This is a genomic window from Blastococcus sp. OS1-29, from assembly GCF_057628075.1.
In genome coordinates this window covers 1-111,299 of record NZ_JBXXJK010000006.1, presented here as the reverse complement: position 1 = coordinate 111,299, position 111,299 = coordinate 1, and the positions used below count along the sequence as shown (strand labels likewise).

Here is a 111,299-nt window from a genome sequence, read left to right as displayed (position 1 = left end):
GCGGGCGAGCAGGGCCGCGACGAAGGTCTGGATGCCCCCCTGCCGCGGCGGGAAGTCGTTGGTGACCACCAGGGTGCGGGTCACGGCCGCTCCAGCCGCTGCCAGTCGCGGGCCAGGCCGACCCGCTGCGCCGTCGTCGGATGGGATCCGAAGAACCACTGCAGGACCGCGGGCGGGTCCGGCTGGGACAGATTGGCCACGGCCAGCTCCCGTTGCATCGCGATGAAGGTGTCGGGGTCCCGGGTCAGGTCGAGCGCGTGCACGTCCGCGCGGGCCTCGATCTGCCGGGAGACCGCGTTCTGGATCGGAGTCGAGACCAGCGCGCCGACCGCCATGAGGAACAGCACCAGCGGGACGATCCGGGGGTCCCCCGGGTTCTCCGCCCCGGTGCGGCGACGCAGCGGGGCGACCGAGACCAGCCAGCCCAGGGCGGCCACGCCGGCCGCGGCGCCGAGCGCCCCGGTGAGAGTGCCGGTCAGCACGTCGTCGGCGGCCACGTGGCCGAGCTCGTGCGCCACGATCGACTCGATCTGCGCGTCGGGCAGCTGCTCGAGGACCGTGTCGTACACGACGATGCGCCGGGTGGAGCCGAACCCCGAGACGTAGGCGTTCAGCGCCGTCGTCCGCCGGCTGGCGTCGGACACGAGCACGTCCTGCACGGGAGCGCCGCTCTTCTCCGCCAGCGCGAGCAGCTCGCTGCGCAGCGGACCGGCGGGCATTGGCTGGAACCGGTTGAAGGCGGGCTCGATGACCAGCGGCCACAGAAAGGAGCCCACGACCACGAGTGCCGCGGCCCCCAGCGCGGCCCAGGCCCACCAGGTGCGTGGCACCCGGCGGGCGAGCCAGACGAGCGCAAGCAGCCCGACGGCGGTCAGGCCGGCGTCGATCGCCGTGCTCACCGCCACGTCGCGCAGCCACAGCCACCAGCCGCGGGTGGAGAGCCCGTAGCGGTGCCGCACCATCTCCCCGTAGGCCGCGAGCGGCAGGGTGGCGAGCCGGCCGACCAGTATCAGGGCCGCCACGCCCAGCAGGACCTGCCAGGCCCAGCCGCCCCCGAGCGGCCGTGCCACGGCCCGGACCAGGCGGCCGCCGAGGGCGGTGAGCCCGAGGATCCCGGCGACGACGAGCCCGAGCGCCAGGGACGCCAGGGAGGCGGGCCGGACCAGGGCGGCGAAGGCGTCCGCCCGGTGCAGTTGCGCGGCCGACAGCGCGGCGGTGGGGTCGAGCGGCGCGTGGCCACCGGGCGGCTCGGGCAGGACCGTCCAGGGCGTCCGGGCGACGATGACGACGGCCAGCGCGACGGCGAGGACGAGCGCCGTGACCAGCGCGGCCCGGGGGGCGCCCGTCGGCCGGCTCCAGCTCATCGACCCGATCCTAGGGCGGAACGCCGGGAGGGCCGGTGCCCCGGGCGGGTCCCCCGCCCTCCCGGGACGTTCGGCTCGCTCAGCCGATGCGGCGAGCGCTGTTGTAGCTGCCCATCGAGTCCAGGCTCGCGACCTTGACCGGCTGGCCGGAGGTCGAGGCGTGGACCATCTGGCCGTTGCCGATGTACATGCCCACGTGGCTGACCGGGCTGTAGAAGAACACCAGGTCACCGGGCTGCAGCTGGTCGCGGGAGACGGGCGTGCCCATTCCGGCCTGGCTGCTGCTCGAGTGCGGCAGGCTGATGCCGGCCGCGGAGTACGCGTACTGCGTCAGCCCGGAGCAGTCGAACGCGTCCGGACCGCCGGCGCCCCAGACGTAGGGGTCACCGACCTGTGCGAGCGCGGTGTCGACGGCCTTCTGCGCGGCGCCGCTTGGTGCGACCACCCCGCTCGGCGCCGCCTGCGTGTCGCCGTGCGACGCAAGCACCTGCTGCTGCTGCGGCGCCGTCAGTGAGTCGTACTGACGCTGGTAGTCGGCGATCTTCGCCTGCAGGTCCTTCTGCTGCGCGGAGACGTCGTCGTAGGACTTCTGCGCCTTCGTCTGCGCCTCGTCCGCGCCGGCCTGGGCCGTCTTGGCCTGGGCGGCAGCCGTGGCGATCTGCGCGACCTGCTCGTTCGTGTGGCCCGCGATGGCGTCGAGGGTGCCGAGCTGGTGGACGAACTCGTCGGCCGAGCTGCTCGTGAGCAGCACGTCCAGACGCGTGAGGGTGCCACCGGTGTAGGCCGAGCGCGCCAGCTGCCGGATCTGCGGCCCGAGTGCGTCGAGCTGCGACTGAGCCGCGGCGGCGGCCTGGTCGGCGGCAGCGACGGCGGCCTGCTGCTGGTCGAGCTGGACCTTGGCCTCGTTGACCTGCTCGGTGACGACCTCCAGCTGACGGCTGGCATCGGCGACGAGCTGGGCGACCTGGGCGGAGCTGGTCGCATCGCTGGGCGCTGCGGCAGCGCTGCTCGGCAGAGTGGTGACCGCCATAGCGACGGCGGCGCCGACGAGCAGGCCGGACCGGATCCGACCGAGTCGGGGAGCGGTGAACAGTGTGGGGGCGTGCTTCAGTTGAGCGTGAGGGGTCGCCACGTGCGGCGGCACTCCGTTTCTTCCTCTGCAACCGCCTACCGAGTTAGCTGACGGGTTCGGGCTGGGAAGACTGGCCCTATCCCCTGCTCACCGGCGAGCCGGCCCTACAGGAGAACTCACCCCAGGACTGCGGTGGGTCCCCGGTTCGCCGTCGGACGCCACTGCGGCGCCCTCGGGCAATTCGGCGGTGCCCGACCGAGGCCACCCTTCAACGGGCGACGACCACTCAGCCGAACGGCGACGACCCTACGACCGTGATGCTGCCGTGACAAACGGAAGTCCCTGCGACTGGCGTGACGAGAGTCGCATTTGGTCTCATCGTTGCTGGTCAGCGGCATGTCGTTACCGGAATGTGACCTGAACCGGACCGGTCCGTCCGCGCTCGTTCAGCCCGTCCGGCGACCGTTTCGGGAGTCCTCGCCGCCCCCTCCGCGGTGTCGCAGCGGAGGCACGAGACCGACCTCCGCGAGCGCCCGGACCGCGCGGCGCTCCACCTCGTCGAACTCCACCACCACGCCGGCGGGCGGGACGACGACGTCCTCCGCGGTGGCCTCCGGCCGTGCGTCCCGGGCCCGGCCCGACATCGGGACCACCACCGGGTCGACGCCCTGCCAGCCCGGTGGGGCACCGAGCAGGACGGTGACGACGCAGTCGGCGCATCCGGCGCCCCGCGCGGTGCAGGTGTTGCAGTCGATCAGCATGGATTCGCTCCTCCGTGAGTTGTCCGCACGGTAGGAGCAGCCACCGACAATTCCGGTCGCAGCCGGGCTCAGGTGCCCGCGTACTCCCAGTGCCACGGCTCTTCGCGGCCGTGGCCGGGCTCGGCCCAGTCGGGGTGGAGATAGCCGTACCGGCCGGCATTCGCCTTCATCCAGCCGTACTGCGCCGTCCCGTAGTGGTCGATCCCGCCGCACAGGTCCACCGCCAGCCCCCAGCCGTGGTTGCTGGTGCCGGGCACCGCGGCCAGCGTCGGTTTCTCGCCGTACAGGCGCACCTGGCTGGCGTAGGTGCGGTAGGAGTCGGTGATGCAGATCGGGGAACCGAACGCCGCCGCGAAGGCCGCCGACATGGCCCGGTAGGCCGCCGCGGCGTCGCACCGCAGCTGGTGTCCGCCCACGCCCAAGGGGCACATGGCGCTCGGCGGGATGAGCCCGTTCGGATAGCCACCCCACTGCCGGGCGCCGTCGTAGCTGGGCGGATAGACGGTGTTGCCGCACTCCATCCGCAGGGCGCCACCGGTGGGACCCGGCGCGGTCACCGGTGCCCGCTGCGGGAGGCTCGGCCGGCCGATGCCCAGGACCTGGTCCGCGGGCAGGGTGCGCACCACCACCGCTCCGGCCCGGCCGTCGGCGGCGAGCATCGTCTTGGGGTCCAGCGCGATCCCCACGTGCCCGAGCCCGGCCTCGGCGTTGCCGAGGAAGACGAGGTCGCCCGGCAGCACGTCGGCGGGGGCGACAGGGGTCGTGACGGCGAACAGGTCCTGCTGCGTGCCCGGCAGCGAGATGCCCGCAGCGCCGTAGACCGACTGCACGAGGGAGCCGCAGTCCCAGGAATCAGGACCGGCCGTACCCGGCGCGTACGGCTTGCCCAGGGTCTTCATCGCGGCGCTCACCGCGGACAGGGTCTCCGCGGGCAGGACGAGCAGGGACGTCGGCTGACGCGGCAGCTGGGCCGCTCCGGGCTGCGCTCCCCCACCGGCCGCGGCGACCGGCACCAAGCCCGGGGGCAGCCCGCGGGCCGGGTCCTGCAGCTGCGCGGCCGGCGGGGGGACGAGGCCCGCGGCGGTGAGCTGGTCGACGTACACCTGCCAGTTGGCCGCCGTCCGCGTGTTGACGTCGACCTGCTCCTGCTGCAGCTTGGCCAGCTGCTCGTCCACGTCGCTCAGCGCGGCCCCGAGCTCGTCGGTGACCGCGGCGGCCTTCTTCTCCAGCTCCGCGACCCGTGCGGCGACCGCCTCCTGCCGGGCACGCGCCTGGTCCAGCGCCGCCTGGGCCCGCTGCCGCACCTCCTGCGCCGAGCGCCGCATGGTCTCGGCCGCGCCGATCACGTCGGAGGCATGGGCGTCGACCACGTCGAGGAAGCTGAGCGCCGACACCACGTCCCCCGGGTCGCCGCTCGTCAGCAGCACGGTGAGCGGCGTCAGCCCCCCGCCGTCCCGGTAGAGCGCCGAGGCGTATCCCGCGACGACCCGCTGGTAGCCGGCCAGCTGGCCCTGGGCGTCGTCGACCACCTTCTGCGCGTCGGCCACCGCCTGCTGGGCCTGCGTCATGGCCTCGCGCGCCGCGACGACCTCGCCCTGCTGCGCCTGCAGCCCGCTCTGCACCTCGGCGGCGCGCTTCTGCAGCTCGTCCAGCGCCCGGCTGTCGAGGACGCCGGACGTGCCCCCGGGCTGGTCGCTGGGGGCGGCCGACGCCGGGCCGGCCCCCGCGAGCACCGCCGCGGCGACCGCGCCTGCGATCACCACGGACGTCCCCCGGATGCGCCACCGGGAACGCGGGAGCATCGGACCACCTCTGCGTTCGGGGCGCTTTCCACTCGCGCTGCCCACCGGGCACTGATGGTGACCCGGACCGTGGCGTTCCGCCAGGTGAGCGGCCACGGTCCCCCACCCGGGCGACATCCGGCAGCGGGCCCGGCGCCGCCGAACCCGGCGGTGGAACGGCGAGGCATCACAAGAGTGTCATTACCCCGACCTACCGTCCGGCCCGTGCCCTTCGCCACCGCAGTCGACCGCTACCAACAGGTGTCGATCGAGGAGCTCGGCACCCGGCTGGCGGAGGTGACCTTCGTCGTGGTCGACCTCGAGACCACCGGCGGCTCGCCCAAGGACAGCGCGATCACCGAGATCGGCGCGGTCAAGATCCGCGGCGGCCAGGTGCTCGGCGAGTTCCAGACGCTGGTCGATCCCGGCCGCGCCATCCCGCCCTACATCAGCGTCCTCACCGGCATCACGACGATGATGGTCGCGGCGGCGCCCCGGATCGCCGCCGTCCTGCCCGGCTTCCTCGAGTTCGCCCGGGGCGCCGTCCTGGTCGCCCACAACGCGCCCTTCGACCTCGGCTTCCTCAAGGCCGCCTGCGCGGAGAACGGCATTGCCTGGCCGGCCACGGCCTCGGTCGACACCGCCGTCCTGGCCCGTCGTCTGCTGACCCGCGACGAGGTGCCCAACTGCAAGCTGGCCACGCTGGCGCCGTTCTTCTCCGCCACCACCTCCCCCACCCACCGGGCACTGGACGACGCGCGGGCCACCGTCGACGTCCTGCACGGACTGTTCGAGCGGCTGGGCCCGCTGGGGATCACGACGCTTGAGGAGCTGACCGGGCTCACCCGCCAGGTCGACCCCGAGCGGCTGCGCAAGAGGCATCTCGCTGACGCCGTCCCGCGAGGGCCGGGCGTCTACCTCTTCCGCGGCCCACGGGACGAGCCGCTGTACGTGGGGACGTCGAACGACCTGCGCAGCCGGGTGCGCAGCTACTTCTCGGCCGGCGAGCAGCGCAGCCGGATCACCGAGATGGTGGCGCTGTCGCAGCGCGTCGACGCCATCCCGTGCGCGCACGACCTCGAGGCCGCCGTCCGCGAACTGCGCCTGATCGCCGAGCACAAGCCCCGGTACAACCGGCGGTCCCGGTTCCCGGAGCGGGCGCTGTGGGTGCGGCTGACCGATGAACCGTTCCCGCGCCTGTCCGTCGTGCGGCGGGTCCGGCCCGGCACCGGCGTGTTCCTCGGCCCCTTCCCCGACCGCCGGGCGGCCGACGCCGCGGTCGCCGCCGTCCACGAGGCCCTGCCGCTGCGCCAGTGCACGACCCGGATCTCGCCGCGGGTACCCGGCACGGCGTGCGCGCTGGCCGGGATGGGCCGGTGCGGGGCACCGTGCACCGGCGAGCAGTCGGTGGAGGAGTACGCCTCGATCGCGGCGGTCTTCCGCGCGGCCGTAGGCCACGACCCCTCCGGCCTGGTGGCGCCGCTGTTGGCCCGCGTCGACCGGCTGGCCGCCGAGGAGCGGTACGAGGACGCCGCCATGCTGCGCGACCGGATCGCCGTCCTCGTGCGGGCCGTGCGTCGCCGTCAACGGCTCGCTTCGCTGGCCGCCGTCGCCGAGTTCACCATCGCCCGCCCGGACGGCGCCGGCGGCTGGCACCTGACCGTCGTCCGGCGGGGGCGCCTCGTGGCTGCCGGCAGCGCCCCGCAGGCGACGTCCGTGCGCTCGACGCTCGCCAGGCTGCTGCTCACCGCCGAGACCCCGACCGGCCCCGACGACGAACTGGCCGCGTCGGTGGACGAGACCGAGCTGATCCTGCGCTGGATGGAGAAGCCGGGCACCCGGCTGGTCGAGCTCACCGGCACCCTGGCGTGCCCGGCACCCGGCATCGGTGCCTTCACAGGATTCCTCGACCGGGTCGAGGCCGGGCGCGGCGACCGCGACCCGTTCGCCGACGGCCGGTCGCTGGGCACGCGGGCGCGTCCGGAGCGGGTGACGGCGGGTGCGGGCGGGCGGTTGAGCGCCCGGCTAGGCTCCTCGGTGTGATCACCGCCATCGTGATGATCGATGCCGCCACCGATTCGATCCCCGAGGTGGCGGCGGCCATCGCCGACCTCGACGGGGTCAGCGAGGTCTACTCCACCGCCGGCGAGGTCGATCTCATCGCGATCATCCGGGTGCGGGAGTTCGAGCAGGTCGCCGAGGTCATCGCGGGCCGGATCAACAAGGTGCCGGGCGTGCTCGAGACCGAGACGCACATCGCGTTCCGCGCGTACTCCAAGCACGACCTGGAAGCCGCGTTCGCGATCGGCTTCGAGACAGCGGACTGATCAGGCGCGGGCCGCCTGGCTGACCCGCACCCAGCGCTCCAGCAGCGCGGTGGCCCGACCGTCGTCGACCGCTGCCGCGGCTCGCTCCATGCCCGCCCCGACCGCGTCGTGCAGCCGCGCCGGTCGCTCCTCGTAGGCCGCCAGAGCGGCGCCCGCGTTCAGCAGCACCGCGTCGCGTACGGGGCCACGCTCGCCGCCGAGCACCCGGCGGAAGACGTCGGCGTTGACGGCAGGAGAGCCGCCCCGCAGGTCGTCGGGGGTCGACGGCGCGATCTCCAGCGCCGCGGGATCGAGCCGGTCGGGGGTCACCTCGCCGTCGCGAACCACCCAGACGGCGGACGTCGTCGCGGTGGTGAGCTCGTCGAGGCCGTCGTCCCCCCGGAAGACCAGCGCGCGACCGCCGCGGGCGGCGAGCACCCCGGCCATGACCGGCGCCATCCGCGGGTCGGCGCAGCCGATCGCCGCCGCCACCGGACGGGCCGGGTTGGTCAGCGGCCCGAGGAAGTTGAAGACCGTGGCGATTCCCATCTCCCTGCGCGGGCCGCCGGCGAAACGCATGCCGGGATGGAAGACCGGTGCGAAGAAGAAGCCGATGCCCGCCTCCTGCACGCAGCGCGCCACCGCGGGCGCCGGCAGGTCGATGGCGACGCCCAGCTCCTCGAGCACGTCGGCCGACCCGGACGACGACGACGCCGCCCGACCGCCGTGCTTGGCCACGGGCGCACCGGCGGCGGCCGTCACGACTGCGGCCATCGTCGAGATGTTGACGGTGTGCGCACCGTCGCCACCGGTGCCGACGATGTCGACGCAAGGGACCGGGATCTGGACCGGGGTCGCCTGCGCCAGCATCTCGCCGGCCAGGCCCGAGACCTCCTCGGCCGACTCGCCCTTGGCGCGCAGGGCCACGGCGAAGGCCGCAATCTGCACGGGCGTCGCCTCTCCGGTCATGATCTCGCGCATCGCCCACGCGGTGTCGGCCGCGGTGAGGTGCTGACCGGCCAGCAGGCGGTTCAGCAGGCCCGGCCAGGTCGGCCGCCGGCCTCCTGGGGAGCTCACCGACGGACGACGGGGCGCCGCGCGTGCGCACGCAACAGGTCTGCCACCACGGTGGGCGCGGTCAGCGGGTCGACCGGGAGCGGCAGGGTGGCGTCGGCCCGCGACCAGTGCGCCAGCCAGCGGTCGGGCTGGCGGGCGATGAGGACGCAGACGGCGGGGCGGTCGGCGACCTCTTCCTCCAGCTGCCGCGCGATCGCCAGGCCGCCCATGGGCTGGGCCTCGCCGTCGAGGATGCACAGGTCGATGCCCCCGCGGTCGACGGCGGCGATCACCTCGTCGCCGGTGAGGCACTCGATCCAGGTGATCGGGCCGACGTCGGCGGCGGGTCGGCGGCCCACCGCCGTCCGTACGGCCTCGCGGACCTGGGCACGGTGGCTGTAGACCAGAACGCTGGCCGGAACGGCGGTGTCGGCGGCGGGGTTCACGCGGGCGAGCCTAGTGGCTGTGCTGCCCGTTTCCGCGGTAGGCCGGGGGATCGGTAAAGAGCTGATCACTTTGCCGCCACGCCCATCGCACCCGCAGTCGTCCCGACCCTCCGCCGATGCCATGATGACCCTCGTGACAACGGCCCCCGTCGCGAGCAGCACCTTCGACACATCGCGGGTGCACTCCTTGACCCGACCGAACATGGTCAGCGTCGGCACGATCATCTGGCTCTCCAGCGAGCTGATGTTCTTCGCCGGCCTGTTCGCCATGTACTTCACCGCCCGAGCGCGGTCGACCCACGGTTGGCCACCCGAGCCGACCGAGCTGAACATCCCGTATGCCGTGGTGTTCACGCTGATCCTGGTCGCCTCCTCGGTCACCTGTCAGTTCGGTGTGTTCGCCGCGGAGCAGGGCAACGTCTACGGACTGCGGCGCTGGTTCACGATCACGTTCGTGATGGGCCTGGCCTTCGTCCTCGGCCAGGCGAACGAGTACCGCGTGCTGGTCACCGAGCACCACACGACGATCTCGTCGTCGACGTACGGCTCGGTCTTCTTCCTGACCACGGGCTTCCACGCCCTGCACGTCATCGGGGGCCTGGTCGCCTTCGTCTTCCTGCTCATCCGCTCCACCATGGGCCGGTTCACACCGGCACAGGCGACCTCGGCCATCGTGGTCTCCTACTACTGGCACTTCGTCGACGTCGTGTGGGTCGGGCTCTTCGCCACGATCTACCTGATCCGCTAGGGAACCGGTGTCCACCACGAACCCGCAGTCCGAGGCCACTCCCGACCACGGTGGCGCTGCCGCCGGCGAGCCGGCCCGTCGGGCCCGCGCCCGCCGTCGCTCCAAGCACCGTCGTCGGCTGACGAACGTCGCCGGCCTGATGGTCGGCCTGGTGCTGACCGGCGCCCTGTACTCGGCCTTCGCGCCGGCACAGGCCGCTGACGACAGCACGACCACCGAGTCGGCCGCCGAGGCGGCCGGCCGGCAGCTGTACCAGAACAGCTGCATCACCTGCCACGGCTCGAACCTCGAAGGCGTGCCCCACCGCGGCCCCTCGCTGATCGGGGTCGGCGAGGCGGCGGTCTTCTTCCAGGTGCACACCGGGCGCATGCCGCTGGTCCGCCAGGAGGCCGACGCCCACCGCAAGCCGCCGGTCTTCTCCGACAAGGAGATCGACCAGCTGATGGCCTACGTGCAGGCTCACGGCGGCGGCCCCACGGTCCCCTCCGGCGACCTGCGCGACGGCGACCTGGCCGAGGGCGGCGAGCTGTTCCGGCTCAACTGCGCCTCCTGCCACAACTTCGTCGGCGGAGGCGGTGCGCTGAGCTCGGGCAAGACGGCGCCCAGCCTGAAGGACGCCGACGACAAGACCATCTACACCGCGATGCTGACCGGCCCGGAGAACATGCCGGTGTTCGGTGACAACCAGCTCACCCCGGACGAGAAGCGCGCCGTCATCAACTACGTCCAGACCATCAAGGCGCAGGCCGACCCGGGCGGTGCCGGTATCGGCCGCATCGGCCCGGTCAGCGAGGGCCTGGTCATCTGGGTCGTCGGCATCGGCGCCCTGCTGTTCGGGATCTTCTGGATGGGGAGCAAGGCGTGAGCACGCAGTCCGGCTCACGAATCGACACTGCAGCGGAGGAAGCGTGACCACGCGCGACACCCGCCCCGGCTCGACCGGCGGCGCGGACGTCCCCGAGACGCTCTACGGCGGACCGGACGACGACTACACCCCCGAGCAGCTCGCCTCCATGAGCCGCGAGGAGCTCGACCGGCTGGGTGCCCGCTACGACGGCGTCGAGATCCTGCACGTCGACCCGGGTCCCGAGCCAGGCTCGACCATGGAGAAGCGGGCCATCCGCCAGGTCGGCCTCGTCTTCACCCTCGCCGGCGTCTTCGCCTTCCTCTTCGTGGTGGTCTACGTCGGCTCGGGCTGGTTCCTGCCCGACTGGCACTGGCAGATCACCGAGGGCGGCTGGAGCGCCCTCTTCACGCCGATGCTCGGTCTGTGCATGGGCCTGGCCATGGGCCTGGTCGGCATCGGCCTCGTGCTCTTCACCAAGAAGCTGCTGCCGCACGAGACGGCGGTGCAGGACAAGCACGACGGGTCGCACTTCGACCGGGTGACCGCGGGCGCCACGCTCGTCAGCGGCTTCCACAACAGCGGCCTGGCGCGGCGCAAGCTCATCACCCGCTCGCTCGGTTTCATGGCCGGCGGCCTGGGACTGATGCTGATCATGCCCCTGGGCGGGCTGATCAAGAACCCGAACAAGGGCAACCCGCTGGGCACCACCGAATGGGGCAAGGGAGTCCGGCTCGTCCGCGACGACGGCACGCCGATCCGGCCCGGCGATCAGCAGCCCGGCTCGCTCGAGACGGTGTTCCCCGCGGTGCCCGGCGGCAACAAGTTGGCCGACGCCGCGACGATGCTCATCCGTCTCCGCCCGGAGCAGGTCACCGAGCTCACGCCGCGCAAGGGCCAGGCAGGCTTCGCCTACGGTGAGTACGTCGCCTACTCCAAGATCTGCACGCACGCCGGCTGCCCGGTGTCGCTGTACGAGCAGGAGACCAGCCGGATCCTGTGCCCCTGCCACCAGTCCCAGTTCGACGTCACCCAAGGGGCGAAGCCCGTCTTCGGACCGGCCACCCGGCCGCTGCCGCAGCTGCCGCTGGACGTCGACAAGGACGGCTACTTCGTGGCCGCCAGTGACTACATTGAGGCCGTAGGCCCCACCTACTGGAACCGGGAGGCCATCTGATGGCTGCTCGCACCGCTACCTCCCCGGGTGCCCCGACCACGAAGCTCGGCCAGGCGGCGTACGAGCTCGACGACCGCATGATCGTCGCGCCGTGGCTGCGCCGGACGCTGAACAAGGTCTACCCCGACCACTGGTCGTTCCTGCTGGGTGAGATCGCGCTCTACTCATTCATCATCCTGCTGCTGTCGGGTACGTACCTGACGTTCTTCTTCGACGCCTCGATGCGCGAGGTCGTCTACGACGGCACGTACGCCCCGTTGCGCGGGGTGGAGATGTCCGCGGCGTACGACTCGGCGTTGAAGCTGTCGTTCGACGTCCGCGGCGGCCTGTTCATGCGCCAGCTGCACCACTGGGCGGCGCTGCTGTTCGTCGCCGCGATCGTGGTGCACCTGCTGCGCATCTTCTTCACCGGCGCGTTCCGGCGGCCCCGCGAGACCAACTGGATCATCGGTGTGGTCATGCTGGTCCTCGCCCTGCTGATGGGCGTCACCGGCTACTCCCTGCCCGACGACCTGCTCTCGGGCACCGGCCTCCGCATCATCAGCGCGATCCTGCTGTCGGTGCCGGTCATCGGCACCTGGGCGCACTTCGCGGTGTTCAACGGCGACTTCGTCGGCGAGCAGATCATCGGGCGGTTCTACATCGTCCACGTGCTGCTCATCCCGGCGATCCTGCTCGCGCTGATCGGGCTGCACCTGCTGATCCTGGTCAAGCAGAAGCACACGCAGTTCCCCGGTGCCGGCCGCACCGAGCACAACGTCGTCGGCAACCGGCTCTTCCCGACCTTCGCCGCGAAGGCCACCGGCCTGGTGTTCGTGGTCTTCGGGGTCTGCGCCCTGCTCGGCGGCCTCGTGCAGATCAACCCGATCTGGCTCTGGGGTCCGTACAACCCGGCTCAGGTGTCGGCGGCCTCCCAGCCGGACTGGTACATCGGGTTCCTCGACGGCTCGACGCGCCTCATGCCGCCGTGGGACATCAGCTTCGGCCACAAGTACCACATCGCGGCTCTCTTCTGGCCGACGGTCGTCGTCGCCGGCGCCATGTTCACGGTGCTCGCGCTCTACCCGATCATCGAGCGCAAGCTGACCGGCGACACGGCATCGCACCACCTGCTCCAGCGTCCGCGCGACGTCCCGGTGCGTACGGCGCTGGGCGCCATGGGTCTGGCGTTCTACATCTGGCTGTGGATGTCGGGTGGTAACGACGTCATCGCCGACAAGTTCGACATCAGCCTGAACGCGATGACCTGGGTCGGCCGGATCGGGATGATCGTCGTCCCGCCGATCGTCTACGTGATCACCTACCGGATCTGCCTGGGTCTGCAGATGCACGACCGCGAGGTCCTGGAGCACGGCATCGAGACCGGTGTGATCCGGCGGCTGCCCTCGGGTGAGTTCATCGAGGTGCACCAGCCCCTCGGGCCGGTGGACAGTCACGGGCACGGCACGCTGGCCTACGGCGGCGCGCCGGTGCCCAAGCGGATGAACCACGTGGGCGGCGCCCGCCGGGCCATCCGCGGCTTCTTCCGCCCGATCGAGGAGCCGTCGCAGGTGGAGTTCGAGCAGCGCGCCGAGGGCCGCGGTCTCGCCGCCGCCGAGGCCGAACGCGAGCTGACATCGTCCGGCCGGCCCTCCGACGCGGGACGGCCACAGGAGCCGCGCGACTGACACCCCGTTCGACAGCAGTACACAGCAGGGCCCCGGTGGAATGACACCGGGGCCCTGCTGTTGTTTCGGGGCCCCGGCGGCCCCTTGACGCCGCTCCAAGGGTGTTCTGCGCGCTTCAGGGGTTATGCCGCACCCAGCGAGCAGCAACACCACCCCAGAAGCGGTTCGGCCCCCGGCGCGTCTCCCCGGAGCTGCCGCCGCCGGACGTCGCCCGCCGCCGGAGCGGGCCGGGAGCCCACCGCCGCTCCAGGGGTGTTCTGCACGCATCAGGGGTTCTGCAGCACCCCGGGAGCAGCAACAACACCCCAGAAGCGGTTCGGCCCCCGGCGCGTCTCCCCGGAGCTGCCGCCGCCGGACGTCGTCCCGCCGGCGGAGCGGGCCGGGAGCCCACCGCCGCTCCAGGGGTGTTCTGCACGCATCAGGGGTTCTGCAGCACCCCGACACGGCAGAGGCGGGCGGCTGCAACGCCGGAGGGCCCCGTCCGCGATGGCGGACGGGGCCCTCCGGGTGAGGCGAGGCAGTGACTCAGCTCTGGGTGGCGTTCTGCCCGACGTAGTACTCGAAGAGCAGACCACCGACGTTCACCAGCAGGGCGACGCCGGCGATGACGATCAGCCAGGAGTACCAGAAGGCGAGCGCCAGGCCCATCAGCGCGGCGGACAGGGCCAGCGAGAACGGCCAGTAGCTGGCCGGGCTGAAGAAGCCCAGCTCGCCGGCGCCGTCAGCGATCTCGGCGTCCTTGCGGTCCTCGGGACGGGCGTCGATGCGGCGGGAGACGAACCAGAAGAACCCGCCGATCAGCCCGGTGAGACCGGCGGAGAGCACCAACGCCGTCGTCCCAATGGGCTCCTTGGCCCAGAAGCCGTAGACCACGGCGGCCACCACGCAGAAGAACGCGATGACCCCAAAGATGAGCGACTCGACCTTCACGGCCGCGCCTCCTCGTGAGTCGAGACGAACAGGGTCGGGGCGGTGCGCAGCTCAGCCACCGGAGGACTGCTGGTCGACGTTGCCGTTCTGGAGCGACTCGAACGGGTGGGTCGAGGTCGCGTGCCCGGGCTGGCCGATCTGCTCGAGCGCCTGGGCGGTGGTCTTCCCCTCCTGGCGGGCGGCCAGGTAGGCGTCGTAGTCGTCCCCGGACACGGCGCGGACCTCGAAGTTCATGAACGCGTGGTAGGTGCCGCACAGCTCGGCGCAGCGACCGACGTACGCGCCCTCCTTGTCGACCGTCACCTCGAAGACGTTGTTGCGGCCGTTCTCGTTACCCGGGATCACGTCGAGCTTGAAGAGGAACTCCGGCACCCAGAAGGAGTGGATGACATCGGCAGACGTGAGCTCGAACCGGATCGTCCGATCGGTCGGCAGCACCAGGATCGGGATCTCGGAGCTCGTGCCCACCGTGCTGACCGGGTCACCGTTCGGCCCCTTGGTCTCGGGGTAGGAGAACTGCCAGTTCCACTTGAACGCCCGGACCGCGACCGTCTCGTCGGGGTTGTCGCTGCGCTTCTGCACCCTGTCCTGGACGACGACGGTGAAGAAGAACAGCCCGGCGATGATCAGGAACGGCAGGATCGTGTAGACGATCTCCAGCGGCAGGTTGTAGGCCGTCTGCTTGGGCAGCTCGTCCGAGCGCTTCCGGTGCATGACGACGGACCAGAGGATTAGCCCCCAGACGCCGAAGCCGACGATGAGCGCCGCGATGACCGAGCCGGTCCACAGCTCGCGCATGTCGTGCGCCTGCTTGGTGATCCCGTCCGGCCAGCCGAACCGCCAGAACTCGTTGTTCGGCATCTGGCATCCGGTGAGGGTCACGACCCCCAGGAGACCGAGCGCGGCCAGCCGCGCAAGCCTGCTGCCTCGAGCCACTGCTCGCTGCCTCCTCGTCTTCCGTCCCGGGTCCCCGGACGGTCCTTCCAGCGGGTCGTTCACCGGTCGCGGCGCGCGAGTTCCGCGTCGATCACAGTGTGGGGCGAGACTAGCCGACTCCGCTCGGCGGCTGACCACCGGAGACGGCGCACCGGCGGGTCGCGGCCGGCCACGGGCCGACGGCGCCCGGGCACCGCGGCGCGACGGTTAGAGTCGGGGGCGTGTTCTCCCGGCTGCTGACCCCGAAGTGGCTGTTGCTGCACCTGCTGGTCGCCGTCCTCTTCGTCGCCACGTTCTTCCTGGGCTACTGGCAGCTGACCAAGGCCGAGGCCGGCGGCGGCGCCGTGAACTGGAGCTATGCCATGCAGTGGCCGCTCTACGGGTTCATGGGGCTGTGGTTCTACCTGCGCATGGTGCGGGTCGAGCTGCACCGCGACCCCGACGAGGGCGCACCGGGACACGACGTCGTCCTCTACCAGCGCCCCCGCATCGACACGTCTGGAGATCCTGAGCTGGCCGCCTACAACGCCTACCTCGCCGAACTCAACGAGCGCGCGCTCGGCCAGAAGAGCACCCATGGCCGCTGACCGGACGACGTCGGCCCGCGACTCCGAGCAGGCGATCGCCGCGGCGCTGCAGCGTTACCGCGTGATGGCGAACGTGGTCGGCGTGCTGCTGATCGCGCTGATCTGCGTCGCCGTGCCACTGAAGTACTTCGGCGGCGTGCGGGAGCCGGTCGTCGTGCTGGGCACGGCGCACGGCTGGCTCTACGCGCTGTTCTTCCTGTCCGCGGTCGACCTGGCGCTGCGGGCCAAGTGGAGCCTCAAGGGCTCGGTGCTCACGATCCTCGCCGGCACCATCCCGTTCCTGTCCTTCTACTCCGAGCGCAACGCCACGAGGAAGACCCGCGCCGGTCAGCGCGTCTGACCCCGCCGAGACGACCGACCTCTCCCCCACCCCGAGGATCTGCGCCTGATGTGTGGCCTGCTCGCCTATTTCTCCACCGACGCCGACCGCGTCGACGACGGCACGGTGTCGGCGATCCGCGAGGCCCAGCACTGCATGCGCCACCGCGGTCCCGACGAGAACGAGTCGTGGTCGGACAGCCGGGCGGTGTTCGGCTTCAACCGGCTGTCGTTCATCGACATCGAGCACAGCCACCAGCCGATGCCGTACGCCGACGGCCGCTACCGGATCGTCTTCAACGGTGAGATCTACAACTACCTGGAGCTGCGCGCCGAGCTCACCGAGGCCGGCGCGACCTTCGCCACCGAGGGCGACACCGAGGCGATCGTCGCGGGCTACCACGTGTGGGGCGAGGACGTCGTCACGCGGCTGCGCGGCATGTTCGCGTTCGTCATCTGGGACAGCCAGACCGACACCGTCTTCGGCGCCCGCGACCCGTTCGGCATCAAGCCGCTGTTCACCACCCGGCTCGCCGACGGCGGGATCGCCTTCGCCTCCGAGAAGAAGGCGCTGCTGGAGCTCCTGGGCGGCAGCAAGGCCGCCGGCGGGGTCGATCCGGCGTCCCTGCAGCACTACCTGACGCTGCAGTACGTGCCGGAGCCCGCCACGATGCACCGCGGCATCCGCCGGATCGAGAGCGGCACAAGCTTCCGGGTCGCGGACGGCGAACTGACGACCGAGCGCTACTTCCACCCGACCTTCCCCGTCCGGTCCGTGGCGAAGAACGAGGAGCAGGCCCTCTACGACCGGATCGCCGACGTCCTCGACGACTCGGTCCGGATGCACATGCGCGCCGACGTCACGGTGGGCTCCTTCCTCTCCGGCGGCATCGACTCGACCGCGATCGCGGCCCTGGCGAAGCGGTACAACCCGAAACTGCTCACGTTCACCACCGGCTTCGAACGCGAGGGCTTCTCCGAGATCGATGTCGCCGCCGAGTCCGCGGCCGCGATCGGCGTCGAGCACATCACCAAGGTCGTCACGCCAGAGGAGTTCGCCGAGTCGATCCCGCTGGTGGTCTGGTACCTCGACGACCCGGTCGCCGACCCGGCGCTCGTGCCGCTGTGGTTCATCGCCCGCGAGGCCCGCAAGCACGTCAAGGTGGTGCTGTCCGGCGAAGGCGCCGACGAGTTGTTCGGCGGCTACAACATCTACCGCGAACCGTTGTCGCTCGCGGCCTTCGAGAAGCTGCCGGGGGGCATCCGCCGGGCGCTCGGGGCCCTGTCCACGAAGCTCCCCGACGGCATGCGCGGCAAGGACCTGCTCCGCCGCGGGGCGATCCCGCTGGAGCAGCGCTACTACGGCAACGCCCGCCTGTTCCGGGACGACGAGCTGGGTTTCCTGCGCACGCGCGACCCCGACCAGTCGCACGTCACCGTCACCCGCGAGCTCTACCAGCGCACGCGCGCGGCGGGCTACGACGACGTGACGGCGATGCAGTACGTGGACCTGTTCACCTGGCTGCGCGGCGACATCCTGGTCAAGGCCGACAAGATGACCATGGCCAACTCCCTGGAGCTCCGCGTGCCGTTCCTCGACGCCGAGGTCTTCAAGGTGGCGAGCACGCTGCCGGTCGACCAGCGGGTCACCAAGGAGACGACGAAGTACGCGCTGCGGCGGGCGCTGGAGCAGATCGTGCCGGCGCACGTGCTGAACCGGCGCAAGCTCGGCTTCCCGGTGCCCACCCGCTACTGGCTGGCCGAGCCGCTGCACGACTGGGCGCGGCAGATCATCACCGAGAGCCAGACCGACGAGTGGCTGGACAAGGCGCAGGTGCTCGCGATGCTCGACGCGCACCGGGCGAACCAGCGCAGCGCCTCACCGGTCGACTACTCCCGCAAGCTCTGGACGCTGCTGGTGTTCATGATCTGGCACGGCATCTTCGTCGAAGAGCGGATCACCCCCGCCGTCCCCGAGCCGGTCTACCCCGTCCGGCTCTGAAAACGACGAAGGCCCGGCTTCCGAGGAAGCCGGGCCCGTCGATGGCCACCCCCTGCAGGGCCCCGCCGCGAGCTCGCGAGCGGTGGGGGGCAGGGGGTGTTTCTTCAGTGGAAGCTGTCGCCGCAGGCGCAGGAGCCGCCCGCGTTCGGGTTGTCGATCGTGAATCCCTGCTTCTCGATGGTGTCGACGAAGTCGATCGTCGCGCCGCCCAGGTACGGGCCGCTCATGCGGTCGACGATGACCTCGACGCCGCCGTACTCGTACGTCTGGTCGCCGTCGAGGAACCGCTCGTCGAAGAAGAGCTGGTAGCGCAGACCGGAGCAGCCGCCGGGCTGAACGGCGATGCGCAGCCGCAGGTCGTCGCGGCCCTCCTGGTCCAGCAGCGCCTTGACCTTCGCGGCTGCGGGGTCGCTGAGCAGGACGCCGGTGGTGCCGGGCGTGCTGCCGTCGAGGGTCGTGCTGTCCTGCACCGACATGTTGTGTCCTCCCAGATCCGAGGGTGCCCGCTGCGGCACTTCTGCAGCGGAGCAACACCGCCGAGGCGGTGACCCTTCCCTGCCGGGCACCACTGTACGGCGCTGGAGACGACTTCCCGGTTCTGCTTCGTCACACACGTAGACTTCCGGCTCGTGAAGCTTCGACTGCCCGGCCGTCGCGATCCCGCCGACACGACGGCGAACGCCGCCGACACCGATCTCACGCAGCAGTTGGAGCGCGCCGCCGGCAAGGGCCGTCCCACGCCCAAGCGCAGCGAGGCCCAGGGCCGCCGGGCCGGCCCGCCCCCTCCCCCGCCGACCACGCGGAAGGAGGCCTACAAGCGCATGCGCGCCACGAACGCCGCCCGCCGTCCCGACGCACGGGCCGCTGCCGCTCGCGGCGACGACAACTACCTGCCCGCGCGCGACCGGGGTCCGGTGCGCAAGTACGTCCGGGATGTCGTCGACTCCCGCCGCAACGTCGGCAGCTTCTTCCTGGTGATCGCCGCGGTCGCGCTGATCGGCACGATCGCCCCCAGCCCGATCGTGAAGAACTACGCCAGCCTGCTGCTGTTCGGCTTCTTCCTCGTGATGATCGTCGACTCGGTCATCCTCAGCCGTCGCATCAAGAGCAAGGTCGCCACCCGGTTCCCGAAGGGTGACCAGCCCACCCGCGGGCTGGCCTGGTACGGAATCAGCCGCTCGACGATGATCCGTCGCTGGCGCTTCCCGAAGCCAGACGTCGCCCTGGGTGCCGACGTCTGAAACAGGCCCCCGCGCCCCCCCTGCGGGGGGCCGACAGGCGAGAGTCGGCAGCACGTCTAGCGTTGCGATACGTGGAATTCAGACGCCTCGGCCGCTCCGGCCTGACCATCTCCGAGATCGCCTACGGCAACTGGCTCACCCACGGTGGCCAGGTCGAGGAGGACGCCGCCCTCGCCTGCGTGCGAGCCGCCCTCGACACCGGCATCACGACCTTCGACACCGCTGACGTCTACGCCGGCACCCGCGCCGAGTCCGTCCTCGGTCGCGCGCTGGCGGGGCAGCGGCGCTCGTCCTACGAGCTGTTCACCAAGGTCTACTGGCCGACCGGCCCGGGCCGCAACGACCGCGGCCTGTCCCGCAAGCACATCATCGAGAGCTGCCACGCCTCTCTCGAGCGGCTGCAGACCGACTACGTCGACCTCTACCAGGCCCACCGGTACGACCCGACGGTGCCGCTCGAGGAGACGATGACGGCCTTCGCCGACCTCGTGCGCGCGGGGAAGGTGCTCTACATCGGCGTCAGCGAGTGGCGGGCCGAGGAGATCGCCGCGGGTGCCGCCCTCGCCCGGGATCTGGGGGTCCAGCTGATCAGCAACCAGCCGCAGTACTCGATGCTGTGGCGCGTCATCGAGGACGAGGTCGTGCCGACGTCGTCCAAGGAGGGCGTGTCCCAGATCGTCTGGTCGCCCCTGGCCCAGGGCGTGCTCACCGGCAAGTACCTGCCGGGGCAGCAGCCGCCCGCCGACAGCCGCGGCGGTCACGCCGAGGCCGGGCAGACCATGCAGCGGATGCTGACCGACGACATCCTTACCCGGGTGCAGCAGTTGCGGCCGATCGCGGACGACCTGGGGCTGAGCATGGCCCAGCTGGCGGTGGCCTGGGTACTGCAGAACCCGAACGTCTCCGCGGCGATCATCGGGGCGAGCCGCCCGGAGCAGGTGCACGACAACGTCAAGGCGGCCGGCGTGACACTGGAGGACGACGTCATGAAGCGCATCGACCAGGTGCTCGGCGACGTCGTCGTCCGGGACCCGGCCAAGACCGCGCGGGGCTGACACCGGTTCGGGCCCCGGGGGGAGATCTCCCCCGGGGCCCGAACCCGCTACGGGGCGGCCAGGCCCATCGGGCCGTAGACCTCGGCGTCGCCGTCGAACAGCGTGACCGTGGCGACCCCCTTGTCGAGCAGCTCGCGCCAGTTCTCGCCGAGCCAGGACTCCGCGTCGCCCTGGTTGTCGGTCTCGAGCATCTCCACACCGAGCGTGGTGGGGTCGATGGCCGTGCCGGCCGGGTCCTCGAGTCGCCAGTGCCAGGTCATGGTCACGGAGGCTAGTGACCGGTCAACTCACCACGGCAGCTGCCCGGGCCGGGGTCCGGCCGGAGGCCCCTTCCGCGGGTCCGCCGGTCACCATGGCGACCGCGATCCAGCCGTAGGCCACGAGACCGGCGACCAGCGACGGCACCTCGCCCAGCGGCGAGGGGACGAACTCCAGCAGCAGGAAAGCGCCGGCCACGACCAGCAGCGGCCAGGGCACGAGGCCCCCGCGGAAGGCGGCGACGCACAGCACCGCGACGGCGAACGGCGCGGCGAAGGACAGCAGCGGCAGTGGTCCGGCCGCGGCGTCACGCGCGGCCAGGATGCGGACGCCGTCGGAGGTTCCGGATGCGGCCAGCGCGTGCAGGCAGTCGTCGTCGCCTACGAGACCGGCCTCGTCGTCCCCGGGAGCGGCGGCTGACCGTTGACGCGACCGTTGTCGGAGTGTGATCAACGGCGGGTTACCGGCGCCGCGGCGGGGCATGGAAGCTCATCGAGCATCCGCGACGGAGGACCGATGACATCAGCGCAGCCCCTGGCCGGCGACGACCCGGACCGGATCAAGGCCGAGATCGACGCGACCCGGGCGCATCTCGCCCGGACCGTCGACGAGCTCGGTGCCCGGCTGGACGTGCCGGCCCGGGCCAAGGAGAGTGCGGCGCGGGCGAAGGACACCGCCGTGGAGACCTACCGGGAGAGTCCGCCGATCGTGATCGGCGGCGCGGTGGTCCTGATCGGACTGGTGGTCGGCCTGGTCATCGTGCGACGGAAGCGTGCGGCATCACGGATGCCGGGGACGAGGAGGAAGCGTTGAGCAAGGGAGCGAAGCTCGCCTACCGGCCGATCGGTCTGATCGGCGGGATCCTGGCGGGCACTCTGTCGGGGATCGTCTTCAAGCAGATCTGGAAGCAGGTGGCCGACGAGGAGGACGCGCCGACCGCCCTGCAGAGCGAGTACTCGATGAAGGAGGTCGTGCTCGCCGCGGCGATCCAGGGCGCGATCTTCGCCGCCACGAAGGCCGCGATCGACCGCGCCGGCGCGCGCGGCTTCAAGCAGCTCACCGGCGCCTGGCCCGGCGACTGAAGATCCCACCAGTCCAGATCGCTTCCGGCCGCCCGGCGGCCGCCACCCAGGGGGAACGACATGGCCGGCACCAGTCAGCGCGAGAGCGCCGTCGACCGCATCCGCGAGCGGGTCGAGGAGAAGGCTGCCCGGCGGGCCGCGGCCAAGGCGGCGACCCAGCGGCCGGCCGGCGATCCCGACCGGCCGCCGCCCGGCGCGCCCAGCCCGGAGCAGCTGCCGGGCATCGAGGCGGAGAGGCCCACGGACATCCCCTGGCGGGGGTGGAAGCAGATCCTGAAGCGATCCTGGGCCGAGAACAAGGCCGACAACATGCCGATCATCGCCGGCGGTGTCGCGTTCTTCGGCTTCCTGTCGATCTTCCCCGCGCTGATCGCGCTGATCTCGATCTACGGGCTCGTGGCCTCGCCGGCGACGGTCGCCAAGCAGGTCGAGAACCTGTCCAAGCAGCTCCCCAGCAGCGCCGCGAGCCTGATCAAGGAGCAGCTGACGTCGATCGTCAGCAACAGCGGCAGCGCCCTGAGCATCAGCCTGGTGATCTCGATCCTGGCGGCGCTGTGGAGCGCCTCGGGCGGCGTCGGCAACCTGATCACCGCCGTGAACCTTGCCTACGACGAGGTCGAGGCGCGCAACTTCATCAAGCTGAAGCTGACATCGCTGGCGCTCACCCTCGGCGGCATCGTCTTCGTGCTGGTGACGTTCGGTCTGGTCGCCGTCGTCCCGGCCGTCATCAGCGCTCTACCGCTGGGGATCGTCGGCACCGTCCTCGCCCAGATCGCGACGTGGATCGTGCTGCTCGGTGTGTTCGCGGGAGCCCTGGCGGTGCTCTACCGGGTCGCCCCCGACCGCGACGCACCCAAGTTCCGCTGGGTGAGCCTCGGCGCCGTGATCGTGACCATCATCTGGGCGCTGGTCAGCGTGATCTTCGCGCTCTACGTCAACAACTTCGGGTCCTACGACAAGACTTACGGCGCCATCGCCGGCGTCATCGTCCTGATGCTGTGGCTGTACCTGACCTGCTACCTGGTGCTGCTCGGCGCGGAGATCAACTCCGAGGCCGAGCACCAGACGGCGCACGACACGACGAAGGGCGAGCCCCAGCCGATGGGCGTCCGCGACGCGAAGATGGCCGACACGCTGCCCGACTCACCGGAGCCGCAGAAGGGCGACAGCGACCCGACCCGGCAGAAGTAGGCCCGCTACCGCACGTGCGACTCGACGAACGGCGGGCGCACGACCTGCACCGCTTCCGACCGGCCGCGGACATCGATCGACAGCTCCGCGCCTTCCTCCACGCCGGCGGCGGTGTCGAGCAGCGCCAGCGCGATGCCGGTGCGCAGGGTCGGCGAGAACGTGCCGCTGGTGACCTCGCCGATCCGCACGCCGTCGCCGCCCAGGACGGCCATGCCCGGGCGTGGGATGCCCCGGCCGGTCGCCTTGAGGCCCCAGAGCAGGCGCGCCGGACCGGCCTCCTTCTCGGCGACCAAGGCATCGCGGCCCCAGAACGCCGGCTTCTTCCAGCCGACCGCCCACCCGCTGCGCGCCTGGTTGGGGGTGATGTCGAGGGACAGCTCGTGGCCGTGCAGCGGGTAGCCCATCTCGGTGCGCAGCGTGTCACGGGCGCCCAGGCCGCAGGGGCGGAGGCCGAGGTCCTGACCCGCCTCGAGGAGGCGGTCCCACAGCTCGCCGGCGTGCTCGGCGTCGACGAGCAACTCGTAGCCGTGCTCGCCGGTGTACCCGGTGCGGCAGACCGTGACCTCCGCCGCGCCGTGGGCGCCCGTGCCGGTCACGAACGACATGTACGACAGCTCGCCGGGCAGGCCGAGGAGCTCCAGCACCTGGAGGGCGTGCGGACCCTGCACGGCCAGGACGGCGACCTCGGTGTGCCGGTCGGTGACGGTGATGCCCTCGGGCGCCGCCTCGGTGAGCCGGCGCAGCACCTCGGCGGCGTTCGCGGCGTTCGGCACCAGGAGCACCGAGTCGGGACCGTGCAGGTAGACGATCAGGTCGTCGACGACTCCGCCGCCCGGGTCGCAGCAGAGGGTGTACTGCGCCTGACCGGGCCCGATCCGCGACAGGTCGTTGGACAGGCACGAGTCGACGAAGGCGGCCGCACCCGGACCCTGCACGGTCGCGGTTCCCAGGTGGGAGACGTCGAACAGGCCCGCGGCCTCGCGAACGGCCGTGTGCTCGGCGATCACCCCGCCGCCGGCGTACTCGATGGGCATGGACCAACCGCTGAAGTCGGCGAGCTTGGCGCCGGCGGCGACATGCCGGTCGTGGAGGGGCGAGGTCAATGGGCTCACGGGTGGGACCGTATCGGCACCCCTACGATCGAGCCGTGCCGCCGACGATCTCCGCCACCGACCACCCGCTCGAGAAGCTGACCGGCGACGCCGTCGTCGTCGCGGTGGGCAAGGGGCCCGACGGCCTCCTGCCCACACCGGGCGCCGAGGCGGTGGACCGCCTGCTCGGCGGGCGGCTGCTGCCGGCGCTGGCCGACCTCGGCGCGCGCGGCGGCGAGGACGAGGTCACCCGGCTCCCCTCGTTCGGGCAGGGGCCGTTCCCCGTGGTCGCGGTCGCCGGCCTCGGTGCTCCCGACACGGCCGGCGCCTACACCCCGGAGGCGGTGCGCCGGGCCTCCGGCGCCGCCAGCCGCGCACTGGCCGGGCGGCGGTCGGTGGTCAGCCTGCTGGCCGCGGTCGGTGGCGCCCCCGACGCCGAGCGGCTACACGCCGTCGGTGAGGGCGCGCTGCTCGGCGCCTACGAGTTCACGACCTACAAGTCCGACCTGAGGGCCGATCGGAAGGCGCCGCCCAGCGACTTCACCATCGTCGTCCCCGCGGCCACGGAGGCCGAGGCGGCGCTGCGCCGGGTGCGGGCCGTCGCCGACGCGGTCGCCCTGGTGCGCGACCTGGTCAACACCCCGCCCAACGACCTGTACCCGGCCGAGCTCGCCGCCCGTGGTGCCGCCGCCGGCGAGAAGCTCGGGCTGGCCACCGAGATCCTCGACGAGGACGCGCTGGCCGCCGGCGGGTACGGCGGCATCCTGGCCGTCGGCGGTGGCTCGGTACGCAAGCCGCGACTGCTCCGCCTCACCTACTCGGGTCCGAGCGCGCGCAAGAAGATCGCGCTGGTCGGCAAGGGCATCACGTTCGACAGCGGCGGCATCTCGATCAAGCCCGCCGCGAAGATGGAGGACATGAAGAGCGACATGGCCGGCGCTGCCGCCGTGATCGCCACCGCCTGCCTCGTCGCCCAGTTGCGGCTGCCGGTCGAGGTGACCGCCACCGTGCCGATCGCGGAGAACCTGCCCAGCGGCACCGCCTACCGGCCGGCGGACATCGTGACCTTCCGGAACGGCAAGAAGGCCGAGATCACGAACACCGACGCCGAGGGCCGCGTGGTGCTCGCCGACGCCATCGCACGGGCCGCCGAGGACCGTCCCGACGTCCTGCTGGAGACCTCGACGTTGACCGGCGCGCAGCTGGTGGCCCTGGGCACGCGGACGGCGGGGGTCATGGGCAGCGACGACCTGCGCGACACCGTGGTGGCTGCCGGCACGCGCTCCGGCGAGGGCATGTGGCCGATGCCGCTGCCTGCCGAGCTCCGCCGGGGACTGAACTCCCCCGTCGCCGACTTCGTGAACTCCGCGGCCGACCGGTTCGGCGGCATGCTGGTCGCCGGCCACTTCCTGGCCGAGTTCGTGCCCGCCGGCCTGCCCTGGGCGCACATCGACATCGCCGGGCCGAGCTTCAACACCGGCGCACCGTGGGGCTACACGCTCAAGGGCGGCACCGGCGTCCCGGTGCGCACCCTGCTGGCGACGATCGAGGCCCTCATCCAAGAGTGACCCCTGTCCGGGTGTCGTCCCGAGTGGGCCCCGGAGGGGTCCGCGCAGGGACGGCGAAGCGGCTCCATGAGACCGGGGAACGGCTCGTGGCCGCGGTGCGGTCCGGAGGATCGCAGTGTCATAGCTCCTTCTGGCGGGCCGACCAGTCGCGCATGCGCTGGGGGTACCCGGTGACCTGGGCGTCGTAGACCGGGATCGCCAGGTCGCGGGAGAGCTTGCGGGCGACCTCGGGGCCGTCGATGCGCCGGCGGGTCCACTCGCCGTCGGCGGCCACCAGGACGATCGTCGTCTCGGTGACGGCGGTGCGCGGCTCGACGTATCCCTCGACGCCGCGACGGCTGGCCACGAACTGCTCCAGGTGGCTCAGGTCGCCCCGATGCGAGCCGCGGTCCAGGGTGCCGCGGCGGTGGCCGCCCGCACCGCGACCACCGCGCAGCCGGTCGAACAGCCCCATCGCGCGCCTCCCGTCGTCCGGTGACCGGCATCGTGATCCTCACGACGCTCGGGAGAGGAACGGCGCTCCGGGCCGCCCCGTTCCCGGAGTGGCAGGATGTCGGGCAAGCCCCCGCCCGCCGAGCGGGACGCCGACGACTGCACTGAGGAGCACCTGTGAGCGAATCCACCGCCCCTGCCGACCTGGTCATCCTCGGTGGTGGCTCCGGTGGCTATGCCGCGGCGTTCCGCGCGTCCGAGCTCGGACTGAACGTCGTCCTCATCGAGAAGGACAAGGTCGGCGGCACCTGCCTGCACCGCGGCTGCATCCCGACCAAGGCGCTGCTGCACGCCGGTGAGGTGGCCGACCTCGCCCGCGAGGGCGAGCAGTTCGGCGTCAAGACGTCGCTGGCCGGCATCGACATGGACGGCGTCAACGCCTACAAGGACGGCGTGATCGCCAAGCTCTACAAGGGTCTGCAGGGCCTGGTGAAGGCCCGCAAGATCACCTACGTCGAGGGCGAGGGCAAGCTGACGTCGCCCACGACCGCCGAAGTGAACGGCCAGACCTACGAGGGCAAGCACATCCTCCTGGCCACCGGCTCCTACGCCCGCTCGCTGCCCGGCCTCGACATCGACGGCACGAAGGTCATCACCAGCGACCACGCGCTGAACCTCGACCGGGTCCCGGCGTCGGCGATCATCCTCGGCGGCGGCGTCATCGGCTGCGAGTTCGCCAGCGCCTGGAAGTCCTTCGGGGTCGACGTCACCATCGTCGAGGCCCTTCCCCACCTGGTGCCGCTGGAGGACGAGTCCTCCTCGAAGCTGCTGGAGCGCGCGTTCCGCCGTCGGAAGATCGCCTTCGAGCTGGGCAGCCGGTTCTCCGGGGTCCAGGAGACCGAGAACGGCGTGAAGATCTCGCTGGAGAACGGCAAGGAGCTCGAGGCCGAGCTGCTGCTCGTCGCCGTCGGCCGCGGGCCGGTCAGCCAGGGCCTCGGGTACGAGGAGGTCGGCCTGTCCATGGACCGCGGCTACGTCCTCGTCGACGAGCTGTGCCGCACCAACGTGCCGACCATCTCCGCCGTCGGTGACCTCATCCCGACCCTGCAGCTGGCGCACGTCGGCTTCGGCGAGGGCATCCTCGTCGCCGAGCGCGTGGCCGGCCTCAACCCGGCGCCGATCGACTACGCCGGCGTCCCCCGCATCACCTACTCCGACCCCGAGGTCGCCTCGGTGGGCCTCACCGAGGCGCAGGCCAAGGAGAAGTACGGCGAGCTCAAGACCCTGACGTACGACCTCGCGGGCAACGGCCGCAGCCAGATCCTCAAGACCACCGGTGCCGTCAAGCTCGTCTCGGTGCCCGACGGCCCCGTCGTCGGCATCCACATGGTCGGCAGCCGCGTCGGCGAGCTCATCGCCGAGGCCCAGCTGATCTACAACTGGGAGGCCGAGGCCGACGACGTCGCCAGCCTCATCCACCCGCACCCGACGCAGAGCGAGGCGCTCGGCGAGGCCCACCTGGCCCTCGCCGGCAAGCCCCTGCACGTGCACGGCTGATCGTTCGCACCTCCCCCCTCCCCCACGCCAGAAGGAGCACTGCCCCGATGCCGACGTCCGTCACCATGCCCGCCCTGGGCGAGAGCGTCACCGAGGGCACGGTCACCCGCTGGCTCAAGCAGGAGGGCGAGCAGGTCGAGGTCGACGAGCCCCTCCTCGAGGTGTCGACCGACAAGGTCGACACCGAGATCCCGTCGCCCGCCGCCGGGGTGCTGTCCAAGATCCTCGTGGCCGAGGACGAGACCGTCGAGGTCGGCGCCGAACTGGCGGTCATCGGAGGTGGGGACGGCGGAGAGGCGCCCGCCCCGGCGGCACAGGCGGAGCCCGAGGAGGCCCCCGAGCCCGAGCCCGCCCCCGAGCCGGAGCCGCAGCCCGCTCAGCAGGAGGCGCCGGCGCAGGAGGAGCAGGCAGCCCCGTCGTCCGGCGACGCGGGTGGGGCCGGCGGCGGAGAGGGCACCGCGGTCACCATGCCGGCGCTCGGCGAGAGCGTCACCGAGGGCACGGTCACCCGCTGGCTCAAGTCGGTCGGCGACGAGGTCACCGCCGACGAGCCGCTGCTCGAGGTGTCCACGGACAAGGTGGACACCGAGATCCCGGCGCCGGTCAGCGGCACGCTGCTCTCGATCACGGTGAACGAGGACGAGACCGTCGACGTCGGCGCGGAGCTGGCCGTCATCGGTGCCGCCGGTGGCTCGTCCGCCCCCGCGGCGCCGACGCAGGCCGAGCCCGCCCCCGCGGCGGAGGCACCCGCCCAGGAGAAGCCGCAGGCCGCCCCCGAGGCGAAGCCGGCACCCCCCGCCGCCGCGACCACGCAGCCCGGCGGCGACTACGGTGCGAGCGGCGCGCAGCCAGCGGCCTCCCCGACCTCCGCTCCTGCCCCGCAGGTGGCCCCGCAGGCGTCGTCCCCGGCTCCGTCCGGTGACGGCAGCGGCGCCTACGTCACCCCGCTGGTCCGCCGCCTGGCCGCCGAGAAGGGCGTCGATCTGAGCGCCGTCTCCGGCAGCGGAGTCGGCGGTCGCATCCGCAAGCAGGACGTGCTGGCCGCGGCCGAGCAGTCCGCCCCCGCCGCGTCCGCGGCCCCGTCGGCGCCGGCCCCGCGGACGCCGTCGCCGGCCGCGATGCCCGACACCTCGGTGCGCGGCCGCACGGAGAAGATGTCGCGGCTCCGTGCGGTCATCGCCCGGCGCATGGTCGAGTCGCTGCAGGTCAGTGCCCAGCTGACCACGGTCGTCGAGGCCGACGTCACCCGCATCGCCAAGTTGCGGCAGCGGGCGAAGGCCGACTTCGAGGCGCGCGAGGGCGTCAAGCTCTCGTTCCTGCCGTTCTTCGCGAAGGCCGCCGTCGAGGCGCTGAAGGCCCACCCGTCGGTCAACTCGTCGATCGACCAGGAGGCCGGCACGGTCACGTACCACGACACCGAGAACCTCGGGGTCGCGGTGGACACCGAGCGGGGCCTGCTCGTCCCGGTGATCCACGAGGCCGGCGACCTCAGCATCGGCGGCTTCGCACGCAAGATCGCCGACCTTGCCGACCGCACCCGGTCGAACAAGGTCACGCCCGACGAGCTGGGCGGCGGCACGTTCACGCTGACCAACACCGGCAGCCGCGGCGCGCTCTTCGACACCCCGATCATCAACCAGCCGCAGGTGGCCATCCTCGGCGTCGGCTCGGTGGTCAAGCGCCCGGTCGTGGTCAACGACCCCGATCTCGGCGAGGTCATCGCCGTCCGGTCGATGGTCTACCTGGCCCTGACCTACGACCACCGGATCGTCGACGGGGCGGACGCCGCGCGTTTCCTCACCACCGTGCGCGAGCGGCTCGAGGCCGGTCAGTTCGAGGGCGAGCTCGGTCTCGCCTAGCAGTCGTGTGGACGGGGCTCCGGCAACTGCCGGGGCCCCGTTCGCGTTCCCGCGGAGCGGTTCAGGAGGATCCACGTGAAGATCGCGATCACCGGCGCCTCGGGCCTGATCGGCACGGCGCTGGTCACGGCACTGCGGGCCGACGGCCATGAGGTGATCCGGCTGGTGCGGCGCACGCCGCGGACCGCCGATGAGCACCGCTGGGACCCGCAGCACCGTCGCATCGACCCCGGGGTGCTCGGGGACGTGGACGCCGTCATCAATCTCGCCGGCACGCCGATCCGCCCCCGCCCGTTCACCAGCAGCTACAAGCAGCGGCTGCTCGACAGCCGTCGGGACGCGACCACGACGATCAGCGACGCACTGGCCACCGCCGGTGACGGTCGGCCGCGGGTGCTGCTCTCGGCATCCGCCGTCGGGTTCTACGGGGACACCGGCGACCGCGTCGTCACCGAGGAGGACCCGGCGGGCACCGATTTCCTGGCCCGGCTGTGCGTCCAGTGGGAGGCGGCTACGGCGTCGGCGGAGGCCGCGGGGATCCGCGTCGTGCATCTGCGGACGGGTCTGGTTCTCGACCGGTCGGCGATGCTGATGCAGGTGCTGGGGCGGGTCTTCCGGCTCGGGCTCGGCGGCCGCATGGGGAGCGGGCGGCAGTACTGGCCGTGGGTCAGCCTCGCCGACGTGGTCGGGTCGATCCGCCACCTGCTGACCGCCGACGTCGCCGGACCGGTCAACCTCACCGGTCCGGAGCCGGTGACCAACGCGGAATTCACCGCGGAGCTCGGCCGCCAGGTGCACCGGCCCACCGTGCTGACCGTCCCGTCGGTCGCCCTGAACCTGGCGCTCGGCGAGTTCGGGCGCTCGAGTGTCGTGGGCGGGCAGCGGGCCCTCCCGGTGCGGCTGCGCGAATCGGGATACGAGTTCGTCCAGCCCGACTTCCCGGCGGCCCTGCGCGCAGCCCTGCCGAACGGCTGAGCGCAGGCGCTCAGCCGGACCGCTGAGCGCTCTCGATAAGCCACGAGTCGCCGGACCGCACCAGCACCATGTGGACGGCGGCCGACGGGCGCTCCGGCACGGCGCGCACCACCACCCCGCCCGCCACGACTTCGGCGGCTGCCCAGCTGTCGATCAGGTCCAGGCCCACGCGGTCGCCATCGGGCTGCGCGGACGTCACCTGCTCGACGGTGGGCAGGTATCCGCGCAACCTCTCCCCCGCGTGGGCGAGCGACGAGACGAAGCCGGCGTCGGCGCTCAGGAGCGGGCTGCCCGCGGCATAGACCTCGTCCAGGAGCTCCGGTGAGGCCGCGCTGAACGCCTGGGCCCGCCGCTGGTACAGCCGGTCGACGACGGCCCGCCAGTCCGCGGGCGTGACCGGGCCGGCGTGCGACCGGTCCACCACCGCGGCGGAGGTCGGCGAGGCGGACGACGTCGCGACGGCGGCTGCGTCCCGAGGGCCGCTCGATCCCATGACCAGCCAACCGACGGCGCTCACGACCAGCGCGACCACGGTCACCGCGGCGACCCGCCGCGCGGGCACCCCGGTCATCGCCTCCCTGGTCGCCGACCAGCACCGTTCCCTCCGGCCGGCCTGTTCCGCCACGACCGGCGCCGGACGCGGGACGCGGCCGGGCACCTGGTGGGTCAGCTCGGTGCGCGGTCCCCGGCCGGTGAGGCACAGCTCGACGTCCGGAACGCCCTCCTGCGGAAGCCGGACCGGCTCGGGCCGGCAGGCGTGCCGGAGGTCCAGGGCGAAGGCGGCCGCGGACCCGCGGTCGTGCGGATCCGCGGCCAGCCCCCGGCCGATCACGGCGACCAGCTCCGGCGGCGCCTCCGGTGCGAGCTCGGCCAGGTCGGGGAGCAGCCCGTCCGCGGCGACGCGGAGCGTGTCGCCGGCGGTCGCGGCGTTCCACGGCGCGATGCCGGTCAGGGCGTGGAAAGCGGCCGCGGCGACGCCGAAGACGTCCGAGGCAGGTCCCGGAGCGCCGCCGCGGGCGACCGTGGGATCGACGTAGGCGGGCGTGACCTCGCCGGCCGCGGTCTCGCCCAGCACCCGCGCGACCCCCAGGTCGGTGAGGACGGGCCGCCCCTCGGCCGTGAAGACGATGTTGCCCGGTGAGAGGTCGCCGTGCACCACGCCGTTGTCGTGCGCGTGCGCCAGGGCCGCGGCCACCGGGGCGATCGCGGTGACGACCTCGCCGGGACGAAGCCGTCCTCGGCGCGCCAGCAGAGCGGCGAGGCTGCCACCGGCGAGCAGCTCCAGCACCAGCGCCACCCGCGGGGCACCGCCGCGCTGCGGCTGGTGCACCACCTCCAGCAACCGCACCAGGTGCGGATGGTCGAGCGCCCCGAGCAGCGCCGCCTCCCGGGCCTGCCGTTCCGGGTCGCCGGCCACGAGCACCTTGATCGCCACGGGCGCGCCGCCCCGCCGCGGCACCGCCCCCCACACCTCACCCGAGCCACCTCTGCCCAGCCGGGTCTCGAGCGTGTAACCGGGCACGACGGGCGCCACGTGGGCGCCGGACTCCGACCGGACGGCAGCGGACATGCCGAGGACCGTAGGACGGACGGCTCCCGGCCTGCCGGCGTTGTCCACAGGCCGGCGCGGCCGCCTACGCTGGGAGCCGTGACGGAGCTGCGGATCGAGCGAGCCGGTCTGGTCGACTACGAGAAGGCGTGGGCGCGGCAGCGCGAACTCCATGCCGCGCGGGTGGCCGGCGAGGGCCCTGACACCCTGCTGCTGCTCGAGCACCCGTCGGTCTACACGGCGGGCAAGCGCACGGAACCGCACGAGCGGCCCTTCGACGGCACCCCGGTCATCGATGTCGACCGCGGCGGCAAGATCACCTGGCACGGGCCGGGCCAGCTCGTCGGCTACCCGATCGTCGCGCTGCCCGACCCGATCGACGTGGTCGCCTACGTCCGGCAGCTCGAGCAGGCGCTGATCGAGGTCTGCGCCGGATTCGGCCTGACCACCGGACGGGTCGAGGGACGCAGCGGCGTCTGGGTGGCCGCCGACGGCACCCGCCCCGAGCGCAAGGTCGCCGCCATCGGCGTCCGCGTCGCACGTGGCGTCACCATGCACGGCTTCGCGCTCAACTGCGACCCCGACATGAGCGCGTTCGCCAACATGATCCCGTGCGGCATCCCCGACGCCGGCGTGACCTCGCTGTCGGCGGAGCTGGGGCGGGACATCACCGTCGCCGACGCGGTCGGCCCGGTCGAGGAGGCGATGCGACGAGTCCTCGCGTTCGAGCGATCGACGGCGGACGCGTCGGTCTGAGCGGCGGCCCTTCAGGGTCGAGCCCCACCGTCGTGAGGGCGGTGGGGCTCGTCCTGATCAGAGGAAGTAGCAGTACTGCGGGCTGCCGAGCACCCTGGCGTTGAACTCGACGACCCGGCCGCCGAGTCCGGGGTAGACCGCGTTGCCTGAAACAGCGACCTGACCGACGCAGCTGGAGTTGTAGCTCGGCGGCTGGCTCGGCGCGGCGGACGCTGGACCGACGCCGGCCACGAGTGCGATGCCGACGGCTGCGGGTAGGACCAAGAGATTGCGCTTCCGGAGGGTCATGCCGGTGCTCCTTCTTCGATGGGAGTGATCGTCCGGCTCGTCCGGGTTCGCCGGCTCCCCGGCTCATCGAACGCGCACGAAACCTAGGGCGCGGAGCTGCGTCCGTGGCCTGACCGAGACCTGAGCGGCGGTGCGTGGAGCGCGCCGTGGCTGCCCGTGGTCGAGCTGGCCCCCGAGCGTCGATCGAGTCAGCCCGTCCGGTCGCCCATGAAGATCGTCCACTCGAGGACGTCGGCCACCGGCAGGACGTCGTGCACCGACCACGGGTCCTTCTCGAACCAGCCCCGCACCTCGCCCACCGACTCCGAACGGACGACGACCAGCGCACCCGTCCCGTCGGCGAAGTGGCCCGCCAGCTCGATCATGCCGCGGGAGAACAGGTCGTCGATGAACGCCGCGTGCTCGTCCCACAGCCGTTCGGCCCCGTCCCGAGGCTCGCCCCGAGCTTGCGAGGGGTGAGAAGGACGGGGTCCTTCAGCCGAGGACGAAGTTGACCAGCCGGCCCGGGACGGCGACCACGCGGCGCACCGTGGCGCCGTCCAGGTAGCCCGCGACCCGCTCGTCGGCCCGCGCCGCCGCCTCCAGGGCCGCGGCGTCGGCGTCCGCCGGTACGGACACCTGTGCGCGCACCTTGCCGTTGACCTGCACGGCGACCTCGACGGTGTCGTCGACCAGCCAGCGCGCGTCGGCCACAGGGAAGGGGTGCCAGGCAGAGGAGCCGTCGTGGCCCAGCCGGGTCCACATCTCGTCGGCGATGTGCGGGGCCAGCGGCGCGACCAGCAGCACCAGCGGCTCGGCCACCGACCGCGGCACCGGCTTGTCCGCGCCGTAGACCGACGTCAGGTGGTTGGTCAGCTCGGTGATCCGCGCGATGGCGATGTTGAACCGCAGGCTCGAGAACCCGTCGCGGACGCCGTCGATCGCCCGGTGCAGGGCACGCAGCGTGTCCTCGGACGGCTCGAGCTCCGCGGCCCGGACGGCGCCGGTGACCTCGTCGACGACGACCCGCCAGATGCGCTGCAGCAGCCGCTGCGAGCCGACGACGGCCTTGGTCTCCCACGGCCGCGACTGGTCCAGCGGACCGGTCGACATCTCGTAGACCCGGAAGGTGTCGGCCCCGTACGCGCCGATCATCTCGTCGGGCGTGACCATGTTCTTCAGGCTCTTGCCGATCTTGCCGTACTCGCGGTTGACCGGCTTGCCCTCGTGGAAGAACTGGCCGTTCTTCTCCACGACCTCGGACGCCTGCACGTAGAAGCCACGCTCGTCGGTGTAGGCGAACGCGGAGATGTACCCCTGGTTGACCAGCCGGCGGAACGGCTCCTCGCTGGACACGTAGCCCAGGTCGAACAGCACCTTGTGCCAGAACCGCGCGTACAGCAGGTGGAGGACGGCGTGCTCGACACCACCCACGTACAGGTCGACGCCACCGACATCGCCCGGCGACCGCGGGCCCAGCCAGTACTTCTCCAGCTCGGGATCGACCATCTGGGTGTCGTCGCCCGGGTCCAGGTAGCGCAGGTAGTACCAGCACGACCCGGCCCAGTTGGGCATCGTGTTGGTCTCGCGCAGGTACTTCTTCGGGCCGTCGCCGAGGTCCAGCTCGACCGTCGTCCACTCGGTGGCGCGGGACAGCGGCGGCTCGGGTGCGGAATGGGCGTCGTCGTCGGCGAACGTCTTCGGCGAGTAGTCGTCCACCTCCGGCAGCAGCACCGGCAGCATCGAGTCCGGGACGGCGACCGGCAGGTCGTTCTCGTCGTACAGGATCGGGAACGGCTCGCCCCAGTACCGCTGCCGGCTGAACAGCCAGTCGCGCAGCTTGTAGGTCGTGGTCGACTCGCCGTGGCCGTGCTCGACCAGCCAGTCGGTGATGGTGGCGATCGCCTCGGCCTTCTCCAGGCCGTCCAGCGAGATCTCGTCGTTGGAGGAGTTGATCATCGGCCCGGTGCCGGTGTACGCACCACCGTCGAAGTCGGCCGGCGGCTGCACCGTGCGGACGACGGGCAGCCCGAACGCCTCGGCGAACTCGAAGTCGCGGGTGTCCTCGCCGGGCACCGCCATGATCGCGCCGGTGCCGTAGCCGGTCAGCACGTAGTCGGCGATGAACACCGGCAGCTCGCGCCCGTTGACCGGGTTGACCGCGGTGACGCCCAGCCACACCCCGGTCTTCTCCCGACCCGCGTCCTGCCGGTCCAGCTCCGACCGGCGCGAGGCCTGCCGCTGGTAGGCGGCGACCGCCTCGGCCGGGGTGGCCGCTCCCCCGGTCCAGCGCGGGTCCGTGCCGGCCGGCCACGCGGGCGCGGTCAGGGCGCCGACCAGCGGGTGCTCCGGGGCCAGCACCATGTAGGTCGCCCCGAACAACGTGTCCGGCCGGGTGGTGAAGACCTCGACGGTCTCGCTGCCGGCGGGGAAACGGATCTTCGCGCCGGTCGAACGGCCGATCCAGTTGCGCTGCATCAGCTTCAGCGACTCCGACCAGTCCATCCGGTCCAGGTCGTCCAGCAGCCGGTCGGCGTAGGCGGTGATCCGCATCATCCACTGGGTCAGCGGACGGCGGAACACCGGGAAGTTGCCGCGCTCGGAGCGGCCGTCGGCGGTGACCTCCTCGTTGGAGAGCACGGTGCCCAGCCCGGGGCACCAGTTCACCGGCGCCTGGTGCAGGTAGGCCAGCCGGTGCGCGTCGACGACCAGCCGGCGGCCCACCTCGTCCAGCTCGGCCCAGGGGCGGCCCAGCGGATTCGTGCCCGGCGCGGGGTCGCGCAGACCGGCGTCCAGCTCCGCGACCAGCTCGTCGATCGGACGCGCCTTCTGGGCGTCCTCGTCGAACCAGGAACCGAAGATCTGCAGGAAGATCCACTGGGTCCACTTGTAGTAGCCCGGGTCGATCGTGGCGAAGCTGCGGCGGTCGTCGTGGTCGACGCCCAGGCGGCGCAGCTGCGCCCGGATGGCCTCGATGTTCGCCTCGGTGGTGATCCGCGGGTGTTGCCCGGTCTGGACGGCGTACTGCTCGGCGGGCAGCCCGAATGCGTCGTACCCCATCGGGTGCAGCACGTTGTCGCCGTCCATCCGGCGGAAGCGGCTGGTGACGTCGGTGCCCAGGTAGCCCAGCGGGTGGCCGACGTGCAGGCCGGCGCCCGAGGGGTACGGGAACATGTCCATCACGAAGAACTTGGGCCGGTCGGCCACCTTCTCGAACCCGGCGCTCAACCGGCCCGTCGGGTTCGGGGTGTGGAACGTGCCCTCGCGCGCCCAGCGGTCCTGCCAGGCCATCTCGATGCGGTGGGCCAGCGCCGGGGTGTAGCGGTGCGGCGGCACGTCACCGTGCGTCTGCTCGACACCCGGCTGATCGGCGGTCTGGCTCATCGTCGGTGCTCCCGTGATCTCGTTCCGGTCGGCGGACAACAAAAAACCCCTCACGCAGGAGGGGTCGCCGTGCTGACTGAACGCTTCAGGTCAGCACGGCCGGTGAAGCAGGAGCCGCCCGGTCACGCCTTCCAGCCTACCGCGACGCGCCCAACCCGCTCCCGAGCCGCCCACCTCACTCGTCCGGGCCGGAATCGCCCGGGCTGGGGTGGAGTCGCGGCGCTGTCCGGCCGATGAACGAAGGGTGGACCGGGAGGAGCTGACGGCGGGGCGCAGCCGTGCGCGCTGGTCGGGGCTGTTCGTCGGTCTCACCCTCCTCGGCATCGCGCTGTTCGCCACCGGCATCGGCGCCCGGCCGGCCGGCCTCGGCTGGGACCGCCTCTACGACGTCGTCCTCTACAACTCCGCGTACCTGCCGGCCGCGGCCGCCGCCTACACCGCCTCGGTCCGCGTCCGCACCGAGCGGCTGGCCTGGCGCTCGCTGAGCGTCGCGCTCGTCCTCTACGCCGTCGCGAACGTCCTGCGCACCCTGTCCGCGGGCATCGGCGGGAACGGCCCGTACCCGCAGGTCATCGACCTGCTCGCGCTCGTCGCCTACCTCCTGGTCTACATCGCGATGGTGGGACTGATCCGCGCGCGGGTCCCCCGCTTCCACCCGAGCATGTGGCTCGACGGCGTCATCGGCGCCCTGGGCACCACCGCCCTCGGGGTCGCCTTCCTCATCGGCCCGTACCTGCACCCGTCCGACGGCCGGCCGGCCATGGCGCTGATCAACCTCGCCATGCCGGTGATGGACGTCCTGCTCCTCGCGATGCTGGTCGCCGTCGGGTCGATCCTCGGCCTGCGCATGGACCGCTCCCTGCTCAGCGTCATCGCCGCGCTGCTCCTGCTGCTGACCGGTGACTCCGTGCTCTTCGCCCGCATGGTCGCGCACACCTACGTCGACGGAAGCGGGACCGAGCTCTTCTGGCTCGCCGGCATCGCCAGCGCAGCGCTCGCCGCGCACTGCGCCCGCCCCCGCGCAGCCGAGAAGGCCGAGCGGTCCCGCGTGGGGCTCCGGCTGCTCGCCCTCCCGCTGATCTGCAACCTGGCCAGCCTGTTCGTCCTCGCATCCGGCTGGGGCGACGCGCTGCCGTCGACGGCCGCGTGGCTGGCGATCGGCTGCGTCGTCGCCGCGATCGCCCGGACCGCGGTCACCTTCCGCGAGGTGCGGTCGTTCCACGAGGTCAAGCAGCAGGCGCGCACCGACGAGCTGACCGGCCTGGCCAACCGGCGCGCCCTGCTCGACACCGCCGCCCGGGTGCTGACCACGGCCTCGGCCCGCCGTCCGGCAGCCCTCCTCCTGCTGGACCTCGACGGGTTCAAGGAGGTCAACGACAGCCTCGGACACACCGCCGGCGACCACCTGCTCCGCCAGATCGGGCCGCGGCTGCAGCCGGCCCTGCGCCCCGGTGAGCTGCTCGCCCGCCTCGGGGGCGACGAGTTCGCCGTCCTCCTGCCGGAGGCGTCGCTGGACCAGGCCCAGGAACGCGCCGCGCGGCTGCGCAAGCTCGTCCTCCAGCCGTTCCCCGTCGAGGACATCCGCCTGCACGTGGGCGTCAGCATCGGCGTCGCCACCGCGCCCGTCCCGGCGGCCACCGTCCAGGAGATGCTGCGCTGCGCCGACGTCGCCATGTACGCCGCGAAGACCGCCGGTGAGGGCGTGCACGTGTACGTCCCCGACCCGCACGGCGGCAGCGGCGACCGCCTGCGCACCATGGAGGAGCTGCGCACCGCGCTGGACACCGACCAGCTCGTCGTCCACCTGCAGCCCCAGATCGCGCTGTCCGACGAGCGCATCGTCGGCGTCGAGGCACTGGTCCGCTGGAACCACCCCGTCCGGGGGCTGCTCTCCCCCGCCGAGCTGCTGCCCGCCGCCGAGCAGGCCGGCCTGCTGCGCCCGCTCACCGACACCGTTCTCGAGCTGGCCCTCGCCGCCACCGCCCGCTGGTGGGGGCGTGCGCGGGTGCCGGTGTCGGTCAACCTGTCCGCGGCCAACGTCAACGACCTCGACCTGCCGAGCAAGGTCGCGGCCGCTCTCCGACGGCACGGGCTGCCCCCGGAGGCGCTCACCCTCGAACTGGTCGAGGACACGCTGATGGCCGACCCCGAGCGGGGCCGCGAGGTGCTCGCCGAGCTGCGCCGGCTCGGCGTCCGGACATCGATCGACGACTACGGCACCGGCTACAGCTCGCTGGCCTACCTGCGGCACCTGCCCGCGGACGAGCTGAAGCTCGACCGGAGCCTCACGTTCGACGTCGGCACCGATCCGCGCGCCGCGTCGATCGTCGAGCACACCGTCGCCCTCGCCCATGCCCTGGGCCTGCGGCTGGTGGCCGAGGGCGTCGAGGACGCCGCCACGGGCTGCGCACTCGCCCGGCTCGGCTGTGACATCGCCCAGGGCTTCGCCATCGCCCGGCCGATGCCGGTGGAGGATTTCCTGCGGTGGCTGGTCATCCCCCGCCCGTTCCTGCTGACGCACAGCCGCAGCTGATCATCGGGACGCGTGCCGGACGAAACGGCTCCGTCTCGCGCCGAAGCCGCAGCCGCCCGACCCCGGATATGGCACGCTGCGGCGCCATGGCCACCACGCCGCCCGAGCGACGGAGACGCTGGTGGCAGGTCCGGCCGCGCACGCTCGTCCTGGCCACCGCGGTGATCGCGCTGGGCTTCGCCGCGGGTGTCCCGCTGGTGCCGCACTCCCCCACCGAGGCCGTGATCTTCGACCTCCTGCTGCTGAACGCGGCGCCACTCGTGGCGAGCGTGGCCTGCCTCGGTGCAGCACGACGAGTGCCGGAGGAACGGATCGTCTGGTGGGGCGCCGCGGCGTCGACCGTGCTGAATGTGCTCGGCAACCTCGTCTATGCGGTCGCCGTCGCACCGCTGCCGGCCCCGCCCTTCCCGTCCGTCGCCGACGCGCTCTGGTTGGCGAGCTACCCGCCGCTGTTCGTCGTCGCGGTCGCCCTGCTGCGGTCCCGGGTGCCACGGCCCCAGGCGAGCGCGTGGCTGGACGGGCTGGTCGGTGCGCTCGGCGTGACCGCGGTGGCGGCGGCGGCGTTCATCACACCCGCCGTGACGGCCCAGCACCTCGAGCCCCTCGCCGCGGGGGCGAACGTCGCCTACCTCGTGGCCGACGTCCTGCTGCTCGCCCTCCTGGGCGCGGTGCCGGCCGTGCTCGGGGCTCGCTTGGACGGCGTCGTCGCGATCCTGTGCGTCGTCCTGGTCTCGAAGCTCGTCGGTGACGCCCTGGTGGCCGCGGCGCAGGCCGGCGACGGCTACGAGCCGGGGGGCCCGCTCGACCTCACGTGGATGGTGAACGCGGTGCTCACGGCCGCTGCAGCCGCCGCGGCCCGTCCGCGGCGGCTGGGTGGTGCTAGGGACGAGCCGGTGAGATGGCATGCCCTCGTGGTGCCGCTGACCTGCACCCTCGCCGCGCTGACCGTGCTCGGTGTCGAATGGGGCGACGGGACCGTCTCACTCGGTGAGGTGTGCGCCCTCGCCTGCGTGCTCGCCTCTCTCGCGCGGACGACCCTCACCTTCCACGAGCTCCGGTCCCTGCAGGAGCTCCGGCAGCAGGCGCTCACCGACCACCTCACCGGCCTGCCGAACCGTCGTGCCCTGGACGCAGAGATGGCCAGGTTGGTCCGCGGCGGAGCACGGGCCGCCCTCATCCTGCTCGACCTCGACGGCTTCAAGGCCGTGAACGACGCGCTCGGTCATCGCGCCGGCGACGAGTTGCTGCGCAGGCTCGGTGCACGTCTCCGCCCGGCCCTGCGGCCCGGCGACCTGCTGTTCCGCCTCGGCGGCGACGAGTTCGCCGTGCTGCTGCCCGGCGCTCCGGCGGAGGCCGCCGACGAGTGCGCCCGGCGGCTGCATTCGCTGGTCGGCCGCCCGATGGAGCTGGACGGCGCGGCGGTCCAGGTCGGAGCCAGCCTGGGGGTCACCGCAGCGCCCGACGGGGCCACCTCGATCGACGAGCTCCTGCACCGAGCCGATCTCGCGATGTACGCGGCGAAGTCCGATCGGGGCGGCGTCCGGTGGTTCTCGCAGGCCGACGACGACGGAACCGCGGGCGATGTGCCCGGCCTCTCCGTCGGCTGAGGAGGCCTCAGCCGAGCTGGGGGGCCACCTCCGCCGCGACCAGGTCGAGGTGGTCCAGGTCGGACAGGTCGAGCACCTGGAGGTAGCAGCGCTGCGCGCCCGCCTCGGCGTACCGGCCGAGCACGTCGACCGCCTCGGACGGCGTGCCCGCCACCCCGTGCGCGCGCAGCTCGTCCACCTCGCGGCCGATCGCCGCCGCCCGGCGGGCGATCGCCGCCTCGTCCCGGCCCACGCACAGCACCAGTGCCGAGCTGTACACCAGGGACGACGGGTCGCGCCCCTCCTCCACACAGGCCGCGCGGACGCCCTCGAAGAGCCGCGCGTTCTCCTCCGCCGAGGCGAAGGGCACGTTGAACTCGGCCGCGTAGGCGGCGGCCAGCCGCGGGGTGCGCTTCTTGCCCGCGCCGCCGACGATGATCGGGATGCCCCCCGGCTGCACCGGCTTGGGCAGCGCCGGGGAATCGGTGAGCCGGTAGTGCGCGCCGTCGAAGTCGAAGGTCTTCCCCGGTGGTGTTCCCCACAGACCGGTGACGACGGCGAGCTGCTCCTCGTAGCGGTCGAACCGCTCCCCCAGTGACGGGAACGGGATGCCGTAGGCAGTGTGCTCGGCCTCGAACCAGCCGGCCCCGATGCCCAGCTCCACCCGGCCACCGCTCATCTGGTCGACCTGGGCGACCGAGATCGCCAGCGGACCGGGCAGCCGGAAGGTGCCGGCCGTCATGAGCGTGCCCAGCCGGATCCGGCTGGTCTCGCGGGCGAGACCAGCCAGGGTCACCCAGGCGTCGGTCGGCCCGGGCAACCCGTCGCCGCCCATCGTCAGGTAGTGGTCGGACCGGAAGAAGGCGTCGAAGCCGGTCTCCTCGGTGCGCCGGGCGACGGCCAGGAGGTCGTCGTAGGTGGCGCCCATCTGGGGCTCGGTGAAGATCCGCAGTTCCACGGCCCGACGCTAACCATGCCGAGCCGCGACCGCTCGGGGTGTGCTCTCCGACCGGACCGGGCAGGATGATCGGCAGACGATCAACTCGGAGGTGCAGCTCGTGTTCCGCAAGAAGTCACGCGGTCAGGTCATCGGCGCCGAGCTCCAGGAGGGTTTCGCCCACATCGGGGTGGCGGCCACCGAGGCCGGCCGCCTCGCGGCCGAGCAGCTCGGTCCACGGGTCGCCGCCGCCCGCGAGGCGGCCGGCCCCCGGCTCGACGCCGCCCAGAAGGCTGCCGCCGCCAAGGTCGCCCCGAAGGTCGCGGCGGCGGTCGCTGCCGCAGCTCCGGCGGTGGCCTCGGCTCGGGACACCCTCACCCCCCGCGTGGAGGCCGCGCGCGACGCGATCGCCCCGCGCGTGGAAGCGGCGCGGGAGGCCGCGGCCCCACGGGTGGCGTCCGCGGTGAGCGCCGCCCAGGATGCCGCCGCCCGGGCCGCCGCCGATCTGGCGCCCCGCGTGGAGGCCGCCCAGAAGGCCGCGCAGAAGGCACTGAAGGACGACGTCGTGCCCCGGCTCGAGGACGCGCAGAAGGCAGCCGTCGCGTACGCGGCCCCGCGGGTCGCCGCGGCCAGGGTCGCCGTGGCGCCGGCGCTCGAGAGCGCCCGCGAGACGCTGGCGGCCGGGGTGGACAGCGCGCTGAGCGAGCTCGATGCCCGCCGCGCGGAGCTCGTGGCCACCGCGGAGAAGTCCGGCCGAAAGGCCCGCAAGACGGCGAAGAAGGCCCGCAAGACCGCCGTCAAGAAGCGGCAGGAGTTCGAGAAGAAGGCCTCGGCCACCGCCAAGCAGGTCAAGCGCCGCACCGGCGTCGAGAAGAGGTCCCGGCGCTGGCCGTGGCTGCTCGCCGTCGCCGCGCTCGCCGCCGGCGCGGCGGTGCTCCTGCGTGGGAAGAAGCAGGACTCGTGGACGCCGGCCCCGGCCGGTGACGGCCCGGTGCCCAGCTACCGCGAGGATCCGGTGCCGAGCGCGCCGAGCACCACCGGCACCGTCTCGGACGCGGAATTCGCCGCCGGCGACTCCACCCCCGACGACACCGACCTCGGCATGCAGCCCTCGGAGATGGCCGAGGGCGACGAGAGCGATTCCGTCCGGGACGACGTCCGCGGCCCGGGCATCGACGGGGACAAGGCCTGAGCCGGTGTCCACCTCCGACAGCGACTCGGGCAAGCAGGTCTCCACGGCGACGGAGGCCTCCAGCGACGCCGCGCCGGCGGAGTCGGACCTGGGGGTCCGCGACGCCGAACTGGCCACCGGCGACGGTCCCGAGGACGCCGACGTCGACATCCAGCGAGCGCCCGAGCCGTTCAGCGGCGGCGGTGGCTCGGCAGCGGGACCGACGGCAGGACCCGACGACAAGCAGGTCTGAACCGCTCCACCCCCTACGGACGACGCCCCTGCTGCAGCTGCAGCGGGGGCGTCGCCGTCTGCGAGTACCGTGGAGATCATGAGTGAGACGGCCGCTCCGGCACATTCTTCGGGTTCCCCGCTCGAGCCGGCCGGCCGCAAACTCCTCCGCCTCGAGGTCCGCAACAGCCAGGTGCCGATCGAGCGCAAGCCCGAGTGGATCAAGACGCGGCTGAAGACCGGCCCGGAGTACACCGAGCTGAAGTCACTGGTCCGCCGCGAGGGCCTGCACACCGTCTGCGAAGAGGCCGGCTGCCCCAACATCTACGAGTGCTGGGAGGACCGCGAGGCCACCTTCCTCATCGGTGGCGACCAGTGCACGCGGCGCTGCGACTTCTGCCAGATCGACACCGGCAAGCCCGCCGAGTTCGACGCCGACGAGCCGCGCCGGGTCGCCGAGAGCGTCGCGACCATGGGCCTGAAGTACGCCACGGTCACCGGTGTCGCCCGTGACGACCTGTCCGACGGCGGCGCCTGGCTGTACGCCGAGACGGTGCGCCAGATCCACGCCCAGCTGCCCGGCTGCGGCGTCGAACTGCTGATCCCCGACTTCAACGCCGAGCCCGCGCAGCTGGCCGAGGTCTTCTCCTCGCGGCCCGAGGTGCTCGCGCACAACGTCGAGACGGTGCCCCGGATCTTCAAGCGGATCCGGCCGGGCTTCCGGTTCCAGCGCTCGCTCGATGTCATCACCGCCGCCCGCGAGGCCGGCCTGGTCACCAAGTCCAACCTGATCCTGGGCATGGGCGAGGAGCCTCACGAGGTCGTCGAGACCATGCAGGCCCTGCACGACGCCGGCTGCGACCTGCTCACGATCACCCAGTACCTGCGGCCGTCGCCGCGGCACCACCCCGTCGTCCGGTGGGTGAAGCCCGACGAGTTCGTGCAGTTCCAGAAGGACGCCGAGGCGATCGGCTTCCCGGGCGTCCTGGCCGGGCCGCTGGTGCGCAGTTCCTACCGGGCCGGCCGGCTGTACCAGCAGGCGATCGAGGCCCGCGGGCTCTCCCACCAGGCCTGACACCACTCCTCCGGGTCGGCACTCGGGGAAGTGACCGCCGTCGCCCGTATCCTCTGGGCATGGCACGCAGCAAGCCCTCAGACGCGACCGCTCCCGGCGGCAAGGCAGGCCGAAGCCCGAACGCCGGCCGTGGCCGTTCGGGCGCGACGGCCTCCGGCAAGGCCCCGAAGCTGGACAAGAAGGGCCAGCCGAAGGTGGGCCGGCTGAAGAAGCTCGCCGGCCAGGCGGGGATGATCAAGCAGGCCTATTCGCTGACGCGGAAGAACGACCCCAAGCTCCCGTGGATCATGTTGATCGCCTTCGTGGTGGTCGCGGCCCTGGTCGAGCTCGTCGGCATCCTGTTGAGCTCGCCGTTCGTGTTCATCCCGCTCGCGGTGATCACCGGCGGTCTCGCCGCGCTGGTCATCTTCGGCCGCCGCGCGCAGGGCTCGGCGTACCGCCAGGTGGAGGGCCAGCCCGGCGCGGCGGCCTGGGTGCTCGAGGGCATGCGGGGTGACTGGCGGGTCACCTCCGGGGTCGCCGGCACCGCGCAGCTCGACGCCGTGCACCGCGTGCTCGGGCGGCCGGGCGTGATCCTGGTCGCCGAGGGCGCGCCCAGCCGCGTCCGGGGGCTGCTCGCCCAGGAGAAGAAAAAGGTCGCCCGGGTCGTCGGTGACACCCCGATCTACGACATCGTGGTCGGTGACGCGGACGGCCAAGTGCCGCTGCGCAAGCTCAGCAACCACGTCATGAAGCTGCCGCGCAACCTGAGCGCCGGTGAGGTCAACGCCCTCGGGCGGCGGATGAGCGCGATGGGCGGGGCCCGCATGCCCGTGCCCGGCGGCCCGCTGCCGGGCGGCAAGCAGATGTCGATCAGCCAGCGCCAGGTGCGCCGCAGGGGCTGACGACCCGCGCCGAGTCATACGAACTCGTGGCGATCAGCGCGGCTGATGGCCACGAGTTCGTAGGACTCGATCACGCCCGATCGCGGACGACGGCGGTGTCGGTGAGCCGGTCGTGCAGCCCGCGGCCGTCGGCGTCCACGAGCAGCGCGGGCACCAGCAGGCACAGCAGCGCCGTCCGGACGACGGCCCGCCACAGGGCGAGCCGCTCCCCCGGCCGCGGATGGGCCAGGCGCAGGCCGAGCAGCCGCATGCCGGGCGTCTGCCCGAAGGCGACCAGGCTGACGAGCGTGACCGCGACGAAGGCGACCAGGCTCCAGTTGCGCGGCAGGGCGGGCGCAGTGAACAGCCCGGCGACGAAGAACGAGGCGACCGCGTCGATCAGGAATGCGCCGACGCGGGACTGGAAGCCGGCCAGGGAGCCCGGCCCCTCGGCCGGCAACCCCAGAGAGGCACCCCGGACGCGCTGCTGAGAGGCTGGTTCCACGTCCCTGACCATGTGCACGAGCGTAGTCACGGGCCCGGCGCGTTGTTACCGCCCCGAAACACTCGGGACACCAAGGGGCAACTCCCCGCTCGTAACGTGCGCGTCGGCCATCCGCCCACTACCGGAGGATCGATGTTCAACAGTCCCGACGAGGTCGCCGCCTACATCCGCGACAACGACGTCGAATACGTCGACGTCCGCTTCTGCGACCTGCCCGGCGTCATGCAGCACTTCACGATCCCTGCGTCGACGTTCGGCGAGGACACCTTCTCCGAGGGCCTGGGCTTCGACGGATCCTCGATCCGCGGCTTCCAGGCGATCAACGAGTCGGACATGCTGCTGCTCCCCGACGCGAACAGCGCCTTCCTCGACCCGTTCCGCCGGCACAAGACGCTGAACGTGAACTTCTTCATCCACGACCCGATCACTCGCGAGGCCTACAGCCGCGACCCGCGGAACGTGGCGAAGAAGGCCGAGGCGTACCTGGCGAGCAGCGGCATCGCCGACACCGCCTACTTCGGCGCCGAGGCCGAGTTCTACATCTTCGACTCCATCCGGCACGGCACCGGGATCAACGAGGGCTTTTACCACATCGACGCGGTCGAGGGCTCCTGGAACTCCGGCGCGCTGACGGGTGAGAACGGCGGCCCCAACCTGGGTTACAAGACGCGGGCCAAGGGTGGCTACTTCCCCGTCGAGCCCTTCGACCACCAGAGCGACCTGCGGGCGACGATGATGACCAACCTGACCAACGCGGGGCTGCAGCTCGAGCGGGGTCACCACGAGGTCGGCACCGGCGGCCAGGCGGAGATCAACTACAAGTTCGACACGCTGCTGCGGTCGGCCGACAGCCTGATGCTGTTCAAGTACGTCATCAAGAACACGGCGTGGGCCGAGGGCAAGAGCGTGACCTTCATGCCGAAGCCGCTGTTCGGCGACAACGGCTCCGGCATGCACTGCCACCAGAGCCTCTGGAAGGACGGCGAGCCGCTCTTCCACGCGGAGACCGGGTACGCGGGCCTCTCGGACATGGCCCGGCACTACATCGGTGGCCTGCTGGCACACGCCCCGTCGCTGCTGGCGTTCACCAACCCGACGGTGAACAGCTACCACCGGCTGGTGCCCGGATACGAGGCGCCGATCAACCTGGTCTACTCCGCCCGCAACCGCTCGGCGTGCACCCGTATCCCGATCTCGGGCGACAGCCCCAAGGCCAAGCGCATCGAGTTCCGGGTGCCCGACCCGTCGGCCAACCCCTACCTCGCCTTCTCGGCGATGCTCATGGCCGGCCTGGACGGGGTCAAGAACAAGATCGAGCCGCCCGCGCCGGTGGACAAGGACCTGTACGAGCTGCCGCCCGAGGAGGCCCTGGGCATCGAGAAGGTGCCCGCGTCCCTGGACGCCGTCCTCGACCGGCTCGAGGTCGACCACGACTACCTGATCGAGGGCGGCGTCTTCACCCCCGACCTGATCGAGACGTGGATCGAGTACAAGCGGGAGTTCGAGATCGACCCGATCCGTCTCCGCCCGCACCCGCACGAGTTCGCGATGTACTACGACATCTGAGTCGAACAGCGGGCTGACCTGCGGTTTTATCGCAGGTCAGCCCGCTCAGTCCCCAACCAGTCCCCACGAGCGGCCAGCACAGCACCCACAGCGGCCGTGCGGACTCGTCGCTGTCGGGCCACAGGTGGCCGTAGGTGTCCAGCGTCGTCTTGGCGCTGCCGTGCCGAAGCCGGTGCTGGACGACCTTGACGTCGAGGCCGCTGCCGATGAGCAGCGAGGCCAGGTAGTGCCGCAGATCGTGGAAGCGAAAGGCCTCGGGAAGCCCGGGGACCTTCGGCCGAGCCGAGCGGATCGCGCGCTCGATCGCCCATGTGGAGGTCTGCCGGCCGGCGCCGTCGGTGACGACGTAGTCCCCGCCCCATCGGGCCACCGCCGCCGAGAGCTGCACCGACAGCTCCTGCGGGATGGGGAGCGGCGTGCGGGACGTCTCGCTCTTGAGCGGCTCCCCGTCACGCTGCTGCACCGGCCGCACGACACCGCGCATGAAGTCGACGTCCCAGATCCGCAGCCCGACGACCTCGGCGGTCCGCAGCCCAACGAACGCCCCGAGCAGGATCGCCGGGCGCAGGTGGTCGGCGACCGCGTCGTGCAGCGCCCACACCTGCTCGGTCGTGGCCACGTAGGGACGCTGACCGCCGGCTCCTGGTGAGGTGCGGCGCGAGCACGGGTTGCGCGCCAGCAGCCCGTCGTGCACGGCGTCGTTCATGACCTGCGACAGCCGCGAGTGCAGCGCGTAGACGTAGCTGTCGGCCAGGCCGGCGGCCTTGAGCTCCACCGTCCACGAGCGGACCGAGGACGGCCGCACCGCCGAGAGCGGCATCGGACCGAACGCGGCGGTCATCTGGGCGACGTGCACCCGCGCCTGCCGCACCGTGCGCGGGCGGCGGGTCGCGTAGCCGGACAGCCAGGTCGAGCACCACTCGTCGACCGTCGTCCGGGCGGTCTTCGGGTCGACGTAGGTGCCGGTCACCTAGCTGGTCGTGACCTCGTCGAGCCACCGCTGCGCCTTGGACTTCTCCTTGTCGGCGAAGGCCTGCGTGACCTCCTTGCCCGCGGCGTCCTTGTAGCGCGCCCGGTAGCGCATGCCCCGCCCGTAGCGGGGACTCTGCACGCGCTTCCCCGTGGCCGGGTCCGTGACGTACCACCGGTCCTGGATGCTGCGAAAAGCCATGACCTCTCCGATCGCAACTCAGGCGGAGCGAGGACGCCGACCCAGCATCACGAGGCCGATCCCTCTGCGGCGACCCGCGCCTCGAGCGCCTCGCGGGCCAGTTGGGAGATGGTTTTGCCTTCCCGGTCGGCGATCCGGGCGGCGCTGTCCCGGACGCGGGGGTCGACGCGGAAGGCGATGCGCGGTGAGACGGCGGCCCGGCCGGTCAGGGACGGGCGGCCGCCGCGGCGCCGGACCTCGTCGACGATTCCCGCGGCCTTCTCCTCGGTCAGCCGGGTTCCGTCGGCCAGCCGGACGTCGTCCCGGTCGAGGTCGACATCGGGTCCGATCGGCGTGCTGGAGGTAATGAGTGGCGGGGTGCGCTCGGTCACGGGCTGTCTCCTCGGAGGCGGGTCGGCATGACGTGGATGACCAGCAGGTATAGCTGGCCGCCGTCGGCCGGCTGCACCTCGACGGCGATGATCTCCAGTTATCGGCCTCGTTCGTCAAGGCCCACGTAAAGCCACGCGTCGGCCCCGCTGGTGGCGGTGACCGGCACCGGTCGGGTGCCGGCCAGGACGTGGCGGGCGGAGGCCCGGCCGATGCGGTGCTTGCGCGCCGACCGGGTAAACCGGATCCCCAAGCCACCAGTATTGTCAGACACAACATGATCCGTCAAGAGTGACCGCCGTGGTCCTGGCCGTGCCGGGCGTCGACCCAGGCGCGCAGGTCGTCGGAGCGGTAGAGGACGCGGCGGCCGAGGCGGAAGCTGCGCGGGCCGGTGCCGAGGTGGCGCCAGTAGCGCAGGGTGGCCACGGGGGCGCGCAGGAGCTCGGCGGCTTCGGTGATCGTGAGCAGCTCGGGTTCGCGGCCGGCGGTGTGGTCAGTCATGGTCGGCTCCGGTGTGGTCGGTGGGCTGGGCCCCGTCACCTACAGAAGGCGCCAATCGGGGTCCGTTGGTGACAGCCGACCGCCAGATCCTGCCGGGATTCTCCAGTCGGTCTGCAGTCGCCGGTGCGGCTCATCGCCCGAGGCCGGGGGCGGCGCCACCCCGGGTGAGGGACGGACCGCGACGCTCGGACTCCGGCCGCGGAACGGCGGGGTGCGCATAGCGGGCGGCTTCGCTGGCGGCGAGCTGCGCGGCGTGGCTGGGGCCCAGGTCGGCGCGATCGCGGCCGAACACCGCCATCCACTGCTGCCGCGCCTCGGCTGGGTCGGTGGCCACCAGGTGCGCGGTGTTCGCGGTGCGGCCGCGGGGTCATGCCGACGTATGCCGATGCGGCGCCGGTGTGCTCCCCGATCACCACGTGCGCCGAGGTGGCGGTGTCGCCCTGCACCCCGTGCGCGGTGGTGGCGTAAGCCAGCTCGATATGGATGGTGACGTAGCCGGCGGGCAGCACCCGCTCCCCCACTCCCGACGGGGTGACACCCGGGGCGACACCGGGCGGGACGGCGCGGGTCGGGGTGACGTCGGCTGGGGCGACGGTCAGCGCCCCGGAGGGACTGACGGCGGTGACGGTCCAGATGTGGCGGTTGGCCACGCCCAGCGCTCGGTCGTTGCGGCGGGTGGCGATCCGGTCCCCCGCGCCGATCCGCTCCCCCGCCCCGGTGACCGCGACCCGGGCGTCGTCGACCCAGCCCTCGGCGACCAGCCGCCCCCGGATCGTGGCGTTGAGCTCGCTGACCTGCTCGCGGGTATCCGCCACGACGGCGAGGTCGCCTGCCCGGCCGTCCCTGGCGGCGATTGCGGCCAGCGCCTGCTGCAGCGCCCCGGAGTCGGGGTGCAGGCAGATCCGGCCGCGGGCGAGGAGCGCGTCGAACACCGCGCCCGGGTTGTCACCCCGCCGCATCGCCAACGTCACCTCGGCGTACTCACCGTCCGGAACCGACTGGCCCGTGCCGTCGGTGCGGGTGAAGCGGTGCACCGACTCCAGGGTCAGGCAGGCGGCCGGGTCGAGCTGGTCGGCGGCGAGGTCGAGGACGCCGCCGCGGCCGACCGCGGCGAGTTGGTGGCGGTCACCGAGCAGCGCGAGTCGCGCCCCGGCCTCGTCGGCGACGGTGAGCAGGGCGCGGGCGGTGTCCTGGTCGAGCATGCCGGCCTCGTCGATGACCAGCAGATCCCCGGGCCGCAACCTTCTCCGGTCGTGCGGTGACGTGTAGGTGCGGCCGGTGACGGGGTCTACCTCGCCGACGGCGAGTCGGGTCCATTCCCCGTGCTCGTTCCACCGCCAGCCGTGGGCGTAGACGAGGGCCGCCGCCGACCCGGCTACGGCGCCGACCTCCGCGCTCGCGACCTTGGCGGCCTTCAGGGTCGGGGTCACCAGGATCAGTCGGCGCCCCTGCCGTTCGAGCAGGCGGCGGGTGGCGGCCAGGGTGGTGGTCTTGCCCGCCCCCGCGGCGCCCTCCACCACCATCAGCGGTCGGTCGCCGGCCAGGGCGGCGACCACCGCGGCCTGCCCGGCGTCCAGCCCGGCGACGGGCCCTACCGGCAGCAGTTCCGGCCGCCCCCTGTCCGGGGCCGCATCGCCGGCGCGGGCGGCGAACCGGGTGACCAGGTCGGCCTCCACGGCGAGCACCGGCCGGGAGGTCCAGGACCGGATGTGCTCGGGCACCCTCGCCCGGTCCAGCAGCGGCACACATCGGCCCAGGGCGCGGGCGGTGACGTCCTCAGCCAGCTCGAGGCGCACCGCGGCGTCGGTGACGACGTTCTCGGCGGCGATCAGCCGCTCGACCTCACCGCGAATGTCCCCGGCGTTCCACGCTGACCGGCTGGCGGCCAGCCGGGCCAGCACCCGATCGGCGGCACGGTCCCGGTCCAGCGCGCCCACGGCAGTCGGGGGCAGGGCGACCGGCCCGCCCGGGTCGCGGTAGCCCAGACCGGCCAGCTCCGTCCGCCAGCGGTCCTCCAGGTGCACCCCCGGTTGGGGGATCACCTTGTCGGGGCGGCCCTCGGCCCACGCCCGGGCATCCCACGCGCGCCGCAGCGCCGGACCGGGCTGTTCGCCGGGGTGCGCCTGCATCCACTCGCGTTCGTAGCGGTCCAGATTGCGCCCGATCTGCGCCGCCCGCGCACTGAACGGGCCGACGTACTCGGCCAGCTCCAGTACTTCTCCAGTCGCATCCAGGGTGAAGCCGTGGGCGGCCAGCGCGGCCCGGAATTGGGGATCGCAGGCGACGGCCGCGTGCCCGATGCCGTTGATCGCCGCGAGGAAGTCGCGGACGCCGAGGGTGTGCAGCCCGCGCCATTTCCCGGCGGCGAACACCCGCGCGTTGAGCTGCAGGTGCAGATGCCGGTGCGGATCCTCCGCGCGCGAGGTGTAGTGCCGCACCGTCACCGCCTCCAGCGCCTCCACCGGCACCTGCACCTGCCCGTCCCGCGGGCCGACCCGCGTGGTGGCGTGCTGGGAGAGCCAGCCCACGATCTGCGCGGCGGCCCGGTCCTGGGCCGCGTCATACGCCTCCGCGATGTCCGGGTGCACCGCGGCGGCCAGCGACCAGGACTTCGGGCCGTTGACCACCACCTCCACGAACCGCACCGCGCGCTGGTCGGTTCGCAGCCGCCCGCGCCCCGCACCGGTGTCCGGGTCCACACCGGCGACCCAGACCTCATAGGCATCGCCGCTCAGCGGCTCGAGCTCCTGCACCCGCTCGGCGGCAGCGGTGAAGCGGCGGGCGACGCCGGTGCCCTCGGCCAGGTAGTAGTCATCCGCCCGCCCGCGATCGGCCTCCAGATACGCCCGGGCCGCCGCCGGCGAGCCGGCGTAGACCTTCATTCCGCCATGCAATTCCAACCCCGCCCAACAATGACCAACAAGTCACCCAGAAACGGCGATGGGCCCCGCAAAGCGGGGCCCGTACTACCTCTATTGGTAGCATGCGTGCCGTTCTCTTGGGATAGCTTTCGTTGCGACAGAGCAGGCCCAATCCAGGGCGATGTGCGGGGAGTCGAAGTTTGGATTGGCTAGAAGCGTCGATAACCGTTGAATAGTTTAGGCGCGCGAAGGAGTTGAGCGAGAAGCGCGCCGCCGGGGGCTACAGCCTGGTTGCCCAGGCGCTTCTCGCCGCCCACCTGCCGGGCGCACCCGGGCCTTGTCTGACCGTGGTGATCCGGGAGTCGGCACGTCGAGCAGGAACTGCCCCGCCGACAGACCGCTGTGGCGGGGGTTCCGCTGGCGCGCCAGTTGTCGTCCCCTTGCGGGAATCATCACAGGGCAGGTCTTGCGGAACACCCTCCGGGGACTCCCCAGCCGGAGCTGCGGCGTTCCCGTTCGCGGGTCGTCTATCGGGACGACGCCGAGTCCGGCAGTGAGATCCAGCTTCGGATGGAGAACCGGCGTTAGCCGCCTTGTGTCCGCTGCGAGAACCGGACCCTGTGCCCAGCCGCTACGGGCGCATCTTCTGCGCCCGCCCCGGCGTTCGGTGGCACATTCGCGATCTGGTCGCGCCACGACCGTGGCGAGCAGGTGCATCGCAGCGCCGATGAGAAGTGCGCGCCGCAGTGGTCTCAGTAGGGTCCGGTCAACGCGCGGCGCGCAACACGGGAGAGCGACCAGGTGAGACCACTCCGATACTCGATCAACGTCACGCTCGACGGCTGCTGCCACCACGAGGCAGGGCTCCCCCCGGACGAGGAGTCGATGCGCTACTGGACCGCTCAGATGGAACGAGCCGATGCCCTGCTTTTCGGCCGGGTGACCTACGAGATGATGGAGTCAGCGTGGAGGCGGCCGGCGGCTGGCACCTGGCCTGAATGGATGGGTGAGCGGGAGATCCCGTTCGCCGAAACCATCGACCGAGCGAGAAAGCACATCGTCTCGAGCACGTTGAGCGAGGTCGACTGGAATGCCCAGCTGGTGCGAGGCGACTTGCGGGAAGCGGTTCAGCGACTCAAGCAGGAGCCAGGCGAGGGCCTGTTCCTGGGTGGCGTGACGCTCCCCTTGGCGTTGGCAGACATGGGACTGATTGACGAGTACGAGTTCCTTGTGCAACCGGTACTTGCCGGACATGGTCCGACGTTGCTCGCCGGTCTGCGCGAGCGCATCCAACTCGAGCTCGTCGATCGCCATGAGTTCCGGTCGGGGGCGGTCGCCATACGCTGCCGGCCCACGCGAGGGGCAGCCTGACGTGACTTGTCCGGCACGTGGCCGCTGCCTCGCGACGGGACTGCGCTCAAGGCAAAAGCACCCCGACGATGCGCCGTCCCAGCATGCGCGTACCAAGACCCGCGCTGTGCAGCGCAAAGTTGCGTAATCGGCGTGCCGGTAGCAGCGCAGACGGTGGCGCTTGTGTGCTAGTAGCCGTTGGCCTACCCGGTACCGGGTGAGCTTCTGCGTGAGAGCCAGAGGAAGATGACCAGCGCCGTACCCCAGGTGAAGAACAGCGGGTCCCACAGGTAGGCGTGCCCCCTCATCGCCTCGGGGTCGTAGCCGCCCTCGGGACGGATCAGTCCGGCGAGCACCGCGGCGCTTACGGTCGTGTTGACGCCGCCGTAGGCGATCAGCAGCAGCCCACCGGCCCAGCTGACGGCACGCCAAAACTTCGCCCAAGGCACCTTGCCGTAGGCGACGCCGATAGGGATCGTTGCGGCCAGCAGCTTGAGCAGCGCGATGAGCCCCAGCGCGATCCCTGCTGCGAGCGGCGCCTCCGCGGACAGGTCCACCGCCCACTGGCCCACTGTCGCCAGCAGCCACTGTCCGCCGAGCGCCCGATACAGGCTGGCCGCAGCGTGCAGCACCCCAGCTACGCCGGCTACCCACACCAGGACGTGCGGGAGCCGACGCCTCCGCCAGTGTGTCATCGTGCGCAGGCTATCGAGAGCATCTCGTCCGGTCGACGATCCTCTAGGGTCGCCCGCCCCGGGCCGCCCAATCATTCAGTTCGTTCACGATGCGCTCCAGCTGGGCGCGCCTACTCGGAAGCGGCCACCCCACTGTCGCATCGAGTCGCAAGACCGTGCCGTCCGTCAGGAGTGCCAGGACGCCGTTCGCCTGCGCCAATCCGGTCAAACCTCGCGCCGGCAACCGAAACTGCTCCACGTCACCTCGCCGAAAGACCCTTGTCCGCCAGGCGTTTCGAACGAAGAGGGTGTCATCCACGCCACTTCTACCTTCAGCATCAGCGCCCTCACCCACGAAAGCGTCCAGACGGCGGCGAAGGCGGAGAAGAAGGTCGTGCCGACCGCATCTACGTCGGTAGAGGCGGAGACCAAGACGGGGAGAACGACCAGACAGAGCCCGATGACAACAACAGCCGACACGACGATGCGTAGTGCCAACTGAGGCCGGAACGTGGTCACCCCCTTCGGCCGACTCGAACTCGTCATGGCCCCTCTAATCGCAGTCGATGTGCCAATCGCCCCAGTCCTTGCTCAAGATAGGCAATTGGAAGCCGAAGAACACACCGGTACCGCAGACTATCTGTCCCCCGTACCAGTCACCGTTGTTGGTTCCCGCTCGGTGCCCCATCTGGAAGCAACCTCCCGCATAGTAGGCCGCGCAGATCTGCCCATTTCCCGGATCCTGCTCCTGGGGGGTCGCAGAGGTGTAGCCGATCGATCCGCCGGACTTTGGGCCACCGCCCCTCCACCAGCCTCCGAAACCGGTTCCCCCGACAGTGACCTGGGTTTGGGAGCCGGCCTACGACAGGCCCAGACACACCGCGAGACAGACATCCCCCCGAAGTTCAGTCCACTCCCCCGGCGCCTCCCACAACCCGCCTGATCCGGCTGGCGCTGGTCGAGGGAAGGGTCGGCCGCAGGCCGATCCCGAAGGGACGCGAAGCGCCCTTCCCGCGACCGAGTCAGCCGGCACGCTGATGGGGTGGGAGACGCGTCGCCGACACCGCGAGCGTTCCGACGTCCGAGCCGATTCCGTTCCGCAACCAGGTGTCAAGACATGGGCCCGACCGCCGCGCGCGTCAGCGGAGCGCTGCCACCAGTCCCCATCCAGTCCCCAGAAGGTTCAACAAGACCCATCCGTCTCCGAACATAGTCAACGATGGAAGTGCAGGTCAGGCGTCATATCAGCGAAGAGCCAAAGGTGCTCAATCACGCGGGGGGAGTTCGCGATGTACTACGACATCTGATCAGCACTCGCTCATGACATGCGGGTGCACCCGGAGGCTGAGTCCGTAGACCGCAGAGTCCGCACGAGCCGCCAGCACCGCACCAACGGCGGCTCGTGCGGACTCGTCACTGTCGGCCTCAGGTGGCCGTAGGTGTCGAGCGTCGTCTTCGCGCTGCCATGCCGGAGCCGGTGCTGGACGACCTTGACGTCCACGCTGCCTATGACGATCCGTACCTGTGCCTGGGGCGTGCCATGGCGAACAATCGCCGCATTGGCTTCGACGATCGCAGCGGTCGGATGCGGCTGTGTATGGCTCGGGGTCGGGCTCGCTCCTGCCGGCCGGCGCGGCGGCACCCGCGCCCGCAATAGTGCGGGCATGGGGCTTCCGCCGGCTGGTTTCAGCCGAGGTGCCGCTGGATGGCACGAGGACCCGCGAGACCCGTCGGCCGGCCGCTGGTTCGACGGTCACAATTGGACGCCGAATGCCCAGCCCCGACGGCGACCCGCGATGCGGTGCCCCCTCCCGCGATACCCACGGTGATCGCAACGTGCAGCACCGCTTCTCTCCCCCGTCAGATTGCCGGGGGTGAGGCGGACGGACTAGAAGCCGACAAATGCTCGGAGGAACTTTCCGGCGACCGTTGCAACGTTCCCGGCTGCAATGCTCCAGTCGACGGGTTCTCCGCCGCTCTTGGAACTGGGCGGCGTCGCTGCTCTTGTCGGTTTCACCGGATTCGCTATCCAGGCTGCCAGGAGCTTCTCTCCTTCCTGTGCCAGTAGGCCGATGCACACCATGAGCTGACGGCGTGCAACATCTACCGGAAAGCCCGGGGAAATTGGGAAAGCGGTGTGTAGCGTCGGCTGCCCGCTGGCCGCATCAAGTCCGAGCGACGGCAGGCCGCGGTAGGCGAAGGACGACGACAACAGCTTGTCGGGTGCTGTGATGCTGATTCCGGTGTACTGCACCAACGCGCACAGGCGACCCGCGGATACGTGCATATCCGTGTCATCGTCCCAGCGCTGCTGCTCGTAGGTGAGGATGACGATACGACCGACCGTCACGAGATAATGCGGGTTTCGATCTGGAGACAGTCCCCGCTTCAGGGCGGCGTCATCCTCGGATATAGACCATCCCTTCTCGCGATCGAAGATGTCGTCGAGTACCCATGTCTTTATGCCCTTGGGCGGATCCCAGTCCACGACGACCCCCGGATGATTGTGCGGGCCAGGTGCAGGCGCCAGGCTAGCGCCGGGATTCGGTCCGTAGGCCCGCTCCGGTCGTCGCGTGCGTACTACCGCGAGAAGCCGCTGCATCCCGCTGTGATCGCGCTTCTACCGAGCCGCCCTGTCCACGCACGCTTGAATGCCCGCCCGTGTGCACGAACCACGTCCGCCGGCGAGCGTCGGATGTCTCGACGGACCCCGTTACCTCGAAGGTGGCCCAGCGCGGAGCATCATGCGCGCCTGCCGCGATCTTCTGCCGGCGCAACTCGCTGGCAGTCCAGCGAAGGCCCGCTCGGGGTGCGGGTAGGGCAACAGGAGAGGGCCTGCCCGGGACGTCGTCCCGCGCAGGCCCTCTGCGCGTGTGCGGCTACCCGGCGGGTGGGGCGAACAACTCGAACTCGAGGCCGTCCGGGTCGCGGGTGACGAAGCCGGAGCCGTAGGGAGCGTCGGTGATCGACCCGGGCTCAGCCCCCCGTTCGGCGAGCGCGTGCTGCCAGCCGACCAGCGCGTCCCGATCCGCGCAGGCGATCGCGACGTGCTGCACCCCGGCCGAGGCGTCGGAGCCGAGCGTCAGCATCCAGCCGCCGTCGGGACTGAGCAGGACGACGTGGCCCGTGCCGTCGTCGGCGATCTCGCCGTCGACCCGGACGAGCCCGAAGTTCTCGCGGTACCAGGCCTCGCTGCGCCGCAGGTCGGTCACCGCGAGGGCCATGTGGTTGACCGGCCCGAGCGACGGCTGCGCCGGGCCGGCGACCGCCCTGGCCGCGTCCTCCTCCATGGGCGGGCCGACGACGTGGGAGTCGTGCTCCTCCACGAGCCGGCTGAGCGTCCCGCCGTCGACGTTCACCTCACCGGGATGAGGCAGGACGTTCGCGGGGGCCGGTACGCCACCGTCCTGGACCATGCGGAGGAAGCTGTCGTCGTCGTGGATCATCAGCATCCGCGCCGGGACGGAGCTGGTGACCCGGAAGGTGTGGTCCGTGCCCACCGGGACCACGGCGTAGGTGCCGGGGCGGGCGACCACCGTCTCGTCCCCGCAGCTGAGCACGACCTCACCCTCCAACAGGTAGAACGCGTCGTTGAGCCCCTGGTGCACGTGCCGGGGCGGTGAACCGCCGGGCGGCACGGTCAGCTCCAGCACGATCGGCGCGGTCGGGCCGTCGGCGGGGTTGCGCAGCACGGCCAGCGTGTCGAGGAACCACCATCCGGGACTGGTCCCGGAGTCGGTGGCGATGCGTCGTCCGGTTCGGGCGGCGGGGGCGGTCGTGGTCATGGTTGCTCCCCAATACGGATCGTTCGGTGTGGGTCTACTTCTCCTGCGGTCCCCCGTGGTCGTCCTGCAGCGCCGCGACGAGGCGGTCGATGGCCCAGGCCACCGCCCGCTGAGCGTCGGCGTCGTCCATCCCGGTCTCGTCGGCGACCATGACCCACGAGGCGGAGCTGCACAGATGGGCGATCACCGCGACGGCCCAGCGCGCCTCGTCGGCTCCGACCCCGGCGGTCAGCGGTTCGAGCGTGGAGGTGATCGCCTCCACGCGCTGCCTGCGCACCCCGGAGCGGGCCGTGCGGCCCGCGGTGGTCCGGACGAGCGCGCGCGTGAGCTCGGGACGAGCCGAGAGGCGACGGGCGGCGTCGAGCAGGCTCGCCGAGATCTGCTCGGGGCCCGAGACGTCGAAGGGCACGCCGAGAGTCGCGTAGAGGTGCTCACCGGCGGCGTGCAGCAAGGCGGCCCGATCCGGGAAGTAGCGGTACAGCGTGCGCAGCGAGACCCCCGCAGAGCGGGCGATCTCGCCCATCGACACGTCGTCGACACCCTTCGTCTCCAGCTGCGCGAGCGCCGCCTCGAGCATGGCCGTGCGCGCTTCCTGCACCTGCCGCTGCCGGAGCGAGGCGGTCTGTGCGGCTGACATGACACGACCGTGTCACTTCGACACGAGCGTGTCAACGCGTTGACGCGAGGAATGTCACCGGTCGTTCCCGGCGTTGATACCGGACGGCAACGCCGCTGCTCCCATACTGGGAAGGTGCCCGAGAGGCACGGATCGGCCGAAGGACGCGAACCGCACGAGCGGCGCACCGGCCAGGTCACCGGCAGAGCAGCCGGTCGCAATGACGCGAGCCACCACGAACCTGCGCAGACACCGCTGTCTCGCTCCACCCGAAGGCGATCCGATCGCCGCCAATCGAGACGGATGTCCAGATGATCAGCGGACGACCCACCCCCATGACCGACGACCACGGGGACCAGTTCCCCGGCGCCCTGCCGCCCGTCACCGAGTACCGCGCCGCATCCTCGGAGCGCGTGGCGCGCATGCAGGCCGACTACGTCCACAAGGCGAACTCCCTCGTCGAGGCCGGTCGCGACGACCTCGCGCACGAACTCGCGGTGAGCTTCGCCGAGGAGACCGGCTCCCCGCGGCACCCGGCCGGACGGCACACTCCCACCCGCGGCCAGGGCGGACGGCGGCCCGGGAAGGGCAGCCGGCTGGGCCGGCTCACCCGGCGGTCGCTCCGCCGCTTCGACCAGTACACGCTCGACGTCTTCAACCCGGGTACGCCCTACCGGCGGTCCGACCGCTGACCGCCCGCCCCGAACCAGTGCGGCCCCCGACCTGCCCGCCAGGTCGGGGGCCGCACTGCGTCGGCCGCGGATTTGATCCGATCCAGAAAACGCGACAGACTCCAGAGGTGCCGACGACGACGGAGCTCGCAGCCCTGCTGCGGAACTCCACCCTGCGGGTCACGCGGCCGCGGCTCGCGGTGCTCGCGGCGGTGCACGCCCATCCGCACGCCGACACCGACACCATCGGGCAGGCCGCCCGGCAGGATTCCGGCGAGGTGTCGCACCAGGCCGTGTACGACGTCCTCCGCACGCTGACCGACGTCGGCCTGATCCGCCGGATCCAGCCCGCAGGGTCCGTGGCCCGCTACGAGGCTAGGGTCGGCGACAACCACCACCACCTCGTCTGCCGGTCCTGCGGCGGCATCGTCGACGTGGACTGCGCGGTCGGCGACACCCCGTGCCTGACCGCGTCGGACGGGGCGGGCTACCAGATCGACGAGGCCGAGGTCATCTACTGGGGCCGGTGCCCCGAATGCGCGTCCGACAAGTCCGAGGAACCAGCGACAGGGAGAGAACAGACGTGACCGAGCACAACGGGTCGAGCGACAAGACGGCGACCGCGAGCACCAGCGAGAGCGAAAACCCGGGGATGCCTTCCCCGCAGCCGGCGCAGCACCGGCCGCGGACGAACAAGGACTGGTGGCCCAACCAGCTCGACCTGTCCGTCCTGCGGCAGCACGCCCCCGCCTCCAACCCGTTCGGCGGCGACTTCGACTACAGGAAGAAGTTCGCCGAGCTCGACGTCGAGGCGCTCAAGCGCGACCTCACCGAGCTGATGACGACCTCGCAGGACTGGTGGCCGGCCGACCACGGTCACTACGGCGGCCTGTTCATCCGGATGAGCTGGCACTCCGCCGGCACCTACCGCATCGAGGACGGTCGCGGCGGTGGCGGCAGCGGCTCCCAGCGGTTCGCACCGCTCAACAGCTGGCCGGACAACGCGAGCCTGGACAAGGCGCGCCGCCTGCTGTGGCCGATCAAGCAGAAGTACGGCTCGAAGCTCTCCTGGGCCGACCTCATCGTCTTCGCCGGCAACGTCGCCCTGGAGTCGATGGGCTTCCAGACGTTCGGCTTCGGGTTCGGGCGCGAGGACATCTACGAGCCCGAGGAGATCTTCTGGGGTCCCGAGGACACCTGGCTCGGCGACGAGCGCTACAGCGGTGACCGCGAGCTGACCGGTCCGTTCGGTGCGGTGCAGATGGGCCTCATCTACGTCAACCCGGAGGGCCCGAACGGCAACCCGGACCCGCTGGGCTCCGCCCGGGACATCCGCGAGACCTTCCGGCGCATGGCCATGAACGACGAGGAGACCTTCGCGCTCATCGCCGGCGGCCACACCTTCGGCAAGACCCACGGTGCGGCGCCGGCGGAGGACTACGTGGGGCCGGAGCCGGAGGGCGCTCCGATCGAGGAGCAGGGCCTGGGCTGGAAGAACCGGTTCGGCAGCGGCAAGGGCCGCGACACGATCACCAGCGGCCTCGAGGTCACCTGGACGCCGACGCCCACCAAGTGGGACAACAGCTTCCTGGAGACCCTGTACGGCTGGGAGTGGGAGCTCTCGGAGAGCCCGGCCGGCGCCAAGCAGTGGGTGGCGAAGGACGCGCCGAACATCATCCCCGACCCCGAGACCAACGAGCCGTCGCGCAAGCCGACGATGCTCACGTCGGACATCGCGCTGCGTGAGGACCCCATCTACGACGCGATCGGCCGCCGCTTCCTCGCCAACCCTGACCAGTTCGCCGAGGCGTTCGCGAAGGCCTGGTACAAGCTGCTGCACCGCGACATGGGGCCGGTCTCGCGCTACCTCGGCCCCTGGGTCGCCGAGCCGCAGCTGTGGCAGGACCCGGTCCCGCCGGTCGAGGGGCAGCTGATCACCGACGCCGACATCACCGCGCTCAAGGCGACGATCCTCGACTCGGGCCTGACCGTGCAGCAGCTCGTCACCACCGCGTGGGCGTCGGCGGCCAGCTACCGGCACACCGACAAGCGCGGCGGCGCCAACGGTGCGCGGATCCGCCTGGAGCCGCAGCGCAACTGGACGATCAACGAGCCCGAGAAGCTCGCGCCGGTGCTGCGGACGCTGGAGGAGATCCAGCAGGCGTTCAACGTCTCGCAGTCGGGCCGGACGGTCTCGCTGGCCGACGTGATCGTGCTCGGCGGGGCCGCCGCGATCGAGAAGGCTGCGAAGGACGCCGGCGTCGACATCACCGTGCCGTTCACACCGGGCCGGACCGACGCCACCCAGGAGCAGACGGACGTCGAGTCCTTCCAGGTGCTCGAGCCGCGGTATGACGGTTTCCGCAACTACCTCCGGGACGGCGTGAAGCTGCCCCCGGAGAAGCTGCTCGTGGACCGCGCCTACATGCTGTCGCTGGCGCCGCCGGAGATGACCGTGCTGGTCGGTGGCCTGCGCGCCATCGGCGTCAGCCGGGACGGACACGGCGTCTTCACCGACCGGCCGGGCGCGCTGACCAACGACTTCTTCGTGAACCTGTGCGACATGGGCCTGGAGTGGAAGGCGTCGGAGTCGGCCGAGAACGTCTACGACGTCCGTGACCGCGCCACCGGCGAGAAGAAGTGGACGGCCACCGCGGTCGACCTCGTCTTCGGCTCGAACTCCGAGCTCCGGGCGCTCGCCGAGGTCTACGCGGCGGACGACGCGAAGGAGAAGTTCGTGCGCGACTTCGCGGACGCCTGGAACAAGGTGATGGAGCTCGACCGGTTCGACCTGCACAGCTGACCCGATCGGCGACCGGCGGCTAGCTCGAGCCGCCGGTCGTCGCGGTCAGCGCGTCGGAGAGCCACCGGCGCAGCGCCGGCTCCGGTGCTGCGCCGGCCTGGCGCGCGACCACCCGGCCCCGGTCGAGCACCATCAGCGTGGGAATCGAACGGACCTCGAACCGCCTGCTCAGACCGGGCGCCCGGTCGACGTCGACCTTCACGAGCTTGATCCGGCCGGCGTAGTCGTGGGCCAGGCGCTCCAGGGCCGGACTCACCATCCGGCAGGGCCCACACCACGTCGCCCAGAGATCGAGCAGCACCGGTACGGGAGCCCGCTCGGCCACGTCGGCGAAGTCGCTGTCGCCGGCGTCGCTGATCCAGGGCAACGGCTGCCGACACTTCCCGCAGCGCGGTGAGCCCGACGCCGCCGCCGGTACCCGGTTGCGCTGCCCGCAGTGCGGGCACGCGGTCACTCCACCGGCCATCATGTCCTCCTCCCGCCGACCCGCTCGTCGAGGTACTGCAGCAGCTCGTGGGCCGCCAGCTCGATCTCCTTGTGGCCCCATTCGGCGGCCCGGTAGTGACACGAGATGATGCCCATCCGGTGCACTCGGCGGAAGTCGCCGAACACGAACGCGTAGCGGGCCTTCGTCTCCTCCGCCGCGCCCTCGGTGAGACCCAGGTGCCAGGCGCCGTACTCCCGCCACGAGTGCCGTTCGAGGAACTCGTTCGCGTCGGCCGCCGACGGCTGGACGCGCCCCCACTCGCTGCGCAGCACGTACTGGCGCGCGTCGATCAGCTCCCGGGCACGCGCCACCCCGGCCCCGTTGACCACGTACGTCGGCACGCGGTCAGTCCAGCAGCAACCGCGCCACCGCGTCGACCCGGGATCCAGAGTCGGTGTCGCGGCGGATCGCGCTGGTCCGGCTCACGCCCACGGGCTGACGCGCGGCGTCACCGGCGATCCAGGACGACGTCCCAGGCGACCCCCGTCGCGCCGCAGTCGAAGCTCTGCACCGTCGACTCCGCGTAGCTCCCCACCAGGCGCCCGTCCCCGACGGCGAGGTCCAGCTCCCAGCGGGCGGTGCTGGTGGGCGCTCCCCCGCACGTGGGCGCGGCTCCCGGTGGCAGCGGCCCGACCGCCAGGTACCGGCCGCCGACGAACCGCAGCGGTGGGTGGCCGTAACCGGCGTCGAACGGCATCACCCGGCAGCGCTTGCCCGAGCAGTCGATGGTGAGGGTGACGCTGCGCGTGCCCGCGCACCGGTCGAAGCCGGCGCACCGGGTAGCCGTCCCGTCGCCGGACCACTCCCCCGCCAGCTGGTCCGACGTGACCGGCCGGCGGCCCGGCGGCGCTCCGCCGTCCGGACGCTGGACGACCAGGAGGTAGACGACGACCGCGATCGCGGCGAGGGCGAGGCCGAGGGCCGTCCACCGGCGCGCGCTCACGCTATGACCTGGGGCGCCGGCCCGCCGGCGGCTCCCACGGTGCATCGACGTCGGTCATGCCCCGCACCGTAGAACGGGATCAGCCGAAGCGGGCCACGAAGTTGGCCAGCATCCGGCCCGGCTCGGTGACGACGGCCGGCTGCAACGAGGCGACCAGCTGGTCCAGCTCGGCCGGCGGGAAGTAGCCCGCGTGCTGGTAGACCCGCACCCGGGTGAGCAGGCCCGGCAGGTCGAGCTCGGGGTGGAACTGGGTCGCGTACAGGTTCTGCTTCACCCGGAACATCTGCACGGGACAGGCCGCCGACGACGCCAGGAGGACCGCGCCCGGGGGCAGCACCGTGCAGGCCTCCTTGTGCCCGACGAACGCGTCGAACTCCTCCGTCATCCCGGTGAGGACCGGGTCGGCGAGCCCGTCCGCGGTCAGTCGCACGCGGACGGCGGAGATCGGCTCGGCGTAGGTCCGGTCGATGACGCCGCCCTGGTGCACCCCGAGCGTGCCGACGCCGTAGCAGGCGCCGAAGAACGGGAAGTCGCGCGCGACCACGTCGTCCAGCAGCGCCGACAGTTCCCGCTCGACGCGCTGCTGCACCGGCGACTTCTCCAGCGGCGGGTCGCTGGAGTTGAACGGTCCACCGCCGACGAAGATGCCGGCGTAGTCGTCGAGCTCGAACGACGGCAGCGGCGCGGCCTCCGTCCGCACGCGGTGCAGCCGTGCGGGCGGCAGACCGGTGACCCGGAGGAACGCCTCGTACTCGCCGTCGGCGGCCTCGGCCTCCGCGCGGGAGGAGAGCAGGAGAAAGGGCCGCACGGGCGGATCCTAGGTGGCGCCCATCGGTGGCCCGGCATCAGCCGAGAGCGACGACCGGCCCGGGCGCATCGGAGACGCCGTCGTCCCCCTTGGGTGGCGCGGGCATCGGGTCTACGGTCCGCGCCATCGTTGCGGGGGACTGATCCTTCAGTCAGGAGCAACCAGATGCTGAACACGAGCAGGGTCATGGCGAACATCCCGGCGGCCGACCTCACTCGGGCCCGGGATTTCTACGCGGACAAGCTGGGCGTGACCCCGGAGAGGGAACTCCCCGGCGAGGTGTTGGTGTACCGGACGGCCGGCGGCACCGAGTTCCAGATCTACCGCACCGACTACGCCGGCCAGGCGGGGCACACGATCGCCCAGTGGCACGTCGACGATCTCGACTCCGAGGTGCACGATCTCAAGGCCAAGGGCGTCACGTTCGAGACCTACGACCTGCCCGGCGTCCGGTGGGACGGCGAGATCGCCTCCATGGAGGGCATGGGTCGCGCCGCCTGGTTCAAGGACAGCGAGGGCAACACCATGTGCCTGGATCAGGCGTCCGGCCCGAGCTGACCGGTCACTGCTCGTCCAGCGGCTCCTCGGCGCCGGTGCGCGCCGCCCGCACGCCGGGGAGCTGCGCGACCTCCGCGGCCAAGGCCACCAGGTTCGCCCTGCCCGCCAGCGTCAGGGTGACGCTGGCTACGCGGTGGCCCTCCTCGGTGACCGACTCCCGGTCGACCTCGAGTCCGTGCACCGCCCAGCCCTGTTCGGTGCAGGTGGCCAGCACGGTGCGCAGCACGCCCTGCCCGTCGAGGTAGTCCAGCCGCAGCACCGGGATCTCGGCCCGGCGGCGGTACAACGCCCGTGCCAGCGGCGGGAAGCCCACCGAGATCACGAAGTGCCCCACCGTCGTGCCGACCGCCAGCAGCGGCAAGCCTGCGCCCGCCGCCATGCCCACCGCCGCGGCGACCCAGACCGTGGCCGCGGTGGTGAGCCCGCGGACGATGTCCCGGCGGACGAAGATCAGCCCACCGCCGATGAAGCCGATGCCGGAGACGACCTGCGCGGCGATGCGGGACGGGTCGATGCTGACCCCCGAGACCCCGATGAGGTCCCCGAACCCGTACTTCGACACGATCATGAAGACCGCGGCGCCCATGCCGACGAGGGTGTGGGTGCGCAGGCCGGCGCTCTTCGCGCGAACCTCGCGTTCGATGCCGATGAGCGCGCTGAGCACCAGCGCCAGCAGCGCCGGCAGCAGCAGCGCCGCCTGCCCGTCGCTGGACCAGAACGGCGCGGTCGGCCCGGTGATCACTCGTCTGCTCCCCCGTCGTCCGGGCTGTCGTCAGCCCCACACCTCCTCGGCAGTCTCGACGATCAACCGGAGCTTCGCGATCTGCTCGTCCCGGGTCAGCGCGTTGCCCTCGACCGTCGAGGAGAACCCGCACTGCCCGGAGAGAGCCAGCTGGTCCAGCGGCACGTACGTCGAGGCCTCCTCGATGCGCCGCTTGAGGTCGTCCTTGCGCTCGAGCTCCGGGCTCTTCGTCGTCACCAGGCCGAGGACGACGCGCTTGCCCGGCGGCACGAACCGCAGCGGCTCGAAGCCCCCGGACCGGGCGTCGTCGTACTCCAGGAAGAAGCCGTCGACGTCGAGGCCCCCGAACAGCGCCTCCGCGACGAAGTCGTAGCCGCCCTCGGCCACCCACGACGAGCGGAAGTTGCCCCGGCACAGGTGCGTGGTGACCGTGAGGGTGTCCGGGCGGCCGGCGAGCGCCTTGTTGATCTGCCGGATGTAGCGCTCGTGCAGGTGCTCGGCGTCCCGGCCCTGGGCGGCCAGGTCGGCTCGCTGCTGCGGGTCGTTGAGGTAGGCGAGGCTGGTGTCGTCCAGCTGCAGATAGGTGCAGCCCTGCGCCGCGATGCCCTGCACCTGCTGGGCGTAGGCGCCCGAGAGCGCGTCCCAGAACGAGTCCTCGTCCGGATAGACCGCCGGATCGATCGCGGCGGCTCCTCCGCGGTAGTGGACCATCGACGGCGACGGGATCGTCAGCTTCGCCGTCTGCCCCTCGCCCACCACCGACTGCAGGTAGGCGAAGTCCTCGCCGAAGATCGGCCGGTCGATGGCCAGCGGGCCGTCGACGTGCAGGCCGGCCGGCGTGAAGTCCAGGCTGCCGTCGGCGTTCTTGAAGTGGACGACGATGTTCTCGTCGGTCACCCTCGTGATGCCGTCGATCGCGTAGATGAAGTCCATGTGCCACGACGCGCGGCGGAACTCGCCGTCGGTCGCCGTCCGCAGCCCGATGTCGGCCTGCATCCGGACGATGTCGGCGATCGCCTCGTCCTCGATGCCGCGGAGCTCGGCGTCGTCGATCTCGCCGGCGGCGTGCCGCGCACGGGCGTCGAGCAGGTTCTCGGGGCGGAGCAGGCTGCCGACGTGGTCGGCGCGGAACGGCGGGCCGGAGGTATCGGTCATGGGGCTGAGCTTCGTCCACCGGCGGTGTCCGCACGGGACCGGGGGTCCGTCGGGCGCAGGTGGGCGATACAGAGGTCCGGCCGAACGAAGGGCTCCAGCGACGTCGCCGCCACCGGCGCCTGGAGCTGGTGCAGCGCCCCCTGCATGAGCCCGAGGTGCAGGGCGCAGACCACGTCCTCGCCGGCCTCGGCCACCTCCCGGAAGGGGCAGTGGTGCAGGTGAACCGCGGCGTGCGGCCCGGCCGGGTCATCGTGCACGGTGGGCTGGAAGCCGATGTCGTCCAGCAGCCGGTTCATCCGCGCCACCGCGGCGGCGGCGTCGAGCGGCGCCTCGCCGTCCGTCAGCCGCCGCCCCCAGGTCCGCCCGGCCTCCACCGCCGCCGGGCCACCGCCACCGAGCGTGCGCGCCAGGGCGGTGAGCATGCCGGCGAGCAGGCGGTAGCTGCGGGGTCCCCGCGCCGACCCGGGCCGCGCCCGGTACAGCAGCCGGGGACGCCCGCGCCCACCCGGCACGGCGGGCGCTCGCTCCACGTGCTCCTCCTCGACCAGGGCGGCGAGGTGGAACCGGACGGTGTTCGGGTGCAGGCCGGTGCGCTCGGCGATCTCGCCGATCGTCAACGGCCCGCCGGCAGCCCTGATCAGCGCGAGAACGGAGTCGCGGCGCGGCGCGCCGGTCGTCGCATCGACGAAGGCGCCCACCGCCACGTCATCGTCAGCCACGGTCGGCCAGCGGCGCGTAGCCGGCGACGAGCGGCGTGTCCGCGCCGACCACGCCGGTCTTCGCCGCCCCGCCCGGCGACCGGAGGGGTGCGTCTCGCCCGGGCAGGACGTCGGTGAAGAACGCCACGTTGTCGGTCTGGAACACCGACCACCTCTCCGGCAGGTCGTCCTCGTAGTAGATCGCCTCGACCGGGCAGACCGGCTCGCAGGCCCCGCAGTCGACGCACTCGTCGGGGTGGATGTAGAGCGCCCGTTCGCCCTCGTAGATGCAGTCGACCGGGCACTCGTCCACGCAGGCGCGGTCGAGGACGTCGATGCACGGCTCGGCGATCACATAGGTCATGGCGTCTCCTTGCTCTTACGGCCGGACGTGAGTAATTTTCACTATGTGGCTAGTGAAAAACAAGGGTTCGAGGTCGAGTCGGTCGGCGACCACGAATACCTGGTCCGGGTGCACGGCCCCGGCGAGGACGCAGAGGCCTGGCTGCGCGTGACACCCGAGGTGCTCGACGGCCTGGGCACCGATCTCGACGAGACCGCGGTGGTGCACCGCACGATCGCCTTCCTGCTGCGTCACCAGGACGCGACGGACTTCCCGTCCATCGTCGAGCTCGAGGACGTGCTGGCCAGCTATCCCGACTACCGGAGCGCCCTCACCGGGTGACCCGGACCGCCCGGCGCGAGAGGAGAAGGCCATGGGGGACACCCAGGCAGGCGGGCAGACGCTCGCCGACGAGCACAAGGTGCTGTGGCACGAGATCGAGGTCCGCCGCGGGGAGGTGCTGCAGGCCCTGGGCGACGGGGAGTGGCCCGTCCGGCAGCTGGCCCGGCTGGTCGACTACCTCCGCTCCGAACTGCTCGACCAGGCGGTGAACGAGGAGCGGCAGCTGTTCCCGCTGACCTCCGGGCAGCCCCACCCGGGGCTCGCCCAGCTCCTCGAGGACCACGTCGACCTGCGGGACGCGACGAACGCCCTCGACGGACTGGCGTCGCTGCCGGAGGACGACCGCGATCCGTCGCGGGTCGTCGCCCTGCTCGACGAGCTCGACGAGGTGCTCGAACGGCACCTGCACGCGGAGGAGGCCTTCCTCGCCGGCGCGGGCGGGTGGGGGATCACCGCCGGGCGACGACCGTTCCGCCCCCACGAGTGGTTCCGCCTGACCGAGGGTCCGGTGGTCGACGCGGACGCCCTGCCGCGCGAGGCCGCGACCGACCTGGTGCTCGAGCGGCTGAGCAGGCTGCGTTCCGGTGAGCAGGTGGAGATCCGGTCCTCGGCCCGGCTGCGCGCCCTCGAAGGCGCCTTCCAGCGACGCGGGATGACCGCCGACTACGGCTGGGCGATCGACGAGGAGCGACCCGGCCGCTGCCGCGTCCGCATCACCCGCCGGCGCCGCGACTGACGGCTCACCCGCGCGGGCGAGCTGCCTCTCCGGTGCTGCCCGCAGGGGTTGTCGTGGTCACTCGCGCGACGCCGTGCGGCGGGCGGCTTCAGGCGTGGTGCAGGTCCGCGAACGCCTCCGGCGGGAACGTCGCGGTCGTGTCGCCCGCGGCCAGGCAGCGGTAGGTGGCGGTCGCCGCCTCCTCCAGGTTCAGTGCCCGCCGGTATGCCATGCCGACATCGGCGCCGAGGGTCGAGCAGCCGTGGTGGGACAGCACGATGCAGTCGTGGCGGCGACTCTCCTCGGCCGCCCCGTCGGCCAGCTCGTCGGACCCGTTCGGGAAATAGGGCACCGTGCCCACCGAGCGCACGTAATAGGCGTGGTCGAGCGTGATGAGCCGGATCCGATGGCCCATGGCGTCCACCAGGACGGCGTGCTGCGGATGCAGGTGCACGATCGCGTTGACGTCCGGCCGGACCAGGTAGGTCCGCTGGTGCAGCTTCCACTCGCTGGACGGCCGCTCGGCCCCGCCCAGCACCGCGCCCTCGAGGGTCATCACGCTGAAGTCGCCGGCGGTCAGCCGGTCGAGCCAGGTGCCCGCGCCGGTGACCAGGAACTCGTCCGACCCGGGCAGGCGCGCGGACAGGTTGCCCCCGCTGGCGAGGGCCAGGCCCCCGCCGACCGCCATGCGCCCCACCTCGGCGAGCTGCTCGATGAGGTCCTCACGCGTCGTAGCCGGCCTCATACCCGCTCCTCCCGGGCGAGCTGCGCCCGGCGCAGCGCCCTCATCCGATCCAGCACCGACCGCTCGTCGATCGTGGTCAGTATCCGGTCCCGCATCAGCACCCGGCCGTCGACGACGGTGTGCCGGACGTCAGCGGCCGTCAGCCCATAGGCGACCGCCGACCACGGATCCTCGTTCGGCGCGACGTGCGCCCGGTCGACGTCGCAGACGATGACGTCGGCGCGGCGGCCGACGGTCAGCGAGCCGACTCGGTCGGCGAGCCCCAGGACGGCCGCGCCGTCCGCCGTGGCCAGCCGGACGGCGCGCTCGGCGCCGACCGTGCGCGGATCGCGCGTGACGCCCTTGTGGAGGAGCGCGGCCATCCGGATGGCGGCGAACATGTCCAGGGCGCCGGTGGAGACCGCGCCGTCGGTGCCCAGCCCCACGGGAACCCCGGCCCGCAGCAGCGCGGGCAGCGGGGCGATGCCGCAGCCGAGGTTCAGGTTGGAGACCGGGCAGTGCGCGACCGCAGTGCCGGTGCCGGCGAGCAGCGCGATGTCGGCGTCGTCCAGCTGCACGGCGTGGGCGACCACGGTGGCCGGCCCCAGCACACCGGCGGCGCCGAGTGCCGGGAGCGGGCGGACGCCGTGCCGGGCCCGCACGGCGTCGTCCTCCCCCGGGCTCTCGGCTGCATGCACGTGCACCCGGGCGTCGAACCGGTCGGCCAGGTCCCTGATCCGCTCGAGCTGGTCCCGGGAGAGCATGTACGCCGAGTGCGGCATCACCCAGGCCGATGCGTCCGGATCCGCGTCCCGGCGCGCCGCCAGCAGCTCTTCCGCCCACGCCATCCGGGCGTCGAAGTCGCGGCCCTCCGGATCGGTGACGTCCATGAACGAGGGCCCGTTGAGCAGCCGGAAGCCGACCCGGGCCGCCACCTCGCTCGCCGCCTCCGGGAACCAGTACATGTCCAGAGCCGTGGTCACCCCGCCGCGCACGCTCTCCGCCAGCGCGGCCTCGACCCCGACGGCCACGGCGGCGGCGTCCAGCAGCGCCAGCTCGGCGGTCAGCAGCCGCTCCAGGAACTCCTCGAGCGAGACGTCGTCGGCCGTGCCCCGGAAGAGGTTCATCGCCAGGTGCGCGTGGGTGTTCACCAGGCCCGGCATCACCAGCCCGCCGGACGCGTCCAGTGTCTCGGCCGGGGCGAACTCCTCGGCGATCTCGGGCCCGGGCCCCACCGCGACGATCGCGCCGTCCCGGACGGCGACCGCACCGTCGCGCAGCACCGTCCCCGCGGGATCGACGACGAGGACCGTGCCTCCGGTGATCAGCAGGTCGACGTCGGTCACGCCAGCCGGACCAGCGCGTCCAGGGCGACGTCCGTCCCCCGCTGCACGCCGGCGGCCACGACGTCCCGGTGGGGGTCGTACCCGGTGGTCTCGCGCAGCTCGTCAGCGGCGGCGCCGTCGATCACCAGCACGCCTCCGGTCCTCAGGCCGTTCAGCGAGCCGTGCACCAGGAGCGCCGAGAGCTCCATCTCGATCGCGAGGACGCCGGCGCGGACGTACGTGGGCATGGGCACCGGGAGCAGGCCGGGGTAGAACGCGGCGCGAGTCCACACCAGGCCGCGGTGGTGGGGCGCACCGCTCTCCTGCGCGGCGGCCGCCAGTGCCAGCACCACCTCCGGGCTGCTCACCGCCGGGTACTCGGGCGGCAGGAGCTGCTGGGTGACGCCGTCGTCGCGGATGCAGGCCTCGGCGATCACCAGGTCGCCGTCGCCGATGCCGGTCTGCATCGCGCCGGCCGTGCCCAGCCGGATGATCGTGCGGACGCCGGCGTCGGTGAGCTCCTGGAACAGGCAGACGGCTCCCGGTCCCCCCACACCGTGCGAGGAGACGACCACCTCGACGCCCCGCCACGACCCCCGGAACGTCCGGTACTCGCGGGCGAAGGCCACCTCGACCGGGTCGTCCAGCCGCTGCGCGACCCGTTCGGCGCGGAAAGGGTCCCCGACGACGACGGCGCGCGGCGGAAGGCCGGTCCGCGGGATGCGGGTGACCGGCAGCAGGTCGCTCACGCCTGGTCCCCGTAGTAGGAGTACAGGTCCTGCGGGGAGAACCGGCCGCGGTCGGTGACGATCGTGCGGACGTAGCGGGGCGGCGTGATGTCGAACGCGGGGTAGATGCCGGTGACCCGGTGCGAGGCGGTCCGCCGTCCGAGGCAGTGCAGGACCTCGTCGCCGTCCCGGTCCTCGAGCTCGACGGCGTCGGCCGTGGGGGCCTGGCGGTCCGGCGCCTGGACCAGCGCCACGTACGGCACGTCGAAGGCGTGCGCGGAGATCGCGATCTGCAGGGTGCCCACCTTGTTCACCACGGAGCCGTCCATGGTGATCCGGTCGGCGGCGGTCACGAAGTGGCTGATCCGCCCCTGGCTCATCAGGTGCGCGGCCATCCCGTCGGTGATCAGCCGGGTGGGCACACCCATCTCCGCCAGGCTCTCCGACGTCAGCCGTGCGCCCTGCAGGTAGGGGCGGGTCTCCGTACAGATCGCGTCGACCCGCTTCCCGGCGCGCAGCACCGCGGCCATGGTCTCGGTGATGTAGGACTCCGCCCAGCAGTGGGTGAGCACGGTGGCGCCGTCCGGGATGAGGACGGCGGCGTGCTCCCCCATGGCCCGGCTGCGGGCGAGGTACCGGTTGCCGGCGTCGCGCGCCGCGCGCTCCACGACGTCCGCGAGCGCCCCATCGGAGGCCAGCGTGGTCTCGGTGACCTCCAGCAGCTCGGCGACGACGTCGCGGATCTGGTTGTTGGTCTTCCGCGTGTCCACCAGCCGCCGCCCGGCGGCGGTCATGAACTCCCGCCGCTCCTCGACGCTGCGCAGCCGGTCGGCGTCCCGGGCGGCCAGCGTCATCCCGCCGGCCGCGGCGAACAGCGGGCCGCTGCTCTGCGTGACCATGTCCTCGATCGCCTTGGCCACCTCCTCGTGGTTGCGGCAGGTGACCCACGTCTTCTCGAAGGGGAAGACCCGGCGGTCCAGGATCCGCACCGCGTCCGGCTCGATCAGCACGTTGTCTCTGATGATGGTCGGGACAGGGACGTCGACGGGCGTGCTCACTGGACGTTCTCCTCTGGTGCGGTGACGGGGCGGAGGTGCACGCGCGTGCTCACTCCGCGGACACGTGGGTGCTGGCGGCCGGATCGGCCACCGGGGGCCGGTCGTCGGACGACGCGAGCTCGCTGGGCCCGCGGCGGAGGGCCCGGCGACTGCGCACGCTGGCCACGATGAGCGCGATCAGGGTCAGCACGTACGGCGTGGCCGACGACAGCTGCGACGGGAGGCCGACGCCCTGCAGCCGGAAGCCGAACGCCTCCGCCGCCGCGAACAGGAGGGCAGCGAGCAGCACGCCGAACGGTGCCGCCTGGGCGAGCAGCACGGCCACCACCGCGACCCAGCCACGTCCGGCGGTCATGTCCTGCGAGAACAGCACCACGTTGCCCAGGGAGAGCTGCGCGCCACCGAGTCCGCAGAGCAGCCCGCTGGCCAGGACGGCGCCGTAGCGGTACTTCGTGACGTCGACCCCCAGGCTCCGCGCGGCCTCGGGCGCCTCGCCGACGCCCTGCAGGCGGAAGCCCCAGACGTGCCGCCGGAGGAAGACCGCGAGCACGGGGACGAGCAGCCACGCGAGATAGGTCAGCGGCGTCTGTCCGGCGAACGTGCCCAGACCTTTCAGGGCAGGGTCGGTGAAGGTGCCCTGGCGGCCGAACACCGTGCGCAGCAGGAAGGCGGTCAGCCCGACAGCGAGCAGGTTCAGCGCGATGCCGACGATGATCTCGTCGCCGCCGTATCGGACCGATGCGATGGCGAGCAGGGCCGCGAAGCCGAGGCCGGCGAGCATGCCGGCGAGGACGCCCACCCAGGCGGAGCCGGTGAACCAGCTGCCCGCCACCGCGGCGAACGCACCCACGAGCATGAATCCTTCGAGCCCGACGTTGAAGACGCCGGCTCTCGCGCAGATGGCTCCGCCGAGCGCGGCGAGCAGCACGGGTGTGAGCGCACGCAGGATGGACGGGACGATCGAGGCGTCGACCAGCTGGCCCAGCACGCTCATGCCGTGTCCTTCCGCGTGCGGGCCCGCCGCGAGGTGGCCGCCACCGCGGCGGCGAGGATGACGATGACGGTCGCCTGCAGGATCGAGCTGAGCTCGCGCGGCACCTCGGTCTCGCGCTCCATGCCGAAGCCGCCGACCTGCAGGGCGGCGAAGAACACTCCGGCAGCCACCGTGCCGAGCGGGTTGGCGCGGGCGAGCAGGGCGGCCAGCAGCCCGGTCCAGGTGTAGGCGGGCACCACGAGGGCGCCGTCGATGAAGCGGTAGGGCACCGACGTCACCACCATCGCGCCGATCAGGCCGGCGATGCCGCCCCCGGTGGCCATCAGCCGGGTCACCATGCGGGGCACGCCGACGCCGGCGTACTCGGTGAACCGGCGGTTGTGCCCGGTCAGCCGCACCTCGTAGCCGAAGGGGGTGCGCGAGTCGACCTGCATCACCAGGACGATCACGACGACGAGGACCACCGCGGAGAGCCCGATCCCGGCGAGCACCGGCATCCGGTAGGCCTCGTCGAACACGCGGCTCTGCGGGAGGCCGGTACCCGGGTCACGCAGCGGGAACCGGACGACGTAGGAGGCGAAGGAGACCACCGGATAGGACAGCAGCAGGGAGCTCACCAGCAGCGGGACGCCGAAGCGGTTCTCCAGGACGGCGGGGACGGCGCCGAGGAGTCCACCGGCGAGCGCACCCGCGGCCAGCGCGACGATCAGGGAGAGGGGCATCGGCAGACGAACGGTCGCGGCGACGATCGCGGCGGTGATGCCGCCGAGCACGATCTGCCCCTCGCCGCCCAGGTTCACGACCCCCGCCCGCAGCGGGACGGCGACAGCCAGCGCCATGCCCACCACGGGGACGGCGACGATGAGGGTGTTGCGCCACTGGGTCGATCCGAAGGCACCCTCGAACATCGCGGCGTAGGCAGTGATGGGGTTACCGCCGGCGCCCAGGAGCATGAGCGAGCCGATCAGCAGCGCGCCGAGAACCGAGAGCAGGATCGGCGAACGCAGAGAGCCGCGGAGCCGGTCGATCGGGGCGACCGCGGGCCGCTCGGTCGTCGTCACGTCCCCGCCCGCTTGGCTCCCGCGGCCGTCGTCAGCCCCGCCATCGCCAGTCCCACCTTCTCCTCCGTCGCCTCCGACCTGGGCAACTCCGCCACGACCCGGCCGCCGAACATGACCAGAAGCCGGTCGGACAGGGCCATGAGCTCGCTCAGCTCGGCGGACGCCAGCAGCACGGCGTGCCCCGCGTCCCGGTAGGCGCGCAGCCGGGCGTGGATGTTCTCGATCGCTCCGATGTCGACCCCACGGGTGGGCTGGTCGACGAGGAGCAGCGGTGCGTCGTGCGCCATCTCCCGGCCGACCACGAGCTTCTGCAGATTGCCGCCGGACAGGGTGCCGGCCGCGACCGACGGGCTGCTCACCTTGATCTCGAAGTGCTCGATGATCCGGCGCGCGTGGGCCCGGACCGCGCCGCCGTCCAGCCGCCAGCCGCGCCGGAGCGGTGGACGCCGGTGGAAGCCGATGGCCAGGTTGTCCGAGACCGAGGCCGCCACCGCGGAGCCGGTCGCAGCGCGGTCCTCGGGGATGTAGGCGATCCCCGCCTCACGGCAGCGGCCCGCCGGCAGGCCGTCGACCGGGGTGTCGCGCACCCTGACCGAGCCCGAGCGGGCCGGGCGGAGGCCGGCGATCGACTCGAGCAGCTCCACCTGCCCGTTCCCGGCGACGCCAGCGATGCCGACGATCTCGCCGGCCCGCACGGTGAGGGAGACGTCGTCGACCACGGGCCGGCCGGTCGGCGGTCCGACGGTCAGTCCGTCGACGCGCAGCACGGTGTCGGCCGGCGCTCCCGGGACGTACCGGCCCTCGAGGTCGACGGCCCGGCCGGTCATGTGGCGGGCGATCTCGGCTCCGTCGGTGTCCGCCGTGACCAGGCGTGCCACCGTGCGGCCGTCACGCAGCACCGTGACGTTGTCGCTGAGCTCCAGCACCTCACCGAGCTTGTGCGTGACGATGACCACCGTGCGGCCGGCGTCGCGCAGCCCGCGCAGCACGTCGAACAGCAGCCGGGTCTCCTGGGGGGTCAGGACCGCCGTCGGCTCGTCGAGGATCAGCACCTGCGCGTCGCGGTGGAGCGCCTTGAGGATCTCGACCCGCTGCAGCACGCCGACCGAGAGGGTGCGCACCCGTGCCCGGGGATCGACCTTGAGCCCGTAGCGCTCCGACAGCTCCTGCACGGCACGGACGGCGGCCTTGCGGTCGAGCAGGCCGCCGGCACCGCGGGTCTCGGCACGGTAGACGACGTTCTCCGCCACGGTCATCGACGGGAAGAGCCGGAACGCCTGGTGCACCATCCCCATGCCGGCGGCGACCGCCTCGACCGGCGAGCGGAACCGGACCGGGTGGCCGGCCACCCGGATCTCGCCCTCGTCCGGCGCCAGCAGCCCGTACAGGATCGACATCAGCGTGGACTTGCCGGCCCCGTTCTCACCGACCAGCGCGTGGATCTCGCCGGCGGCCAGCTCGAGATCCGCGCCGTCGTTGGCGACGACGTCCCCGAAGCGCTTGACGATGCCCGACATCACCACGACGGGCTCACCCCGGTCAGCCCTGGGCGGGGTCATCCACCTTCACCTCGCCACCGACGATCTTGTCGCGGACCGACTTGACCTGGTCGATGACGTCGGGGTGCGTGGCGATGAGGCACTTGGACGACGCGACGTCGTCCTGGAGGCCGGTGAGCGTGACGCCCTTCTCCTTGAGCCCGTAGGAGGCGACCCCGCCGCTCTTGCCGTGCAGGATCTTCCCGATGCTGTCCGCGGTGACCACGTCGACCTCCTTGACGACGTTGTCGACCACGTGCCCCTCGCCGGTCGGGCACTGGTTGACATCCACGCCGAAGGCCGAGAACTTGCCGTCCTTGGCCGCGTCGAAGACACCGAGGTTGCCCGCGGCGGCCGCCGCCATGACGTAGTCCGCCCCCTTGGCGACGAGCGCGAGCGCCTGCTCCTTGGCCCTCGCCGGGTCGTTGAACGGCGAATCCCCGCCGACGTAGAGCGGGGTGAAGCCGACGCCCGGCTTCACCGACTGCGCCCCGGCGCCGAACGGGTCGGAGAACCTGCGGATCTGCGGGGTGTCGAGGGCGACGATGGCGCCGACCTGACCCGACTTGGTCAGCAGGCCTGCCTCGACGCCGGCCAGGTAGACCCCTTCGTGCTCGCGGAAGACCGCGCAGGTGACGTTGTCGAAGCTCTTCGTCGTGCAGGCGTCGACGAAGAGGAACTTCTGCTTCGGATTGGCCTCGGCGGCAGCCCCGACCGCGTCGGCGAACTCGAATCCCACGACGGCCAGGACGTCGGGCTTGGCCGCGACGGCGGCGTCCATCTGCTGCTGGATGTTGGTCGGGTCCTGGCTCTCGAAGACCCGCGCCGTCCCGTTGGCGTCCTTCGCCGCCTTCTTGACCCCGTCGACCGCGAGCTGCAGGAACGGGTTCACACCGACCGGCTCGGGGGTGATGAGGATGAGGCTGGGGCCGCCGCCGGAGGCGTTGCTCCCCCCTCCCCCGCCGCTGGAACTGGCGTTGCAGCCGGCCAACACGGTGATGCTCACCGCGGCCACCGAGAGCACCGACAGGAAAGTGGGGCGGCGTCCGGGCATGGGGGCTCCTGTAAGTCGTCTGACGTCTGACCTCGGCTAAGCTGCGACTATCTCGGTGCGGGCGGCACCAGTCAAGGCCCGGCGGAAGGGGACGTGTGGAGTCTTCGCTGCGGGACATGCGTCCGCTCCCGGCACGCCTCGCCGACCGCCTGCGCCAGCGCGTCGCGGCCGGCGACTGGCAGCCGGGCCACCGGCTTCCCTCCGAGCAGGATCTGGCCGCCGAGTACGGCGTGAGCCGGGCGACCGTGCGCAGCGCGGTGGCCCGGCTGGTCGACAGCGGGATGCTGCGGGTCCGGCACGGAGCGGGCACCTTCGTGACCACGCACCGGGGCGGCATCCGGGCCGGGCTGCAGGAGTTGCGCTCGACGACCCGGATCATCGCCGAGCAGGGACACAACTGCGCGGTCGTCTACCGCTCCCGCGACGTGCGCCCGGCGACCGCCGAGGAGGCCGAGCACTTCGACGGCGCGCCGGGGATGCCGGTCATCGCCATCGACCGCAGTTTTCTCGCCGACGACGACGTGGTGGCGTTCGAGCACGACCTGATCGATGCCGCCGTCCTGCCCGCAGGGTTCGACCCGGCGGGCATCACCGGGTCGGTCTTCGAGTTCATGGAACCCCTCGGTCTGCTGCCGGTCCAGGCCGTGGCACACGTCCGCGCGGTGTACGACGAGCAGGTCGGGTGGGGCCCGCGCCGGCCGCCACGACCGCTGTACGTCTGCCTCGACCAGGTGCAGTACCTGGCCGACGGGCGCCCGGTCAGCTGGTCGCAGACCTTCTTCGTGGAGAGCAAGTTCGAGTTCACCCTCATGCGCAGCCAGTAGTCCCGGCCCGTCCGGGCGCGGCCGTCAGCGTGCGGTCACCGGTGACACCAGCTCCTCCGGCCCGGTCGGCGCGACCAGGGACGCGAGACCCTCCGCCACGGCGTACACCGCCAGCCCGGGCAGGATGGCCACGGCCGGGGGGACGACGACCGGCGCGGCGGCCACCGAGATCGCCACCACCCCGGGCGCGGTGCCCCACCAGCCCGCGCGTCGCCGTCCGTCGGCCAGTGCTCCCCAGCGCACTCCTGCCCACATCACCCACCGGCGCAGCAGCACCGGGACACCGCTCTCCCGCATGACCCGTCTGAAGAGGCCGTCGGCCTCCGTCGCAGAGACCGCTCCGCTGCGGATGCCCTCCGTGCAGAGCCAGTCGTGGAGCACGGCGGCGAGCGAGTAGGCGCCGAACCGCGGGACCAGCCAGGTGACCACGCGGGGCACGGTCGCGAAGTCGGTGCGGAAGCCCGCCGGGACGACGACCCTCCGCTCTCCTCGTCCCCGCGGACCGTCCGGTGCACGGTCGGGCGCCCGCGGGGGACGCACGGGCGCCGCAGACCGCGGGAACCGGGGTGACCGCGCACCGGACGGCGAACGGGAATCGAACCCGCGCGTTCCGACAGACGCTTGCCCACCCGGCAACGCCCGCGACCGACGTGCAGGACCCGCGGCGGCGATGCCGTCCGGCTGCTGACCACGAGCGGGGGAACGGTAGCCGCCGGGCGCCTCCGCTGTCGTTGCATTTTCGGTGCGGCCCCGAGCCGGTTCCCTGCTCACCGGTGCTGCGCGAGAGTGGACACGCGCCACTCCGCCGGAAGGGACCGACCATGAAGATCGCCGTGCTGGGCACCGGGACCGTCGGCCGCACCGTCGCCGGCAAGCTCGCCGAGCTGGGGCACGACGTCGTCGTCGGCACCCGCGAGCCGGGGTCGACGGTGGCCCGCACCGAGCCCGACGCGATGGGCAATCCGCCCTACTCGGTCTGGCAGGCCGACCATCCGGGCATCCGCCTCGCGCCGTTCGCCGAGGCCGCGGCGGGCGGCGAGCTGATCGTCAACGCCACGGGTGGCAGCGGCTCGCTGGAGGCCCTGGGTCTGGCCGGCGAGTCCAACCTGGCCGGCAAGGTGCTGCTGGACATCTCGAACCCACTCGACTTCTCCCGCGGCTTCCCGCCCAGCCTGTTCGTGTCCGACACCGACTCGCTGGCCGAGCAGATCCAGCGTGCCTTCCCCGCGGCACGCGTGGTCAAGTCGCTGAACACCATGACCGCGGCCCTGATGGTCGACCCGGGCCGCGTCGGCGGCGGCGACCACTCGGCATTCGTCTCCGGCGACGACCCGGACGCCAAGAAGACCGTCGTCGACCTGCTCGCGAGCATGGGACACACCGACGTCATCGACCTCGGTGACCTGTCGACAGCGCGCGCAGCGGAGATGCTGTTGCCGGTCTGGCTGCGGCTCATGGGCGCGCTGGGCACTCCGTATCTTCAGTTCAAGATCGTCCGCTGACCCGAGGAGCCCGCCCGTGCCGCTCGTGACCGTCCTGGCGACCGGGGGGACCATTGCCAGCCGGTCCGGCCCATCCGGCGGCGCCACCGCCCAGGACGAGGGCGCCGATCTCGTGGCCCGGCTCGATCTCCCGACGGACGTCGAGCTGCGGGTGCGCGACCTGTTCCGCGTCGGCAGCTTCCGCATGACGCTGGACCGGGTGCACGAACTGGCCCGGGCGGTCGCGGCCGAGCTGGCCGACGGCGTGGACGGCGTCGTCGTCACGCACGGCACCGACACGACCGAGGAGACCGCCTTCTTCCTCGACCTCTTCCACGCCGATCCGCGGCCGGTCGTCGTCACCGGCGCCCAGCGTGCCGCCGATGCTGCCGACAGCGACGGGCCGCGCAACCTGACCGACGCCGTGACGGCCGCGGCCGCGCCGGCGACTCGCGGACTCGGGGTGCTGATCGGCTTCGGCGGCCAGCTCTTCCCGGCCCGGGGGACGCGCAAGGCGCACACGCTCGCGGCCGACACGTTCACCAACCCCGCCGGCGGCCCGCTGGGCTGGGTGCACGACGCGGAGGTCGGCGTCGTCACCCAGCCCCGCCGGGGAACGCCTCTGGATCTGGACGCGTTCGATCCGGCCCGCGTGCGGGTGGACGTCGTCCCCACCTATCCCGATGCCGACGGGACCGCCCTTCGGGCCTGCGTGGACGCGGGTGCGCGGGGCATCGTCCTGGAAGCGACCGGCGCGGGGAACGCCAACCCGGCGATCTGTTCCGCGGTCACCGAGGCCGCGGCCGCCGGAGTCGTCGTGGTCACCTCCACCCGGGTGGCCGCCGGACCGGTCGCAGCCGTCTACGGGGACGGCGGCGGGGTCGACCTGCTGGCGGCGGGGGCCGTCCCGAGCGGGCTGCTCCGCCCGTCGCAGGCGCGGATGCTGCTCGCCGCGCTGCTGGGCATCCACCGAGCCCCGGCCGCCGTCCGCTCGGCGTTCGCGGAGCGGGCGGGCGGCTGAGCCGGTCTACCTCCGCGTCGTCACGGAGTCCCGGGAGCGGGCGGAGCGACGGGTCGACAGCACCGCGATGGCGACGCAAACCCCGGCCAGGGCGACCACGGCGATGGCCGTGTCGAAGAGCAGGTCGAGCACGCCGTGCTTGGCCCACTGCGGGTAGTCGACGACCTCGAAGGTCGCGAGGACTCCCACGAGGAGCGCACCGGTCACCGCGCGTCCGTTCCGCAGCAACCACGCGCCCACCCCGAACAGCACGGCGAAACCCAGGGCGAACCAGGGATAGCTGTTCGGACCTCCGCGCGCCCAGAGCTGGGCGGTGGAGATCAGCTCGGCGACGCAGAGGGCGGCGCCGATGCCGGCGAGGAGGGTTGGCAGGGATCGCGTGTTCACGGTGACCTCCGGGGTTCGATGTGGGAGCCCCAGCCTCCGATCTGCCCCTCCGCCCCGGAACGGCCCGTTTCCCGTGCCGTCCGGGAAGTTCTCCCGGTGTCAGGTGCCGGTGATGTGCTCCGGGCGGATCGGCACCCGGCGCAGCGGCTTGCCGGTCGCGGCCCGGATCGCCGCGGCGACGGCCGGACCGGAGGAGATGGTCGGCGGCTCCCCCACGCCGCGGACGCCGTAGGGCGCGTGCGGATCGGCGTACTCGAGCACCTTCACCTGCATCGGCGGCATGTCGAGGATCGTCGGGATCAGGTAGTCGGTGAACGACGGGTTCCGCACGTGCCCGTCGGTCACCACGATCTCCTCCATCAGCGCCAGGCCCATGCCCTGTGCCGAGCCGCCGTGGATCTGCCCGATCACGGCGTCGGGGTTGATCGCCTTGCCGACGTCCTGCGCCGTGTCCAGCGCGATGACCTTCACCAGGCCGAGCTCCACGTCGACGTCCACCACGGCCCGGTGCGCGGAGAAGGCGAACTGCACGTGCGCGTCGCCCTGCCCGGTCTCCGGGTCGATCGCGTGGGTGGGCCGGTGCCGCCACTCGACGGTCTCCTCGACCGCGTCGTCGCCGAGCACGTCGGAGAGCCCGGTCAGCACCTCGCCGGAAGAGCCGACGATCTTCTCGCCGTCCAGCCGGAGGTCGGAGGGCCACCGGCCGAGGAACACCGCCGCGCGCTCCAGGACGGCGGCCCGCACGGCCTCGCACGCCGCCTTCACCGCTCCCCCGGTCACGTAGGTCTGCCGGGACGCAGACGTCGAACCGCCGGACCCGACGGCGGTGTTCTTCGGGTGGACGACGACCCGCTGCACGCCCAGCTCGGTGCGGCAGATCTGCTGCTCCACGGTGATCAGACCCTGGCCGACCTCGGCCGCGGCGGTGTGCACGGTCGCCACCGCCTCCCCGCCGGTCATCTCCAGCCGCACCCGCGCGGTCGAGTAGTCGTCGAAGCCCTCGGAGAAACCGACGTTCTTGTAGGTGACGGCGTACCCGACGCCTCGGACGACGCCCTCGCCGTGGGTGGTGTTGTTGACCGCCCCGGGCAGCGACCGGAGGTCGGCGTCCTCGCCGCGCTCGGGCGGCAGCGGCAGCTCGGCGACGATCTGCAGCAGCTCGCCGACCGGGGCCGCGGAGTCGATGACCTGGCCGGTGATGTTGAGGTCGCCCTCGCGCATCCCGTTGCGCTGCCGGATCTCGACCCGGTCGACGCCCACGGTGTCGGCGAGCTCGTCCATGAGCGCCTCGTGCGCGAACGCGGCCTGCACGCAGCCGAATCCGCGCATGGCGCCGCAGGGCGGGTTGTTGGTGAACACCCCGTAGGCGTCGACCGCAACCGACGGGAACCGGTAGGGGCCGAGGCCGAGGGTGCCTCCGTTGCCCACGACCGCGCTGGTGGAGGAGGCGTACGCGCCGCCGTCGAACAGCAGCCGCGCCTTCGCGTAGACCAGGGTGCCGTCACGCTCGGCGCCGAACTCGTAGGTCATCGTCGCCGGGTGGCGGTGCACGTGGCCGTAGAACGACTCCTCGCGGCCGTAGCTCATCTTCACCGGCTTGCCGGTGCGCAGGGCCAGCAGGCAGGCGTGGATGTGCACCGACAGGTCCTCGCGGCCGCCGAAGGCGCCGCCCACGCCGGCCAGCACCAGCCGCACCTTCTCGGGCGGCATCCCGAGGGCCAGGCAGATCTGGCGCTGGTCGACGTGCAGCCACTGGGTGGCGACGTAGAGGTCGACACCCCCGTCCTCCGCCGGGACGGCGAGGCCGGACTCCGGCCCGAGGAAGGCCTGGTCCTGCATGCCGACCTCGAAGTCGAGGGAGACGACCACCGGGGCGGTCGGGTTCTCCTCGCCGCGGCGCAGCTTCAGGTGCCGCACCAGGTTCCCGGGCCGGTGCACCGCGGGAGCGTCGGGGTCCATCGCGCGGCGCGGGTCGGTGACGGCGGGCAGCACCTCGTAGTCGACGACGATCCGCTGCGCGGCGCGACGGGCGGTCTCCGGGTGGTCGGCGGCGACCAGCGCCACCGGCTCGCCCTCGTAGCGGACGAACTCCGACGCCAGCACCGGCTGGTCGGCGTGCTCGAGCCCGAATGCGTTCTCCCCCGGCACGTCGTCCGCCGTCAGCACCGCCCACACACCCGGAACGGTGATCGCCTCGGTGATGTCGATGCGGCGGATGCGGGCGTGCGGGTGCGGGCTGCGCAGGGTCACGCCCCACGCCATCTCGTCGTGCCAGAGGTCGCTCGCGTAGGCGAACTCACCGGTGACCTTCAGCGTGCCGTCGGGGCGCAGCGGGCTGTCGCCGATCCGGCCGGGCGTCGCCGTCGCCGCCGTCGTCGTGACGGTCGTCGTGTCGGTGCTCATGCCTGCCCCTGCCGCTGGGCGGCCAGCCGGACCGCGTCCAGGATCTTCTCGTAGCCGGTGCAGCGGCACAGGTTGCCGGCCAGGGCCTCGCGGATCTCGAGGTCGGACGGGCTGGGCACCCGCGCCAGCAGGTCGTGCGCGGCGACGACGAGCCCCGGCGTGCAGAAGCCGCACTGCACGGCGCCGCACTCGACGAACGCCTGCTGCACCGGGTGCAGCCGCTCCCCGTCGGCGAGACCCTCGACCGTGGTCACCTCGCGGCCGATCGCCTGACCGGCGGCGACCAGGCACGAGCAGACCGGCTCGCCGTCCAGGTAGACGGTGCACGACCCGCACTCGCCCTGCTCACAGGCGTTCTTCGAGCCGGGCAGGCCCATCCGCTCGCGGAGCACGTAGAGCAGGCTCTCGCCGGGCCAGACGTCGTCGACCTCCTGCACGGTGCCGTTGACCGTGGTCGTGATGCGCATGTCAGGCCGCCTTCCGGTCGTGCTGGTACTCGTCCCAGGCCCAGGTGACCGCCCGCCGCGCCATCACCGCCAGCGAGTGCCGGCGGTAGGCGGCACTGCCGCGGACGTCGTCGATCGGCGACGCCGCCGCCGCGACCCGCTCGCCGAAGGCGCGGGCGAGGGTCTCGGGCAGCCCGGCCCGGGAGTCCCAGAGGCCGGCGCTGTCCAGCTCGCCGGCCAGGAAGTCCTCGGCCTCGATCGCGCGGCGCGGCGTGGGCGCCGCCGAGCCGATGCCGGTGCCGACGGCCCGCCGGTCGGGATGCAGGGCGCAGGCGAACGCCGACACGGCGATGACCATCGCGTTGCGGGTGCCGATCTTGGAGAACTGCTGCGGCCCGGCCGCCGAGGGGATCAGCACCGCGGCGATGAGCTCGTCGGCCTCCAGCGCGTTCCGCTTCACGCCGGTGTAGAACTCCGCGGCCGGGATCCGACGGACACCGCGGGCGGCCGACTCGACCTCGACGACGGCGTCCGACGCCAGCAGCGGCGGGTGCGCGTCACCGGCCGGGGACGCCGAGCCGAGGTTGCCGCCCACCGTGCCGCGGATCCGGATCTGCGGGGACCCGACCGTGCGGGAGGCCATCGCCAGCCCCGGCAGGTGCGCGCCCAGGTCGCCGACGATGCGCGCGTAGGGCACGCCCGCGCCCAGCCGGACCGAACCGCCGTCCGTGGCCCACTCCCGGAGCTCCGCGACGCGGCCGAGATCGAGCAGCGCACCCGGCCGGCTGCGGTCGAAGTTGATGTCGACCATGACGTCGGTGCCGCCGGCGATCGGGACGGCGTCGGGGCGCTCGGCCCGCAGGTCGAGAGCCTCCTGCCACGACGCCGGCTGCAGGAAGTCCACGCGCGCTCCTCGCTGTCCTCCGAAGATGTTCCCGAGAGACAACCGTGCGCGGAAGAGGCTGGCAAGGGTGCCGCCCGGAAAACGTGCGAGCCGCGGCCCACCCCGTGTCGAGGTGGGCCGCGGCTGCGCTCCAGTGCGGACTGCGCGCGGTGAGGACTACATGCTGTACCGCGCGGCACCCTCGGCACGGGTACCCGGGCGGCGCAGCGCCAGCGGGGTGGCGACGTCCTCGAGGGACTTGCCCTCGGCCGAGACCCCGATGAACGCCGCGACCAGGCCGCCGACCACCATGACGCCGGCCCCGAGCAGGTAACCGCCGAACAGCGGGCCGCGGTGCTCACCGGTGCCGATCAGCGTGCCGTAGATGACGGGGCCGAGGGCACCGAAGCACTGCGCGATGGCGAAGAACACCGCGATCGCCTTGGCGCGCACCTCCTGCGGGAAGATCTCGCTCACCGTCAGGTACGCCGAACTCGCACCGGCCGAGGCGAAGAAGAAGATCAGGCACCAGGCGATCGTCTGGGTCGTCGCCGTCAGCACGTCGGCCTTGAACAGGAACGCCGTGATCGCGAGGAGGATCCCGGACAGGATGTAGGTGCCGGAGATCATCTTCTTGCGGCCGACGGTGTCGAACAGGTGCCCGAGCACGAACGGCCCGGAAAGGTTGCCGACGGCGAAGGCGATCAGGAACAGCGGCGCCTTCTTCGCGTCCACGTCGTAGAAGTGGGTCAGGACCAGGGTGTAGGTGAAGAAGATCGCGTTGTAGAGGAACGACTGCGTGATCATCAGTGTGGCGCCGTAGATCGCGCGCTGCGGGTACTCCTTGAACAGCAAGCGGGCGAGGGCGAAGTAGCCGATGTTCTCGGCCGGCTTGATCTCGACCGCCTTCTCCTCGGGCACCTGCGGCAGCTGGCGGCCGCCCTCCTCCACCTCGTGCTCGATGTAGCTGATGGTCTCCTCGGCCGCTTCCGCGTGGCCGTGCATGACCTGCCAGCGCGGGCTCTCCGGAAGGTGCCGGCGGACGAAGATGATGACCAGGCCCAGCACCGGGCCGAGCAGGAACGCCACGCGCCACCCGATGTTCGGGCTGAGCTGGTTGAGGAAGATGAAGGTGCCCAGGGTGCCGATGATGGCGCCGGCCCAGTAAGTGCCGTTGACCATGATGTCGACCCGCCCACGGAAGCGGGCAGGGATCAGTTCGTCGATCGCGGAGTTGATCGCGGCGTACTCGCCGCCGATGCCCATGCCGGCGATGAACCGGGTGGCGTAGAGGAAGATCACCCAGGCGGTTCCCCCGCTCAGGGTCAGCGCCGTGAGTCCGCTGCCGATCAGGTAGACGGCCAGCGTGATGATGAACAGCTTCTTGCGGCCTAGCTTGTCCGACAGCGAGCCGAAGAACAGCGCGCCGACGACCTCGCCGACCAGGTACACCGTGGCGATCAGCCCGGCCTCGGTCGAGCTCAGCCCGAGGGTCTCCGACTTGGTCAGCAGGGCGACGACGGCGCCCGCGACGGTGATCTCCAGCCCGTCGAGGATCCAGGCCACACCGAGTGCGACGACCATGCGGGTGTGGAAGGGGGACCACGGCAGACGGTCGATCCGCGCAGGTATGAGGCTGCGGATCGCCCCGGGTGCAGGGGCCTCGTGGGTCGTCGTCATCGATCGCCTCCGAGATGGCCTGACTGATGGGGTAGGTAGGGGCCGGTCCCCTTCCCCGCGAAACCAGGGATCAACCGTTCCGCTTCAGGTTCGTTACCTGATCGGGGAACTCAGCGGGCCCGACGGACGTTGAGTGCCCGCGGCGTGAATCCCGCGGACGAGGGACATCACAGCCCGACAGCGCATCGAACGAGCGCGTGCTGGGCATGGCGGGAGCATGCTTCTGCCCGACCCCCGGGGCCCTCTGAGCGAGGCCCTCTTCCACGACCTGACCAGCGGGACCGCGCTGTCCCGGAGCCCTGGCGAGCTGGCGGAGCGGGTGCACGGCGGCGTCGGCGTCCTGACCGACGAGGACGTGCAGATCAGCCTCGCGGTCTGCTACGAGCTGCACTACCGGGGCTTCGCCGGCGTATCCGAGGACTGGGAGTGGGACCCGGAGCTGCTCCGTCTGCGGGCGGGCCTGGAGCAGCATCACCTCGACGCGCTCCGCGAGACCGTCGGCCCTCTGCCGGCGTCCGACGAAGCCGTCGACCGCCAGCTGGCCGCGCTCATCGCCGCCGACGACGGGCCCTCGCTGTCGTCGTTCATGGCCAAGCAGGGCACCCTCGAGCAGTGGCGTGAGTACCTGACGCTGCGGTCGGTCTATCACCTCAAGGAGGGCGATCCGCACACCTTCGCGATCCCCCGCCTCTCCGGTCGCGCGAAGGCCGCGATGGTCGAGATCCAGGCCGACGAGTACGGCGGGGGCAGCCCGCAGCGCATGCACAGCGAGCTGTTCGCCGGACTGATGCGGGCCCTCGACCTGGACGCGACCTACGGCGCCCTCTGGGACGCGGCCCCGGCGGCCGCCTTCGCCTCGGTCAACACGATGTCGCTGTTCGGACTCCACCGCCGCTGGCGGGGCGCGGCCCTCGGGCACCTCGCGTGCGTCGAGATGACGTCGTCGGAGCCCAGTCGCCGCTACTCGGCCGGACTGCGCCGGCTCGGCTACGACGAGCGGGTGACCGTGTTCTACGACGAGCACGTGGAGGCCGACGCCGTGCACGAGCAGATCGCCTCGGTCGACATGTGCGGCTCACTGGTCGCCGAGGAGCCCGACCTGCTGCCCGACGTCCTGTTCGGCGCGGCCTGCTCCCTGGCGATGGACGGCGTCGCCGCCGAGCACCTGCTCGGGGCGTGGGAGGCCGGCCGGCCGGCGATGCGGACGGCGTCGCCGCTGGCGGCATGAGCAGGCCGCTTGCGGTCGATCTGTTTCCGGAACAGTTCGGCACTGTTACGGCCGGATCGGCTCTCCTCGCTGCCGAAGAGAACCCGGAGACAGCCCGGGCGTTCGGCACCGGCCGATGACCGGTCGGCTCAGTCCTCGGCCCGGCTCGCCGCACGCAGGATCTGCGCGGCGGGCCGAGGCCGGCTGGGGGCGCTCGGGGCGCTGAAGCCCGAGCGCTTGTGCGACCCGTCGCAGAACGGCTTGATGCCCGACTTCCCGCACCGGCACAGCGCGATCGTCCGCCGGCCCGGGTCGATCTCGGCGCCGTCGGAGTCGACCAGCCGGAAATCGCCGCGGACGATCAGCGGGCCGTCCCGGTAGGGCGTGATGGTGGCGCCCGGGCCGTCCAGCGGGAGGTCGTCGACGTCCTCGGGCAGCTCCGGTTCCGGCAGTGAGCTCGACACGCCTTCCCCATGCCCTCCCGGCCCGCCCGGCACACCCCGCCGGACGGCGGTGCACCCGGACGGGGGTCAGCGCGGCGCGCGCCGGGACGTCGTCGCCGCTCCGGTGTCGTCCCGCGCGGGCGCCGGCGGCGGGATCTGCGCCGGCTCCTGCTCCTGCGGGAGTTCGGCGCCGGTCCGGTCACCGGCGGGTTCGGCTGCGCGAGCGGCCTGCTCGGTCACGAGCGGGATCGTGAGCACCCGCACGACGCCGACGGCGAGGACCGCTCCCACCAGCGGGGCGAGCAGGAACAGCCAGACGTGCGCGAGTGGGTCCCCGCCTGCGAACAGCGCCGGGCCGAGGGAGCGGGCCGGATTCACCGATGTGCCGTCGAGCGGGATGCCCACCAGGTGAACTGCGGTGAGGGTCAGGCCGATCGCCAGCCCCGCGAAGCCCGGCGTCCCGGAGCGGCCGGTCACCAGCAGGATCACCGCGACGAACACGAACGTGAGCAGCACCTCCAGGACGAACGCCCCACCGGCGCTGATGTGCGCGCCCCAGTCGTTGGAGCCGAGCGTCCCGGTCTGGTCGCGTACGTCGCCGAAACCGCTGGTCAGGAGCTTCAGGACGGCGGCCCCGGCGATTCCACCCGCCAGTTGGGCAATCCAGTAGTAGGCCGCCTCCGTTGCCGTCATGCCCTTGGCGAGCAGCACGCCGAGCGTCACCGCCGGGTTGATGTGGCAGCCGGAGATCGGGCCGATCGCGTAGGCGAGGGCGAGCAGGACGAGGCCGAAGGCCAGCGCCACGCCGACCGGCCCGACCGCGTCGATGCCTCCGACCGCCGCGCCGACGGCCAGTGTCACGAGCAACGCCGTACCCAGGAACTCCGCGGCGACGGACCGGGCGAGGGGTGGAGACAGTGCGGGAGACGGGGCGGCGGGCATGACGACCTCCGGGACGGTCGGGAGCGCGTCCCGCCAGAATCGCGCCGGCAACCCCGCCGCGACAGGGACTTCGGTTACCGCTCAGCCCGCCTCGGTCTGGCCGTAGAACACGTGCTCGACCACCGACCGGGCATGCCGGGTGGTGCGCCGGTAGTCGTCGAGGAACTGGCCGGGATCCATGTCCGGGCCGTAGCCGCAGGCGCGCGCGACGCCGGCCAGTTCCAGGCCGGGGCGCGGCAGCTGGTCGCTGGCGCGGCCGCGCACGAGGAAGACCGCGTTGCGGGCCCGCGTGGCCAGTTCCCAGGAGTTGCGCAGGGCGTCCCGCTGGTCGGCGTCCAGGAACCCGGCGTCGCCGAGCGCCGCCAGCGCGTCCACCGTCGAGGCCAGCTGCAGCTCCGGGGTCGCGGCCGCATGCTGGAGCTGCAGCAGCTGCACGGTCCACTCGACGTCGGACAGGCCGCCGCGGCCGAGCTTCGTGTGCGTGGCCGGGTCGGCGCCACGGGGCAGCCGCTCCCGCTCGACGCGCGCCTTGATCCGCCGGATCTCCGCCACCTGTTCCTGGGTCAGCCCCTCGGGCGGGTACCGGATGGGGTCGATCAGGGCGACGAAGTCCGCGCCGAGTTCCTCGTCGCCGGCCACCGGCACGGCCCGCAGCAGCGCCTGCACCTCCCAGACGGAGACCCAGCGCTCGTAGTACTCGCGGAACGCCCAGAGGCTGCGCACCAGCGCGCCCTGCCGGCCCTCCGGCCGCAGGTCGGCGTCGACCTCGAACGCGGGGTCGGGAGCGGGTTCGCCCAGCAGCCGGCGCAGCGTGTGCGCCACCGCGTTCGCGGCCGCGGTCGCCTTGGCCTCGTCGGCGCCCTCCCTCGGCCGGTGCACGAAGAGCACGTCGGCGTCGGACCCGAAGCCCATCTCCCCGCCGCCGAGCCGTCCCATCCCGATGATCGCCAGGTCCATCGGGATGTCCTCGACCGCGGTGCCGCTCTCCTGGGCGTGGGCGCGCAGGGCGACGTCCAGCCCCGCCTGCAGGGTGGCCGCCGCGATGTCGGTCAGCGCGGTGCCGAGCGCGACGACGTCCAGGCGTCCGAGCAGGTCGGCCGACGCCACCCGCAGCAGCTCCTGGCGTCGCAGCCCGCGCAGCACGCGGATGCCCTCGGTCGGGTCCGGCGCGCGGCCGGCGGCCTGGCGCCACGCGCCGGCCAGGGTCGCCGCGCTGCGCGGCTGCAGCTCGGCGTCGTCGGCGAGCAGGCGCAGCGCCTCGGGCGTGCGGGTGAGCAGCGAGGCGACGAACTGGCTGGAGCCCAGCAGCTGGGCCAGCCGCTCGGCCACCTGCCCCTCGTCGCGCAGCAGCCGCAGGAACCACTGGTTGCCGCCGAGCGCCTCGCTGACCTGCCGGTAGGCGAGCAGCCCGGCGTCGGGGTTGGGGCAGGACGCGAAGGTCTGCAGGAGCACGGGCAGCAGGTACTTCTGCATCGACGCCGACCGGGACACGCCGCCGGTGAGCGCGCCCAGGTGCCGCAGCGCCGCCTCGGGGTCGGCGAACCCGAGGGCGCGCAGCCAGTCCCCCGCCGCCTGCGACCCCAGCTGCGAGTGCTCGCCGGGCACGCGGGCGACCGCCGACAGCAGGGGCCGGTAGAACAACTTCTCGTGCAGCCGGCGCACCTCACGGGTGTGCAGGGCGAGCTCGGCCTGCAGGACGTCGACGGCGCTGCCGCGGGCGTCGGGCTTGTAGCCCAGCGACCGGGCCAGCCAGCGCAGCTGCTGGTCGTCGGTCGGCAGCAGGTGGGTGCGCCGCAGCCGCAGCAGCTGGAGCCGGTGCTCGACCGTGCGCAGGAACCGGTAGGAGGCGATCAGCGTGGCGGCATCCTCGCGGCCGACGTAGCCACCGGCCGAGAGCGCGGTCAGGGCAGGCAACGTGCCGCCGACGCGCAGCGAGGAGTCGACCCGGCCGTGCACCATCTGCAGCAACTGGACGGCGAACTCGACGTCGCGCAGACCCCCGCGGCCCAGCTTGAGCTCCCGCTCGGCCTGCGCGGGCGGGATGTTCGCCTCCACCCGGCGGCGCATCGCCTGCACCTCGGCCACGAAGCCCGGCCGGTCGCCGGCCCGCCACACCATCGGCCAGAGCGCGTCGACGTACCCGCGACCCAGATCGGGGTCGCCGGCCACCGGCCGCATCTTCAGCAGCGCCTGGAACTCCCAGGTGCTGGCCCACTGCTCGTAGTACGCGACGTGCCCGGCCAGGGTCCGCACCAGGGCCCCGGCCTTGCCCTCCGGCCGCAGCGCCGCGTCGACCTCCCACGCCGCCTCGCGACAGACCCGCATGAGCGCCGCGGCCACCCGGGTGGCGCTGGAGAGGGCAGCCGCCTCGGGGTCGCTGGGGTCGACCGGCTCGGCGACGAAGACGACGTCGACGTCGCTGACGTAGTTGAGCTCCCGGCCGCCGGTCTTGCCGAGGGCGATGACGGCGAGCCGGCACGCGGCGGCGGACGCGGGCTGTTCGGCGACGGCGAGCGCGAGTCCGGCGCTGAGCACCGCCGCGGCGATGTCGGCGAGTTCGGAGGCAACGGCCTCGGCCGGCAGCCCCTCCCCGAGGTCGCGGCCGGCCAGCGACAGGATCGACCGCCGGTAGGCCAGCCGCAGTGCCGCGACCCGCTCCGGCGACGAGTCCGGCGCCGCCTTGCCCAGCCGGACGCCCCACGGCGGGTCGTCGGGGTCGGCGCCGACGGCGGCGAGCATCTGCCGCTGGAGTTCCTCGGCCGACGGCCCGGTCGAGCCGCGGAAGATGCCCTCCCCGTCGTCCTCCAGCGCCGTCCAGTCCGCGGGATGGGCGGCGAGATGGTCGGCCAGGCCGGAGCTGGCCCCGAGGACCGCGAGCAGCCTCGTGCGCAGCAGCCCCGACCCGCGCAGGTGGGCGAGCAGCGCGGCGGCCTGCTCGCCGGACGGGTCGCACTGGTCGAGCGCCTCGACCAGGCGGTGCAACGAGCGCAGCGCCAGATCGGGGTCACCCGCCCGGGCGAGGGCGGCGATGACCGGGCCGGCCTCGGGGTCGGCGGGCTCGTTGCGCTCGAGGTCCCACAGGCCCAGGGCCGGGTCGGACAGCAGCGTGGCGGCCCGCTCGCCGTCGTCGAAGCCGAAGCGGACCAGCCGGACGACGGCCCTGCGGGGGATCTCCCCGGCCTCGCTGCTCATGCGGTCAGGCGACCTGGCGGGCGCGGCCGCGCACCAGGTCGGCGAACCGGGCGGCGAACGGCGCCCAGGCCTCCGCCACGTCGGGGTGGGCGCGGTCGGACAGCAGGCAGATCGTCTCCTTGTCGTGCGGGCTGGCCGCCACGCCGACGACGTCCTCGTCCGCCCACTGCCGGACCATCTCGGGCGTCGTCTCGATGTGGAACTGCAGACCGTAGACGTGCCGGCCGACGCGGAACGCCTGGTTGGCGTAGAAGGGATTGCTGGCCAGCAGCGTCGCGCCCGCCGGCAGCTCCGAGATCTCGTCGTGGTGGAACTGCAGCACGTCGGGCGAGAGCGGCAGCGGACCGAAGACCGGGTCGGCGTCGGCGGCGTCCCGCTTCGCGACCAGCGTCGCGCCCACCTCGGGCCCGTCGATGCCGGGGCGCACGCTGCCGCCGCCGGCCTGGGCCAGCAGCTGCGCGCCCAGGCAGATGGCGAGGGTCGGGAAGTCGGCGGCCAGTGCCTGGCGCAGCAGCTCGCGGACGCCGACCAGCTCCGGGCTGGTGGCCTCGTCGTCCAACGCCGACTGCGGGCCGCCGAGGACGACCAACCCGTCGAACCCGTCCAGCGTCGCCGGCAGCTCGTCACCGGCCCCCAGGCGCCGCTCGTCGAGCTCCATGTCCGCGTCGCGCAGCCACTCCCCCAGTCGCGCCACCGGATCGCTGGCGTGGACCTCGACGACGAGCAGCCGGTTCACGCCGCCGAGCCTAGTTCGCTGCCCCGGGCACCCTGCCGCCGCCGCTTCGGGAGTGTTCTGCACGCTCCGGGAGTCGGGCGGGACCCCCGGAGCGCGCACAACACCCGGAGAGCTGGGCCGTCGACGTCGGGCTTCAGAGGCCGGGGAGGTAGCGGCGCAGCTCGAAGGGGGTGACGTTCTGCCGGTAGGAGTTGAACTCCTCCCACTTGTTGCGCAGGAAGTGCTCGAACACGTGCTCGCCCAGCGTCTCGGCGACCAGCTCGCTGCTCTGCATCGCGGTGAGCGCCTCGCCGAGGGAGACCGGCAGGTCCTCGTAGCCGGCCGCGCGCCGCTCGGTGTCGGTGAGCGACCAGACGTCGTCCTCGGCCTCCGGCGGCAGCTGGTAGCCCTTCTCGATGCCGCGCAGCCCGGCGGCGAGGATGACGGCGAAGGTCAGGTACGGGTTGCAGGCGGAGTCCGGTGACCGCACCTCGACCCGGGCCGACTGCGCCTTGCTCGGCTTGTACGACGGCAGCCGCACCAGCGCCGAGCGGTTCGCGCGCCCCCACGTGGCCGCCGTCGGGGCCTCGGTGCCGGCCAGCAGCCGGCGGTAGGAGTTCACCGTCTGGTTGGTGACGGCGGTGTACTCGCGGGCGTGGGCCAGCAGGCCGGCGATGAACTGCTTGCCCGTCGTCGACAGCCGCATCGGGTCGGCGGCGTCGTGGAACGCGTTGCGGTCGCCCTCGAACAGCGAGACGTGCGTGTGCATCGCCGAACCGGCCAGGTCGGTGAAGGGCTTCGGCATGAACGTCGCGTGCACGCCCTGCGCCAGGGCCACCTCGCGGACGACGTGCCGCAGCGTCATCACGTTGTCGGCCATCGACAGCGCGTCGGCGTAGCGCAGGTCGATCTCCTGCTGGCCGGGCGCGACCTCGTGGTGGCTGAACTCCACCGAGATGCCCATGGCCTCCAGCGCGAACACGGCCTCCCGGCGGAAGTCGTGCGCCACGTTGTGCGTGGACAGGTCGAAGTAGCCGCCGGTGTCCGCCGGGGTGGGCGGCGTGCCGTCGTCCGGGAGGTCCTTCAGGAGGAAGAACTCGACCTCGGGGTGGGTGTAGAAGGTGAACCCCATGTCGGCGGCCTTGGCCAGGGCGCGGCGCAGCACGTGCCGCGGATCGGCCCACGCCGGCGAGCCGTCGGGCAGCGTGATGTCGCAGAACATCCGCGCGGTGTCGCTGGGCTGCCCCTTCGCCGACGGCATCACCTGGAAGGTGCCGGGGTCGGGCTTGGCGAGCATGTCGGACTCGTAGACCCGCGCGAACCCCTCGATCGCCGAGCCGTCGAAGCCGATGCCTTCGGCGAAGGCGGCCTCGATCTCGGCCGGCGCGACAGCGACCGCCTTCAAGTAGCCCGAGACGTCGGTGAACCACAGCCGCACGAAGCGGATGTCGCGCTCTTCGAGGGTGCGCAGGACGAACTCCTGCTGTCGGTCCATGCTCGCCATGATCGCGTCCGCTCGTTTCCGGGATGTGACAGAGCCTCCTGGGAACCCCCAGCCTGCCTCGTTCGAGCGAATCGCACACGGCTCGGCCGCCCGTGTCGCGATCAGGTGGCCAGGCGCTCCAGCGGTGTGTCGGCGTCGGTGAGCGCGGCGACCGGCACCTGCCGGCGGGACCGGATCAGCTGCTGGATCGGGTCGGTGACGTCCCAGACGTTGACGTTCATGCCCGCAGACACCCGACCGTCCTGCAGCCAGAACGCGATGAACTCGCCGTCCTCCGGCTTGCCACGGGTGACCACCGTGTCGCCGGGGCCGCCGAGGCCGGAGTACTCCATGCCCAGGTCGTACTGGTCGGTGAAGAAGTACGGCACCCGGTCGTAGCTGACCTGCTGGCCGAGCATCGACCTCGCCGCGGCCGGTCCACCGTTCAGCGCGTTCGCCCAGTGCTCCACCCGCACCTGCCGGCCGTACAGCGGATGGAACGACGACGCGACGTCACCGGCCGCGAACACGTCCGGCGCCGAGGTGCGCAGGGCGTCGTCGGTGACGATGCCGTTGTCCACCTCGAGACCCGCAGCCGCGGCGAGGTCCACGTTCGGCGCGGCGCCGACGCCCACGACGACGACGTCCGCGTCGAGCGCGGCGACCTGATCCGTCGCCACCGACTCCACCCGGCCGTCGCTGCCCCGGAACTCGCGGACGACGGTGTCGGTGAACAGGTTCACGCCCTGGTCGCGGTGCAGCCGGGCGAACACGCGCCCCATCTCCGGACCGAGAACGGCGTGCAGCGGGGTGGGCTGCGGCTCGACGATCGTGACCTCGTTGCCGTGGTGCCGCGCCGCCGCGGCGACCTCCAGCCCGATCCACCCGGCGCCCACGACGACCACGCGCTTGCCGCCGCCGGAGAAGTCGGCCAGCAGCCGGTCGGAGTCGGCGAACGTACGCAGGTAGCGGACGCCGTCGAGGTCGGCGCCGGGCACCGGGATCCGGCGGGCCGAGGAGCCGGTGGCCAGCAGCAGCCTGGCGTAGGGCAGCTCCTCACCGGTGTCGAGCGTGAGCCGGTGGGCGGCGGCGTCCAGCCGGGTCGCGCGGACGCCGGTGCGCAGGTCGACGTCCTTGTCGCCGTACCAGGACTCCGGGTGAACGCGTGGGCTCTCCCGGTCGGCCTTTCCGAGCAGATAGTCCTTGGACAGGGGCGGCCGCTCGTAGGGCACCTCCGGCTCGCCGGCCACGAGGACGACGGGACCGTCGAACCCCTCGTCGCGCAACGTCTCGGCGGCCTTTGCGCCGGCCAGCCCCCCACCGACGATCACGAACGGTTCCATCCCGCTCAACCTCGCATTCCGGACAGCGCGAAGAACTCCTGACGTGAGCGAGCGTCCTCCCTCAGGACGCCGTGCAGGGCCGATGTCGTCGTGCGAGCCCCGCGGGCCCGTACTCCGCGCAGCGACATGCAGAGGTGCTCGGCCTCGATGACCACGCCGACCCCGCGTGGGGCCAGGTTGTCCTGCAGCCAGTCCGCGACCTGCTGGGTGAGCCGCTCCTGCACCTGCAGGTCGCGGGCGAACAGGTCGAGGACCCGGGCGAGCTTGGACAGGCCCAGGATCCGCTCGCCGGGCAGGTAGCCGATGTGGGCGACCCCGCTGAACGGCAGGAGGTGGTGCTCGCACAGCGACTGCACCGGGATGCCGGTCGCGAGGACCAGCTCGTTGTAGCCCTCGTCGTTGGGAAAGGTGGTGAGGTCGAACGGCGGCGGGGTGAGCAGCTCCGCGTACGCGTCGGCGACGCGCCGGGGCGTGTCGGACAGGTGCGGATCGTCCGGGTCCCGCCCGAGCGCCCGCAGCAGGGCGGCGACCGCCTGCTCGGCGGCCGGCAGGTCCACCGCGCCCCGGCTGCGCACCACCCGCAGCCGCGCCGGCTCCGGCGCGGCGACCAGCGGGTCGAGGGCGGTCACGCGGCCGACCCGATCCGACCGGTGCGGGGCGAGCTGTGGGCGGCGGCCAGGCGGCCGAGGGCGATCGCGGCCACGAACAGACCGAAGTCGCGGAGCGCGATGTCGTAGAAGCCCGGGATCGTCAGCAGGTTCACGATGATGCCGACCAGCCAGGCGGCGACGACCCAGGCGCCGATCCGCGGCGCGACGGCGACCAGGATGCCGGCGAGCACCTCGACGACGCCCACGATGTACATGTCCTGCTGCGCGGTGCCGGGGACGATGCGGTCGATCCAGGGGGCCAGGTACTGCGTCCAGTCGGTGAGGACGTTCGCGAACTTGTCCAACCCGAAGACGATGGGCGCCACGGTGAAGACCGTGCGGAGCAGCAGGAAGGCCTGGTACGTCGGGTCGGCGGACAGTGCGCGCGGGCGGGTGAGGTGGGTGGTCATCGTTGACGTCCTCTCTAAAACTAACGGATACTAGTAGTAGAGACCCGCGGGTCGCCGGCTGTCAACCATTTCCCTCACCCGCGCCCAGCGGGCTCCAGTCGGACGCAGCACCGGCCCGGCGAGGGATGCAGGCTGGCCGCGAGGTCCGTGGCGCCGGCACCCTCCAGCACGCCGTCGAGCAGCTGGAGGTTCATGCCGCAGACGAGTTGGGTGTGCTCGGCCGCCAGCGCGTGGAACGGGCAGTTGGCGAGAGTGACGGCGGCGTCGTCCGGCCGTGGCTCGAAGCCCTGCTCCTCCAGGACCCGGAGAACCACCTCCCGCCCGGCGGCCTCGTCGTCCGCGGCCCGCGCCGCACGGCCGAGCTCGCGGCCGCGGTCGAAGGCCCGGCGGGCCAGCGCCTCCCGCGGGGACGCGCCGGAGACCTGCGCCTCCTCCATCGCGCCGGCCAGCAGCCCTCCGACCAGGTCGTACCGGCGCTCGGGCAGCGACACCGCGACGTCGCACTCGGCGCGCCGGTAGAGCTTGGACGGGCGGCCGGCCCCGGGCCCGCTCCGGCCGGTCCGCCGCTCGAAGACGACGTCGAGCAGGCCCTCGTCGACCAGCTTGTCGAGGTGGAACGCGACCGTCGCGCGCGGGACGTCGGTCGCGGTGGCGGCCTCATCACGGCTGACCGGATCGCTCTGCCCGACCACGTGCTCGTAGAGCCGTCGGCGGGTGGGCTCGGCCAGCGCGGCGACGGCGGAAACCTTCGCGGAACGTTCCTCGTCCATGGCGACAGTCTAGAACCAACATTTATTGCCGAAACAGGGGAAGCGGGCCGTCAGGGGGTGATCGCAGGGCGCCTCCGGGGCTAACCTGGGTACGTCGTCCCAGTCGCGCCGGCCGACGGCGCCGGGCGACGCCGGAGGGCGATATGGACGCCGTTCTCGTGATTCTCTCGATCATCGTGCTGGGCCTGCTGGTGCTCGCCGGGGCCAGCATCCGGGTCGTCACCCAGTTCGAACGGGGTGTCGTGCTGCGCTTCGGCCGGCTGTACGGCGACGCCCGCAGCCCGGGGCTGACCATGATCGCGCCGTGGGCCGATCGCCTGCACAAGGTCAACATGCAGGTCATCACGATGCCGGTGCCGGCCCAGGAGGGCATCACCCGCGACAACGTCACCGTGCGCGTGGACGCGGTCGTGTACTACAAGGTCTTCGACCCGGTCCGCGTGGTCGTCGACGTGCAGAACTACCAGGCCGCCATCGCCCAGGTGGCCCAGGCGTCGCTCCGCTCGATCATCGGCAAGAGCGAACTCGACGACCTGCTGTCCAACCGGGAGCGGCTCAACCAGGGCCTGGAGCTGATGCTCGACACCCCCGCGGTCGACTGGGGTGTGCACATCGACCGGGTCGACATCAAGGACGTCGCCCTGCCCGAGGGGATGAAGCGGTCGATGTCGCGCCAGGCGGAGGCCGAACGCGAGCGCCGCTCCCGCGTCATCACCGCCGAGGGCGAGCTGCAGGCGTCGGAGAAGCTGGCCCAGGCCGCCGAGGTCATGGCCGCACACCCCGCCGCCCTGCAGCTCCGCCTGCTGCAGACCGTCGTCGAGGTGGCCGCCGAGAAGAACTCGACGCTCGTCCTGCCCTTCCCCGTCGAACTGCTGCGGTTCCTGGAACGGGCGACACCCGCCGAGCCCAAGGACGCACCGGCCAACGCTGCCCCGACGGCGGCGCCGCTTCCAGAGATCCCCGACCCGCGGATCCGCACCGCGCTCAACGGGAACTGAGCGCTCAACGGGAACTGAGTTCAGCAGCCGCCGAGGAGGACCGCGTCGCCCGGTTCGCTGGTGAGGCGGACGAGCCGCTCCCGCTCTGCGGTGGGCAGCTCGGCGGACCCCGCGACGGGAAGCGGTCGCGGCCGCCGGGGCACGAGAGCGCCGGCCCCGCCACCGCGCCCGCGGTAGACGATCAGCCCGGCCGCAGGGTCGGGCACCGCGTCGAGCGCGGCGCGGACCACCGGCAGCGCCCGGTAGCTCGCGAGCCGGTCGTCGTCCTCGAAGACCAGCTCCAGGACCACCCCCCAGCGGGTGTCGTGCCACTCCCAGTACGCCGCGCCCTGGGTGATGGCCGCTTCCACGAGGACGTCCTCGTACGCCCGCCGCCACTCCGACGCCGGGACCTTCCCGTCGAGCACCTCGATGGTCAGCCACTCGGGCACACGGTCACGGTAGGACGTCCGGGGGCCGCCGTCCACGGTCCCCCGCCTCGCCTTCGGCGCGGTCGGCAGACGAGGATGGTGACGTGACCGAATCCGACACGGCGCAGCTACGGGTGGGCCTGGCGCAGGTCGACACCCGGGTCGGCGACCTCGCGGGAAACGCCCAGCTGGTGCGCGACTGGACGGCGAAGGCCGCCGGCGACGGCGTCCACCTCGTGGTGTTTCCCGAGATGACCCTGACCGGCTACCCGGCCGAGGACCTGGTGCTCCGCGAGTCCTTCGCGCATGCCAGCGAGCGGACACTCGTCGAGCTCGCGAGCGGCCTGGCCGACGACGGCCTGGGCGAGGTCGCCGTCGTCGTCGGCTATCTGGCCCACACGGAGGGCAGCGGGCCCGCGCCGGTCGACCACCCCCCTACGGACGACGACCGCCCCGGTGACGCCAATCCCCGCCGCGGCGTCCCCCGCAACGCCGCCGCCCTGCTGTACGGCGGCGAGGTGGTGGCCCACTACTACAAGCGGCACCTGCCCAACTACGGCGTCTTCGACGAGGCCCGCTACTTCGTGCCCGGCACGGAGCTGCCGATCGTGCGGCTGCACGGCGTCGACATCGCGCTGACCGTCTGCGAGGACCTGTGGGTCGAGCACGGCCCCTGCGGCGTCGCCGGCATGGTCGGCGTCGACCTGGTCTGCTCCCCCAACGCCTCCCCCTACGAGCGCGCGAAGGACGACCTGCGGCTGCCGCTGGTGCGCCGCCGGGCCAAGGAGTCGAGGGCGCCGATCCTCTACTGCAACCAGGTCGGCGGGCAGGACGAGCTGGTGTTCGACGGCGACTCCCTGGTCGTCTCCGCCGACGGCGAGCTGCTCGCCCGTGCGCCGCAGTTCGTCGAGCACCTGCTCACCGTCGACCTCTCCTTCCCACCCACCCCCGCGGGGCGGACCGAGGGCCGGGTCGGCCCGCTCACGGTCACCCGGCACCTGCTCTCCGACGAGCCGGTGCCGGCGTTCGCGCCGCGGCCGTCGACGATCGTCAAACCCCTGAGCGACCTCGAGGAGGTCTGGCGGGCGCTGGTCATGGGGTTGCGCGACTTCATCGACAAGAACGGCATGCCGTCGGTGATCCTCGGGCTCTCCGGGGGCATCGACTCCGCACTCGTCGCAGCGCTGGCCGTCGACGCCCTGGGCGCCGACCGCGTGTACGGCGTGGGCCTGCCGTCGAAGTGGTCCAGCGCGCACTCCCTGGCCGACGCCCAGGACGCCGCGGAACGGCTGGGGCTGCACTACTCCGTCGTCCCCATCGCGCCGATGGTCGAGGCGTACGAGAAGTCGGTCGAGCTGTCCGGAGTGGCGGCGGAGAACCTGCAGGCGCGGGTGCGCGGCACCCTGCTGATGGGCCTGTCCAACCAGCACGGGCACCTGCTGCTCGCGACCAGCAACAAGAGCGAGGTCGCCGTCGGTTACTCCACCCTGTACGGGGACGCCGCGGGCGGGTTCGCGCCGATCAAGGACGTGCCTAAGACGCTGGTCTGGGACCTGGCCCGGTGGCGCAACGATGAGGCCGGGCGGCGCGGCGAGACCGAGCCGATCCCGCAGAACTCCATCGACAAGCCGCCGTCGGCCGAGCTCGCGCCCGGCCAGCAGGACAGCGACTCCCTGCCGTCCTACGAGGAGCTGGACGCGGTCATCGCCGACTACGTGGACCGCGACCTCGGCATGGCGCAACTGCTGGAGCGCGGGCACGACGCGGAGGTGGTCGCGAAGGTCCTCCGTCTGGTCGACATGGCCGAGTTCAAGCGCCGCCAGTCGGCACCCGGAACGAAGATCAGCCTGAAGGCGTTCGGACGTGATCGACGCCTGCCGATCACCAACCGGTGGCGGGAGTCGCTGCCCACGGTCCGCGAAGGAGCTGCGCAAGCATGACCGAGTCGGTTCTCTACGGCGGCACCTCGTCCGCCCGCGTGCGCATCCACCACCTCCAGCAGGCCAAGGAGCGCGGCGAGAAGTGGGCGATGCTCACCGCCTACGACACCTACAGCGCGGCCATCTTCGAGGAGGCCGGCATCCCGGTGATGCTGGTCGGCGACTCGTCGGGCAACGTCGTCCTCGGGTACTCGAGCACCGTGCCGGTCACCGTCGAGGACCTGCTGGTCATGACCAAGGCCGTCACCCGCTCGACCACGCGGTCGCTGATCATCGCCGACCTCCCGTTCGGCAGCTACGAATCCGGCCCGCAGCAGGCGTTCGACACCGCCGTCCGGTTCATGAAGGAGGGCGGCGCGCAGGCGGTCAAGCTCGAGGGCGGCGAGCGGGTCGCGCCGCAGATCCGGCTGCTGCACGACGCGGGCATCCCGGTGATGGCGCACGTCGGCTTCACGCCGCAGAGCGAGCACACCCTCGGCGGGTTCCGGGTGCAGGGCCGCGGGGCCGGCGCCGACCAGTTGCTCGCCGACGCGCACGCCGTGCAGGAGGCCGGGGCGTTCGCCGTCGTCCTGGAGATGGTTCCGGCGGAGATCGCCTCGCAGGTGACCAAGGAGCTGTCGATCCCGACGATCGGCATCGGCGCCGGCGCCGACTGCGACGCGCAGGTGCTGGTGTGGCCGGACATGGCCGGGCTCAACGGCGGCCGGGTGCCGAAGTTCGTCAAGAAGTACGCCGACCTGCGCGGGGAACTGCTGCGGGCTGCGAAGGAGTACGCCGACGAGGTGCGGGGCGGCGTGTTCCCCGGCCCGGAGCACTCCTTCGAGTAGCGGAACGCCCGCGCGCCGGCACCCCTTGTCCGCACGGCCGCCCGGCGGCCAGGGTGGGCGCGTGCGGGTGCTGTTCGTCGCCAATCCGATGGTGGGCCACGTCCTTCCGCTGGTCCCGCTCGCCCGCGCCTTCCTCGACGCGGGGCACGACGTGCGGTTCGCGACCGCGCACGAGGGCGTCGGCGCCGTGCAGCACGCCGGACTCGCGGTGGAGGACGTCGCGCCGGGTCTGAACGTGACGCGGCTCCTCCTGCGGAGGCTGCTCCCGCACCCTCGCCTGATGCGGCGCGAGATGGCCGGGAGGGGCGGCACGGACGCCGTCGAGGTGACGTTCCCGATCTTCGCCGAAAGGATGGCCGATCGGACGGCGGCGCTCGTCGACGACTGGCGGCCGCACCTGGTCCTGCACGAGGGTCTGGCCCCGCTCGGTGCGCTCGTGGCCGCGCGCGGCGGAGTGCCCTCGGTCCTGGTGGACGCGCTGATCTACGACGGCGCCGATCTCTTCACCAAGGTCGCTCGGCACCTCGGCCGGCTCGCCCACCGGCTCGGGGTCGCGGTGCCGGAGCCGGCGGACGCCGTGGTCGCGATCCCAGCGAGCCTCGTCGGTGCCCGTCCGGGCCACCCCATGCGGTACGTGCCTGCGGGCCGCGACGGCGACGCCACCCTCCCGACGACCGGTACGCGGCCGGTGGTCCTGGTCAGCCGGTCCACGGTCGCCGACCCGCGGCCCGACCGCATGATGGGCCGGGTCGTCGAGGCCGCGGCGGGCGCCGACGTCGATGTCGTGCTCGTGCGGCCCGACCGCGCGGCGACCCGGCGTTCCCTTCCCCCGAACGTCACCACCACCGACTGGCTGCCGTTCGCCGCGGTCCTCCCCCGGGTCGCGGGCATCGTGCACCACGGAGGCGCCGGCTCGGTCATGTCGGCGCTGGCGGTCGGAGTGCCGCAGGTCGTCGTGCCCGGCCCCGGCGACCGGACCGTGCACGCCCGGCTGGTTGCGGCGCGGGGGGCGGGGCTCGCGGTTCCGGCGGCCGGGATCACCGCGGAGACGCTCGAGCGTCTGGTGGGCGACGCCGCGCTGGCGGCCGCTGCCGGTGAGGTCGCGGCGGAGATCGCCGCGATGCCTGCGCCGGCTGAACTGGTGGAGCCGTTGCTCGCCGGCGTGCCCTCGACTCCCTGACGTGCCGCCGGACGAGCAGCGCGTAGCCGATGACGTTGGGCAGGAGGGCCACCACGTAGATGCCGACCTGGGTGGCCGTCGCATGGATCGGGAAGCCCAGCGGCTCGGTGATGTAGTGGCCGATGAAGCCGCCGCTGTACCCGGGCGCCCCCGACCGCCGCCGCAACGCCAGTTCCCACGTGGTCAGCGGGCAGTCCGAGCCGGTGAGGTACAGGCCGAGGATCGTCAGGGCCACCGGCACGTGCAGCCAGAGCAGGCGAGGCCACCGCAGCGCCAGCAGCGCTCCGGCCAGCATGAACAGCACCGCGGCTCCGTGGAGCGCCGCGACGGCTCCGGCCAACAGCACCTCAGCAGTGTCTCCCTCAGCCGGCGAGCTGGGCGGCCAGCACCTCCGGCGCCTCGGCCAGCGACGGTCCGTACCAGGTCAGGTGGCGTCCGCTGACGAACACCGGGCGGCAGTGCGGCCACGCCTCGGGGCCGTCGTCCGGGGTGAACGCGTAGGGCTCGTCGGGGAAGACCACCAGGTCCGCGACGACCGCACCGGGGTCGTCCTTCGCCAGCTTCGGGTACCTGTCGGGGTGCTCCCCGAACACGTTGCGGACGCCGAGCCGGGCGAGCACGTCGCCGGCGAACGTGTCCCGGCCCAGCACCATCCACGGGCGGCGCCAGACCGGGACGACCGCACTGACCGCCGGGAGCCGGAGGACGTCGGCCCACACCTCGTGCACGCCGGCCAGCCACTCCGGCCGCGGCCGGTCCAGCACCGCGCAGAGCCGGTCGAGCGAGGACAGCGCCTGGTCGACGGTGGCGGGCGCGGTGACCCAGACCGGGATGCCGGCGTCGCGGAGCGCCGCGACGTCCTCGGCCCGGTTCTCCTCGGCGTTGGCGATCACGAGGTCCGGTGCCAGCGAGCGGACACGGTCGAGATCGGGCCACTTGGTACCGCCCACCCGGTCGACGTCGAGACCGGCGGGGTGCGTGCACCAGTCGGTGGCGCCGACCAGCAGTCCGGCGTCCGTGGCGGCGACCGCCTCGGTGAGCGACGGCACCAGGCTGACCACCCGGCGGGGCGCCGGGCCGGCGAACGGCACTCCGAGGTCGTCGCGCACGTCGTCAGACGTCGGTGACCCGGATGCCGGCGTGCACCTTGTACCGGCGGTTGACCGACACGAGGTTGATGGTCAGGGCCTCGACCTGGCGCGCGTTGCGCAGCCGACCGGCGTAGACGCCGCGCATGCCGGGCAGCCGGCCGGCGAGGCCCTGCACGAGGTCGGTGGCCTCGCGGACGTCGCCGACGACCATCACGTCGCCGTCCAGGGTCGGCTTGGAGAGGTCCTCGAGCAGGACGGCGGACAGGTGGTGGAACGCACCGACCACGTGGCTGTCGGGCAGCAGAGCCGCGGCCTGCTGGGTGACGCTGCCCTCCTCGACATCGAGGACGTAGGCGCCGAGCTCGTCGAAGCCCATCGGGACGACGCAGTCCACGACGACCTTGCCGGCCAGCGGCGTCGCCAGCTCGGCGAGGGTCGCGGCATGGCCCGCGTAGGGGACGGCGACGATCACGAGGTCGGCCGCACCGGCGACGTCGACGTTCGAGCCGCCCTGTACCGACACCTCGACGCCGCCCGCGGCCGCCGTCGCGCGAGCCGCGACGTCGGTGGCGACCTCGGCCGCACGCTCGGCGTCCCGGGACCCCAGGAGCACCCGCTGACCCACCGCCGCCAGCCGGACGGCGAGCCCACGCCCCTGCGGACCGGTGCCACCCAGCACCCCGACGACCAGATCCTCCAGCGCGCGCTCGTCCGCCATGACCCCGATCATGCCCGGCGCGGGGTGGCCCCCGTGCAGGGCCCCGCCGCGAGCGGGCGAGTGGGGGGCACGGGGGTCCTCTGTCAGTCGCCCTCCCAGGCGCGGTCCTCCGCGGTCAGCTTCTGCTCGCGCTCGGCCACGGACTGCACGGCGTGCTCGGCCTCCTCGCGCGTGGCGTACGGCCCGAGGCGGTGGCGCTCGGCGCAGCCGTCCCGGGTCTCGACGGTGTGGTGCTTGAGACAGAAGAACCACGGGCCTGACTCGGCCATGTCGCCGGCCTCCTCGATTCGCAGTGGGTGGGGCGTCGCCTCCACCTTTCCATCGACCCGGCCGTGCCGCTGGGCCGTGATCAACTGCTGCGGAAGGCAACGGTCGGGTAACCGTGCGCACCACCTGCCCCAGAAGGCCGGTCGTGCGGCATTCTGTTGCGGTGACGGGCAGGTGGGAGCCGGAATCGCACGGCGTGCCGGGGGTGACCGGCAGCGCCCGCGGGCCCGAGCACCGGGTCGCCGCGCTCACCCTCGCCCTGCTGCTCGTCCTGGGCGGGCTGATGGGCAGCATCAACCTGTTCGTCGACGGCGTCCTGCGCGACGGCCCGCAGCGCTGGCTGTACGGCGCGACGATGGCCGCCTGCGTCCTGGCCGCCCTCCCCCTGGTGGTCCGCCAACGGGTGAGCCGGGGGCCCACCTTCGCCCTGGTGCTGCTCGGCGACCTGGTCTACCTCGTCGTCGTCTTCTGCATCAACGACCCGGTCCGCTACGCCACTCCCCTGATGCTGCTGTTCCCGGCGTTCGCCGCCGCCTGGTTCCTGGGACGGGTGGAGCTGGCCCTGAACATGGCCGTCACGCTGGTCGTCTGCCTGGTCGCGCTGTGGCCGAGCTACGACAGCGCCCTGAGCCTCGGCGTCCAGGTCGGGGTCAGCGCCGGGATGCTGAACGGCGGCGCGCTCGGGGTCTTCCTGCTGCGACGGCGGGTGGAGCGGCTGCTCGTCGCCACGCGGACGCAGAGCCTGCTCGATCCGCTCACCGGGCTGTACAACCGGCGCCACCTCGTGGCGCAGGCACCGCGGCTGTGGCGGCAGGCGCGTCGCGAAGGCACCCGCGTCGCCGCGCTGGTGCTCGACCTGGACCACTTCAAGCGGCTCAACGACGCCCACGGGCACGCCGCCGGGGACGCCGTCCTGCGGGCGGTGGCCACCTCGCTGGCCGCCAGCGTCCGCCCCACCGACGTGCTGGCCCGCACCGGCGGAGAGGAACTGGTCGTGCTCGGGCTGGCCGGTGACCCCGACGAGGCGGCCCGGCTCGCCGAGCGGCTGCGCACCGCGGTCGCGAACACCCGCACGGCCGACGGGCACGCGGTCACGGCGTCGGTGGGCATCGCGCTCACCCGGCCCGCGGACGCCGAGGACGCCACCGACGAGCTGTGGAAGCTGGTCGACCGCGCCGACGCCGCCATGTACGAGGCCAAGCAGCAGGGACGCGACCGGGTGGCGTCGCTCTGGGTGCCCCGGACCCGCCCGCCGCTGACCCACGAGATCCCCAGCCGGCCGGCCCCGCCCGCCAGCGACGTGGCCTGACGGGTCGAGCGGCCTACTTCTTCCGGGCGTCCGCCGTCTTCTTGCCGTTCGCCTTCTGGATCGCCGCCACCAGCTGCTTCTTCTTCATCGTCGAGCGGCCGGAGACGTCGAGCTTCTTGGCCACCTTGAGCAGGTGGTCCTTGGTCGCGTTGGCGTCGACCCCGCCGGCGGTCTTCCTGTTCGTGTCCCGCCCGCCCGCGGCCTGTGCGTCGGAGGGACCCTTCTTGCCGCCGGCCTTCTTCTCCCAGTGGTCGCCGACCTTCTCGAAACTGTGTTTCACCGCGGCCCAGGCGACCTGGTTGGCGCGCTTCTCGTCGCCGTACTCGCCGGCGGCGGAATCGTGCGCCTTGGCGAACGTGCGCTGAGCCTTCTTCGCCGAGCGCCGCAGCGTGCTGGGCAGCTCGGACAGCTTGGCGGACCCACTCTTCGTGGTCTTCGGCATGACCCTCTCCTCTCGTGGACTGACCAGGGCCTACCCCGCAGGTCGGCGATGATCACATCCGCGCTCAGGCGCGCGGGCGGTCGATCAGCCGGGACAGCACGATGACGCTGCGCGTGTGGTCGACGTTGGGCTCGTCCCGGACGCGCTCGAGCGCGCGCTCCAGCTGCTTCACATCGGAGGCGAGCATGTGCACGAGGGCGTCCGCCGTCCCCGAGACCGTCGCGGCGCCGACGACCTCCGGCACCTGCTCGAGGCTGCGCCGGAGGTCCTCGGGGGCCACCGTGCCCTTGCAGTACAGCTCCACGTAGGCCTCGGTCTGCCAGCCCAGGACGTCGGGGTCGATCTGCGCGGTGAACCCGCGGATGGCGCCGGAGTCCAGCAGCCGGTCGATGCGCCGCTTGACCGCGGGCGCGGACAGGCCGACCTCCGCACCGATCTCGGCCAGCGTCGCCCGCGCGTCGCGCAGCAGGCAGCTGATCACCTTGCCGTCCAGAGCGTCCATCCACATCTCCCACGCCGCGCAACAAATCGTCGTTTATCCAGCCGATATGAAAAATACCCTATACAAACACGCAACAGATAGCGATTGTTTGCAGATCGCGGCTCGCATAGCGTTCCGCCGACGGCGCGTGGGCGCCCACTCGACGAGGGAGTTGCAGTGACCGCGGTTCTTCCCCAGCCCCGCCCGGCGTCGACGCTGGAGCGCATGGCCACCCCGCGCCGGTACCTGATGTGCCGCCCGGAGCACTTCGAGGTGAGCTACGCGATCAATCCGTGGATGGACGTGACGCTCGGCGTCGATCGCGACCTGGCCCTCCACCAGTGGGAGGCGCTCCGGCAGACCTACCTCGACCTCGGGCACGACGTGGAGGTCATCGCTCCCGTCCCGGGGCTCCCGGACATGGTGTTCGCCGCCAACGGCGGACTGGTCGTCGAGGGTCGCGCCCTCGGGGCCCGCTTCACCCACGCCGAGCGACGGGCCGAGGGCCCGGCCTACCTCGCCTGGCTCGCGGGCGCCGGGCTCAAGGACGTCTCCGAGCCCGTCCACGTGAACGAGGGCGAGGGTGACTTCCTCGTCGTCGGCGACCTGGTACTGGCCGGCACCGGTTTCCGCACCGACCCGGGGGCGCACGCCGAGGTGCAGGAGCTCTTCGGGGTCCCGGTCATCTCCCTGCAGCTGGTCGACCCGCGCTTCTACCACCTCGACACCGCCCTGGCGGTCCTCGACGACCGCACCGTCGCCTACTACCCGGAGGCCTTCAGCCCGGGAAGCCGCGGGGTCCTGCAGCGCCTGTTCCCGGACGCGATCCTCGCCTCGGAGGCCGACGCGGTGGTCCTGGGCCTCAACGCCGTCTCCGACGGGCTGCACGTCGTGCTGCCGTCGGTGGCGACCGGCCTGGCAGACCAGCTGCGCGAGCGCGGTTACGTCCCGGTCGGCGTGGACCTCAGCGAGCTGCTCAAGGCGGGTGGCAGTGTCAAGTGCTGCACGCTGGAGATCCGCGCCTGAACGTCCCGCCTGGAGGTCCCGTGATCGACACCGCACTCCCTGCTGGGCAGGGTGCCGACGAGGTGACCCTCGGGTTCGCCGCGTGCCTCGCGTCGGTCCTCGAGGTGCCGGTCGACGAGCTCCCGCTGGCCCCGACGCTGGCGAGCGCGCTCGGTTCCTGGCGCAGCTGGCTGGCCGAGCGCGGCTCCGGGCTGGTGCCGATCGCCGACCCGACGCGTTTCCAGTGGGCCGGCTGGTGGCTCGCCACCGTGGAGCAGACCGGCGAGGGGACCGCCCGCGAGGTCGCCGTGCTCGCGTTCGGCACACCTCCCGGCGTCGTCCTCAGTCCGCATGCGCCGGAACTGCTGGGCCGGGCGACGGAGACGCTCCCGCTGATCTCGGCCTTTGCCGTCGCCTCGATGGACCCGGTGATCCGGACGGCGCCGGCCAGGGGCGAGCTGCTCGGCACGGTGGAGGGCCTGGCCGTCGCACCCGCAGCCGAGGCGCCCATGCAGCTGCTCCGGACGGCGCGGGCGCGGGCCGGCCGGGGACTGGAGGGCGACCGGTACGCCGACGGCGCCGGAACGTTCAGCCCGCGCGCCGAGCAGCGCCCCGGGTACGACCTGACGCTGATCGCCGCGGAGGTTCTCGACGAGCTGGCCGCGGCCGGATCGGGGCTCGACTTCGCCGGGTCGCGCCGGAACGTGCTGACCCGCGGGATCGACCTCACGGCACTGATCGGCCGCAGCTTCCGCATCGGCGACGTGCTGTGCGAGGGACGCCGCCAGTGCGAGCCGTGCTCCCACCTGGAGCGGCTCAGCGGACCGGGCGTGCTGCGTCCGCTGATCCACAAGGGCGGCCTGCGGGTCGACGTCCGCAGCGACGGGGAGATCGAGGTGGGCGCGCCGATCCGCACGGTGTGAAGGTCAGGCGGTCGCGAAGGCGGACCAGTGCTCCCGTTCGGCGTCCTGGAGCGGACGCGACGCGTCGGCGTCGAAGTCGAAGGCGACCATCACCGCGTTCGCCCGGATGGCGACCTGGTCGTCCTGCACCAGCTCCTGCTGCACGGTGAACGACTTCGTGCCGAGCCGGGTGACGACGCTGCGCACCGCCAGCCGCTCGCCCACCCGGTAGTACAGCTGGCGCAGGTAGTCGACCTCGAGCCGGGCGAGGATCAGTCCCCCGCTGACGCCGTCCCCCATCGCCAGCCGCGCGTCCTCGATGAGCGCCAGCGCCCGGGCATGGTTGACGTGCCCGAGCATGTCGGGATCGGACCAGCGCAGCTGCACGAGATGCTCGTGCGCCCGTCGATGAGTAGGACTCACGGCAGGTCGGCGGTGTCCGAGGACTGCCGGTGGCCACCCTGGGCGTCGTCCGGATCGGCGTGGATCGTCCGCTCCTCCGATTCGGCGAGGATGGCGGCGGCCTGCTCCTCGGGGTTGTCGCTGCCGCCCACCGCCTGCTCCTCGGGGAGGAGCTGCGCCCGCGTCTCGACGTTCTCCTCGGTCACGTTCGCCACTGCCTCGGGCGAGGGCTCCTTCATCGAGGGCACGTCAGAACCTCTCCTGCTCGGTGCCCAGGCCCAGTGCCTGCGCCACCTCCTGCACGTTCGCGAACTGCCGATCGGCCGGCAGCCCGCGCAGCCGAGCCAGGACGCCGTCGGGCGTGTCGACCTCCGCGGCCTTCGCGACCAAGGTGTCGCGGTCGGCCGGCCAGACCTCCTTGCCGAGCACCTCGGCGAGCGCGGCGCGGCGCTCGAGATCGCCGGGGTCGGTACCGGCCGGCGTGCCGGGCTGATGCGGATCACTCACGGAAATCGGTCTCCTTCGTCGGGTCGGGTCAGGTGGTCGGTGCGGCGCCGTCCGCGTAGCGCAGAACGGCCGCCACCGGCACCTCCTCGGGCATGGCCGAGCGCGGCACGATGACCACGCCGGCGCCGCCGGCCACGGCCCCGGCGAGCAGGGCCCGGTCGGCGGGGACGATCTCGCCGTGGCTGCCGAGCGCGTCCATGTCCTGCTGGTTCACGCCGAGCTCGAGCGCGGAGCGGCCGACGAGCAGCGTCGCGTCGCCCGGGTCGTCGGCGAGGACGAGCGTCTCGACCTGGCCCTTGCGCAGCGCCTCGACCACCGCGTCGGTTCCGGTGACCGACAGCCCGTGGGCGGCCGCCGCCTGGATCTGCTCGATCGCCTCGGCGTCCTCGCGGGCCTCGTGCTCGGCGACGAGCTCGTGCATGCGCCGGTCGACCGGCTCCCGGTCGGCACCGGCCGCGCGGCCACCCTCGTCCATCGAGACGATCAGGTCCGACCACTCGGGACCGGCGCGGTCGGTGAGGATCTGGCGTGCCCGCACGTCGCCGGCCACGAGGACGAACCGCGGCCCGAGCCGGCGCGCCATCGAGGTGATGCGCGCGGCCACCTCGTCGGCGTTCGCGATCCAGTTGTTCTCGACGTTGTGCTCGTAGCGGTGCTGCGACCAGCCGCCGCCGGGGAACTTGTGGATCTGGAAGGTCTCCCCCGAGACGGTCTCCTCCTCGTGGGCCTGCCCCGGCCCACCCATGAAGGTGATGTCCGCCCCGGTGCGGTCGGTGAGGACGACGATGTGCGGCACCCGCCCGGGCAGCTGCCGCAGGACCGGCATGAGGTCGGGCTGCGGTGACCAGTCGGCAACCTCGCGCAGCGGTGCATCGACCAGCGCCTGGTCGAGCACGACGCGGCCGTCGGCAGCGACGACAAGAGCGCGTCCCTTCAGCCGGCCCGCCTCGCCGCCGTCGTTCCCCTCCAGCAGCCGGTCGCGGACGGCGGTGACCGCCCCCTCCGGCGCCCCCTGCTCGGTGAGGGCCCCGGCGATGGCCCGGACCCGGAGATCGAGCTCGGCGTCGGCGTTCTCGGTGGTGTGGGTGACGTCGGCGCACACGGTGGCGAAGGGGCCGGTTGCCTCGTAGACCGACTGGAGGAAGGACACGTCCATGTGGGCCGCCTACCCATCGACCGGGGCCTCACACGCGGGGTCGGATGCGCGGTGTCGGATGCGCGGAGCAGGGGTAGGCGGACGGGCATGACCGACCGAGACGATCTGCCGCTGCCCGACTACGACCACCTCCAGGTCGGCTCCCTGACGTCGAGGATCCGGACGCTGGGCCAGGACGACCTGCAGACCCTGATCACCTACGAGCGGTCGCACGCCAACCGGATCCAGGTCGTCGCGGCGATGGAGAACCGGCTCACCTCGCTCAAGGCCGGCGCGCAGCCCTCCGGCGGGGATCCGTCCGCGCCGACGCCGGAGACGGCGCAATCCGCGGAGGGTGGCTCGAAGGCGTCGGAAGCCACCAGCGGTCCCCCGGTGAACCCGCCGTCCCACGGCGACCCCACGAATCCGGCCCAGCCGAGATAGCTCCCACTCGCCCAGTCATACGAAGTCGTGGCGATCAGCGCGCTCGGGTTCAAGGGGTCGATGCAACACCCCGGTGATTTGGGGTGGTGTCGATGGCGCGTCTGCGGCTGCCGAAGGAGATCGAGCGCAGGTTCTGGAGGCTGATCGCTGAGGGGCTGCC

116 protein-coding genes, 2 pseudogenes and 1 riboswitch (1 of these 119 running past the window's edge) are annotated in these 111,299 nt (G+C 72.3%); of the genes and pseudogenes, 46 read left to right on the top strand and 72 right to left on the bottom strand.

Translation table 11 applies throughout. The annotated features are described in order from the left end of the window. The 5 genes from AC2H4J_RS16365 to AC2H4J_RS16345 all read right to left on the bottom strand — a co-directional run. Positions 1-84, bottom strand: partial view of a glycosyltransferase family 4 protein gene (locus tag AC2H4J_RS16365; protein ID WP_487465942.1) — the beginning only. 1,053 nt of this gene lie to the left of the window's left edge; only the first 84 of its 1,137 coding nucleotides appear in the window; it begins with the start codon at positions 82-84; its stop codon lies off the left edge, out of view. Beyond that, complete coding sequence (locus tag AC2H4J_RS16360; protein ID WP_487465941.1) at positions 81-1,364, bottom strand: M48 family metallopeptidase; 1,284 nt, start codon at positions 1,362-1,364, stop codon at positions 81-83. The genes AC2H4J_RS16365 and AC2H4J_RS16360 overlap by 4 nt, the downstream gene beginning before the upstream one ends. A gap of 79 nt (positions 1,365-1,443) precedes the next feature. Then, on the bottom strand, positions 1,444-2,496 hold the full coding sequence (locus AC2H4J_RS16355; protein WP_487465940.1) for a C40 family peptidase: 1,053 nt from the start codon (positions 2,494-2,496) through the stop codon (positions 1,444-1,446). A 17-nt stretch (positions 2,497-2,513) separates the two neighbouring features. After that, positions 2,514-2,675: riboswitch (cyclic di-AMP (ydaO/yuaA leader) on the bottom strand. A gap of 207 nt (positions 2,676-2,882) precedes the next feature. After that, entirely contained in the window at positions 2,883-3,197 is a 315-nt protein-coding gene (locus tag AC2H4J_RS16350) for a hypothetical protein (protein WP_487465939.1), read from the bottom strand. Positions 3,198-3,265: 68 nt separating this feature from the next. Next, positions 3,266-4,999 (bottom strand): D-alanyl-D-alanine carboxypeptidase family protein, encoded by a 1,734-nt coding sequence (locus tag AC2H4J_RS16345; protein WP_487465938.1) that lies wholly within the window; start codon positions 4,997-4,999, stop codon positions 3,266-3,268. Between the two features lie 204 nt (positions 5,000-5,203). Here AC2H4J_RS16345 and AC2H4J_RS16340 point away from each other — a divergent pair, with 204 nt between their 5' ends. Then, positions 5,204-7,021 carry a DEDD exonuclease domain-containing protein gene (locus AC2H4J_RS16340; protein ID WP_487465937.1) on the top strand — a complete coding sequence of 606 codons (1,818 nt, stop codon included), beginning with the start codon at positions 5,204-5,206 and terminating at the stop codon, positions 7,019-7,021. Beyond that, entirely contained in the window at positions 7,018-7,305 is a 288-nt protein-coding gene (locus AC2H4J_RS16335; protein ID WP_487465936.1) for an Lrp/AsnC family transcriptional regulator, read from the top strand. Before AC2H4J_RS16340 ends, AC2H4J_RS16335 begins: the two co-directional genes overlap by 4 nt. On the opposite strand, the gene trpD is transcribed toward AC2H4J_RS16335, so the two are convergent. Next, a complete protein-coding gene (gene trpD / locus AC2H4J_RS16330) occupies positions 7,306-8,361 on the bottom strand; it encodes an anthranilate phosphoribosyltransferase (protein ID WP_487465935.1) in 1,056 nt (351 codons plus the stop codon). After that, complete coding sequence (locus tag AC2H4J_RS16325) at positions 8,358-8,786, bottom strand: hypothetical protein (RefSeq protein ID WP_487465934.1); 429 nt, start codon at positions 8,784-8,786, stop codon at positions 8,358-8,360. Before AC2H4J_RS16325 ends, trpD begins: the two co-directional genes overlap by 4 nt. A 133-nt stretch (positions 8,787-8,919) precedes the next feature. On the opposite strand from AC2H4J_RS16325, the gene ctaE reads away from it, so the two are divergent. From ctaE to qcrB, 4 genes are read left to right on the top strand one after another with little or no spacing between them, the layout of a single operon-like run. Next, positions 8,920-9,534: an aa3-type cytochrome oxidase subunit III gene (gene ctaE / locus AC2H4J_RS16320; RefSeq protein WP_487465933.1), complete on the top strand. Its 615-nt coding sequence runs from the start codon at positions 8,920-8,922 to the stop codon at positions 9,532-9,534. Between the two features lie 7 nt (positions 9,535-9,541). Next, positions 9,542-10,399, top strand: coding sequence for a cytochrome bc1 complex diheme cytochrome c subunit (gene qcrC / locus AC2H4J_RS16315; RefSeq protein WP_487465932.1), 858 nt, complete (start codon positions 9,542-9,544; stop codon positions 10,397-10,399). A 43-nt stretch (positions 10,400-10,442) separates the two neighbouring features. Then, entirely contained in the window at positions 10,443-11,555 is a 1,113-nt protein-coding gene (gene qcrA, locus AC2H4J_RS16310; RefSeq protein ID WP_487465931.1) for a cytochrome bc1 complex Rieske iron-sulfur subunit, read from the top strand. Further along, positions 11,555-13,222 (top strand): cytochrome bc1 complex cytochrome b subunit, encoded by a 1,668-nt coding sequence (gene qcrB, locus AC2H4J_RS16305; RefSeq protein WP_487465930.1) that lies wholly within the window; start codon positions 11,555-11,557, stop codon positions 13,220-13,222. Before qcrA ends, qcrB begins: the two co-directional genes overlap by 1 nt. Before the next feature lie 525 nt (positions 13,223-13,747). Here qcrB and AC2H4J_RS16300 read toward each other — a convergent pair. Both AC2H4J_RS16300 and ctaC read right to left on the bottom strand, forming a co-directional pair. Next, on the bottom strand, positions 13,748-14,152 hold the full coding sequence (locus tag AC2H4J_RS16300) for a cytochrome c oxidase subunit 4 (RefSeq protein WP_487465929.1): 405 nt from the start codon (positions 14,150-14,152) through the stop codon (positions 13,748-13,750). Positions 14,153-14,203: 51 nt separating this feature from the next. Beyond that, the gene (gene ctaC / locus AC2H4J_RS16295; RefSeq protein ID WP_487465928.1) at positions 14,204-15,088 is read right to left on the bottom strand and encodes an aa3-type cytochrome oxidase subunit II; all 885 of its coding nucleotides are present in this window, start codon (positions 15,086-15,088) and stop codon (positions 14,204-14,206) included. A 221-nt stretch (positions 15,089-15,309) separates the two neighbouring features. Here ctaC and AC2H4J_RS16290 point away from each other — a divergent pair, with 221 nt between their 5' ends. Genes AC2H4J_RS16290 through asnB form a run of 3 tightly spaced genes read left to right on the top strand, consistent with a single transcriptional unit; the run spans position 15,310 to position 17,995 of the window. Further along, positions 15,310-15,675, top strand: a complete 366-nt coding sequence (locus AC2H4J_RS16290; protein WP_487465927.1) for a metalloprotease — start codon at positions 15,310-15,312, stop codon at positions 15,673-15,675. Then, positions 15,665-16,015, top strand: a complete 351-nt coding sequence (locus AC2H4J_RS16285) for a DUF3817 domain-containing protein (protein WP_487465926.1) — start codon at positions 15,665-15,667, stop codon at positions 16,013-16,015. The genes AC2H4J_RS16290 and AC2H4J_RS16285 overlap by 11 nt, the downstream gene beginning before the upstream one ends. Before the next feature lie 48 nt (positions 16,016-16,063). After that, on the top strand, positions 16,064-17,995 hold the full coding sequence (gene asnB / locus AC2H4J_RS16280) for an asparagine synthase (glutamine-hydrolyzing) (protein WP_487465925.1): 1,932 nt from the start codon (positions 16,064-16,066) through the stop codon (positions 17,993-17,995). Positions 17,996-18,099: 104 nt separating this feature from the next. On the opposite strand, the gene AC2H4J_RS16275 is transcribed toward asnB, so the two are convergent. Next, the gene (locus AC2H4J_RS16275; protein WP_487465924.1) at positions 18,100-18,471 is read right to left on the bottom strand and encodes a HesB/IscA family protein; all 372 of its coding nucleotides are present in this window, start codon (positions 18,469-18,471) and stop codon (positions 18,100-18,102) included. Positions 18,472-18,624: 153 nt separating this feature from the next. Between AC2H4J_RS16275 and AC2H4J_RS16270 the strand changes: the two genes are divergently transcribed. Next, complete coding sequence (locus AC2H4J_RS16270) at positions 18,625-19,236, top strand: DUF3043 domain-containing protein (RefSeq protein ID WP_487465923.1); 612 nt, start codon at positions 18,625-18,627, stop codon at positions 19,234-19,236. A gap of 71 nt (positions 19,237-19,307) precedes the next feature. Continuing rightward, positions 19,308-20,291 (top strand): aldo/keto reductase family protein, encoded by a 984-nt coding sequence (locus AC2H4J_RS16265; RefSeq protein WP_487465922.1) that lies wholly within the window; start codon positions 19,308-19,310, stop codon positions 20,289-20,291. Positions 20,292-20,338: 47 nt separating this feature from the next. Here AC2H4J_RS16265 and AC2H4J_RS16260 read toward each other — a convergent pair whose 3' ends face one another. Together AC2H4J_RS16260 and AC2H4J_RS16255 are read right to left on the bottom strand one after the other, a co-directional pair. Continuing rightward, complete coding sequence (locus AC2H4J_RS16260) at positions 20,339-20,551, bottom strand: hypothetical protein (protein ID WP_487465921.1); 213 nt, start codon at positions 20,549-20,551, stop codon at positions 20,339-20,341. A 22-nt stretch (positions 20,552-20,573) separates the two neighbouring features. Continuing rightward, positions 20,574-21,032: a hypothetical protein gene (locus AC2H4J_RS16255; protein ID WP_487465920.1), complete on the bottom strand. Its 459-nt coding sequence runs from the start codon at positions 21,030-21,032 to the stop codon at positions 20,574-20,576. Positions 21,033-21,065: 33 nt separating this feature from the next. Between AC2H4J_RS16255 and AC2H4J_RS16250 the strand changes: the two genes are divergently transcribed. Genes AC2H4J_RS16250 through AC2H4J_RS16240 form a run of 3 tightly spaced genes read left to right on the top strand, consistent with a single transcriptional unit; the run spans position 21,066 to position 22,822 of the window. Continuing rightward, complete coding sequence (locus AC2H4J_RS16250) at positions 21,066-21,362, top strand: DUF3618 domain-containing protein (protein WP_487465919.1); 297 nt, start codon at positions 21,066-21,068, stop codon at positions 21,360-21,362. Continuing rightward, positions 21,359-21,631, top strand: coding sequence for a DUF4235 domain-containing protein (locus tag AC2H4J_RS16245; protein ID WP_487465918.1), 273 nt, complete (start codon positions 21,359-21,361; stop codon positions 21,629-21,631). Before AC2H4J_RS16250 ends, AC2H4J_RS16245 begins: the two co-directional genes overlap by 4 nt. Before the next feature lie 60 nt (positions 21,632-21,691). Then, positions 21,692-22,822 carry a YihY/virulence factor BrkB family protein gene (locus tag AC2H4J_RS16240; RefSeq protein ID WP_487465917.1) on the top strand — a complete coding sequence of 377 codons (1,131 nt, stop codon included), beginning with the start codon at positions 21,692-21,694 and terminating at the stop codon, positions 22,820-22,822. A gap of 5 nt (positions 22,823-22,827) precedes the next feature. Here AC2H4J_RS16240 and gcvT read toward each other — a convergent pair whose 3' ends face one another. Continuing rightward, positions 22,828-23,934: a glycine cleavage system aminomethyltransferase GcvT gene (gene gcvT / locus AC2H4J_RS16235; protein WP_487465916.1), complete on the bottom strand. Its 1,107-nt coding sequence runs from the start codon at positions 23,932-23,934 to the stop codon at positions 22,828-22,830. A 35-nt stretch (positions 23,935-23,969) separates the two neighbouring features. Between gcvT and AC2H4J_RS16230 the strand changes: the two genes are divergently transcribed. Further along, positions 23,970-25,481, top strand: coding sequence for a leucyl aminopeptidase (locus AC2H4J_RS16230; protein ID WP_487465915.1), 1,512 nt, complete (start codon positions 23,970-23,972; stop codon positions 25,479-25,481). Between the two features lie 118 nt (positions 25,482-25,599). Here the strand turns inward: AC2H4J_RS16230 and AC2H4J_RS16225 are convergent, their stop codons facing one another. Continuing rightward, on the bottom strand, positions 25,600-25,935 hold the full coding sequence (locus AC2H4J_RS16225) for an oxidoreductase (protein WP_487465914.1): 336 nt from the start codon (positions 25,933-25,935) through the stop codon (positions 25,600-25,602). Positions 25,936-26,090: 155 nt separating this feature from the next. Between AC2H4J_RS16225 and lpdA the strand changes: the two genes are divergently transcribed. From lpdA to AC2H4J_RS16210, 3 genes are all read left to right on the top strand, one after another. After that, complete coding sequence (gene lpdA, locus AC2H4J_RS16220) at positions 26,091-27,470, top strand: dihydrolipoyl dehydrogenase (protein ID WP_487465913.1); 1,380 nt, start codon at positions 26,091-26,093, stop codon at positions 27,468-27,470. Between the two features lie 47 nt (positions 27,471-27,517). Continuing rightward, a complete protein-coding gene (gene sucB / locus AC2H4J_RS16215) occupies positions 27,518-29,329 on the top strand; it encodes a 2-oxoglutarate dehydrogenase, E2 component, dihydrolipoamide succinyltransferase (protein WP_487465912.1) in 1,812 nt (603 codons plus the stop codon). Between the two features lie 75 nt (positions 29,330-29,404). Continuing rightward, entirely contained in the window at positions 29,405-30,304 is a 900-nt protein-coding gene (locus AC2H4J_RS16210; protein ID WP_487465911.1) for a TIGR01777 family oxidoreductase, read from the top strand. Between the two features lie 10 nt (positions 30,305-30,314). On the opposite strand, the gene AC2H4J_RS16205 is transcribed toward AC2H4J_RS16210, so the two are convergent. Further along, positions 30,315-31,874, bottom strand: coding sequence for a serine/threonine-protein kinase (locus tag AC2H4J_RS16205; RefSeq protein WP_487465910.1), 1,560 nt, complete (start codon positions 31,872-31,874; stop codon positions 30,315-30,317). Positions 31,875-31,952: 78 nt separating this feature from the next. Between AC2H4J_RS16205 and lipB the strand changes: the two genes are divergently transcribed. Further along, entirely contained in the window at positions 31,953-32,609 is a 657-nt protein-coding gene (gene lipB / locus AC2H4J_RS16200) for a lipoyl(octanoyl) transferase LipB (protein WP_487465909.1), read from the top strand. 57 nt (positions 32,610-32,666) lie between these two features. Here lipB and AC2H4J_RS16195 read toward each other — a convergent pair whose 3' ends face one another. From AC2H4J_RS16195 to leuS, 3 genes are all read right to left on the bottom strand, one after another. Next, entirely contained in the window at positions 32,667-32,897 is a 231-nt protein-coding gene (locus AC2H4J_RS16195) for a hypothetical protein (protein WP_487465908.1), read from the bottom strand. A gap of 188 nt (positions 32,898-33,085) precedes the next feature. Continuing rightward, positions 33,086-33,262: a YciI family protein gene (locus AC2H4J_RS16190; protein ID WP_487465907.1), complete on the bottom strand. Its 177-nt coding sequence runs from the start codon at positions 33,260-33,262 to the stop codon at positions 33,086-33,088. Positions 33,263-33,371: 109 nt separating this feature from the next. Further along, the gene (gene leuS, locus AC2H4J_RS16185) at positions 33,372-36,260 is read right to left on the bottom strand and encodes a leucine--tRNA ligase (RefSeq protein WP_487465906.1); all 2,889 of its coding nucleotides are present in this window, start codon (positions 36,258-36,260) and stop codon (positions 33,372-33,374) included. Between the two features lie 244 nt (positions 36,261-36,504). On the opposite strand from leuS, the gene AC2H4J_RS16180 reads away from it, so the two are divergent. Continuing rightward, entirely contained in the window at positions 36,505-38,793 is a 2,289-nt protein-coding gene (locus AC2H4J_RS16180) for a putative bifunctional diguanylate cyclase/phosphodiesterase (RefSeq protein WP_487465905.1), read from the top strand. 86 nt (positions 38,794-38,879) lie between these two features. Then, on the top strand, positions 38,880-40,400 hold the full coding sequence (locus tag AC2H4J_RS16175) for a diguanylate cyclase domain-containing protein (RefSeq protein WP_487465904.1): 1,521 nt from the start codon (positions 38,880-38,882) through the stop codon (positions 40,398-40,400). Between the two features lie 7 nt (positions 40,401-40,407). Here AC2H4J_RS16175 and AC2H4J_RS16170 read toward each other — a convergent pair whose 3' ends face one another. After that, on the bottom strand, positions 40,408-41,337 hold the full coding sequence (locus AC2H4J_RS16170) for an LLM class F420-dependent oxidoreductase (protein ID WP_487465903.1): 930 nt from the start codon (positions 41,335-41,337) through the stop codon (positions 40,408-40,410). 100 nt (positions 41,338-41,437) lie between these two features. Here AC2H4J_RS16170 and AC2H4J_RS16165 point away from each other — a divergent pair, with 100 nt between their 5' ends. From AC2H4J_RS16165 to AC2H4J_RS16150, 4 genes are all read left to right on the top strand, one after another. Beyond that, entirely contained in the window at positions 41,438-42,508 is a 1,071-nt protein-coding gene (locus AC2H4J_RS16165) for a hypothetical protein (protein ID WP_487465902.1), read from the top strand. Positions 42,509-42,512: 4 nt separating this feature from the next. Beyond that, complete coding sequence (locus AC2H4J_RS16160; protein ID WP_487465901.1) at positions 42,513-42,740, top strand: hypothetical protein; 228 nt, start codon at positions 42,513-42,515, stop codon at positions 42,738-42,740. A gap of 78 nt (positions 42,741-42,818) precedes the next feature. Further along, positions 42,819-43,793, top strand: coding sequence for a lipoyl synthase (lipA, locus tag AC2H4J_RS16155; RefSeq protein WP_487465900.1), 975 nt, complete (start codon positions 42,819-42,821; stop codon positions 43,791-43,793). Between the two features lie 59 nt (positions 43,794-43,852). Next, positions 43,853-44,677, top strand: a complete 825-nt coding sequence (locus AC2H4J_RS16150) for a DUF4191 domain-containing protein (protein WP_487465899.1) — start codon at positions 43,853-43,855, stop codon at positions 44,675-44,677. A 70-nt stretch (positions 44,678-44,747) separates the two neighbouring features. Here the strand turns inward: AC2H4J_RS16150 and AC2H4J_RS16145 are convergent, their stop codons facing one another. Next, positions 44,748-45,161 (bottom strand): RDD family protein, encoded by a 414-nt coding sequence (locus AC2H4J_RS16145; protein WP_487465898.1) that lies wholly within the window; start codon positions 45,159-45,161, stop codon positions 44,748-44,750. 132 nt (positions 45,162-45,293) lie between these two features. Here AC2H4J_RS16145 and glnA (AC2H4J_RS16140) point away from each other — a divergent pair, with 132 nt between their 5' ends. Beyond that, positions 45,294-46,727: a type I glutamate--ammonia ligase gene (gene glnA / locus AC2H4J_RS16140; RefSeq protein WP_487465897.1), complete on the top strand. Its 1,434-nt coding sequence runs from the start codon at positions 45,294-45,296 to the stop codon at positions 46,725-46,727. Here the strand turns inward: glnA (AC2H4J_RS16140) and AC2H4J_RS16135 are convergent. The 5 genes and pseudogenes from AC2H4J_RS16135 to mobF form a co-directional block, all read right to left on the bottom strand. Next, the gene (locus AC2H4J_RS16135; RefSeq protein WP_487465896.1) at positions 46,618-47,697 is read right to left on the bottom strand and encodes a site-specific integrase; all 1,080 of its coding nucleotides are present in this window, start codon (positions 47,695-47,697) and stop codon (positions 46,618-46,620) included. The two genes, glnA (AC2H4J_RS16140) and AC2H4J_RS16135, sit on opposite strands and share 110 nt — an antisense overlap. Continuing rightward, on the bottom strand, positions 47,698-47,898 hold the full coding sequence (locus AC2H4J_RS16130; RefSeq protein ID WP_487465895.1) for a hypothetical protein: 201 nt from the start codon (positions 47,896-47,898) through the stop codon (positions 47,698-47,700). Positions 47,899-47,945: 47 nt separating this feature from the next. Further along, entirely contained in the window at positions 47,946-48,269 is a 324-nt protein-coding gene (locus tag AC2H4J_RS16125; RefSeq protein ID WP_487465894.1) for a hypothetical protein, read from the bottom strand. Positions 48,270-48,552: 283 nt separating this feature from the next. After that, positions 48,553-48,768 (bottom strand): helix-turn-helix transcriptional regulator, encoded by a 216-nt coding sequence (locus AC2H4J_RS16120; protein WP_487465893.1) that lies wholly within the window; start codon positions 48,766-48,768, stop codon positions 48,553-48,555. A gap of 208 nt (positions 48,769-48,976) precedes the next feature. Beyond that, a pseudogene (gene mobF, locus AC2H4J_RS16115) lies at positions 48,977-51,650 on the bottom strand (MobF family relaxase); the annotation flags it as partial. Positions 51,651-52,430: 780 nt separating this feature from the next. On the opposite strand from mobF, the gene AC2H4J_RS16110 reads away from it, so the two are divergent. Beyond that, positions 52,431-53,000 carry a dihydrofolate reductase family protein gene (locus tag AC2H4J_RS16110; protein ID WP_487465892.1) on the top strand — a complete coding sequence of 190 codons (570 nt, stop codon included), beginning with the start codon at positions 52,431-52,433 and terminating at the stop codon, positions 52,998-53,000. Between the two features lie 182 nt (positions 53,001-53,182). On the opposite strand, the gene AC2H4J_RS16105 is transcribed toward AC2H4J_RS16110, so the two are convergent. Continuing rightward, positions 53,183-53,611 (bottom strand): DUF3995 domain-containing protein, encoded by a 429-nt coding sequence (locus AC2H4J_RS16105; protein WP_487465891.1) that lies wholly within the window; start codon positions 53,609-53,611, stop codon positions 53,183-53,185. A gap of 267 nt (positions 53,612-53,878) precedes the next feature. After that, entirely contained in the window at positions 53,879-54,172 is a 294-nt protein-coding gene (locus AC2H4J_RS16100; protein WP_487465890.1) for a hypothetical protein, read from the bottom strand. Positions 54,173-55,161: 989 nt separating this feature from the next. Between AC2H4J_RS16100 and AC2H4J_RS16095 the strand changes: the two genes are divergently transcribed. After that, complete coding sequence (locus AC2H4J_RS16095; protein WP_487465889.1) at positions 55,162-55,482, top strand: DUF2510 domain-containing protein; 321 nt, start codon at positions 55,162-55,164, stop codon at positions 55,480-55,482. Between the two features lie 59 nt (positions 55,483-55,541). On the opposite strand, the gene AC2H4J_RS16090 is transcribed toward AC2H4J_RS16095, so the two are convergent. From AC2H4J_RS16090 to AC2H4J_RS16080, 3 genes are all read right to left on the bottom strand, one after another. Continuing rightward, a complete protein-coding gene (locus AC2H4J_RS16090) occupies positions 55,542-56,141 on the bottom strand; it encodes a hypothetical protein (RefSeq protein ID WP_487465888.1) in 600 nt (199 codons plus the stop codon). 391 nt (positions 56,142-56,532) lie between these two features. Continuing rightward, positions 56,533-57,438: a cupin domain-containing protein gene (locus AC2H4J_RS16085; RefSeq protein WP_487465887.1), complete on the bottom strand. Its 906-nt coding sequence runs from the start codon at positions 57,436-57,438 to the stop codon at positions 56,533-56,535. Positions 57,439-57,472: 34 nt separating this feature from the next. Further along, complete coding sequence (locus AC2H4J_RS16080; RefSeq protein WP_487465886.1) at positions 57,473-58,075, bottom strand: TetR/AcrR family transcriptional regulator; 603 nt, start codon at positions 58,073-58,075, stop codon at positions 57,473-57,475. A 290-nt stretch (positions 58,076-58,365) separates the two neighbouring features. Here AC2H4J_RS16080 and AC2H4J_RS16075 point away from each other — a divergent pair, with 290 nt between their 5' ends. The 3 genes from AC2H4J_RS16075 (at position 58,366) to katG (ending at position 61,528) form a co-directional block, all read left to right on the top strand. Further along, a complete protein-coding gene (locus tag AC2H4J_RS16075) occupies positions 58,366-58,746 on the top strand; it encodes a hypothetical protein (protein ID WP_487465885.1) in 381 nt (126 codons plus the stop codon). Between the two features lie 107 nt (positions 58,747-58,853). Then, on the top strand, positions 58,854-59,312 hold the full coding sequence (locus tag AC2H4J_RS16070) for a Fur family transcriptional regulator (protein WP_487465884.1): 459 nt from the start codon (positions 58,854-58,856) through the stop codon (positions 59,310-59,312). Further along, positions 59,309-61,528 carry a catalase/peroxidase HPI gene (katG, locus tag AC2H4J_RS16065; protein ID WP_487465883.1) on the top strand — a complete coding sequence of 740 codons (2,220 nt, stop codon included), beginning with the start codon at positions 59,309-59,311 and terminating at the stop codon, positions 61,526-61,528. Before AC2H4J_RS16070 ends, katG begins: the two co-directional genes overlap by 4 nt. A 19-nt stretch (positions 61,529-61,547) precedes the next feature. Here the strand turns inward: katG and trxA are convergent, their stop codons facing one another. The 4 genes from trxA to AC2H4J_RS16045 form a co-directional block, all read right to left on the bottom strand. After that, positions 61,548-61,994, bottom strand: coding sequence for a thioredoxin (trxA, locus tag AC2H4J_RS16060; RefSeq protein ID WP_487465882.1), 447 nt, complete (start codon positions 61,992-61,994; stop codon positions 61,548-61,550). Then, positions 61,994-62,356, bottom strand: a complete 363-nt coding sequence (locus AC2H4J_RS16055; protein WP_487465881.1) for a hypothetical protein — start codon at positions 62,354-62,356, stop codon at positions 61,994-61,996. The genes trxA and AC2H4J_RS16055 overlap by 1 nt, the downstream gene beginning before the upstream one ends. Before the next feature lie 107 nt (positions 62,357-62,463). Beyond that, on the bottom strand, positions 62,464-62,958 hold the full coding sequence (locus tag AC2H4J_RS16050; protein ID WP_487465880.1) for a hypothetical protein: 495 nt from the start codon (positions 62,956-62,958) through the stop codon (positions 62,464-62,466). A gap of 79 nt (positions 62,959-63,037) precedes the next feature. Continuing rightward, the gene (locus tag AC2H4J_RS16045; protein WP_487465879.1) at positions 63,038-63,766 is read right to left on the bottom strand and encodes a glutamine amidotransferase; all 729 of its coding nucleotides are present in this window, start codon (positions 63,764-63,766) and stop codon (positions 63,038-63,040) included. A 165-nt stretch (positions 63,767-63,931) separates the two neighbouring features. On the opposite strand from AC2H4J_RS16045, the gene AC2H4J_RS16040 reads away from it, so the two are divergent. Beyond that, on the top strand, positions 63,932-64,324 hold the full coding sequence (locus tag AC2H4J_RS16040; RefSeq protein ID WP_487465878.1) for a VOC family protein: 393 nt from the start codon (positions 63,932-63,934) through the stop codon (positions 64,322-64,324). A gap of 4 nt (positions 64,325-64,328) precedes the next feature. Here AC2H4J_RS16040 and AC2H4J_RS16035 read toward each other — a convergent pair whose 3' ends face one another. The 4 genes from AC2H4J_RS16035 to fdxA are packed head-to-tail and all read right to left on the bottom strand — an operon-like array spanning position 64,329 to position 67,283. Beyond that, positions 64,329-65,066 carry an MgtC/SapB family protein gene (locus tag AC2H4J_RS16035; RefSeq protein WP_487465877.1) on the bottom strand — a complete coding sequence of 246 codons (738 nt, stop codon included), beginning with the start codon at positions 65,064-65,066 and terminating at the stop codon, positions 64,329-64,331. Between the two features lie 30 nt (positions 65,067-65,096). Continuing rightward, positions 65,097-66,221 (bottom strand): 5-methyltetrahydropteroyltriglutamate--homocysteine S-methyltransferase, encoded by a 1,125-nt coding sequence (locus AC2H4J_RS16030; RefSeq protein WP_487465876.1) that lies wholly within the window; start codon positions 66,219-66,221, stop codon positions 65,097-65,099. Further along, the gene (locus AC2H4J_RS16025) at positions 66,218-66,940 is read right to left on the bottom strand and encodes a helix-turn-helix transcriptional regulator (RefSeq protein ID WP_487465875.1); all 723 of its coding nucleotides are present in this window, start codon (positions 66,938-66,940) and stop codon (positions 66,218-66,220) included. Before AC2H4J_RS16025 ends, AC2H4J_RS16030 begins: the two co-directional genes overlap by 4 nt. After that, complete coding sequence (gene fdxA, locus AC2H4J_RS16020) at positions 66,933-67,283, bottom strand: ferredoxin (RefSeq protein ID WP_487465874.1); 351 nt, start codon at positions 67,281-67,283, stop codon at positions 66,933-66,935. The genes AC2H4J_RS16025 and fdxA overlap by 8 nt, the downstream gene beginning before the upstream one ends. Positions 67,284-67,328: 45 nt before the next feature. On the opposite strand from fdxA, the gene AC2H4J_RS16015 reads away from it, so the two are divergent. Both AC2H4J_RS16015 and AC2H4J_RS16010 read left to right on the top strand, forming a co-directional pair. Then, positions 67,329-67,604, top strand: coding sequence for a hypothetical protein (locus AC2H4J_RS16015; protein ID WP_487465873.1), 276 nt, complete (start codon positions 67,329-67,331; stop codon positions 67,602-67,604). Between the two features lie 31 nt (positions 67,605-67,635). After that, positions 67,636-68,340 carry a hemerythrin domain-containing protein gene (locus AC2H4J_RS16010; RefSeq protein WP_487465872.1) on the top strand — a complete coding sequence of 235 codons (705 nt, stop codon included), beginning with the start codon at positions 67,636-67,638 and terminating at the stop codon, positions 68,338-68,340. Positions 68,341-68,428: 88 nt separating this feature from the next. Here AC2H4J_RS16010 and AC2H4J_RS16005 read toward each other — a convergent pair whose 3' ends face one another. Genes AC2H4J_RS16005 through AC2H4J_RS15970 form a run of 8 tightly spaced genes read right to left on the bottom strand, consistent with a single transcriptional unit; the run spans position 68,429 to position 76,801 of the window. Further along, positions 68,429-69,064 (bottom strand): class II aldolase/adducin family protein, encoded by a 636-nt coding sequence (locus tag AC2H4J_RS16005; protein WP_487465871.1) that lies wholly within the window; start codon positions 69,062-69,064, stop codon positions 68,429-68,431. Continuing rightward, positions 69,061-70,389, bottom strand: a complete 1,329-nt coding sequence (locus AC2H4J_RS16000; RefSeq protein ID WP_487465870.1) for an amidohydrolase family protein — start codon at positions 70,387-70,389, stop codon at positions 69,061-69,063. Before AC2H4J_RS16000 ends, AC2H4J_RS16005 begins: the two co-directional genes overlap by 4 nt. Then, the gene (locus AC2H4J_RS15995; protein ID WP_487465869.1) at positions 70,386-71,117 is read right to left on the bottom strand and encodes a nucleoside phosphorylase; all 732 of its coding nucleotides are present in this window, start codon (positions 71,115-71,117) and stop codon (positions 70,386-70,388) included. Before AC2H4J_RS15995 ends, AC2H4J_RS16000 begins: the two co-directional genes overlap by 4 nt. Beyond that, the gene (locus AC2H4J_RS15990; RefSeq protein ID WP_487465868.1) at positions 71,114-72,154 is read right to left on the bottom strand and encodes a s-methyl-5-thioribose-1-phosphate isomerase; all 1,041 of its coding nucleotides are present in this window, start codon (positions 72,152-72,154) and stop codon (positions 71,114-71,116) included. The genes AC2H4J_RS15995 and AC2H4J_RS15990 overlap by 4 nt, the downstream gene beginning before the upstream one ends. 49 nt (positions 72,155-72,203) lie before the next feature. After that, positions 72,204-73,148 carry an ABC transporter permease gene (locus AC2H4J_RS15985; protein WP_487465867.1) on the bottom strand — a complete coding sequence of 315 codons (945 nt, stop codon included), beginning with the start codon at positions 73,146-73,148 and terminating at the stop codon, positions 72,204-72,206. Next, a complete protein-coding gene (locus tag AC2H4J_RS15980) occupies positions 73,145-74,209 on the bottom strand; it encodes an ABC transporter permease (protein WP_487465866.1) in 1,065 nt (354 codons plus the stop codon). Before AC2H4J_RS15980 ends, AC2H4J_RS15985 begins: the two co-directional genes overlap by 4 nt. After that, on the bottom strand, positions 74,206-75,768 hold the full coding sequence (locus tag AC2H4J_RS15975; RefSeq protein ID WP_487465865.1) for an ABC transporter ATP-binding protein: 1,563 nt from the start codon (positions 75,766-75,768) through the stop codon (positions 74,206-74,208). Before AC2H4J_RS15975 ends, AC2H4J_RS15980 begins: the two co-directional genes overlap by 4 nt. Further along, positions 75,749-76,801, bottom strand: a complete 1,053-nt coding sequence (locus AC2H4J_RS15970) for a BMP family ABC transporter substrate-binding protein (protein ID WP_487465864.1) — start codon at positions 76,799-76,801, stop codon at positions 75,749-75,751. The genes AC2H4J_RS15975 and AC2H4J_RS15970 overlap by 20 nt, the downstream gene beginning before the upstream one ends. Before the next feature lie 116 nt (positions 76,802-76,917). On the opposite strand from AC2H4J_RS15970, the gene AC2H4J_RS15965 reads away from it, so the two are divergent. Then, on the top strand, positions 76,918-77,625 hold the full coding sequence (locus AC2H4J_RS15965; RefSeq protein ID WP_487465863.1) for a GntR family transcriptional regulator: 708 nt from the start codon (positions 76,918-76,920) through the stop codon (positions 77,623-77,625). Positions 77,626-77,649: 24 nt separating this feature from the next. On the opposite strand, the gene AC2H4J_RS15960 is transcribed toward AC2H4J_RS15965, so the two are convergent. Next, positions 77,650-78,165, bottom strand: a complete 516-nt coding sequence (locus AC2H4J_RS15960; protein WP_487465862.1) for a DUF1353 domain-containing protein — start codon at positions 78,163-78,165, stop codon at positions 77,650-77,652. Positions 78,166-78,446: 281 nt separating this feature from the next. Between AC2H4J_RS15960 and AC2H4J_RS15955 the strand changes: the two genes are divergently transcribed. Further along, positions 78,447-79,127, top strand: coding sequence for an NADPH-dependent F420 reductase (locus AC2H4J_RS15955; protein WP_487465861.1), 681 nt, complete (start codon positions 78,447-78,449; stop codon positions 79,125-79,127). 16 nt (positions 79,128-79,143) lie between these two features. Continuing rightward, complete coding sequence (locus AC2H4J_RS15950; RefSeq protein WP_487465860.1) at positions 79,144-80,127, top strand: asparaginase; 984 nt, start codon at positions 79,144-79,146, stop codon at positions 80,125-80,127. A gap of 6 nt (positions 80,128-80,133) precedes the next feature. Here AC2H4J_RS15950 and AC2H4J_RS15945 read toward each other — a convergent pair whose 3' ends face one another. The 5 genes from AC2H4J_RS15945 to AC2H4J_RS15925 form a co-directional block, all read right to left on the bottom strand. Further along, entirely contained in the window at positions 80,134-80,514 is a 381-nt protein-coding gene (locus AC2H4J_RS15945; protein WP_487465859.1) for a hypothetical protein, read from the bottom strand. Positions 80,515-80,613: 99 nt separating this feature from the next. Beyond that, complete coding sequence (gene pucD, locus AC2H4J_RS15940) at positions 80,614-82,917, bottom strand: xanthine dehydrogenase subunit D (RefSeq protein WP_487465858.1); 2,304 nt, start codon at positions 82,915-82,917, stop codon at positions 80,614-80,616. Beyond that, positions 82,914-83,384: a (2Fe-2S)-binding protein gene (locus AC2H4J_RS15935; protein WP_487465857.1), complete on the bottom strand. Its 471-nt coding sequence runs from the start codon at positions 83,382-83,384 to the stop codon at positions 82,914-82,916. Before AC2H4J_RS15935 ends, pucD begins: the two co-directional genes overlap by 4 nt. 1 nt (position 83,385) lies before the next feature. Then, positions 83,386-84,267, bottom strand: a complete 882-nt coding sequence (locus tag AC2H4J_RS15930; protein ID WP_487465856.1) for an FAD binding domain-containing protein — start codon at positions 84,265-84,267, stop codon at positions 83,386-83,388. A gap of 156 nt (positions 84,268-84,423) precedes the next feature. Then, on the bottom strand, positions 84,424-85,926 hold the full coding sequence (locus tag AC2H4J_RS15925; protein ID WP_487465855.1) for an MFS transporter: 1,503 nt from the start codon (positions 85,924-85,926) through the stop codon (positions 84,424-84,426). Positions 85,927-86,143: 217 nt separating this feature from the next. Between AC2H4J_RS15925 and AC2H4J_RS15920 the strand changes: the two genes are divergently transcribed. Further along, complete coding sequence (locus tag AC2H4J_RS15920; RefSeq protein ID WP_487465854.1) at positions 86,144-87,154, top strand: iron-containing redox enzyme family protein; 1,011 nt, start codon at positions 86,144-86,146, stop codon at positions 87,152-87,154. Between the two features lie 128 nt (positions 87,155-87,282). On the opposite strand, the gene AC2H4J_RS15915 is transcribed toward AC2H4J_RS15920, so the two are convergent. From AC2H4J_RS15915 to AC2H4J_RS15875, 9 genes are all read right to left on the bottom strand, one after another. Beyond that, complete coding sequence (locus AC2H4J_RS15915) at positions 87,283-87,597, bottom strand: CDGSH iron-sulfur domain-containing protein (protein ID WP_487465853.1); 315 nt, start codon at positions 87,595-87,597, stop codon at positions 87,283-87,285. A 66-nt stretch (positions 87,598-87,663) separates the two neighbouring features. Then, entirely contained in the window at positions 87,664-88,518 is an 855-nt protein-coding gene (locus AC2H4J_RS15910) for an MIP/aquaporin family protein (RefSeq protein ID WP_487465852.1), read from the bottom strand. A gap of 81 nt (positions 88,519-88,599) precedes the next feature. Continuing rightward, on the bottom strand, positions 88,600-91,710 hold the full coding sequence (locus tag AC2H4J_RS15905) for a bifunctional [glutamine synthetase] adenylyltransferase/[glutamine synthetase]-adenylyl-L-tyrosine phosphorylase (RefSeq protein ID WP_487465851.1): 3,111 nt from the start codon (positions 91,708-91,710) through the stop codon (positions 88,600-88,602). A 4-nt stretch (positions 91,711-91,714) separates the two neighbouring features. Continuing rightward, a complete protein-coding gene (locus tag AC2H4J_RS15900) occupies positions 91,715-92,446 on the bottom strand; it encodes a type 1 glutamine amidotransferase (protein ID WP_487465850.1) in 732 nt (243 codons plus the stop codon). 133 nt (positions 92,447-92,579) lie between these two features. Further along, a complete protein-coding gene (gene glnA, locus AC2H4J_RS15895; RefSeq protein WP_487465849.1) occupies positions 92,580-93,920 on the bottom strand; it encodes a type I glutamate--ammonia ligase in 1,341 nt (446 codons plus the stop codon). Positions 93,921-94,030: 110 nt separating this feature from the next. Then, positions 94,031-95,251, bottom strand: a complete 1,221-nt coding sequence (locus AC2H4J_RS15890) for an NAD(P)/FAD-dependent oxidoreductase (protein WP_487465848.1) — start codon at positions 95,249-95,251, stop codon at positions 94,031-94,033. Positions 95,252-95,256: 5 nt separating this feature from the next. Next, on the bottom strand, positions 95,257-95,880 hold the full coding sequence (gene folE, locus AC2H4J_RS15885) for a GTP cyclohydrolase I FolE (RefSeq protein WP_487465847.1): 624 nt from the start codon (positions 95,878-95,880) through the stop codon (positions 95,257-95,259). Then, positions 95,877-96,311 carry a hypothetical protein gene (locus tag AC2H4J_RS15880; protein WP_487465846.1) on the bottom strand — a complete coding sequence of 145 codons (435 nt, stop codon included), beginning with the start codon at positions 96,309-96,311 and terminating at the stop codon, positions 95,877-95,879. Before AC2H4J_RS15880 ends, folE begins: the two co-directional genes overlap by 4 nt. A gap of 74 nt (positions 96,312-96,385) precedes the next feature. Then, the gene (locus tag AC2H4J_RS15875; RefSeq protein WP_487465845.1) at positions 96,386-97,081 is read right to left on the bottom strand and encodes a helix-turn-helix transcriptional regulator; all 696 of its coding nucleotides are present in this window, start codon (positions 97,079-97,081) and stop codon (positions 96,386-96,388) included. 143 nt (positions 97,082-97,224) lie between these two features. Here AC2H4J_RS15875 and AC2H4J_RS15870 point away from each other — a divergent pair, with 143 nt between their 5' ends. Next, entirely contained in the window at positions 97,225-98,079 is an 855-nt protein-coding gene (locus tag AC2H4J_RS15870) for a slipin family protein (RefSeq protein ID WP_487465844.1), read from the top strand. A gap of 20 nt (positions 98,080-98,099) precedes the next feature. Here the strand turns inward: AC2H4J_RS15870 and AC2H4J_RS15865 are convergent, their stop codons facing one another. Beyond that, the gene (locus AC2H4J_RS15865) at positions 98,100-98,510 is read right to left on the bottom strand and encodes a hypothetical protein (RefSeq protein WP_487465843.1); all 411 of its coding nucleotides are present in this window, start codon (positions 98,508-98,510) and stop codon (positions 98,100-98,102) included. Between the two features lie 83 nt (positions 98,511-98,593). Between AC2H4J_RS15865 and AC2H4J_RS15860 the strand changes: the two genes are divergently transcribed. The 3 genes from AC2H4J_RS15860 (at position 98,594) to AC2H4J_RS15850 (ending at position 102,436) form a co-directional block, all read left to right on the top strand. Further along, positions 98,594-100,429 carry an NAD+ synthase gene (locus AC2H4J_RS15860; RefSeq protein ID WP_487465842.1) on the top strand — a complete coding sequence of 612 codons (1,836 nt, stop codon included), beginning with the start codon at positions 98,594-98,596 and terminating at the stop codon, positions 100,427-100,429. Further along, positions 100,426-101,256, top strand: a complete 831-nt coding sequence (gene panB, locus AC2H4J_RS15855) for a 3-methyl-2-oxobutanoate hydroxymethyltransferase (RefSeq protein ID WP_487465841.1) — start codon at positions 100,426-100,428, stop codon at positions 101,254-101,256. The genes AC2H4J_RS15860 and panB overlap by 4 nt, the downstream gene beginning before the upstream one ends. A 61-nt stretch (positions 101,257-101,317) precedes the next feature. Then, a complete protein-coding gene (locus tag AC2H4J_RS15850; protein ID WP_487465840.1) occupies positions 101,318-102,436 on the top strand; it encodes a glycosyltransferase in 1,119 nt (372 codons plus the stop codon). A gap of 34 nt (positions 102,437-102,470) precedes the next feature. Here AC2H4J_RS15850 and AC2H4J_RS15845 read toward each other — a convergent pair. The 4 genes and pseudogenes from AC2H4J_RS15845 to AC2H4J_RS15830 all read right to left on the bottom strand — a co-directional run. Then, positions 102,471-102,782, bottom strand: a pseudogene (locus AC2H4J_RS15845) (DUF2784 domain-containing protein); the annotation flags it as partial. Positions 102,783-102,798: 16 nt separating this feature from the next. After that, on the bottom strand, positions 102,799-103,545 hold the full coding sequence (locus AC2H4J_RS15840) for a helical backbone metal receptor (RefSeq protein ID WP_487465839.1): 747 nt from the start codon (positions 103,543-103,545) through the stop codon (positions 102,799-102,801). 4 nt (positions 103,546-103,549) lie between these two features. Continuing rightward, positions 103,550-104,245 carry an NADPH-dependent F420 reductase gene (npdG, locus tag AC2H4J_RS15835; protein ID WP_487465838.1) on the bottom strand — a complete coding sequence of 232 codons (696 nt, stop codon included), beginning with the start codon at positions 104,243-104,245 and terminating at the stop codon, positions 103,550-103,552. Between the two features lie 83 nt (positions 104,246-104,328). Beyond that, on the bottom strand, positions 104,329-104,514 hold the full coding sequence (locus AC2H4J_RS15830) for a hypothetical protein (RefSeq protein ID WP_487465837.1): 186 nt from the start codon (positions 104,512-104,514) through the stop codon (positions 104,329-104,331). Positions 104,515-104,675: 161 nt separating this feature from the next. Here AC2H4J_RS15830 and AC2H4J_RS15825 point away from each other — a divergent pair, with 161 nt between their 5' ends. After that, complete coding sequence (locus tag AC2H4J_RS15825; protein ID WP_487465836.1) at positions 104,676-105,821, top strand: GGDEF domain-containing protein; 1,146 nt, start codon at positions 104,676-104,678, stop codon at positions 105,819-105,821. A 13-nt stretch (positions 105,822-105,834) separates the two neighbouring features. Here the strand turns inward: AC2H4J_RS15825 and AC2H4J_RS15820 are convergent, their stop codons facing one another. After that, positions 105,835-106,263 carry a ChaB family protein gene (locus AC2H4J_RS15820; RefSeq protein ID WP_487465835.1) on the bottom strand — a complete coding sequence of 143 codons (429 nt, stop codon included), beginning with the start codon at positions 106,261-106,263 and terminating at the stop codon, positions 105,835-105,837. A gap of 64 nt (positions 106,264-106,327) precedes the next feature. After that, entirely contained in the window at positions 106,328-106,765 is a 438-nt protein-coding gene (locus AC2H4J_RS15815) for an Lrp/AsnC family transcriptional regulator (RefSeq protein ID WP_487465834.1), read from the bottom strand. 156 nt (positions 106,766-106,921) lie between these two features. Here AC2H4J_RS15815 and ddaH point away from each other — a divergent pair, with 156 nt between their 5' ends. Beyond that, a complete protein-coding gene (gene ddaH / locus AC2H4J_RS15810) occupies positions 106,922-107,770 on the top strand; it encodes a dimethylargininase (RefSeq protein WP_487465833.1) in 849 nt (282 codons plus the stop codon). Positions 107,771-107,790: 20 nt separating this feature from the next. Then, positions 107,791-108,672, top strand: coding sequence for an MOSC domain-containing protein (locus AC2H4J_RS15805; RefSeq protein WP_487465832.1), 882 nt, complete (start codon positions 107,791-107,793; stop codon positions 108,670-108,672). A 3-nt stretch (positions 108,673-108,675) separates the two neighbouring features. On the opposite strand, the gene AC2H4J_RS15800 is transcribed toward AC2H4J_RS15805, so the two are convergent. The 4 genes from AC2H4J_RS15800 to AC2H4J_RS15785 are packed head-to-tail and all read right to left on the bottom strand — an operon-like array spanning position 108,676 to position 110,716. Then, positions 108,676-109,038 carry an acyl-CoA thioesterase gene (locus AC2H4J_RS15800; protein WP_487465831.1) on the bottom strand — a complete coding sequence of 121 codons (363 nt, stop codon included), beginning with the start codon at positions 109,036-109,038 and terminating at the stop codon, positions 108,676-108,678. A 32-nt stretch (positions 109,039-109,070) separates the two neighbouring features. After that, the gene (locus AC2H4J_RS15795) at positions 109,071-109,292 is read right to left on the bottom strand and encodes a hypothetical protein (protein ID WP_487466220.1); all 222 of its coding nucleotides are present in this window, start codon (positions 109,290-109,292) and stop codon (positions 109,071-109,073) included. Positions 109,293-109,302: 10 nt separating this feature from the next. Then, positions 109,303-109,560 carry a DUF2795 domain-containing protein gene (locus AC2H4J_RS15790; protein ID WP_487465830.1) on the bottom strand — a complete coding sequence of 86 codons (258 nt, stop codon included), beginning with the start codon at positions 109,558-109,560 and terminating at the stop codon, positions 109,303-109,305. A 28-nt stretch (positions 109,561-109,588) separates the two neighbouring features. Beyond that, positions 109,589-110,716, bottom strand: coding sequence for a baeRF2 domain-containing protein (locus AC2H4J_RS15785; RefSeq protein WP_487465829.1), 1,128 nt, complete (start codon positions 110,714-110,716; stop codon positions 109,589-109,591). Between the two features lie 87 nt (positions 110,717-110,803). Between AC2H4J_RS15785 and AC2H4J_RS15780 the strand changes: the two genes are divergently transcribed. Continuing rightward, positions 110,804-111,139 carry a DUF8129 domain-containing protein gene (locus tag AC2H4J_RS15780; RefSeq protein ID WP_487465828.1) on the top strand — a complete coding sequence of 112 codons (336 nt, stop codon included), beginning with the start codon at positions 110,804-110,806 and terminating at the stop codon, positions 111,137-111,139. Positions 111,140-111,299: the final 160 nt, after the last annotated feature.

Excerpts from the sequence above, each read along its gene's own strand:
- AC2H4J_RS15935 (WP_487465857.1), bottom strand. The coding sequence starts at position 83,384 with ATGCGCATCACGACCACGGTCAACGGCACCGTGCAGGAGGTCGACGAC.
- AC2H4J_RS16175 (WP_487465904.1), top strand. The coding sequence starts at position 38,880 with ATGGCCACCACGCCGCCCGAGCGACGGAGACGCTGGTGGCAGGTCCGG.
- AC2H4J_RS15970 (WP_487465864.1), bottom strand. The coding sequence starts at position 76,801 with ATGCCCGGACGCCGCCCCACTTTCCTGTCGGTGCTCTCGGTGGCCGCG.
- AC2H4J_RS16345 (WP_487465938.1), bottom strand. The coding sequence starts at position 4,999 with ATGCTCCCGCGTTCCCGGTGGCGCATCCGGGGGACGTCCGTGGTGATC.
- AC2H4J_RS16085 (WP_487465887.1), bottom strand. The coding sequence starts at position 57,438 with ATGACCACGACCGCCCCCGCCGCCCGAACCGGACGACGCATCGCCACC.
- leuS (WP_487465906.1), bottom strand. The coding sequence starts at position 36,260 with ATGAGCCAGACCGCCGATCAGCCGGGTGTCGAGCAGACGCACGGTGAC.
- AC2H4J_RS16010 (WP_487465872.1), top strand. The coding sequence starts at position 67,636 with ATGGGGGACACCCAGGCAGGCGGGCAGACGCTCGCCGACGAGCACAAG.
- AC2H4J_RS15985 (WP_487465867.1), bottom strand. The coding sequence starts at position 73,148 with ATGAGCGTGCTGGGCCAGCTGGTCGACGCCTCGATCGTCCCGTCCATC.
- AC2H4J_RS16080 (WP_487465886.1), bottom strand. The coding sequence starts at position 58,075 with ATGTCAGCCGCACAGACCGCCTCGCTCCGGCAGCGGCAGGTGCAGGAA.
- AC2H4J_RS15785 (WP_487465829.1), bottom strand. The coding sequence starts at position 110,716 with ATGGACGTGTCCTTCCTCCAGTCGGTCTACGAGGCAACCGGCCCCTTC.
- sucB (WP_487465912.1), top strand. The coding sequence starts at position 27,518 with ATGCCGACGTCCGTCACCATGCCCGCCCTGGGCGAGAGCGTCACCGAG.
- AC2H4J_RS16350 (WP_487465939.1), bottom strand. The coding sequence starts at position 3,197 with ATGCTGATCGACTGCAACACCTGCACCGCGCGGGGCGCCGGATGCGCC.
- AC2H4J_RS16195 (WP_487465908.1), bottom strand. The coding sequence starts at position 32,897 with ATGACCCTCCGGAAGCGCAATCTCTTGGTCCTACCCGCAGCCGTCGGC.
- AC2H4J_RS16130 (WP_487465895.1), bottom strand. The coding sequence starts at position 47,898 with ATGGCTTTTCGCAGCATCCAGGACCGGTGGTACGTCACGGACCCGGCC.
- AC2H4J_RS15795 (WP_487466220.1), bottom strand. The coding sequence starts at position 109,292 with ATGAAGGAGCCCTCGCCCGAGGCAGTGGCGAACGTGACCGAGGAGAAC.
- AC2H4J_RS15830 (WP_487465837.1), bottom strand. The coding sequence starts at position 104,514 with ATGGCCGAGTCAGGCCCGTGGTTCTTCTGTCTCAAGCACCACACCGTC.
- glnA (WP_487465849.1), bottom strand. The coding sequence starts at position 93,920 with ATGGACCGACAGCAGGAGTTCGTCCTGCGCACCCTCGAAGAGCGCGAC.
- AC2H4J_RS16285 (WP_487465926.1), top strand. The coding sequence starts at position 15,665 with ATGGCCGCTGACCGGACGACGTCGGCCCGCGACTCCGAGCAGGCGATC.
- AC2H4J_RS16190 (WP_487465907.1), bottom strand. The coding sequence starts at position 33,262 with ATGATCGAGCTGGCGGGCCACTTCGCCGACGGGACGGGTGCGCTGGTC.
- panB (WP_487465841.1), top strand. The coding sequence starts at position 100,426 with ATGACCGAGTCGGTTCTCTACGGCGGCACCTCGTCCGCCCGCGTGCGC.
- AC2H4J_RS15780 (WP_487465828.1), top strand. The coding sequence starts at position 110,804 with ATGACCGACCGAGACGATCTGCCGCTGCCCGACTACGACCACCTCCAG.
- AC2H4J_RS16030 (WP_487465876.1), bottom strand. The coding sequence starts at position 66,221 with ATGACCGATACCTCCGGCCCGCCGTTCCGCGCCGACCACGTCGGCAGC.
- AC2H4J_RS16095 (WP_487465889.1), top strand. The coding sequence starts at position 55,162 with ATGACGATCCGTACCTGTGCCTGGGGCGTGCCATGGCGAACAATCGCC.
- AC2H4J_RS16005 (WP_487465871.1), bottom strand. The coding sequence starts at position 69,064 with ATGAGGCCGGCTACGACGCGTGAGGACCTCATCGAGCAGCTCGCCGAG.
- AC2H4J_RS16250 (WP_487465919.1), top strand. The coding sequence starts at position 21,066 with ATGACATCAGCGCAGCCCCTGGCCGGCGACGACCCGGACCGGATCAAG.
- asnB (WP_487465925.1), top strand. The coding sequence starts at position 16,064 with ATGTGTGGCCTGCTCGCCTATTTCTCCACCGACGCCGACCGCGTCGAC.
- npdG (WP_487465838.1), bottom strand. The coding sequence starts at position 104,245 with ATGGCGGACGAGCGCGCGCTGGAGGATCTGGTCGTCGGGGTGCTGGGT.
- AC2H4J_RS16040 (WP_487465878.1), top strand. The coding sequence starts at position 63,932 with ATGCTGAACACGAGCAGGGTCATGGCGAACATCCCGGCGGCCGACCTC.
- AC2H4J_RS16205 (WP_487465910.1), bottom strand. The coding sequence starts at position 31,874 with ATGTCCGCTGCCGTCCGGTCGGAGTCCGGCGCCCACGTGGCGCCCGTC.
- AC2H4J_RS16275 (WP_487465924.1), bottom strand. The coding sequence starts at position 18,471 with ATGTCGGTGCAGGACAGCACGACCCTCGACGGCAGCACGCCCGGCACC.
- AC2H4J_RS16120 (WP_487465893.1), bottom strand. The coding sequence starts at position 48,768 with ATGACTGACCACACCGCCGGCCGCGAACCCGAGCTGCTCACGATCACC.
- AC2H4J_RS16260 (WP_487465921.1), bottom strand. The coding sequence starts at position 20,551 with ATGACCTGGCACTGGCGACTCGAGGACCCGGCCGGCACGGCCATCGAC.
- AC2H4J_RS15815 (WP_487465834.1), bottom strand. The coding sequence starts at position 106,765 with ATGGACGCTCTGGACGGCAAGGTGATCAGCTGCCTGCTGCGCGACGCG.
- AC2H4J_RS15870 (WP_487465844.1), top strand. The coding sequence starts at position 97,225 with ATGGACGCCGTTCTCGTGATTCTCTCGATCATCGTGCTGGGCCTGCTG.
- trxA (WP_487465882.1), bottom strand. The coding sequence starts at position 61,994 with ATGGCCGGTGGAGTGACCGCGTGCCCGCACTGCGGGCAGCGCAACCGG.
- AC2H4J_RS15880 (WP_487465846.1), bottom strand. The coding sequence starts at position 96,311 with ATGACCACCCACCTCACCCGCCCGCGCGCACTGTCCGCCGACCCGACG.
- AC2H4J_RS15875 (WP_487465845.1), bottom strand. The coding sequence starts at position 97,081 with ATGGACGAGGAACGTTCCGCGAAGGTTTCCGCCGTCGCCGCGCTGGCC.
- AC2H4J_RS15910 (WP_487465852.1), bottom strand. The coding sequence starts at position 88,518 with ATGCCCGCCGCCCCGTCTCCCGCACTGTCTCCACCCCTCGCCCGGTCC.
- fdxA (WP_487465874.1), bottom strand. The coding sequence starts at position 67,283 with ATGACCTATGTGATCGCCGAGCCGTGCATCGACGTCCTCGACCGCGCC.
- AC2H4J_RS16225 (WP_487465914.1), bottom strand. The coding sequence starts at position 25,935 with ATGGGGCTGTTCGACCGGCTGCGCGGTGGTCGCGGTGCGGGCGGCCAC.
- AC2H4J_RS16150 (WP_487465899.1), top strand. The coding sequence starts at position 43,853 with ATGGCACGCAGCAAGCCCTCAGACGCGACCGCTCCCGGCGGCAAGGCA.
- glnA (WP_487465897.1), top strand. The coding sequence starts at position 45,294 with ATGTTCAACAGTCCCGACGAGGTCGCCGCCTACATCCGCGACAACGAC.
- pucD (WP_487465858.1), bottom strand. The coding sequence starts at position 82,917 with ATGAGCACCGACACGACGACCGTCACGACGACGGCGGCGACGGCGACG.
- AC2H4J_RS15890 (WP_487465848.1), bottom strand. The coding sequence starts at position 95,251 with ATGGAACCGTTCGTGATCGTCGGTGGGGGGCTGGCCGGCGCAAAGGCC.
- AC2H4J_RS15925 (WP_487465855.1), bottom strand. The coding sequence starts at position 85,926 with ATGACGACGACCCACGAGGCCCCTGCACCCGGGGCGATCCGCAGCCTC.
- AC2H4J_RS15820 (WP_487465835.1), bottom strand. The coding sequence starts at position 106,263 with ATGCCGAAGACCACGAAGAGTGGGTCCGCCAAGCTGTCCGAGCTGCCC.
- AC2H4J_RS16255 (WP_487465920.1), bottom strand. The coding sequence starts at position 21,032 with ATGCCCCGCCGCGGCGCCGGTAACCCGCCGTTGATCACACTCCGACAA.
- AC2H4J_RS15975 (WP_487465865.1), bottom strand. The coding sequence starts at position 75,768 with ATGACCCCGCCCAGGGCTGACCGGGGTGAGCCCGTCGTGGTGATGTCG.
- AC2H4J_RS15920 (WP_487465854.1), top strand. The coding sequence starts at position 86,144 with ATGCTTCTGCCCGACCCCCGGGGCCCTCTGAGCGAGGCCCTCTTCCAC.
- AC2H4J_RS16360 (WP_487465941.1), bottom strand. The coding sequence starts at position 1,364 with ATGAGCTGGAGCCGGCCGACGGGCGCCCCCCGGGCCGCGCTGGTCACG.
- AC2H4J_RS16075 (WP_487465885.1), top strand. The coding sequence starts at position 58,366 with ATGATCAGCGGACGACCCACCCCCATGACCGACGACCACGGGGACCAG.
- AC2H4J_RS15905 (WP_487465851.1), bottom strand. The coding sequence starts at position 91,710 with ATGAGCAGCGAGGCCGGGGAGATCCCCCGCAGGGCCGTCGTCCGGCTG.
- qcrB (WP_487465930.1), top strand. The coding sequence starts at position 11,555 with ATGGCTGCTCGCACCGCTACCTCCCCGGGTGCCCCGACCACGAAGCTC.
- AC2H4J_RS15955 (WP_487465861.1), top strand. The coding sequence starts at position 78,447 with ATGAAGATCGCCGTGCTGGGCACCGGGACCGTCGGCCGCACCGTCGCC.
- AC2H4J_RS15965 (WP_487465863.1), top strand. The coding sequence starts at position 76,918 with ATGCGTCCGCTCCCGGCACGCCTCGCCGACCGCCTGCGCCAGCGCGTC.
- AC2H4J_RS16240 (WP_487465917.1), top strand. The coding sequence starts at position 21,692 with ATGGCCGGCACCAGTCAGCGCGAGAGCGCCGTCGACCGCATCCGCGAG.
- lipA (WP_487465900.1), top strand. The coding sequence starts at position 42,819 with ATGAGTGAGACGGCCGCTCCGGCACATTCTTCGGGTTCCCCGCTCGAG.